Annotated in this window: 95 protein-coding genes (2 of these 95 cut by a window edge); 21 read left to right on the top strand and 74 right to left on the bottom strand. The window is 50.4% G+C overall.

Going from position 1 to position 115,343, the window contains the following annotated elements; genetic code table 11:
* Nucleotides 1-1,306, bottom strand: the 5' portion of a protein-coding gene (locus OHJ21_RS24385; RefSeq protein ID WP_100540170.1) for a two-component system sensor histidine kinase NtrB. The gene continues 419 nt to the left of window position 1, outside the view; 1,306 of the gene's 1,725 nt are visible here — the first part of the coding sequence; its start codon is at nucleotides 1,304-1,306; its stop codon lies beyond the left edge, outside the window.
* 211 nt (nucleotides 1,307-1,517) lie between these two features.
* On the opposite strand from OHJ21_RS24385, the gene OHJ21_RS24380 reads away from it, so the two are divergent.
* Complete coding sequence (locus OHJ21_RS24380; protein ID WP_486021392.1) at nucleotides 1,518-2,795, top strand: BaiN/RdsA family NAD(P)/FAD-dependent oxidoreductase; 1,278 nt, start codon at nucleotides 1,518-1,520, stop codon at nucleotides 2,793-2,795.
* 97 nt (nucleotides 2,796-2,892) lie between these two features.
* On the opposite strand, the gene OHJ21_RS24375 is transcribed toward OHJ21_RS24380, so the two are convergent.
* From OHJ21_RS24375 to OHJ21_RS24365, 3 genes are all read right to left on the bottom strand, one after another.
* The gene (locus tag OHJ21_RS24375) at nucleotides 2,893-4,155 is read right to left on the bottom strand and encodes an ABC transporter permease (protein ID WP_486021391.1); all 1,263 of its coding nucleotides are present in this window, start codon (nucleotides 4,153-4,155) and stop codon (nucleotides 2,893-2,895) included.
* 14 nt (nucleotides 4,156-4,169) lie between these two features.
* A complete protein-coding gene (locus tag OHJ21_RS24370) occupies nucleotides 4,170-4,901 on the bottom strand; it encodes an ABC transporter ATP-binding protein (RefSeq protein WP_127594666.1) in 732 nt (243 codons plus the stop codon).
* 82 nt (nucleotides 4,902-4,983) lie between these two features.
* Nucleotides 4,984-6,324 (bottom strand): MFS transporter, encoded by a 1,341-nt coding sequence (locus tag OHJ21_RS24365; RefSeq protein ID WP_486021390.1) that lies wholly within the window; start codon nucleotides 6,322-6,324, stop codon nucleotides 4,984-4,986.
* Nucleotides 6,325-6,538: 214 nt separating this feature from the next.
* Between OHJ21_RS24365 and OHJ21_RS24360 the strand changes: the two genes are divergently transcribed.
* A complete protein-coding gene (locus OHJ21_RS24360; protein ID WP_100540165.1) occupies nucleotides 6,539-7,009 on the top strand; it encodes a MarR family winged helix-turn-helix transcriptional regulator in 471 nt (156 codons plus the stop codon).
* Nucleotides 7,010-7,083: 74 nt separating this feature from the next.
* Here OHJ21_RS24360 and OHJ21_RS24355 read toward each other — a convergent pair whose 3' ends face one another.
* The 12 genes from OHJ21_RS24355 to OHJ21_RS24300 all read right to left on the bottom strand — a co-directional run bounded on the left by OHJ21_RS24355 (nucleotide 7,084) and on the right by OHJ21_RS24300 (nucleotide 23,247).
* On the bottom strand, nucleotides 7,084-8,103 hold the full coding sequence (locus OHJ21_RS24355) for a glycoside hydrolase family 53 protein (protein WP_411830390.1): 1,020 nt from the start codon (nucleotides 8,101-8,103) through the stop codon (nucleotides 7,084-7,086).
* Between the two features lie 287 nt (nucleotides 8,104-8,390).
* Entirely contained in the window at nucleotides 8,391-10,463 is a 2,073-nt protein-coding gene (locus OHJ21_RS24350) for a beta-galactosidase (RefSeq protein WP_100540163.1), read from the bottom strand.
* Nucleotides 10,464-10,503: 40 nt separating this feature from the next.
* The gene (locus OHJ21_RS24345) at nucleotides 10,504-11,382 is read right to left on the bottom strand and encodes a carbohydrate ABC transporter permease (protein ID WP_100540162.1); all 879 of its coding nucleotides are present in this window, start codon (nucleotides 11,380-11,382) and stop codon (nucleotides 10,504-10,506) included.
* A gap of 21 nt (nucleotides 11,383-11,403) precedes the next feature.
* On the bottom strand, nucleotides 11,404-12,294 hold the full coding sequence (locus tag OHJ21_RS24340) for an ABC transporter permease (protein WP_036664449.1): 891 nt from the start codon (nucleotides 12,292-12,294) through the stop codon (nucleotides 11,404-11,406).
* A gap of 169 nt (nucleotides 12,295-12,463) precedes the next feature.
* On the bottom strand, nucleotides 12,464-14,149 hold the full coding sequence (locus tag OHJ21_RS24335; protein WP_486021389.1) for a type 2 periplasmic-binding domain-containing protein: 1,686 nt from the start codon (nucleotides 14,147-14,149) through the stop codon (nucleotides 12,464-12,466).
* 97 nt (nucleotides 14,150-14,246) lie between these two features.
* Entirely contained in the window at nucleotides 14,247-15,884 is a 1,638-nt protein-coding gene (locus OHJ21_RS24330) for a response regulator (protein WP_486021388.1), read from the bottom strand.
* Entirely contained in the window at nucleotides 15,865-17,655 is a 1,791-nt protein-coding gene (locus tag OHJ21_RS24325; RefSeq protein WP_486021387.1) for a sensor histidine kinase, read from the bottom strand. Before OHJ21_RS24325 ends, OHJ21_RS24330 begins: the two co-directional genes overlap by 20 nt.
* Nucleotides 17,656-17,915: 260 nt before the next feature.
* A complete protein-coding gene (locus tag OHJ21_RS24320) occupies nucleotides 17,916-19,436 on the bottom strand; it encodes an MDR family MFS transporter (RefSeq protein ID WP_486021386.1) in 1,521 nt (506 codons plus the stop codon).
* A gap of 172 nt (nucleotides 19,437-19,608) precedes the next feature.
* On the bottom strand, nucleotides 19,609-21,192 hold the full coding sequence (locus OHJ21_RS24315; protein WP_486021385.1) for an ABC transporter ATP-binding protein: 1,584 nt from the start codon (nucleotides 21,190-21,192) through the stop codon (nucleotides 19,609-19,611).
* 4 nt (nucleotides 21,193-21,196) lie between these two features.
* Nucleotides 21,197-21,784 carry an ECF transporter S component gene (locus OHJ21_RS24310; protein ID WP_100540155.1) on the bottom strand — a complete coding sequence of 196 codons (588 nt, stop codon included), beginning with the start codon at nucleotides 21,782-21,784 and terminating at the stop codon, nucleotides 21,197-21,199.
* Nucleotides 21,785-21,905: 121 nt separating this feature from the next.
* Complete coding sequence (locus OHJ21_RS24305; RefSeq protein WP_394058232.1) at nucleotides 21,906-22,664, bottom strand: energy-coupling factor transporter transmembrane component T family protein; 759 nt, start codon at nucleotides 22,662-22,664, stop codon at nucleotides 21,906-21,908.
* Between the two features lies 1 nt (nucleotide 22,665).
* Nucleotides 22,666-23,247 (bottom strand): GNAT family N-acetyltransferase, encoded by a 582-nt coding sequence (locus OHJ21_RS24300; RefSeq protein ID WP_394058230.1) that lies wholly within the window; start codon nucleotides 23,245-23,247, stop codon nucleotides 22,666-22,668.
* A gap of 168 nt (nucleotides 23,248-23,415) precedes the next feature.
* Between OHJ21_RS24300 and OHJ21_RS24295 the strand changes: the two genes are divergently transcribed.
* Nucleotides 23,416-24,492, top strand: a complete 1,077-nt coding sequence (locus OHJ21_RS24295) for an alpha/beta hydrolase (RefSeq protein ID WP_486021384.1) — start codon at nucleotides 23,416-23,418, stop codon at nucleotides 24,490-24,492.
* Between the two features lie 83 nt (nucleotides 24,493-24,575).
* Here the strand turns inward: OHJ21_RS24295 and OHJ21_RS24290 are convergent, their stop codons facing one another.
* Complete coding sequence (locus OHJ21_RS24290; RefSeq protein WP_071221900.1) at nucleotides 24,576-24,881, bottom strand: hypothetical protein; 306 nt, start codon at nucleotides 24,879-24,881, stop codon at nucleotides 24,576-24,578.
* Nucleotides 24,882-25,068: 187 nt separating this feature from the next.
* Here OHJ21_RS24290 and OHJ21_RS24285 point away from each other — a divergent pair, with 187 nt between their 5' ends.
* Nucleotides 25,069-25,554, top strand: a complete 486-nt coding sequence (locus tag OHJ21_RS24285; protein ID WP_100540151.1) for a GAF domain-containing protein — start codon at nucleotides 25,069-25,071, stop codon at nucleotides 25,552-25,554.
* 57 nt (nucleotides 25,555-25,611) lie between these two features.
* Here the strand turns inward: OHJ21_RS24285 and OHJ21_RS24280 are convergent, their stop codons facing one another.
* From OHJ21_RS24280 to OHJ21_RS24260, 5 genes are all read right to left on the bottom strand, one after another.
* Nucleotides 25,612-25,950 (bottom strand): hypothetical protein, encoded by a 339-nt coding sequence (locus OHJ21_RS24280; protein WP_207797524.1) that lies wholly within the window; start codon nucleotides 25,948-25,950, stop codon nucleotides 25,612-25,614.
* Nucleotides 25,951-26,058: 108 nt separating this feature from the next.
* The gene (locus OHJ21_RS24275) at nucleotides 26,059-26,634 is read right to left on the bottom strand and encodes a hypothetical protein (protein ID WP_486021383.1); all 576 of its coding nucleotides are present in this window, start codon (nucleotides 26,632-26,634) and stop codon (nucleotides 26,059-26,061) included.
* A gap of 208 nt (nucleotides 26,635-26,842) precedes the next feature.
* Nucleotides 26,843-27,040: a YwbE family protein gene (locus tag OHJ21_RS24270; RefSeq protein ID WP_100540149.1), complete on the bottom strand. Its 198-nt coding sequence runs from the start codon at nucleotides 27,038-27,040 to the stop codon at nucleotides 26,843-26,845.
* Between the two features lie 188 nt (nucleotides 27,041-27,228).
* Entirely contained in the window at nucleotides 27,229-27,990 is a 762-nt protein-coding gene (locus OHJ21_RS24265) for a C40 family peptidase (protein ID WP_486021382.1), read from the bottom strand.
* Between the two features lie 469 nt (nucleotides 27,991-28,459).
* The gene (locus OHJ21_RS24260; RefSeq protein WP_100540148.1) at nucleotides 28,460-29,224 is read right to left on the bottom strand and encodes a pirin family protein; all 765 of its coding nucleotides are present in this window, start codon (nucleotides 29,222-29,224) and stop codon (nucleotides 28,460-28,462) included.
* A 249-nt stretch (nucleotides 29,225-29,473) separates the two neighbouring features.
* On the opposite strand from OHJ21_RS24260, the gene OHJ21_RS24255 reads away from it, so the two are divergent.
* The 8 genes from OHJ21_RS24255 to OHJ21_RS24220 all read left to right on the top strand — a co-directional run bounded on the left by OHJ21_RS24255 (nucleotide 29,474) and on the right by OHJ21_RS24220 (nucleotide 38,053).
* Nucleotides 29,474-30,160 carry a response regulator transcription factor gene (locus tag OHJ21_RS24255; RefSeq protein WP_100540147.1) on the top strand — a complete coding sequence of 229 codons (687 nt, stop codon included), beginning with the start codon at nucleotides 29,474-29,476 and terminating at the stop codon, nucleotides 30,158-30,160.
* Nucleotides 30,157-31,665, top strand: a complete 1,509-nt coding sequence (locus tag OHJ21_RS24250) for a sensor histidine kinase (RefSeq protein ID WP_486021381.1) — start codon at nucleotides 30,157-30,159, stop codon at nucleotides 31,663-31,665. The genes OHJ21_RS24255 and OHJ21_RS24250 overlap by 4 nt, the downstream gene beginning before the upstream one ends.
* Nucleotides 31,666-31,883: 218 nt before the next feature.
* Nucleotides 31,884-32,585, top strand: coding sequence for a response regulator transcription factor (locus OHJ21_RS24245; protein ID WP_100540258.1), 702 nt, complete (start codon nucleotides 31,884-31,886; stop codon nucleotides 32,583-32,585).
* Entirely contained in the window at nucleotides 32,582-33,589 is a 1,008-nt protein-coding gene (locus OHJ21_RS24240) for a HAMP domain-containing histidine kinase (protein WP_100540145.1), read from the top strand. The genes OHJ21_RS24245 and OHJ21_RS24240 overlap by 4 nt, the downstream gene beginning before the upstream one ends.
* A gap of 185 nt (nucleotides 33,590-33,774) precedes the next feature.
* The gene (locus tag OHJ21_RS24235) at nucleotides 33,775-34,545 is read left to right on the top strand and encodes an ABC transporter ATP-binding protein (protein ID WP_100540144.1); all 771 of its coding nucleotides are present in this window, start codon (nucleotides 33,775-33,777) and stop codon (nucleotides 34,543-34,545) included.
* Nucleotides 34,520-36,469, top strand: coding sequence for an ABC transporter permease (locus tag OHJ21_RS24230; protein ID WP_486021380.1), 1,950 nt, complete (start codon nucleotides 34,520-34,522; stop codon nucleotides 36,467-36,469). The genes OHJ21_RS24235 and OHJ21_RS24230 overlap by 26 nt, the downstream gene beginning before the upstream one ends.
* Nucleotides 36,470-36,512: 43 nt before the next feature.
* Nucleotides 36,513-37,124 carry a DedA family protein gene (locus OHJ21_RS24225; protein ID WP_486021379.1) on the top strand — a complete coding sequence of 204 codons (612 nt, stop codon included), beginning with the start codon at nucleotides 36,513-36,515 and terminating at the stop codon, nucleotides 37,122-37,124.
* Between the two features lie 86 nt (nucleotides 37,125-37,210).
* Nucleotides 37,211-38,053: an undecaprenyl-diphosphate phosphatase gene (locus OHJ21_RS24220; protein WP_486021378.1), complete on the top strand. Its 843-nt coding sequence runs from the start codon at nucleotides 37,211-37,213 to the stop codon at nucleotides 38,051-38,053.
* A gap of 140 nt (nucleotides 38,054-38,193) precedes the next feature.
* Here OHJ21_RS24220 and OHJ21_RS24215 read toward each other — a convergent pair whose 3' ends face one another.
* From OHJ21_RS24215 to OHJ21_RS24185, 7 genes are all read right to left on the bottom strand, one after another.
* Entirely contained in the window at nucleotides 38,194-38,838 is a 645-nt protein-coding gene (locus OHJ21_RS24215; RefSeq protein ID WP_486021377.1) for an N-acetylmannosamine-6-phosphate 2-epimerase, read from the bottom strand.
* Between the two features lie 29 nt (nucleotides 38,839-38,867).
* Nucleotides 38,868-40,358, bottom strand: coding sequence for a PTS transporter subunit EIIC (locus OHJ21_RS24210; RefSeq protein WP_326112006.1), 1,491 nt, complete (start codon nucleotides 40,356-40,358; stop codon nucleotides 38,868-38,870).
* 221 nt (nucleotides 40,359-40,579) lie between these two features.
* Nucleotides 40,580-41,392: a MurR/RpiR family transcriptional regulator gene (locus tag OHJ21_RS24205; protein ID WP_243390920.1), complete on the bottom strand. Its 813-nt coding sequence runs from the start codon at nucleotides 41,390-41,392 to the stop codon at nucleotides 40,580-40,582.
* Between the two features lie 222 nt (nucleotides 41,393-41,614).
* Entirely contained in the window at nucleotides 41,615-41,920 is a 306-nt protein-coding gene (locus OHJ21_RS24200; protein ID WP_127594639.1) for a hypothetical protein, read from the bottom strand.
* A 298-nt stretch (nucleotides 41,921-42,218) separates the two neighbouring features.
* Nucleotides 42,219-43,118 carry a helix-turn-helix domain-containing protein gene (locus tag OHJ21_RS24195; RefSeq protein WP_486021376.1) on the bottom strand — a complete coding sequence of 300 codons (900 nt, stop codon included), beginning with the start codon at nucleotides 43,116-43,118 and terminating at the stop codon, nucleotides 42,219-42,221.
* 437 nt (nucleotides 43,119-43,555) lie between these two features.
* Nucleotides 43,556-44,551: a Gfo/Idh/MocA family protein gene (locus OHJ21_RS24190; protein ID WP_100540136.1), complete on the bottom strand. Its 996-nt coding sequence runs from the start codon at nucleotides 44,549-44,551 to the stop codon at nucleotides 43,556-43,558.
* A complete protein-coding gene (locus tag OHJ21_RS24185) occupies nucleotides 44,548-45,546 on the bottom strand; it encodes a Gfo/Idh/MocA family protein (protein WP_486021375.1) in 999 nt (332 codons plus the stop codon). The genes OHJ21_RS24190 and OHJ21_RS24185 overlap by 4 nt, the downstream gene beginning before the upstream one ends.
* A gap of 205 nt (nucleotides 45,547-45,751) precedes the next feature.
* Between OHJ21_RS24185 and OHJ21_RS24180 the strand changes: the two genes are divergently transcribed.
* Complete coding sequence (locus OHJ21_RS24180) at nucleotides 45,752-47,215, top strand: carboxylesterase/lipase family protein (RefSeq protein ID WP_486021374.1); 1,464 nt, start codon at nucleotides 45,752-45,754, stop codon at nucleotides 47,213-47,215.
* 236 nt (nucleotides 47,216-47,451) lie between these two features.
* Here OHJ21_RS24180 and OHJ21_RS24175 read toward each other — a convergent pair whose 3' ends face one another.
* The 11 genes from OHJ21_RS24175 to OHJ21_RS24125 form a co-directional block, all read right to left on the bottom strand.
* Nucleotides 47,452-48,270, bottom strand: coding sequence for a carbohydrate ABC transporter permease (locus OHJ21_RS24175; RefSeq protein WP_071221920.1), 819 nt, complete (start codon nucleotides 48,268-48,270; stop codon nucleotides 47,452-47,454).
* Nucleotides 48,270-49,136, bottom strand: a complete 867-nt coding sequence (locus OHJ21_RS24170) for a carbohydrate ABC transporter permease (protein ID WP_100540133.1) — start codon at nucleotides 49,134-49,136, stop codon at nucleotides 48,270-48,272. The genes OHJ21_RS24175 and OHJ21_RS24170 overlap by 1 nt, the downstream gene beginning before the upstream one ends.
* A gap of 59 nt (nucleotides 49,137-49,195) precedes the next feature.
* Nucleotides 49,196-50,416 (bottom strand): ABC transporter substrate-binding protein, encoded by a 1,221-nt coding sequence (locus OHJ21_RS24165; RefSeq protein ID WP_486021373.1) that lies wholly within the window; start codon nucleotides 50,414-50,416, stop codon nucleotides 49,196-49,198.
* Between the two features lie 318 nt (nucleotides 50,417-50,734).
* A complete protein-coding gene (locus OHJ21_RS24160; RefSeq protein ID WP_100540257.1) occupies nucleotides 50,735-51,595 on the bottom strand; it encodes a transporter substrate-binding domain-containing protein in 861 nt (286 codons plus the stop codon).
* 209 nt (nucleotides 51,596-51,804) lie between these two features.
* On the bottom strand, nucleotides 51,805-53,772 hold the full coding sequence (locus tag OHJ21_RS24155) for a methyl-accepting chemotaxis protein (protein WP_486021372.1): 1,968 nt from the start codon (nucleotides 53,770-53,772) through the stop codon (nucleotides 51,805-51,807).
* Between the two features lie 457 nt (nucleotides 53,773-54,229).
* Nucleotides 54,230-55,450, bottom strand: coding sequence for a sn-glycerol-1-phosphate dehydrogenase (locus tag OHJ21_RS24150; protein WP_486021371.1), 1,221 nt, complete (start codon nucleotides 55,448-55,450; stop codon nucleotides 54,230-54,232).
* Nucleotides 55,447-56,214 (bottom strand): glycerophosphodiester phosphodiesterase family protein, encoded by a 768-nt coding sequence (locus OHJ21_RS24145; protein ID WP_486021370.1) that lies wholly within the window; start codon nucleotides 56,212-56,214, stop codon nucleotides 55,447-55,449. Before OHJ21_RS24145 ends, OHJ21_RS24150 begins: the two co-directional genes overlap by 4 nt.
* A gap of 26 nt (nucleotides 56,215-56,240) precedes the next feature.
* Nucleotides 56,241-57,557, bottom strand: a complete 1,317-nt coding sequence (locus OHJ21_RS24140; protein WP_100540128.1) for an ABC transporter substrate-binding protein — start codon at nucleotides 57,555-57,557, stop codon at nucleotides 56,241-56,243.
* A 61-nt stretch (nucleotides 57,558-57,618) separates the two neighbouring features.
* The gene (locus OHJ21_RS24135) at nucleotides 57,619-58,452 is read right to left on the bottom strand and encodes a carbohydrate ABC transporter permease (protein ID WP_100540127.1); all 834 of its coding nucleotides are present in this window, start codon (nucleotides 58,450-58,452) and stop codon (nucleotides 57,619-57,621) included.
* A 30-nt stretch (nucleotides 58,453-58,482) separates the two neighbouring features.
* The gene (locus OHJ21_RS24130) at nucleotides 58,483-59,361 is read right to left on the bottom strand and encodes a carbohydrate ABC transporter permease (protein WP_326112029.1); all 879 of its coding nucleotides are present in this window, start codon (nucleotides 59,359-59,361) and stop codon (nucleotides 58,483-58,485) included.
* A complete protein-coding gene (locus OHJ21_RS24125; RefSeq protein ID WP_100540125.1) occupies nucleotides 59,354-60,409 on the bottom strand; it encodes an ABC transporter ATP-binding protein in 1,056 nt (351 codons plus the stop codon). The genes OHJ21_RS24130 and OHJ21_RS24125 overlap by 8 nt, the downstream gene beginning before the upstream one ends.
* Before the next feature lie 362 nt (nucleotides 60,410-60,771).
* Here OHJ21_RS24125 and OHJ21_RS24120 point away from each other — a divergent pair, with 362 nt between their 5' ends.
* Nucleotides 60,772-61,533: a DeoR/GlpR family DNA-binding transcription regulator gene (locus tag OHJ21_RS24120; protein ID WP_071221931.1), complete on the top strand. Its 762-nt coding sequence runs from the start codon at nucleotides 60,772-60,774 to the stop codon at nucleotides 61,531-61,533.
* A gap of 781 nt (nucleotides 61,534-62,314) precedes the next feature.
* On the opposite strand, the gene OHJ21_RS24115 is transcribed toward OHJ21_RS24120, so the two are convergent.
* Nucleotides 62,315-63,349, bottom strand: a complete 1,035-nt coding sequence (locus OHJ21_RS24115; RefSeq protein ID WP_100540124.1) for a lytic polysaccharide monooxygenase — start codon at nucleotides 63,347-63,349, stop codon at nucleotides 62,315-62,317.
* Between the two features lie 381 nt (nucleotides 63,350-63,730).
* Complete coding sequence (locus OHJ21_RS24110; protein ID WP_036638865.1) at nucleotides 63,731-64,030, bottom strand: hypothetical protein; 300 nt, start codon at nucleotides 64,028-64,030, stop codon at nucleotides 63,731-63,733.
* 204 nt (nucleotides 64,031-64,234) lie between these two features.
* Here OHJ21_RS24110 and OHJ21_RS24105 point away from each other — a divergent pair, with 204 nt between their 5' ends.
* The 3 genes from OHJ21_RS24105 (at nucleotide 64,235) to OHJ21_RS24095 (ending at nucleotide 66,836) form a co-directional block, all read left to right on the top strand.
* Nucleotides 64,235-65,650, top strand: coding sequence for an NAD-dependent malic enzyme (locus OHJ21_RS24105; RefSeq protein ID WP_100540123.1), 1,416 nt, complete (start codon nucleotides 64,235-64,237; stop codon nucleotides 65,648-65,650).
* Nucleotides 65,643-66,248 carry a class I SAM-dependent methyltransferase gene (locus OHJ21_RS24100; protein WP_486021369.1) on the top strand — a complete coding sequence of 202 codons (606 nt, stop codon included), beginning with the start codon at nucleotides 65,643-65,645 and terminating at the stop codon, nucleotides 66,246-66,248. The genes OHJ21_RS24105 and OHJ21_RS24100 overlap by 8 nt, the downstream gene beginning before the upstream one ends.
* Nucleotides 66,249-66,320: 72 nt before the next feature.
* On the top strand, nucleotides 66,321-66,836 hold the full coding sequence (locus OHJ21_RS24095) for a DinB family protein (RefSeq protein WP_100540121.1): 516 nt from the start codon (nucleotides 66,321-66,323) through the stop codon (nucleotides 66,834-66,836).
* 240 nt (nucleotides 66,837-67,076) lie between these two features.
* Here OHJ21_RS24095 and OHJ21_RS24090 read toward each other — a convergent pair whose 3' ends face one another.
* The 9 genes from OHJ21_RS24090 to OHJ21_RS24050 form a co-directional block, all read right to left on the bottom strand.
* Complete coding sequence (locus OHJ21_RS24090; RefSeq protein WP_100540120.1) at nucleotides 67,077-68,042, bottom strand: anti sigma factor C-terminal domain-containing protein; 966 nt, start codon at nucleotides 68,040-68,042, stop codon at nucleotides 67,077-67,079.
* 140 nt (nucleotides 68,043-68,182) lie between these two features.
* Nucleotides 68,183-69,607, bottom strand: coding sequence for an alanine/glycine:cation symporter family protein (locus OHJ21_RS24085; RefSeq protein ID WP_486021368.1), 1,425 nt, complete (start codon nucleotides 69,605-69,607; stop codon nucleotides 68,183-68,185).
* Nucleotides 69,608-69,916: 309 nt separating this feature from the next.
* On the bottom strand, nucleotides 69,917-70,687 hold the full coding sequence (locus OHJ21_RS24080; RefSeq protein ID WP_100540118.1) for a MerR family transcriptional regulator: 771 nt from the start codon (nucleotides 70,685-70,687) through the stop codon (nucleotides 69,917-69,919).
* A 158-nt stretch (nucleotides 70,688-70,845) separates the two neighbouring features.
* Nucleotides 70,846-71,619, bottom strand: a complete 774-nt coding sequence (locus tag OHJ21_RS24075; RefSeq protein ID WP_486021367.1) for a hypothetical protein — start codon at nucleotides 71,617-71,619, stop codon at nucleotides 70,846-70,848.
* Between the two features lie 229 nt (nucleotides 71,620-71,848).
* Nucleotides 71,849-72,517, bottom strand: coding sequence for a hypothetical protein (locus OHJ21_RS24070; protein WP_486021366.1), 669 nt, complete (start codon nucleotides 72,515-72,517; stop codon nucleotides 71,849-71,851).
* A gap of 292 nt (nucleotides 72,518-72,809) precedes the next feature.
* Nucleotides 72,810-73,994, bottom strand: coding sequence for an acyl-CoA dehydrogenase family protein (locus tag OHJ21_RS24065; RefSeq protein WP_207797523.1), 1,185 nt, complete (start codon nucleotides 73,992-73,994; stop codon nucleotides 72,810-72,812).
* Between the two features lie 110 nt (nucleotides 73,995-74,104).
* Nucleotides 74,105-74,608 (bottom strand): GNAT family N-acetyltransferase, encoded by a 504-nt coding sequence (locus tag OHJ21_RS24060; RefSeq protein ID WP_486021396.1) that lies wholly within the window; start codon nucleotides 74,606-74,608, stop codon nucleotides 74,105-74,107.
* Between the two features lie 519 nt (nucleotides 74,609-75,127).
* Entirely contained in the window at nucleotides 75,128-75,907 is a 780-nt protein-coding gene (locus tag OHJ21_RS24055; protein ID WP_100540114.1) for an alpha/beta fold hydrolase, read from the bottom strand.
* Nucleotides 75,908-75,933: 26 nt separating this feature from the next.
* Complete coding sequence (locus OHJ21_RS24050; RefSeq protein ID WP_486021365.1) at nucleotides 75,934-76,527, bottom strand: TetR/AcrR family transcriptional regulator; 594 nt, start codon at nucleotides 76,525-76,527, stop codon at nucleotides 75,934-75,936.
* 278 nt (nucleotides 76,528-76,805) lie between these two features.
* Between OHJ21_RS24050 and lacZ the strand changes: the two genes are divergently transcribed.
* Nucleotides 76,806-79,925 carry a beta-galactosidase, LacZ type gene (lacZ, locus tag OHJ21_RS24045; protein WP_486021364.1) on the top strand — a complete coding sequence of 1,040 codons (3,120 nt, stop codon included), beginning with the start codon at nucleotides 76,806-76,808 and terminating at the stop codon, nucleotides 79,923-79,925.
* 149 nt (nucleotides 79,926-80,074) lie between these two features.
* On the opposite strand, the gene OHJ21_RS24040 is transcribed toward lacZ, so the two are convergent.
* From OHJ21_RS24040 to OHJ21_RS23995, 10 genes are all read right to left on the bottom strand, one after another.
* Nucleotides 80,075-81,142: a hemolysin family protein gene (locus OHJ21_RS24040; protein WP_486021363.1), complete on the bottom strand. Its 1,068-nt coding sequence runs from the start codon at nucleotides 81,140-81,142 to the stop codon at nucleotides 80,075-80,077.
* 77 nt (nucleotides 81,143-81,219) lie between these two features.
* The gene (locus OHJ21_RS24035; protein WP_100540110.1) at nucleotides 81,220-82,518 is read right to left on the bottom strand and encodes a hemolysin family protein; all 1,299 of its coding nucleotides are present in this window, start codon (nucleotides 82,516-82,518) and stop codon (nucleotides 81,220-81,222) included.
* Nucleotides 82,519-83,020: 502 nt separating this feature from the next.
* Nucleotides 83,021-83,518 (bottom strand): pyridoxamine 5'-phosphate oxidase family protein, encoded by a 498-nt coding sequence (locus OHJ21_RS24030; protein ID WP_326112045.1) that lies wholly within the window; start codon nucleotides 83,516-83,518, stop codon nucleotides 83,021-83,023.
* A 229-nt stretch (nucleotides 83,519-83,747) separates the two neighbouring features.
* Nucleotides 83,748-85,763 carry an alpha-L-arabinofuranosidase C-terminal domain-containing protein gene (locus OHJ21_RS24025; protein WP_486021362.1) on the bottom strand — a complete coding sequence of 672 codons (2,016 nt, stop codon included), beginning with the start codon at nucleotides 85,761-85,763 and terminating at the stop codon, nucleotides 83,748-83,750.
* Between the two features lie 51 nt (nucleotides 85,764-85,814).
* Nucleotides 85,815-86,708: a carbohydrate ABC transporter permease gene (locus OHJ21_RS24020; protein ID WP_100540108.1), complete on the bottom strand. Its 894-nt coding sequence runs from the start codon at nucleotides 86,706-86,708 to the stop codon at nucleotides 85,815-85,817.
* Nucleotides 86,709-86,722: 14 nt separating this feature from the next.
* Nucleotides 86,723-87,685 carry an ABC transporter permease gene (locus tag OHJ21_RS24015; RefSeq protein ID WP_394058176.1) on the bottom strand — a complete coding sequence of 321 codons (963 nt, stop codon included), beginning with the start codon at nucleotides 87,683-87,685 and terminating at the stop codon, nucleotides 86,723-86,725.
* Between the two features lie 33 nt (nucleotides 87,686-87,718).
* A complete protein-coding gene (locus OHJ21_RS24010) occupies nucleotides 87,719-89,290 on the bottom strand; it encodes an extracellular solute-binding protein (RefSeq protein ID WP_486021361.1) in 1,572 nt (523 codons plus the stop codon).
* A gap of 196 nt (nucleotides 89,291-89,486) precedes the next feature.
* Nucleotides 89,487-91,130 (bottom strand): response regulator, encoded by a 1,644-nt coding sequence (locus tag OHJ21_RS24005; protein ID WP_486021360.1) that lies wholly within the window; start codon nucleotides 91,128-91,130, stop codon nucleotides 89,487-89,489.
* 4 nt (nucleotides 91,131-91,134) lie between these two features.
* The gene (locus OHJ21_RS24000; RefSeq protein ID WP_486021359.1) at nucleotides 91,135-92,934 is read right to left on the bottom strand and encodes a sensor histidine kinase; all 1,800 of its coding nucleotides are present in this window, start codon (nucleotides 92,932-92,934) and stop codon (nucleotides 91,135-91,137) included.
* Nucleotides 92,935-93,009: 75 nt separating this feature from the next.
* Nucleotides 93,010-93,864, bottom strand: coding sequence for an AraC family transcriptional regulator (locus OHJ21_RS23995; protein ID WP_100540255.1), 855 nt, complete (start codon nucleotides 93,862-93,864; stop codon nucleotides 93,010-93,012).
* A 125-nt stretch (nucleotides 93,865-93,989) separates the two neighbouring features.
* On the opposite strand from OHJ21_RS23995, the gene OHJ21_RS23990 reads away from it, so the two are divergent.
* From OHJ21_RS23990 to OHJ21_RS23980, 3 genes are read left to right on the top strand one after another with little or no spacing between them, the layout of a single operon-like run.
* Complete coding sequence (locus OHJ21_RS23990) at nucleotides 93,990-95,528, top strand: sulfatase family protein (RefSeq protein ID WP_486021358.1); 1,539 nt, start codon at nucleotides 93,990-93,992, stop codon at nucleotides 95,526-95,528.
* Nucleotides 95,528-96,175 (top strand): chromate transporter, encoded by a 648-nt coding sequence (locus OHJ21_RS23985; RefSeq protein ID WP_486021357.1) that lies wholly within the window; start codon nucleotides 95,528-95,530, stop codon nucleotides 96,173-96,175. The genes OHJ21_RS23990 and OHJ21_RS23985 overlap by 1 nt, the downstream gene beginning before the upstream one ends.
* Nucleotides 96,176-96,201: 26 nt before the next feature.
* Nucleotides 96,202-96,732 carry a chromate transporter gene (locus OHJ21_RS23980; RefSeq protein WP_100540101.1) on the top strand — a complete coding sequence of 177 codons (531 nt, stop codon included), beginning with the start codon at nucleotides 96,202-96,204 and terminating at the stop codon, nucleotides 96,730-96,732.
* Here the strand turns inward: OHJ21_RS23980 and OHJ21_RS23975 are convergent.
* The 13 genes from OHJ21_RS23975 to OHJ21_RS23915 all read right to left on the bottom strand — a co-directional run.
* A complete protein-coding gene (locus OHJ21_RS23975; protein ID WP_486021356.1) occupies nucleotides 96,724-96,924 on the bottom strand; it encodes a hypothetical protein in 201 nt (66 codons plus the stop codon). The two genes, OHJ21_RS23980 and OHJ21_RS23975, sit on opposite strands and share 9 nt — an antisense overlap.
* A gap of 26 nt (nucleotides 96,925-96,950) precedes the next feature.
* Nucleotides 96,951-97,256 carry a hypothetical protein gene (locus OHJ21_RS23970; RefSeq protein WP_486021355.1) on the bottom strand — a complete coding sequence of 102 codons (306 nt, stop codon included), beginning with the start codon at nucleotides 97,254-97,256 and terminating at the stop codon, nucleotides 96,951-96,953.
* 75 nt (nucleotides 97,257-97,331) lie between these two features.
* On the bottom strand, nucleotides 97,332-99,059 hold the full coding sequence (gene cydC, locus OHJ21_RS23965; RefSeq protein WP_486021354.1) for a thiol reductant ABC exporter subunit CydC: 1,728 nt from the start codon (nucleotides 99,057-99,059) through the stop codon (nucleotides 97,332-97,334).
* Nucleotides 99,056-100,843, bottom strand: a complete 1,788-nt coding sequence (gene cydD / locus OHJ21_RS23960) for a thiol reductant ABC exporter subunit CydD (protein ID WP_486021395.1) — start codon at nucleotides 100,841-100,843, stop codon at nucleotides 99,056-99,058. The genes cydC and cydD overlap by 4 nt, the downstream gene beginning before the upstream one ends.
* Nucleotides 100,844-100,945: 102 nt before the next feature.
* On the bottom strand, nucleotides 100,946-101,962 hold the full coding sequence (locus OHJ21_RS23955; RefSeq protein ID WP_100540096.1) for a cytochrome d ubiquinol oxidase subunit II: 1,017 nt from the start codon (nucleotides 101,960-101,962) through the stop codon (nucleotides 100,946-100,948).
* Nucleotides 101,959-103,323 carry a cytochrome ubiquinol oxidase subunit I gene (locus OHJ21_RS23950; protein ID WP_100540095.1) on the bottom strand — a complete coding sequence of 455 codons (1,365 nt, stop codon included), beginning with the start codon at nucleotides 103,321-103,323 and terminating at the stop codon, nucleotides 101,959-101,961. The genes OHJ21_RS23955 and OHJ21_RS23950 overlap by 4 nt, the downstream gene beginning before the upstream one ends.
* A 329-nt stretch (nucleotides 103,324-103,652) precedes the next feature.
* Nucleotides 103,653-104,660, bottom strand: a complete 1,008-nt coding sequence (locus OHJ21_RS23945; RefSeq protein ID WP_394058162.1) for a LacI family DNA-binding transcriptional regulator — start codon at nucleotides 104,658-104,660, stop codon at nucleotides 103,653-103,655.
* Between the two features lie 133 nt (nucleotides 104,661-104,793).
* Nucleotides 104,794-106,179 carry an ABC transporter substrate-binding protein gene (locus tag OHJ21_RS23940; protein WP_486021353.1) on the bottom strand — a complete coding sequence of 462 codons (1,386 nt, stop codon included), beginning with the start codon at nucleotides 106,177-106,179 and terminating at the stop codon, nucleotides 104,794-104,796.
* 53 nt (nucleotides 106,180-106,232) lie between these two features.
* Complete coding sequence (locus OHJ21_RS23935) at nucleotides 106,233-107,117, bottom strand: carbohydrate ABC transporter permease (protein WP_100540092.1); 885 nt, start codon at nucleotides 107,115-107,117, stop codon at nucleotides 106,233-106,235.
* The gene (locus tag OHJ21_RS23930) at nucleotides 107,114-107,971 is read right to left on the bottom strand and encodes a carbohydrate ABC transporter permease (RefSeq protein ID WP_100540091.1); all 858 of its coding nucleotides are present in this window, start codon (nucleotides 107,969-107,971) and stop codon (nucleotides 107,114-107,116) included. Before OHJ21_RS23930 ends, OHJ21_RS23935 begins: the two co-directional genes overlap by 4 nt.
* A gap of 364 nt (nucleotides 107,972-108,335) precedes the next feature.
* A complete protein-coding gene (locus OHJ21_RS23925) occupies nucleotides 108,336-109,550 on the bottom strand; it encodes a TraB/GumN family protein (RefSeq protein ID WP_100540090.1) in 1,215 nt (404 codons plus the stop codon).
* A 378-nt stretch (nucleotides 109,551-109,928) separates the two neighbouring features.
* On the bottom strand, nucleotides 109,929-114,137 hold the full coding sequence (locus OHJ21_RS23920) for a hypothetical protein (RefSeq protein ID WP_486021352.1): 4,209 nt from the start codon (nucleotides 114,135-114,137) through the stop codon (nucleotides 109,929-109,931).
* A 13-nt stretch (nucleotides 114,138-114,150) separates the two neighbouring features.
* Nucleotides 114,151-115,343, bottom strand: partial view of an MBL fold metallo-hydrolase gene (locus OHJ21_RS23915; RefSeq protein WP_486021351.1) — the 3' portion only. The gene runs 19 nt beyond the window's last position; only the last 1,193 of its 1,212 coding nucleotides appear in the window; its start codon lies off the right edge, out of view — the gene reads right to left on this strand; its stop codon occupies nucleotides 114,151-114,153.

Genomic DNA, 115,343 nt, shown 5'->3' with positions numbered 1-115,343 from the left:
GCAAATTCGCATCGGCCCACAAGAGCGGGCTGAGCTCATGGATAATGTCATGCAGGTGACACTCTTCTTTCTCTGCAACCCGGTTCTGGGCGAGGGATAAAAAATCGCTGATGATACCGTTGGCCCGATCGAGCTCCTCCATGACGATCCGGTAATAATGGTCCAGCGTATCCGGACTCTTCTCCTGCATCAGCTGCAAGAATCCGCGGACGACAGCCATCGGGTTGCGAATCTCATGGGTTATGCTTGCCGCCATTTGGCCAACCAAACTTAAACGTTCTACATTAATGAATTCCGTCCGTAGTCTCTCCAGCTCCGTAATGTCTTCCATAATACCTACCGCACCCAAGATGTCGCCGTTCCCATTATGTATAAGCGGGTAGATGCCTGTGGAATATACGCGGGTAGCGCTTCGCATAATCTCGCCGGTGCTTTCGATTCCATCCATAGCTCTCTGAAACCGGCTGCGCAGATGCTCCTTTTGAATCATGCCGTCCAATAAGTCAAATAAGGGTCTGCCGATGACATCCTTGGTTGTCAGATTAGGAAACACGTTTCGAAAGCTGCGGATAAGCGGTTGATTAAAAGCGATGATATTGCCGCTTCGATCCACCGCGACCATACCTAAAGGAATCATCTCCATCATTTTCGTTAAAGATAACCACTCTCTGTTCTTCACATCGTATTGGCCAGCGCCCAGGCGCTCACATGTTAATTCGATCCAATATACAATCATTCCTGAATAAAAAATGCCGATCAGCATATACAGAATGGTCACCAATATCGTATCCGGATTCAGATCATTATTCTTAACCTTTCCTTCAATCGCGTGGGAGGCTACAATAATCAGCATAGCCGGAATAAGCGCGCTCCACAGCCAACAAATTTTTTCGGTCATGGAGCCTTTCTTGAAATTAGAGGTAATCCAGGGTAATAGCGAGTACCCCAGAACCAGCATATTCAGAATGAGGCCGATCGTTGACCAGCCGTTAATCAGCCCTTGGCATGTGATATACATAGCTGCAAGAAATAGCCCTGAACGACGACCTCCGTATAATATGCCTAAAAATAACGGGATAACGCCAAGGTTGATCGGTACGTAATAATCGTTCATGGCCGAGATCAAAATGCATAATATGATGCTAATCCCGCATGCGATGACAATATGTTTGCGAAATCGAAGCAGATCATCCGGATGCTTCTTGTTCAGGCACTTTAGATGTCTGTCGAGGAGAAGCGGCAGATGAAAGATGAGTGTACCAGACAGCAAAACTTGCAGCAAAATATCTTTCCATAGGCTCAGCACAGTGATCGATCACCTCAATTGGACGACGCATCTAATATTTCTGATTAAAGCATAGGCGACATCATATTACAATATCTTGTAATTTCTCTTTCGAAGCCTGGGGAAACTCCATCCTATGTCCTATTCATGAGGTTTGGGATAATTCGCAAAAATCCTATATAATAAGATTCATCTATTAATTGATATACCCCCAAAGGAGCTATGAGCAAACATGCTTGATTATGATATTATTGTCGTCGGCGGCGGACCTTCCGGATTGATGTCCTGCGTGGCTGCAGGGGAAAGGGGAGCTTCTGTTCTGCTGATCGATAAAGGAGATAAACTAGGCCGTAAACTAGGCATATCGGGCGGCGGAAGATGCAATGTGACGAATGCCAAAGAACAGGATGAATTGATTGCCAACATCCCGGGAAACGGCCGTTTTTTATATAGTGCTTTTCAGCATTGGAACAACAAGGATATCATGTCTTTTTTCGAGGGGCTTGGTATCCGCCTCAAAGAAGAAGACAACGGGCGCATGTTTCCTGTGACGGATAAAGCCTCCAGCGTCGTGAATGCCTTGATTGGCAAAGTGAAGGAGCTCGGTACCGACATCCGGACAAACAGTCCGGTGAAGAGAGTTCTCTATGAGAACGGCCGGACGGCCGGGATTGAGCTGAAATCCGGGGAAGCGATCAAGTCTTCCTGCGTGATCATTGCAACCGGCGGGCAGTCTGTTCCGCAAACCGGTTCCACGGGGGACGGCTATCCATGGGCTGAAGCGGCAGGCCATACCATCACGGAGCTGTATCCAACCGAAGTGCCTATCGTCTCCACCGAGCCGTTTATTGCCTCTAAAGAGCTGCAAGGCCTTTCACTGCGGGATGTCGAGCTGTCCGTCTGGAATCCGAAAGGAAAAAAAGTGATTGCCCACCGGGGAGACATGCTGTTCACCCATTTCGGGGTGTCCGGTCCAATCGCGCTGCGCTGCAGTCAGTTCATCCGCCAGGTGCAGCGGAAGTTTGATATCGTGAATGTGGACATGGCCATCGATATGTTCCCCGATCGCTCCCAAGCAGAGCTTGAGGCCGAACTCAAAGGGCGGCTGGAGGATGAGCCAAGAAAGAGCATCAAAAACGTGCTAAAAGGCGTGCTGCCGGAACGAATGATCCCCCTGCTGCTATCCAAGTCGTCCATCGATAGCGATATGATCTGCAGCGGAATATCCAAAACAGCACTGACAACCTTTGCCTCCATTCTAAAAAAGTTCACGTTCCGCGCTTCGGGCACCCGTTCGCTGAAGGAGGCCTTCGTGACAGGCGGTGGCGTCAGCCTCAAGGAGATCCAGCCCAAAAGCATGGAATCCAAGCTGATGCCCGGCCTCTTCTTCTGCGGTGAAATTCTGGATATTCACGGATACACCGGCGGTTACAATATTACAGCTGCCTTTGCGACCGGTTATACCGCAGGCAAGCATGCAGCCGAAGCCGAAGCGATAAACAAATCATAAGAAAAACGTCCATAGCTTCGAAGTTTATACTTTCTGATATCTTAAATAAAGCGCGCTGGTATGCCCCATTCATTGGAGCAATCCAGCGCGCTTTTTGTTATTCTTGCGGGTGTCTCTCCTCCTTGTAGACCGGCCAAGACATGAGCGATGGCGCGATCATGACAGCCAGCACAGTCAGTGCAAGCACGGCGATCCATCCGATCCCCCCATGTAAAAGCGTTAGTCCAGCCACGAGCGAATAAAGAAAGGCGGGAAGAGCGAGCAAGGTTCGGACCGCGAGGACACCAGCCGAACGATGCTGCTGATTCGTAAACGGGAGCACCTGCATAAATTCCGCTTTGGCGAACACCGCCCACCTTGTATTCAGCCAATACGACATCATCAATACCAGAGCAAGATAAACGATGATTTTGATGATCGGCGGCGGCAGCCAGACCGCCGGAATGCCAACCAGCGTAATCTGAATGTACAATAACAAGCTCTCAGGGTGGCGCAGAATCGCCTTTAACCCCGCATCGGCCAGCCTCTTCTCCGGTGTACCTTTGAACAATCGGCCGGACTTGCGCATAAACCAGGTTTTACTTCGTACACTTGGAGGTTTGCCGACGGCTTGAACCAACAGCTTCTCCGTCAACTGGACCCTTGTCTTTGCATCCTCACGCGCATCGGCGATGAAGGTCCCTTGCATGGCAAGCCGCTTACGGCTGAGAAGCAATAACACCATGAGCAGAATCAAGGCAGCTGCCCACAATACCATATACGACTCAAGCCAAAATGTAACAAGCAGCGCTAGCAGTCCGAATGAGAGCCAGCGTACGAGATAAGTCATTACATATTTCCGCCAGCCTTTATAGCTGGAACGAATCATAGCGGTTGATAGATTCGCGCACCAGGCGCATACAGCCGTAATCACCAGCAAGGTCACCAGGGCAATGCCGGTTATCTCGTGTTCCCTGACCAGGATTGGCAGCACAAGCACGGTGACGACCAATCCCTTGATCGCTGAGACCGTATGGCTGTACGCCATTCCTCTGATCATTAACCCCTTCATCCAGCCCCGCTGCTGGCGAAGAAACAATACGTCAGCCTCTTCCAGGAACAGCAGCACTCTGCCGGAGAACATAAAGAGCAGGATGCCTACCACCGCCTGCAGCGGGAAGAATTGTGCCCATACGGGAAGCGGGCTCGTCCATAACTCGCGGTAGAGCCCGCCTCCCAGGAGCAGACCCGGAACAATGATGTACAGCATCACGATCCAGTCGACCACGGTTGCCAGATTATCGCGTTGATTCTTCCAATGAGCAGTCACCCTTCGCCAAAAGAGGGTGCCAAGATGGCTAAAATGATAGGAGCGATCCATGTCCATCACCTCCTTCATGTCAGCACATCGAAGCAATCAAACAACGATGCGCCGGGAAGATCAGCGGCCTGTTGGATTTGATCCAACGTGCCCTCCGAGGCAATCCGCCCTCCGGATATGAGCACAAAGCGATCGCAAATTTTCTCTGCGGTATCCAGCACGTGGGTGGACATCAATACGCCGGCTCCTCGACTTCTCTCCTCAAGCAGCAAATTCAAGAAATCTCGGGTGGCCCGGGGGTCCAACCCGATAAACGGTTCATCTACAATATAAACGTCCGGCTTGGAGAGAAAGCCAATCATCAGCATCATCTTCTGCTTCATTCCTTTGGAAAAGCCTCCCGGCAGCTCATTGCGCACCGACTCCATTCCAAACTGACGGAGAAGCTGATCGGCCTGTGCCTCGAAATGTTCATCATCCATTCCAAATGCGGCAGCTGCCAAATCCAGATGCTCCCACAGCGTCAAATCCTCGTAAAACACGGGCTGCTCGGGAACGTAAGCATATCGGGGCGGATTGCCCGCAATATAGACGTCGGCTTTACTATCCTTAAGCAGCCCCAGCACCGTCTTTATGGTTGTGCTTTTTCCGGCTCCATTCGGCCCGATCAAACCCAGGAGCTCGCCGGGCACCACTTGAAACGATATATCCCGTATGCGCGGGCGGCCTGGTTCGTAACCCGCCTGCTGAATATCCACCTTCAGCACCGGCTCGGGCTCAAGTCCATTCTCTTGAATCTTATGCATCCTAACACCCCATCCGTTAATCCTATTCTCAGTATTACGCAGATGGACAGGAATTCGTTGCATTTAGCGAAACATTCTTTCATTATATCGTAGAAGTTTCAGGGACCATGAGGCCTTCGCTCCTTGCGGCAAAATCCTCATCCTTCCGTTCGATTCTGCTTTTGCATAACAGGAGCGCGGCACCCACTGCAGCAGTTCCAAGCCCTGCAACGATATAAGTCGGCACAGGTCCCATGCCTGTTACAAGTGCGCCGCCGAGCGTAGGTCCTATGATCACAGCACCGCTTGTAAGGCTGTTGACCGTCCCGAATACGCGGCTTGTCATATGCTCAGGGGTCCTCTTCATCAGCAGCATCTGGAACGGAACAAGCACAAAGCCTCCGCCTGCACCCGCCAAAAAGAAGGAACCGAACAAAACTACGCTTTGCAGCAGATGTGGCATTTCGATCACGACCACTACGGCACATACGGCAAATACCAAACCTGCCGCGACAGAGCCTACGCCCATCTTGGCAAGCGTGCTCCAGCTCAGCTTGCGGACAAACATGGCTGCGATCAACGTGCCCAAGCCGCTGGCCGAAATACAGTAGCCAAGCAGATCATCCGATACGTCGGGGATCAGCCGGAATAAGGTTACGATCTGGGAATCGGCCATCTGCAGCACCAGCATGACTGCGCATATCGTAACGACGCCGCCCAGCAGCAGCGGCATGCCATAGATCAGCTGCAGCCCTTCCCCGATCTCCTTGAAGAAGGATTTTTTCTGTGTGTCTTGCCCGCTTCGCGCTTCATTTGGCGACTCACCAATCAGTCCTTTCTGCTTAAGCAGCTTCCGACCCGGAACGCCAAGCAAAAACAGCGCCGATACGATGAAAGCCCCGGCATCGATGATGAAGCATAACTGAATGCCGAATAACGCCATCAATAGTCCGCCCAAGGAAGGCCCGATGATTTTGGACATCTGCTCGATCGATGAACTGATCGTCACCGCCTGATCGATGTGCTTCGGGTCTACGATCTCTTTGATCTTGCCGCTCTTGGCAGGAGAGAACAGGACATCCATCAAGCCTTTAACGATCAGCAGTATATAAATTTGTATTAGATTGCCTGCAAACAAAACCCCAATCAAGATAAAAGCTCTGACCACGTCCGATATCACCATGATTTTTTTGCGGTCATACTTGTCACCGATCCATCCTGCCACAGGGCCGCCAATCAAAACGGGAATGGCCATGCACAATGTCATCGCCGTTATTTCCCAAGGCGCGGCCTGCCATTTTAATCCGACAAGCGTTAAGAGCGCGATAATATACAGCCACTCTCCCATGTTGGACACCAGCTGGGAGCCCATCAATAGCATATAGTTCCGATTGCGCAGCAGCGGTTGAAGTCCCTCTGATTCCACGATTTGTGCTTGATTCATGTTCCCCACCCTTTTTCATCACATTTGAATAATTTCATTATAGAATCGGTGTTCAGAGGGCGTATCGGGCTGGAGGTGTAGCTGATATCGAGCCGCAGGATGAAAATGTTTCGGCCGCATTGTGACAAATCACATGTTGAATTTATTCATTTCAGCGTAATCTTAGATTTGAAGTAATTCAGGACATGAGTCCATATCAAAGGCGGGAGAATGTATGAAGGTGTCACATGAATGCGATACACAGCTTGCTATGCACCTGTATCGGGTGTTTGCCAAGTCATTCAAGAGCGTCAACGAGCATGTCGTGAATGGAAGTAAAATCGAAGGCTTTAATCCAACTTCTTTTGCCGTAATGGAAGTACTGTTCTATAAAGGCCGCCAGCCCATCCAGCAGATTGGGGCACAGCTGCTCCTGCAGAGCGGAAACGTAACCTATGTGGTTGATAAGCTCGTCGAAAAAGGTTATGTGCGCCGCAAACCCTGTCCCGAGGACAGAAGAGTGATTTACGCCGAGCTGACCCCGCCCGGAGAACAATTGATGCAGAAGCTTTACCCCCTGCATGAGCGTCACATCCAGCATGCCCTCGGTGGGTTGGATGAGGAAGAAAAGCACCAACTGATTGGACTTCTGAGTAAAATGGGAAAACATGCGGAACAGGTGCAAATCGTACGCCAGCAAAGCTGAAAAAGCAAAGAGAAGAACCCTCCTCCTTCTCGGAATTCAGGGTTCTTCTTATTGAATGTACTGGTTAGAAACGCTCAGTCTTTAAAGCCTTCCAAGGCTATGGTCGGCTTCCCGTCCGCCTGCCAGGCCCCCTTGTTGTATCCCGCGTTGTATCCCGGCGTTGCTTCAGGCTCCCAGTAGAACACGCCCAGCCCCGTACCTCCCGCTAAACCTCGCACCTTGGTCTTGATGCTCTGAATAAAGCCCTTGGCTGCCGCCGGCTGATTGTAATCCATGCCGATTTCGCTAATCATGATGCTTTTACCGAACCTGGACGTCATGTCTTTGGCATTGGCTATCGTCTGATCGACCTTCGATGACCAATCGCTTACTTCCGGGTACAGCGACATACCGATAATATCAAAGTTCGCGCCGTTGCTGATCAAGCCGCCAATGTTCCACTTGAACAATTCATTATCGTAGCCATTGGATAAATGGACAATCGTCTTGGTAGAACCGCTGACAGACTTCACCGCATTATGCCCCGTATTAACGAGCCATGCGTAGTTCTTCATGCTCACCGAAGCTTTGCCGTCCTCCCACAGCATCCCGTTGTTGGTTTCGTTGCCGACCTGCACCCAATCCGGAGTAACGCCCTCGTTCTTCATGGTGTTCATCACATAGACGGTATGGGAATAGACCGCATCCATCAGCTGCTGAAAAGTGAAATTACGCCAGGCATACGGCTTGTTCTGCTGCCCCGGGTCCGCCCAGGAATCGCTGTAATGCAGCGTAAGCATAATGCTCATGCCTTTGTTCTTGGCACGCTGAGCCAGCTCGGCCGCCTTTTCCGCATTCAGATAGCCGTTCATATAATCATTCATATTGGGATTGACCCAGACCCGAATCCTTGCGGAATTGATCTGGTAATCGTTCTTCAGAATGTCCAGAATATCGCGCTGAGCCCCGTTCTTGTCCTTCCACTTATACCCCTGAGCTTCCATACCGGGGACCCAGCTGATGTCAGCCCCTTTTGCAAAAGCAGGCGCCGCCCCGGCGGAGCCGTTACACGAAAAGCCAAACGATAACGCAAGCATCGACACGCAAAGAAACATCTTGAACCAAACCCCTTTCACAGCTTCAGTCATCATGATACCTCCTTTGTCATTTCTTCACTGCGCAAGTGACTCCCTTATTGTAAGCGTTACCCAAATGAAGCCACAGGGCATAATGCCAACATTTTCGGTCCTTTTCCAAGCAAAATAAAAATGTACAAAGGAAGGTTTTCTTGCGATATCAGGGGTCCCTGCTTCGAAGTTTATACTTCCTGAAAAAAAACAGGTGCCAGCATGCTGGCACCTGCCCTTATATGAGGATATGTCTGGCGGACTAACGGATTCATTTACATGCTTACGTTACGCGTGATAACCTTCACGCAATAAGGTTCCAGCTCAAGATCCGTATCCACAGCTTCGCCCGAGATAAAATCGTTGTACCGGGTTCCGTCCAGCGTGACCCGCTTCGCTTCGCCAGAGAAGTTCATTACAAAAATGTAGTCCGACTCACCATCCGTACGAATGGATGAGCTTACGCCCGAAGGCAGCTCCACCGGCAGCGCCCGGCGCACGCCTGTCTGTTCAACAAGCCTCTTGTAAAAATCGGAATGAAAAGGCTCCCTGTTCCGGGAGGCGATATAATAGGCTCGGCCCTTCCCGAGCTGATTGACCGTCAAGGCTGGCCGCCCCGCGTAGAAATCGGACCGGTAAACGGCCAGTGCCTCCGCCGTCTCCAGATGAATGAGGTCGCACAGCTCAACGGCTTCATAAGCCTCGGCCAGGCCAAGCCCCCCTCCGTCATTTGTTACGATCCCATTGACATCGTGATCATGGAGGGCATCGATTTCCTCCGACCATACGCCGAGCGTCTTACGGAGGGGACCCGGAAATCCGCCGAGGAAGCAAAGGTCAAACTCATCGACGATTCCCGACCAATACGTTGCAACAAACGTGCCGCCCTCTTCCACAAATTGTTGAATCCGCTCGCCCACGCCTGGGCGCACCATGTACAGCATGGGTGCGACCAAAAGTTTATATTTGGAGAAATCCTGTTCCATATCGATGACATCGATCGGGACTCCCTGCTTCCATAAAGCCCGGTAATGCTCTTGAACGGTCTCCTCATACTTGACTCCCTTGTTCCGCGGACCTTGCGCATCATTGATGGCCCAACGGTTCTCCCAGTCAAAAATGACGGCCGCTTCCGCCGGAATCCCCGTTCCTACAACGGCGTCCATCTTCTTGAGATAGTCCCCGACCTCAGCCACATCGCTGAACACCCGGGTGTGTTCATGACCGACATGATCAACGACGGCGCCGTGCAGCTTCTCGCTCGATCCCCTGCTCTTGCGCCATTGAAAATATTGTACCGTATCCGAACCATGGGCAACGGCTTGCATGGAGGACAGCAAATGCATACCCGGACGCTTCAGCTTGCTCACCGGCTGCCAGTTCGTCAGACTTGGCGTGCTCTCCATCAGCATCCAGGGCTGTCCGCCTTTGATCGAGCGGATGATATCATGCATCATGGCAACGCGGGCTGCCTGAACGGCATCATCCCCGCCCTGATCATGCCAGGTCGGATAGCTGTCCCACGACACCACGTCCAGCAGATCAGCAAACTTCCAGTAATTCAGTCCTTCAAAATATTCCATCAGGTTGGTCGTAATGGGAAGGGATGGATTGACCCTGCGGAGGGGTTCCGTTTCGTGCCGGATGAAATCCGCCGTCTGATCGGTTACAAACCGTCTCCAATCCAGGTTCATTCCATGGACCTGCGTCTCCCCGTGGGGTGCCGGAGATTCAACCTGGCTCCATTTCGTAATCGTATGGCTCCAGAATGCGGTCCACCAGGCATGATTCAGCTCTTCCAGCGTGGCGTACTTCGCCTGCAGCCAAGACCGGAATGCGTCCTGACAGTAGTCGCAATGGCAATCGCCGCCAAACTCATTCGAGATATGCCAGCCGATGACGGCTGGATGGTTGCCGTACCGCTCCGCAAGCTTCCTGTTGATCGTATGGACCTTCTCCCGATAGACCGGAGAAGTATAACAGTGATTATGCCGGAAACCGTGCAGGTTACGGACGCGCTTCTCGCTCACCCGCAGCACCTCGGGATACTTCTCCGACATCCAGGCCGGTCTTGCGCCGCTTGGCGTAGCCAGAAAGGCATAGATTCCATTGGCGGCAAAACGGTCCAATACGCCGTCAAGCCAATCAAACGTAAATACCCCTTCCTCGGGCTCCAATGAAACCCATGAAAATATGCCGACGGACATCACGTTGCAATTCGCTAGCTTCATCAACCGGATATCCTCTTCGAGCACTTCGGGATAGCGGAGCCATTGCTCCGGATTATAATCGGCGCCATGCAGCATGTGCGGAACGCGCGGGCTAATCGGATTAAACGTTCGTTTCATAGTAAGTTAAACCTCCTGTTTCCTGATAGGATCGCATCTCTTATTCTTTGACAGAACCCAGCGTCATCCCTTTAACGAAAAAACGCTGCAAAAAAGGATAAACCAGCAGGATGGGCGCCGCACCGATAAAGATCTGTGCGGCATTCACCGTCGTCTGGGACAGCAGCTCCATCTCCTTCGGGCTCATGCTCATCGAGCTCATGTCCCGCTGGATAATGACCGTCTGCAGGAAGGTGGCCAGCGGGAAGTCCTTGGCATTGTTCAGGTACAGCAGCCCGTCAAACCAGGAGTTCCAGTGGAACACCATGCTGAACAGCGCAATCGTGGCAATCGAGGGCAGCGAGATCGGCAAATAAATCTTAAACAGCGTTTTGAAATGGCCGGCTCCATCGATGAAAGCCGCTTCCTCCAGTTCTTTTGGAATCCCCCTGAAGAAGTTCAGCATCAGGATCACCAGAAAGGTGTTCACCGTGCCGGGAATCACCAGCACCCAGAAGGAGTTGATCAAGCCCAGCTTCTGAATCACGATATAGAACGGCACCAGACCGCCATTGAACACCATGCTGAACACAAACAGCCAGGAATAAACACTGCGGCTGCGGAAGACGCGGTTCTCTTTGGACAGCGGATATGCGGCCAGAAAGGTTACGGCGAGCGTCAAACCCGTTCCCAGTACGGTACGTGCAATCGAAATCCAGATCGAGTGCAAAAATGCCGGGTTATTGATCGTTTTCTTGTAAGCTTCCAGTGAAAATTCGACCGGCCATAATCCCACCAGACTGGCGTCGGCAGCCGCTTTGGAGCTGAACGAAATCGCCAGCACATGAAGCAGCGGAATGATGCAGAGAATGGCCAACGCGACAAGCAAGCAGGTATTAAACACGTTAAATATGCGGTATTCCATCGTTTTATGGTACATGGCTCTCCCTCTTTCGCTCTGCTAGAATATACGGTAGCCCGCCCACTTGTAGGCCAGCCGATAGGATACGAGAATAAGGACCATGCTGATCACGGATTTGAACAGGCCGATAGCCGTTCCGAACCCCATCTCGCCATTCAGGATTGCTGTACGGTATACAAAGGTATCGATGATATCGCCTTTCTCGTATACCAGCGGATTGTACAGGTTGAAGATTTGGTCAAACCCGGCATTCAGGATGTTGCCGAGCGCCAATGTCCCGACAACGATCGTGATGGGAATCATGGAAGGGATCGTGATATGTAGCGTTTGTTTCAGGCGTCCCGCTCCATCGATCTCTGCCGCTTCGTACAGGGTCGGGCTAACGCCGGCCAGAGCAGCCAGGAACACAATCGTATTGTAGCCAAACTCCTTCCATACGTCGGACACGATCACCGTGAACCGGAACCAGTTATTGTCTCCGAGAAAAAAGATCGGATCGATGCCGACAGCGGCCAGTATTCGGTTGACAAAGCCGTCCACCGCGAGCATTTCGATCAAAATTCCGCCCAGGATAACCCATGACAAAAAGTGGGGCAAATACACCATCGTCTGGATGCTCCGCTGAAGCGCCGTTTTTCGGATTTCATTCAGCAGAATGGCAAACACGAACGGAATCAGCAGATTGAACACGATTTTCATCACCGCGATGACAAAGGTGTTCCATATGACCTGCATGCTGTCCTGCCTTTCAAACAAGTATCGGAAATTGTCCAAGCCCACCCATGCGGAGCCGCCAACGCCCTCCCACGGCTTATAGTCCTGAAAAGCCATAATGATGCCGCCCATCGGCAAATAACTGAACAAGAACAGACAGATAAGGGCCGGCAGCAGCATGACGTGGAAAGGCCATGTTTTTTTCATCCTCTTCATCCAAGATCCTCCCGTTAAATCAATCTACCTCTTGATTATAGGACCCGTCCCACGGAGCGCAGTAGCCCACAAAACCAATATTCATGGCACGATAGCAATCAAATTGCAGCCGCTCCGATGGAGCAAAAAGGACGGCCTCTTGGCAGGCCGCCCTTCTTGGTAACCACAACTACTTCACGCTTTGGTACCATTCGTTAACCTCTTTGGTGATTTGTTCCCCGCCTCCGGCTTTCCACGTCTCCACAAATGCATCAAACGATTCAACGGGCTGCTTGCCGTAAATGATCTCGTTCAGGGTTTGGTTCTCAATCTTCAGGAGATAATCCCACTTCGATTTCATGGTGGCGGTTACCGGTCCCGTAAACATGTTCTTCTTGGAGATCTCCTCTTGGGAGAGCAGCACTTCCGCAGCGGCCGGCGTATCCTTGCCATAATTGACCGCCACATCCTTTTCGAGGCGGCTCTCCGGCTTCCCGCCTTTCGCCAGCTTCAGCAGCGCTTTCATCTGCTCGTCCGGAATCCGAGCCCCATCGCGGACCAGCAAATAACGGACGACATTGACATAACCGCCCTGAATCTGATCGTTCGGCACCATTTCGCCATTGGCATCGAGCTCGAAATCGTAACCTTCGAACAGCCCGTTGGCAAATTCGCCGCCTTCCTTGGATACGGCAAAGTTATCGAATAGATAGTTCTGATACGTGAAGAAGGCTTCAGGATGCTCCATATCTTTATGGATCAGGGTAACGCCATTTGTATACTGCGTTCCATGACGCATCGCAACGCCGTCAGGGCCCGCCGGAATCTGCACAGGCTTCCAGACGGCTTCCGGCGCATTCTTTACGGTATCGATCAGCGGCCAGCCGCTCATCCAATAGGGCCCCGGAATGATGCCGGCCGTTCCGGCTACGGCCGGCTCCGCCGTTTTGTTCTCATCCCACAGTGCGGCTTCCTTCGGAATGTATCCTTTATTCATCCACTCGTTCAGCTTCACCAAGCCTTGCTTCATGCCTGCATGGACCGAGCCGTATTCCAGGCTTCCGTCCTCAGCCACGTTCCACTGCTGCGGCAGCGTTCCATAAGCGCCGAATATCCATGACGGATCGCCCATCCAGGTGCTCATGGACGTTTTGAAGCCGATGCTCAGCGGCGTGACTTTATCCGGAGCAAGACCGGACGGGTTCTGGTTCTTGAAAGCATCCATCACCTGCTCAAGCTCATCCATCGTCTTCGGTGCGTTCATCCCCAGCTTGTCCAGCCAATCCTGCCGGATCCATAATACATAGTCGTGATTATAGGCAAAATCCAGTACCGGAAGCCCCATTCGCTTACCGTTCCGGCTGTATTGATTCCACACATTGGAATCCAGATTCATTGCGTTCTTCCACGTTTCCGATGCATACTGGTCAAACAGCGTGCCGACCTCGGCAAACATGCCGGAATCGATCAAATCCTGGGCCAGCTGCTGATTTTCGGTGCCAAGCGTGACGATATCCGGCATCTCCTGTCCGGAGGACATGGCCAGCCGCAGCTTGGTCGCAAAAGCGCCGTTGGTATCCGTAATGGACCACAGCGATTTGATATTGATGCCGAACTTCTCCTTTGCCCACTTCGTAGCCACGTTGTTCTCGATCGTTTCCCCATTCTTGAATTGCAGCGTCGGATCAACGCCCCATACCGTCGTAATCGTAACTTCCGGATCGTATTTCTCTTTGTAGACGTTTTCAGTTTTGGATTCGGCTGGCTGCTGCGCCGCTTCCGGCTTCGGCTCGCCGCCGGAGCATCCGGCCAAGGATCCGGCCAGGAGCAAGGACGCGGCCAGGATCGGGAACCATTTCTTTCTTCTAGCGGTCATCGTTAAATCCCCCTTCTACCACCTTATGGATTACATGTTTAATTATAGAGGGGCCGGCAGCCGCATCCTATGTCACGAATCGAAGATTTCTGCACCTTTAGCAACATCCTTGGTCTCTGTATTCATTCGGGGTCATTCCGTAGTGCTTCCGGAACATCTTGCTGAAATACTGCGGATTCTGGTATCCAAGCTCAGCTGTTATTTCATAAATCTTCTTGTTCGTATGCTTCAGCAGATATAACGCCCGCTCCATTCGCTTGCGGATGATATAATCGCCGAGTCCCTCTCCGGTTTCGCTCTTATAAATCTTGGATAAATACACCGGATGCAGGAATACCCGGTCCGCAATCGTCTTGACGGACAGGTCATGACCCGAATCGGCAGTCACCATCTCCTGGACCTGTTTGATGATATGGCTCTTGCTCGTTGTCTCCTGTTCGGACGAAATATCGTGAAGTTTGTTCAGCATATCAAGCGACCAGGAGCGCAGCTTGGCAGCCGACTGAACCACCTGCTGAATATATAAGGGGTCCCAGCCCGCCTGGTCCAGCTGATGAATGGTGTGCCCCTGCTTATGAGCAAGGTACATATAGGCATTTGCAACTGATAAAAATATTTCATACAACGCCGTCTGCCCAATGAATACGGTTTCAAGTTCTGCAAAGACCTGTTCTATTTTGTCTCGGGCGGCATCCCACTGCCTTGTCTCCAGCAGATGCAGCAGGCTCGGCGGCTTTGCAAACGCCTGGGTTACGTCCCATACAGGCTCACGCAGCCGGACATCATGGTCTTCGGAGAAACGGATAGCTTCAGGATCTCCGTTTCCCCAGAGGTAAAGCGAGCTTAATCCCGACCGGTAAACGGATGCCAATTCCCCCGGAAAATCAAAGGAGGCTGACACGAGAACCGAAATGCTTCCCTTTAGATAGCTGTCCACATCCTGTTGAAACTGGGTGATATACCGTTTCAATTCGCGGGAATCCGCGAATGTCTCCATTTCACCAGCCTTCGACTCTCTCTTGGGCTGAGCCAACAGAATCAAACCATGATGCGGCGTTTTGCTGGACCACACATGGAACAGCTCGGCAAATACCTCCTCAGCAATGTTGCCGATGGCATATTCCATGAGGCCGACCGAATGGTCGTCCATTCCCGTAAACCTCTGCCCAAGCTGAATCAGCAGCATGATTGTCCGCTGGTCTGTTTGGAGCGGAATTTCATATTCATGAAGCTTGTGATCGAGTGAATGCCGCGACATCTCGCGTCCCAGCAAGAGATCATGCATGAGGCTGTTCCGCAGAATGCCGAGATCCGATTTCCGGCTGTACAGCAACTGATGGTAGTGCCCAAGCTCCTTCCGCTCCTCTTGGATCGATGCCAAAGCGGAGCTCACGCTTCGCATGAATTCACCATCGTCCACCGGCTTCAAAATGTAATCGGATGCCTGCAGCCGAATCGCCTGCTTGGCATATTCAAAATCCGAATAACCCGTAAGTAAAATGCAGCGGATATGCGTCCAGCGCTCGGTTATGGTCTCCATCAGCTCCAGACCGGTCATCACCGGCATCCGAACATCCGTAACTACCACATCGATGTCCTGCTCCTCCAGCAGGTCGATCGCCTCCAGGGCAGAAGAAGCCTGATATACTTCTTCAATATCCAGCTCACGCCATGGTATGGTCAGATATAAACTTTCCGTGACATAACTCTCGTCATCAACCAATAAGATATTCATCAACTCTTTGCCCCCTGCCCTGACTTTGATTGATTCCCCCCAAGCGATCCGGCAGCGGCCAATAGAGCACAGCCCTTACGCCGCCTTGCGGAGATGCCGCAAAACGCAGACCGGCTTCTTCGCCATAACGCAGCCGCATCCGCTGGTGAACATTCCAGACGCCGCAGCCCATCTCCTGATCCATCGGCCTGTTCAGCCGAGCCTCCAGCTCAGCCAGCTTCCGCCCGTTCATGCCGATTCCGTTATCATCCACTTGAATGCAGGCAACGCCGTCCAGAATCCGGAAGGTTACCTTGATCTCACCGTCGGCCGAATGAGGTTCAATGCCATGCAGCACGGCGTTCTCCACCAAGGGTTGAATGACCAGCGGCGGGATCTCTATGCCTTCTGCTTCCTCCGCCAAGTCGAGATGATATTGAAGACGCCTCATTCGCATCTGCTGAATTTCCAGATAATGCGTAACGAACTCGACCTCATCCGACAAGGGAACCAGCTCCCTTTCCTGGCGTGTGGTATAGCGGAAATACCGGGACAAGTTGTGCGACATCGCCACGACGGCTTCGTATTTCTGAAGCTTCGCCATGCTGGTGATAAACGAGAAGCAATTGTAGAAGAAATGGGGATTGATCTGGGACTGCAGCTGCTTCAGCTTCGCTTCCCTGACATGGATCTTCTCCATGTATACATGCTCGAACAGCTCCTGAATCTGCTCCACCATCGAGTTGAATCTCGTAGCCAGAAAACTGAACTCGTTACGGCCCGATACCTTCATCCTGACCGAGTAATCCCCGGCCTGCAGCCTGCGGAACACATAAACCAGCTGCTTGATCGGAACCTGAACCTGGGAGTACAGCAGGTATGCCGCGAGGCAGCTCATCAAGAGCAGTGCGCTGATCGATATATAAAAGAGCCTGTTCGACGTATGGATCGGCTTCATAATGTCCGATAGCGGAATATAGTCGATCAAATACCATCCGGTCGTTTCCGATAATACGATGCTGACCGAATAGGTTTTGCCGTCCACTTCCTTCACGCGGTTCTCCACGTCCAGCAAGGATTCGCGGCCCAGCTCCGCAATCATGTGGTTAATCAGTTCCTGGTCCGCGGTACGGTTGTAGATGACGCCCGTATCCGGTTTATAGTAGAACGGGTCGCTCCTTCCGTCGCTCTTAAAGCGGTCCAGCATATCTTGGATATTGGTGCTGTCGAATTCAACCTTGATCACCGTATTCGACTTGCCCGTATGATCCTGGGTGGAATACGGTGCAACCGAATACCAGACAAACAGGAAACGCCGATCGCTCCCCTCATCATAAGGAGTGACCTGCCACCCCGGCTTCACGTCCTCCGCGAGCTCCTCGGGCGAGTAAAACCCGGCGTCGCTTTCGGTGACCACCCGCCCGAGGGACGGGGAATAAATCGCCAGATGGCTGCGCCAGTTCGAAGAGCTCTCCTGTATGCTAAGCTTTGTCTGAATCTGCTTCACCAGGTTAATCGCGTCCAGATTCAGATACTTATCCTGCAAATAAATATCCCGAAAGCTTGAAATATCCGGGTCATGCAGCAGCAAATTCGGCCACGATGCCAAAATATCGATATTGGTATTCACCTGATTCTGAAAGAAGACGAGCTGGTTCGTATTCGATTGGCTGAGCTCCTTGCTGAGCACGTTCGTCGTGGTTTGGTTCGAATAGAAATAGAGGCCGACAATGGGAATTAACATCAGGAAAATAAACAAAACGATTTTTCGAAACAGATTAAATTTGGACATACATCGGCAGCCCCTTGGTTTATGTAGTGGGAGAAGTTCATTTATAAAGCGAAATATGTTTATTATATCGGAGTTCGCCCTGCGCCGTGTAGGGCATAAAAGCAAGATTCCGGGCACTTTCGAAGGGATTTGCTGCGAGATGGCCGTTTGCAGTCCACCAAGAACCGCATGAAACAAAAAAACAGGACCCCGGCCTCAAAGAGAGCGGGGGTCCTGTTAAACTTATAATATGAAATATATGCCTTGCATGAGTCCATCGATCAATGGCCTGACAGCTGAGTCTCTTCCGTTCTGGCCTCCGGTTCAGGGGGCGCATTGCGGAAGGCGGCCACGATCAACATACAGATCACCGCCATCACGGCCATCACCACAAACAAGGAATTGAGGCTTCCCTCCAATATTCCGCTCAGCAGGCTGCCTAACCCTTCCGGCAGTTCAGCCATTCCATGCGGAGAGAGCAATTTGTTAATGTCGTCGCTGGTAATGCCGGCCGCATCCGGCTCAGCGGCAAGCCTGCCCGCAATTCCGGCATTGACCCATAATCCGAACACCGCTACGCCCACGGTTTGACCGAACGTCCGGATGAAGGAGTTCAGCGCCGTGGAAGCTCCGCGAACCTCGTAACCGACCGAGGATTGCGCGATGATCTGAAACAAGGTGGAGATATAACCGAAGCCGACTCCATAAATGAACGTAAAGACCAGCAGCACGCCCAGCGCCGTATCCTTATGCATGAACGCCAATCCGACCGCTCCGATTATGAGGAGTACGACGCCGATCATCGCCGTTTTCCGAGAACCGGATTTAACGATCAGGCGCCCGCTGATAATCGAGCCGATCAGCCATCCGATCGACATCGGGGCCAGCGTCAGACCCGACAAGGTGGCGTTGCCGCCACGAACGCCTTGAATCCACAGCGGCAAATACGTGGTCAACCCGATGATAAGCGCACTGACCAGAATATTGGCTACCGTTGATACCGTAATATCCCGGATCTTGAATAAATGGAGCGGCAGCATCGGCTCCTTCACCCTACTCTCCACCACCAGGAACGCAGCGAGCAGCACCACGGAACCGATCATCAGACCAAGCATGAATGGAGAAGTCCAGGAATAGCTCTCTCCGCCGCCTACCGCGAGCGCAAACAGCAGCGCCGTCATCCCCACGGTAAACAGGGCCGCTCCCCCATAATCGATCGATACTTCGCGGGTGGTGCGCTCCTCTTTGAAATAACGGAAAATCAGCCATATCGATAACAGCCCGAACGGAACATTAAAGACAAAGATCCAGTGCCAGGATAGGTAATCCACGAAATACCCGCCAAGCAGCGGTCCGATCAGAGAGGAGATTCCCCATACGGAGCTGATCATCCCCTGAATCTTCCCTCGTTCCTCCAGATTGTAAATGTCTCCGACAATTGTAAAGGTTACCGGGATAACGGCACCTGCCCCGATCCCTTGGATTGCCCTGAATATGATCAGCTGCGTCATGTTCTGCGACAGGCCGCACAGCAATGAGCCTACGAGAAAGATCAGCGAGCCGTATAAAAATACGGGCTTGCGTCCATATAAATCGCTTATTTTACCGAAGATCGGCGTCGTTACGGCCATCGTTAGCAGATAGGCCGTAAAAATCCAGCTCATCAGGCTTACGCTGCCGAAGCTGCTGATAATCGCCGGACCCGCCGGACCGACAACCGTTCCTTCGATCGCAGCCATAAAGGTGGATAACAGAATACCGACCAGGATATAACTGCGTTTGTCTTGTTTTAATACACCCACGTTCCTTCGTCCCCTTTACTCTAGACAGCCCCGGCATGATTCCTGTTCCTGCCGACATGTTTCCCGTATGTATCCTATATGGATACGGATAAAAAACCGGGGCCAACAGCATAAAAGCGCCTCCCGATTACCAGGAGCGCTTTCACATCATGTAACATTTCTATTATAAAGGTTACCGCGATGGTTGCACAGACATTTTCCCGTTCCGCAGATGAATAAAGGAAGTGGCATATCGCTTCATAAGCTCGGGATCGTGCGTGATCATCAGGATGGCCGAGCCTTCCCCGATGACATAACGGCACAGCTCGGTTACCTTCTCGATGGCGGCATAGTCCATTCCCGAGGTCGGCTCGTCCAGGATATACAGCGATCTCTCCAGCATCAATTGGCTGATGATGCTTAAGAGACGCTTCTCGCCCTGACTGAGCAAATAGGGAGACATCTGAAGACGATCCGTAAGTCCCGCCTTGTCCAACAGAAACCCGGCTCGCTGCTGCTGGCCAGCCGTCAGCTCGGGGCGCTTCTTCACGGACAGTCCGCCATGAAGGCTGTAGATCAGCTCCTCCCAAACATTCGGAGCCGTAAACATATATTCCGGCTGCTGGAACACGTAGCCGATTAACTCGGCTCTTCGGTAGACGGCCATTCCCTTTGTATCTTCCCCCTGCCAGCGTATGCTGCCTGCCGGAGCCGGCAGCAGTCCCATGATCAGGCGGCTGAGGGTCGTTTTGCCCGATCCGTTCTCCCCGGTCAGCAGCACCCAGTCGCCGGGATGAATCACCGCCTCGATATCGCGCAGCGCCTCCCGACCGCCGGGATACGCAAACGTCAGCGAATCAATCTGGAGCAGCGGGGAGGCCGCAGACAGCCTGCCGCCTGCCGCATGGGATACCGCGGCAGGCATGGAACCTGCTGGGACCGGCGTCCCCGCATGGCGCCCAGCCGGATGCGGGAGAGTTGCCGCCGGGACAGACTGGTCCCCGGCGGCGGCACCCGCTGCCTCGCCTGCGGGCCGAGGCAGCAAGCCCAGCTGCACCAGCTGCTCCCCGCAGCGTTGCAGCAGCTCCTCCGGCGGCCCGTCCTGCACGACGGTCCCGCCGTCCAGGACGATGACGCGCTGTGCGGCACGCGCGGCATCGTCAAAGCGGCCGGACGCGGTGATGAGCGTCCGGCCCTCCGCCTGCAGCTTATGGCACAGCTGCAGGAAGTTCGCCTGCGCCGCGGCATCCAGGCTGGCGCAGGCATCGTCGAAGACGAAGAGCCGCGGGCGCAGCGCCAGCACCGCGGCCAAGGCGGTGCGCTGCCGCTGTCCGCCGGACAGGCTGCGCACCGGATCGGTCCGGCGGTCCAGCAGCCCGACCGCCGCAAGGGACTGAATCACCCGCTCCTCAATCTCGGCAGGTGAAACCCGCATATTTTCAGGCCCGAAGGCCGCCTCGTCCTCTACGATGCCCTGAACGAGCTGCGCATCCGGATCCTGAAACAATACCCCTACCGCCTCGGCCACGTCGGCAATCGGCGCCGCTGCGGGATCCATGCCATCCAGCAGCACCTCCCCAGTTCTAGCGCCTCCGCCGCTCCGCGGAAGAAGGCCGCTCAGCAGTTGGCAAAGCGTCGACTTCCCACTGCCGCTGGCCCCGAGGATAGCGACCCACTCGTTTTGGTCGATCTTCAGGTGGAAATCCTGTATAACCGGGCGCTCCTCTCCATCATAGAGAAATCCAAGGTCTCGGCATATTACCGTTGTTCCTGACATGGAGCTATCCCTTCACGGCGACGGCAAACCGGCGAAGCAGGCCTGTCTTCACTAACGCCTCTCCTAACACTTTGGTTAACAGACCGCAGAGGAGCACGCCGCTCAGAATGCGCACAACCAGCGCGATGCCAAGCACTTCAAGCGGCCAGGACGTATATCCGAACATATTGGCCGCGAACAGGAACCAGAGCGGTACCATCGCACCGCCGACCAGCATGAGCACGCCGGCACTCCACTTTTTGTGGCGGTAGATGGCAAAAATCGTCTCTGCCACGATCATGTAGCAGCCTGCGGCAACAAAACACGAAGCGATGCCGTACACCGTCCCCGTCAGAGCCTGAATCGTGCCGCCAATCGCAAACGTGACAACCGCCGTTCCCGGTTTTCGAATGATGTAATAAGCCAAGAGTCCATATACCATGTAGATGCCCGTCGTCGTCGAGGTTGCGATGGGTCCGCCAAGACTGTTCAGCAGCTTGTTAACCGGCCCTATGTATACAGTTAGAACGGCATTGACGGCAGCGAGCATCGCCATCAGAATAATTTCCTGCGTCGTAAAAGCAAACCATTTTTTCTGCGATGATGAATTCAAATGTAGTCCTCCTTATTTCCAGCCATGACGGCTGTACTAACACTTTCGGATGCTTCATTTCATATTTTGCATGCTTCCGCTCTTAACGTCAACCTTATTTTTGTTATTAACGGTTAACAATTTAGACAATCCACCACACGAAAACCGTTGCCAGTACATACAAAACCGCCGATGCGACCGCCCATGAAGGAAGGTTAACCTCCGTACGATACGTTCGGTCCGGATACGCGCCAAATCCCTTGGATTCCATTGCGCCCGCCGTTTGCTGAACACGACGCAGCGCATTAAGCAGGACAGCTGATACAAACTTCAATCCGTAACCGATGCGACTTCCGAGACCCTTGGGCAGGCGATGGCCCCTTACCTGCTGGGCAGCCAGAATATGGGCACCCTCCTCCTCCAACAGCGGAATGAAGGTCAGCGCAGCGGATACGCCAAACGCAAACCGGTAAGGGATTCGAAGGCGTCTGGTCAACTCGGCTACCAATTCTCTCGGATCCGTTGTCAAGATATAAGCCATCGAGGTCAGAAACAACGTAAACATGCGGAGTGACATGGCACCCGCAGCGTCCAGAGCCTCTACCGTCAGAGTGATGGGTCCCCACTGCAGCCATACGGTTTCTCCTTTGACCGTCAGGCTGGTCAGAATGAAATAGGGCACTGCAACGATCGCAATCAGCCGGATCCCTCCCAGCAACTGTTTGCCTGACACCTGGCCTGCAAATCGGGCTTGTCCTATGCATAGCAGGAGGAATAACGCCTGCTGCCAGGCCTCATCAAGCAGCATGGCGATCACGGCGGTGCAAAATAATATCACCAGCTTGCTTAATGGATCATATCGATGAAGAAGCGTGTTACCCTTCTCATATTGAATCAGCATATTACAACTCCTGCCTCTCTATCGGCCTTTCCCAATCTTTTCTTAGCCTTGAAAAAACGGCGGCATCCACATAACCGTTTGGCGTATGGCGATAATCCCGTAAAACGCCTTCGCGCACATAGCCGATCTCCATAAACCATCGGCATGCCCGTTCATTTCTCGGATCAACAAAAGCTTCGATCCGGTTTAGTCCCATGGATATATACCCAAATGCTGCAGCCATTTCGGCCGCCTCCGACATGAAGCCCTGCCCCCAGTAAGTGCTTATTAGCTCACAGCCGAACTCGCCCTTGAACGCACCCTCTAGCTGCCAAATATTAAATCCGCAGCTGCCGATCAATTGTCTTGTCTCGATGACTTCGATGCCCCAGCGGATGGCTTCGTCCTGCTCGGCAAGGAGATGCAGCCAATGAATCAATGCCTTTGCGTCCTCAGCCGAATGCATAGGAGGCAAATCCAGAAAAGCGGTTGTCTTCGGATCGGACCAGCAGCGGAACATCGCTTCCGCATCTTCCGCCTCCATTCTTCGCAGCCGTAATCGCCGGCCTTTTATCTCCGGAATGATTCCCTCGCAGACGTACATGGTTTTCGAACCTCCTTGCAAAAAAACTGACTTGTATGCGCTGTTTCCGGTGATACTATGTTCGTGTATATAAGAGAATAGCGAAAAATCAATCCGTATCCTGGTCCCCCATCAACACCTTAGAGCTGGATGTATATATATTGATGGATTCGGGAGGCTTCCGTCAATATGCTTGTAACGGCTCCCTTGTACAGTGCGGAAGAAGGAGGAAGTCATCTGAGTATGTATATCGCGATTGTCTTGCTGTTCACCGTCGTTGTCATTGCCGCTGCCATTACGCAAATCGGATATCTGCAGATTACGCGGATGCGCGTAAAGAATGACCTTAAGCTGTTCACGGTACTGGAAAAAGCCGGACTGTACAGCAGAGAGCAATATGAATCGCTTCAAAAGAACGAAGTGGCGATCACGAGTTTTGACGGGTTGAAGCTGTGCGGCGCAGCCATTGAGAACAATCCCGGCTCCAAGCATTGGATGCTTCTTGCCCACGGCTATACCGGTTCGCGAGCTGTATCCACCCAATTCATCGATTTGTTTACGGAAGAGAGCTACAACGTGCTCCTCATTGATCAGCGCCGGCATGGACGAAGCGAAGGACGTTATACCACCTACGGCTATTATGAGAAACACGACGTGCAAGCGTGGGTACGCTGGATTACCCGCAAATACGGCGAGGATGTGGCCATCGGGCTGCATGGACAATCGCTGGGAGGGGGAACCGTGCTGGAGTATTTATCCATTGCCGATCCGCAGGTCAAGCTTGTCATAGCGGATTGCCCGTATTCCGATTTGACGGATTTAATGCGGCATCAGCTTACGCGCATCAACAAAATCCCTTCTGTGCCGTTCCTGTCCTGGGTGAACGCCAGAATTCGGCGTAAAGCCGGATTCAGCCTGGATCAGGTCAGCCCGATCCGTGCTGTTCGGAACAGCACGCTTCCGGTTATGTTCATCCATGGCACCAAGGATAATTACGTGCCTACCCGGATGAGTATCGAGATGTTTGAGGCCAAACCGGACCCGAAAAAACTTCTTCTAATCGAAGGCGCTATCCATGCGAACGCTTATCATATTGATCCCAAGCAATATCGGGAGAGCGTGCACTCTTTCCTTCGCGAACATATAGATCAACCCGTGAGAGCACCTCAGCCAGAAGCTGAACGGGTGTCACAGCCGGAAACGGAGGCAGCGCCTGCCCCGCATCCTTTCCAGCTTGAGCTGGACGGCTCGCTTGAAACGGTTTAGACCGGTAGCCCAAAAAAGCCCCCGCCTGCACGCATAAGAAAGCGTGAGTCGGGGGCTTCTTTTAATGTTATGCTGTTAGCTACTTACGCCATGGAGTCTGCCTTCTTCGGATTCACCGGTTTAAGCACTTCATCGCAAAGCTCCTTAAGCCTGCTCTGAATTTCTTTAAATTCCTCGATCCCGGCTCCCGTGAGGCTGTATCCTTCACCGTGCGCCGTCAGGAAGTTCTCTTCGGTCAAGCGTTCGAGCTCATGCTTAACCTCCCTGTCGCCAACCTTATATCCATGGCGCTCCAGCTCGGGCTGCATCTCGCTAATCGTTAGATCCCGCTCATGGGCGTGATAGAGCATATGAATACCGATAAACAAATTCTGTACATCTGCCCGCATTAAGGTTCTCTCCCTCCACCTGATTAAATTGATACCTGGTTATGTCATACATTACCCTTGCGCCTGGAAGAGGAATCAGCCGGATTCACTTGGAGTTTTTCTTCCCATGGCTTGTCCCTTGACGAATATCATATACTTATACTAAGGTGATTGAACCAACGCGAATAAAGGAAGGGCGGATAACCACATGTTTCAAAACACACCCTATGAGGGCACCCGGAGCGAGCAATACGCCCAGGTCCTGAACCAGCTAAAAGCACTTATACACGATGAGCCCAATGCCATTGCCAATTTGTCCAATGCCTCGGCGCTGCTTAAGCAGTTTCTGTCCGATACGAATTGGGTCGGCTTCTATCTCTATGATGGCAAAGAACTGGTGCTCGGGCCGTTCCAAGGACTGCCCGCTTGCATCCGGATTCCGATGAATCGCGGCGTTTGCGGCACGGCTGCTGCTGAACAGACGACACTGCTTGTTGCCGATGTACATGAATTCCCCGGGCACATTGCCTGTGATGCAGCTTCGAACAGCGAGATTGTAGTTCCGATGATGGTGGATGGCGCTTTGTATGGCGTTCTCGATATCGATAGTCCGCTGAAGAACCGTTTCGACCAGCAGGATCAAGCTTTTCTGGAGGAATTTGTCCACATATTGGAAGGGCAGCTCACATTATAATCAGGATGATTTGACGTATTCTTCCGTACACTAACCAAGGATTTGAAACCACAATTCTTAGGAGGAATACACACCATGTACCAAATGAATAACAACAACTCGCAAATATCGCAGCAAATTCGCCAATGCGAGCAGATTCTTCAGCAGTTGACCCAGCAAACGCAGCAGGGTTCGGCTATGTACCAGCAGCTGATACAGCAAGAGCAGCAAAATGCTGCCCGCCTTGAGGAGCTCGCTCAGCGTGAGCGCCAAGCGGCACAGATGATCCAGTCTGCCCTTCAAGGCCATCAACAGGCGATGCAGCAGTATCAGCAAATCTCTCAGATCGTTAGACAAGTCGAGAATTCCGTGCAAGCTCACAACCAAACACAGCACATTCAGCCTTCGTTTGGCCAACAGGGTTTTCCTAATACACATCAAGGCCAAGGCTTCCAATAAGAAAGTTAAAGGGGTATCTCGCAGGTCGATAAGTTCTGTGAGATACCCCTTTTTTTGTATTTCTTATTACTTCTTCTCTTCACTTACACTGAATTCGATCTCGGCTTGTATCTTATAGCGCTTGGGCTCTTCCCCGTTCGAATCGCCCTGGTCCGCGCCGTTCGACTGTGAATCAATCACGAAATCCGCGGATCCGTAGACGACGTAGCGCCCGCCCGGAAAGCCATCCTTCAGGGAAAGGATGAAATCTTTGTACTTTTTATCGTCTTTACCGCCGTATCCGCTACGCATTTTATAATACTCGCGCAGGGGCTCCCCCTTTTTCAGCGTGGTCGTAATATAAGGCTCATTCATGGCGTAACTGATGTCATAGTCTCTTGTGAGCTCTTTCATCGGGAAAAAAAAGGCGGAGGCTGCATGGCCAATCGTAACCTCATCCTGCTCGCCTATATACTCCAGTTCCGCGAATACTTGAACCTGATCCCCATGCTCGTACTGCCCCTTCTCGCTAACGAGGCGATACAAGAAGTCCCCGTCGGAAACTTCTGCATGATTTTCCCTGGCAGCTCTATTCAATGAAGGATCAGACGGACCCGCCCCTAGTGTCTCCTGCTTCACACAACCTGTTAGCATAATAACCATCAAGATAAACCCCATAGAAAGGTAGCTTTTCATCTTCATCTTCAATTTCACCTCAACCTTCCAGACGGATGGTCAGAAGGCAATGTTGCACAGAAATGCAAAAAAGTCGCATCCAATACTCCTCAAAATTGCGAAGTTTTGGATCGACTTATAGTCAAACGGTTCTATTAATGACAGCCCAGTTGTAACCCGAGGACTGCGTCGAATTTCAAGACTCGTAAATGTTCTTTACCCGTCCCACCTGGCCATCCTGAAGGCGTACTTTAATGCCATGCGGATGGTTCGGAGAATTGGTCAGAATATCCTTGACCACGCCGCGGGTTAATTTGCCCGTTCGCTGATCCTGCTTCAATACGATATCAACCTCAAGTCCCGGTTTGATATGGGAACGCTGCCCACCATTCATCGTCGTCCCTCCTGTCCATTTCTTGATGCTGTCCGTTCTCTATTGTCCACCATACTGAAATCAAAGGTGAAAAGCAAATCCCAAACAACAAAGGACTGCCCGTTAAAGATCATTCAGATCTATTCGGACAGTCCTTCTATCACATTCTAAGTAAGAATATATACTTAATAAAAATTGATAATGATGCGTTACAGGACGCTTCCGCCATGCACGAAGCGATTTTTCCAGGAATCACCGAAGGTACCTACAAGGACACCACCGGATTGTTTCGAGTACGTATGCAGCAGCTTATTGTCTCCCAAATAAATAGCTACATGGGTGATCCGCTGTTTGGACTTGTCCAATCCGGCATAAGCGGATGCCGATGAACCTCTGTAACTCATAAAGAATACCAGGTCCCCGCGTTTTAATTGATTAACGTTATATACAGCTGTTCCTTTGTCCTTGATGTACTGCCCTTGCTTGCGGGAATCGCTTGGGAGCGTAATGTTAGCGCCGTCCATAAATGCGCGGCGGACAAAGGCCGAGCAATCAAAGGTTTTCGTTGAGCTGCGGTTAGAACCGAATTCATATGGCGTGCCCAGATACTTCATCCCTGCACTGATTACTTTTTCAACGCTGGCACTGGCAGAGGGCGCGGTACTTCCCGAATTGCCGGAATTGTTAGAAGATCCATTACTTTGGTTAATATATTTAGACGAAGCATAACCCTGCTTGCCGTCCGAAGTTTTGATCTTATACCAGCCTGAGCTGCTGCCCAGAATTTGAACGCTATCCCCTTTATACACACGATCCAAGACTTTACCAGAAGTCGAAGGCTGATTGCGCATGTACACGTTCGAGCTTGCTACACCTTTTGTTACAGACTGTACGCTGGCAGCAGCCACTTCATTCACAGACCCATATCCGTAAGAACCAAGAACAGCTGCTGATAGAAGCGCTCCGGCCATCAATTGTTTAAAGCTTTTTTTCGAGAAAATAAGTATCTCCCCCATCTCGTTAGATTGTGGAATGACGAAATTGTCATTTTCGTGATCCCGCAATCATTATAGACAGGCCATGTCTCGGGACGCATGCTACCATCCTCACAAAAACGCATGCCAACTATTGGCAAAGAGGAGGACTTTAGTCTCTTTTTATACTTAAATTTAGTATAAATAGATTATTATAGAAATAAAACATGCCAAAATAACCCAACCATCCCGGTATAACGAACGCCGGAATTCTCTGTTGGGTCTTTCTGCTTACCATATATACGTATCTTTTCTTACTATTGTTGCATGAGAGAATATATTTCGATCCTTCTTACAGCTAAAAAAAGCTAAAAAAGCCTGTCCAAACGGGTGTCCCCATCTGACAGACTCTAGTTTATCGTACATCCTAAATTTCATTCCACTACAATTTTGTAAACTTTTGACCTTATGGCCTCTTGGAATAGAGCGGATACCCAGGGTTTTCCGGTACGTCAATCAGGATGACCCTCACATTGTCTTGCGCCTTAAGGCTTAGCGTCTCGCCCTGCTTCGTATCCATTACCATAAAGTCCCGCTGACGAAATAGAAGGCTTTCCTCTTCGCCACAAAAGCTGCCTGCTCCCCTTACGGCAAGCACAGCTGCTCTCCTGCCGGACTTCAATTCATACTGAGCTTCGTTCCCGGCCAGAATCTGAATATCCAGCATCCTCACATCCACAGATAAATCGGTTGGTGCGGAACCGCCAATCATCGTTTTAACCAGCCCACCCTGTATGCGGGTTACCGGAAAGGAATCCGGTCGATACTGACGACAGGCAGGATTCTGTTTCAATGAATCGCGAAGATACGGCTCGAACCAAATCTGAAATCCTTCTGCATCCGGCCCAGTCAGACGTTCCTCGTGCGTTAGTCCGGAGCCGGCCCTCATCAATTGCAGGCCTCCAGGCCCCAACTCATCGTGCGTGCCATGCGAATCCTTATGAACGCCCTTTCCCTGAATCATATAAGTCACGATTTCAAAACCCTGATGGGGATGAGGCGCGATATAACCTTCGACGGGCGAACGGAACCAGGACCAATAGAAAAGCGGTCCCACCCGGGTCACGGCAGACCCTTCTCCGGAGAAACCGATCGGCTTCTGCTCCGTTATCCTTCCTCCATCGAGAGAGCCCTTGCTCTGATTCTCGGGTGGATATACATTTCCTATCATGTCCAGTCTCCTCCTTTCACCTATCCATGATTGACCTTGAACAGGTGCTGCATTGATTATCTCGGCTTTAAGATAGTATTAACGATAACAGAATATATATCAACATCCTTAAATTCCCTTATTGAGAATGCATATTTGCGAATCACTTTTCAGTGTATTTTCAGTTTATTTTCAGTTCACGTTCAGACTTCATTCAGCTAGAGCACGTATGATAAAGTTGAAGGAATGAGATAAGAGGAGTTTTGTGCTATGGAATCAATGCATCGTATTCGCGTTTTGCTAGTGGATGACGAGCCTCATATACTGCAGTTTCTGGCGCTTGGTCTGCAAAATGAAAGGTTTGAAGTGCGAACGGCCCCCGATGGGGAACGTGCGATAATGGAAGCAAGCCGCTTCGAGCCGCATATCATCGTACTGGATGTGATGATGCCGGGAATGGACGGACTTGCGGTATGCAGACGTTTGAAGGCGGAGGGTCGAGATGTCGCGATCATTATGCTTACCGCGAAGGACGAGATTGATGATCGCGTGAAGGGCCTCATGATTGGAGCGGACGATTACATGGCCAAGCCCTTCAGTTTCGAAGAGCTGCTTGCCCGAATTCAAGCAAGGCTGCGCAATCAGTTCCCGAGTCTGCTGGGTGAAATCCGGCTGGGCCCATTCACCATCGATGACCGGAAGAAAGAAATTGCATACCAGGAGGCGGCCCTTGAGCTGTCGCCCACGGAGTATAAACTGCTTAAACTGCTTGTAACCAAACACGGCAGCGTGTTGAGTAAAACGAACATTTTGAATATTGTGTGGAATTACGACTTTGGCGGAGAGGATAACATCGTGGAGGTTTATATCCGATCCCTGCGCGAGAAGCTCGGTGATAAGGAACACCGGGTCATTCGCACGCTTCGCGGAGCCGGCTACCGGGTCGATTTGCCATGAGTTTGCGAAACCGTGCACGTTCATCCGGACCTCCGTCGCTACGTACGCAGCTCCTGTCACGATCCCTCATCGTCTTGGCGCTTCTGCTTGTGCTGATCGGCGCATTGCAATATGTATTGATGAAAAATGCCCTGTTCCGCAATCAAGCCGAGGCGCTTTCCCTCCAGGCTCGCTCTATCCCCGTGGAGCTATGGGAGCCTGATCGGGAGCCGCGCAACCGGCCTGCTGAGCGAAATAACGAAGCCCTTCCGGAAAACCCCCGTCAGGGAGATAGACCTATGCTCTTTCTGCCGAATATGTCGCTTGCCAAGATCGCGGCGAACGGAAACTACACCGACCTGACCAGTGACACCGGTCTCTCCGCACCGCAGCTGACAGCAGGGGCTTATACCTCGATTCTGGAGCAATTCAAAGAGCGCCAGCCCGTTGCGTATGAAGTGATTGACAATACCGAAGGCACCGAGCAGATCGTTGTCTTTCGCCCTTACGGCAGCCCAAACAGCCCTTCCGGTATACTGCAGCTTGGAATGGATGCACAGCCGCTGCATGCCGTTCTGTTGCGGCAGCTGCTGATTTTTGCCGTACTGGCTATACTTGCCATGGCTGCGGGGGTTGCATTGTACTTGCCTTTGCTGCGCCGGACGCTCCACCCGCTGAACCGAATGGTCGAAACGGTAGAACGCACCGACGCCGGAAACTTGGCGGAGCGTATTCCTGCCGTGCAGGGTCAACGGGAGATTGACCGCTTGGCGGAATCGTTTAACGGTATGCTGAAAAGGCTCGAAGATGCGTTTGAAACGGAACGCGAAGCCAAAGAGCAGATGCGGAGGTTTATTGCCGATGCTTCCCATGAGCTGCGAACGCCGCTCACTTCGATTCACGGCTTTCTGGAGGTGCTTGGCCGCGGGGCCGCCGACAACCCAGAGCAGCTGCATGCTGCACTATCCAGCATGCACGGGGAATCCAAGCGCATGAAGAAACTGGTCGAGGATTTGCTTCTGTTAGCCAAGCTTGACCGCAAGCCGGAGCTTCATCTGCAGGATACCCGGCTGGATCGGCTGCTGTTTGAGATGGAGCCCCATTTAAGGATGCTTGCCCAAGGCAGGAACGTAACGATTCAAGCAGCAGTCGTGCTGTGCCGGTGTGACTCCGACAAGATCAAGCAGATCATCTACAATCTGTTTCATAATGCGGTACAGCATACCGATGCTGCCACAGGGCGGATTACCGTCACGGTGGATAGAACCAAGGACCATGCCGTACTGCTGGTCAGCGACAATGGAGCCGGGATTCCGAAGGAGCATCTGCCCCATCTATTCGAGCGCTTCTACCGCATCGATGAATCCCGGACCAGACAGCACGGCGGTGCAGGTCTTGGACTGTCCATCACCCAGTCCATTATTAACGCGCATGGCGGTCAGATGAGCGTGGACAGCACGGTTAACCATGGAACGGTTTTCCGTGCGGAATGGCCGGGTATCATTCATCCCCTCCTTGATGGCTAAATAACACGAAATCAGAAAACAACAAAAAGGAGATCATGAATGCTCATGATCTCCTTAGACTGGTCGATTGGATTTATCATAGTTATTTGTTTGGCAAACTCCCCCCACTCTCCCTAATGCCACCTACTGTCTTCGCTCACGTAATTTTTCCTTATATCCTGACAATTTGGTACAATACAGACGGTACGAGAATGTCAAATGAAGGGACTATGATCGATATGTTCAAAATTTTCATTGTCGAAGACGATGCCGGGCTGGTCGGCCTACTGAAAGAGTATCTTCATAAATTCGGTTACGCGACGCAGTCCGTTCATGATTTCGAGACGGTACGCGATCAATTTGAATCTTATGACCCTCATCTTGTGCTCCTGGATATCAATTTGCCTAAATTCGACGGCTATTATTGGTGCCGACAGTTCCGCAGCCTCTCCACCTGCCCGATCATCTTCATCTCCGCCCGCGACGGGAAAATGGACCAGGTGATGGCGCTGGAGAACGGCGCAGATGATTATATAACCAAACCCTTTGACTACGAGATTGTCATGGCCAAAATCAAGAGCCAGCTCCGGCGGGCCTACGGCTCCTATGCTGCCGGTCAGAATGAGCGTGTCCTCAGCGTTGCCGGACTCACGCTTGACGTTGAGCGTCTCTCCGTTTCGCTCGGACAGACCCAAGCGGAGCTCAGCCATACCGAGGCCAAAATATTGGACGAATTAATGAAGAAGCCCGAGCAGATTGTCAGCAGGGACCGGCTCCTGGAGAAAATATGGGATGATCAGGCCTTTGTGGACGATAATACGCTGAATGTGTACATCACCCGCGTCCGCAAGAAACTAACCGCCCTCGGAATCGAGGACGGTCTTCAAACCGTGCGCGGGCGCGGCTATCGGCTGGTACCGAGCTGGGGGGACGAAGCATGAGGCTATTTCTGCAAGAGCAGCGTCCCTTAATGATTGTCTATATCGCCCAGCTCCTTGTCGTAACCCTGATCTACAGGCTGGACGGTTATCGCAATTTGACGGTCAGCCTGTACGCGGGCATCATCAGCTTACTGCTGCTGCTCGGCTATCTGGCCTTCCGGTTCATTGCCAACCGTTCCTTCTATAAACGATTGGAGCAGCCGCTCCCGGGAGAATCCCTCACCGGCGAATCCTCGGCAGAATCCTCCCATACCCCGCTCGCCGAAGCGCTTCATCAGCTGCTGAAAACCCAGTTCCGGCATTACACCACGGATCTGCATAACTATAAGCATAAGATTGAAGGCCATCTACAGTTCATCAACCAATGGGCCCACCAGATGAAAACGCCGATATCAGTCATCCACCTGATTCTTCAGGATGACGATGATCCCCGTTTTGCCGCGATCGGCGACGAGCTGGACCGGCTCAAAAAAGGGCTTGATCTGGTGCTGTATACTGCCAGGCTTGATACATTCGAGCATGATTTCCATGTGGAAAACCTGCCGCTTCAGCGAATCGTCCGGAATGTCACCTCCGAGCAAAAGCGTCTGTTTATCCGGCGGAGAATATACCCGTCCATCCGGATCGATTCCGGATTAACGGTAGCCACGGACGAGAAATGGCTTTCTTTTGTGCTGACACAGCTGCTGACCAACGCAGTTCGATATACGCTGAAGGAACAAGGCACCCTCTTTTTCAACGGCTACATCCGGGGGAATCAAATTGTGCTTGAAATCCGGGACGAGGGCATCGGTATTCCCCAAAGCGACCTGCCACGGGTGTTCGATCCTTATTTCACCGGAGAGAACGGTCGCCGGTTCCAGGAATCGACAGGCATGGGACTGTTTCTGGTCAAACAAATATGCGATAAGCTTGGACATGCCTTCGAAATCGAATCCAAGGTCGATGAAGGAACGACGGTCCGCATCGTTTTTGCGGATTCTGCAGGCCGCATCGCACCATAAATTCCACCGGCAGATGGAAGGGAACGGCAGTACATGCTCTTTAAGAGCGCTGCGGCTTATTCCCCGATCTGCTTACATCAGTAAAAGAAACCTTACAAGGTTGTAAGGTAACTGTAAGTTACGAATATGGCATGGACGCAAACGAATCTTTTACAATGATAACATCGTTATAGAGGAGTGAAGATATGCCCATCCTGAGCGTCAAGCATTTATCCAAAATCTACGAGGGCAAAGTGGCGTTCCAAGCGCTGAGCAATATTCACTTCAACGTCGCCAAAGGCGAATTCGTCGGCATTATGGGACCTTCCGGCAGCGGAAAAACGACGCTCCTCAATCTGATTGCCACCATTGATCAGCCCACGGCCGGGGAAGTGATCATAGGCGGACGCAATCCCCATCTGCTCAGCAGGAGCGATACCGCTCTGTTTCGGCGCCGGGAGCTGGGCTTCGTCTTCCAGCATTTCAATCTGCTGGATACGCTGACCGTTGAGGAAAACATCGTTCTTCCGCTGACGCTGGAAGGCATGCCGCTGGACGAAATGGGCATCCGGCTGAACCGGATCGCAGACCGGCTCGGCATTGGGTCCATTCTGCACAAGCATACCTACGAGATTTCCGGCGGACAGATGCAGCGCACCGCCATCGCCAGGGCGCTCATTCAGGAGCCGTCCCTGATTCTGGCCGACGAGCCCACGGGAAACCTGGACTCCAGAGCCTCCAAAGAAGTGATGCAGACGCTATCCGCTTCGAGCAAAGAGGCTTCCGCAACGATTCTCATGGTCACTCATGATCCGGTGGCAGCCAGCTACTGTGACCGCGTCTTGTTCATCAAGGACGGTCAACTATATAATGAAATGTATTGCGGTGACAACCGCCAAGCCTTTTTCCAGAAAATCATCGACATGCTGGCGCTGCTGGGAGGAGGAAGTCATGACCTTTCGACAATTCGCTTTTAGGAATGTCCTGAGGAATAAGCGGACCTATGCGGCATATTTCTTAAGCAGTGCATTCTCCGTCATGATTTTCTTTGTGTGCGCGCTGTTCCTGTTTCACCCTTCCATCACGGACGAGATGTTCTATCCGGTTGTGATCCAGGCGATGGTTGGCGCAGAGCTAATTATGTACGTATTCTCGTTTTTCTTCGTGCTGTATTCCGTCGGGGCTTTCTTGAAGACCCGTAAGCGCGAGTTCGGCATTCTGTTCATGCATGGCATGACGGACCGCCAGTTTAACAAGATGGTGTTTCTTGAAAATATGATCATCGGCGTAAGCGCGATTGCAACGGGCATCCTGTTCGGCATCATTACAGGCAAGCTGTTCCTGATGGCAGGCTCAGCCTTTCTCGGAGTCCCGCCCCTGCCGTTTCGACTGAGCCTGCGCGCGCTGGGGCTGACGATCGCGAGTTATGTGCTGCTGTTCCTCATCATCTCGCTGTGCACACCCTGGCTGCTGCGGCCCAAAGCGCTAATCGACTTGTTCCAGTCCGGACAGCGGCCGAAAACCGCGCCCAGGACATCGCCGTGGTTATCCATTTTGGCGGCTGCCCTGCTGTTGGTCAGCTACGGCCTGGCGGCCACGACAAGCGCATCGACCCTTGCGCTGCGCATGTTTCCGGTTACCTTAATGACGATGATCGGCACGTATCTGTTGTATACCCAGCTTGGAGTTGCTCTCGTGCGGAGGTTGAAGCAAAGCCGCCGGTTAGCCTGGAGAAGGACCAAGCTGATCTCGCTATCCAGCCTGCAATACCGGCTGAAGGATCATGCCCAGATGTTCTCGATGGTGACGATCGTGCTGGCCGTGTCTTTTTGCTCGGTAGGCGTATTTGCCTCCATCCCGGTGCTCACGAAGCAGTTCAACGAGGACTTCCCAGCCGCCATCGGTTATCTCGCCAAAACGGGAGATGCCTCCGAGGAGCAGCATTTGAACGAAATCCGGCATGAGCTTGAATCGAGAAAAATACCGTTTGAAACGCTATCGTTTCGCGTTAAATATACGGATGCCGTACTGGCATCGGCGCAGGTCGGTCCATCGGAGATTCCGTTGACACTGATCTCGTTCTCCGACTATAAGGCGGCCGTCGTGATGGCGGGACTGCCGTTTAACGAACAGCCGCCGAGCGGCGAGGAGGCCCTTGTCCTCATTGCTTCGCAAAACGACAGAGCTTATATCCGCAACCGGGATTACGCTTCTTACCGGCTGCGGGATTCCGACATCCGGCTGCGTGAAATCGGTTATTCCGATCATGTCGGCGTGCCGGAATATTTGCTGCCGGAGATAGATGACGATTCCCGTTTCGGCGGACTGGTCGTCAGCGACGACATCTTCGCCGCTGTCACGGATCCGGTCCGGCAGGAACGGTACACCGGCTTCTACGTGGATGATTTTACGGAGACCGAGGGCATCGTCCCTCACTTGGCCCCGAGCGGTGCCGTGCGTTATGAGATGGACCGGCCTTACGCGCTGGCGGTCAGCGGCACGCTGTTTGCCCTTCGGGACAGCCTGTACAATATGCTGCTCTTCGCGGCATTGCTTGTGGGCACGGTGTTTTTTATCGCGGCAGGAAGCTTCCTGTACTTCCGCCTCTATGCCGATCTGGATTACGACCGCAGGCATTATGCCACGATATCCCGGATCGGGATGACGGATAAGGAGTTCCGGCGGATCGTAACCGGACAGCTGGCGCTGCTGTTTTTTGTACCGATCAGCCTTGCGATCGTGCACAGCATCTTTGCTTTCATCGCGCTGCAAAGCTATTTCTATTTATCCATTGCGGCTGAAATGGGCATTGTGCTGATCAGCTTCCTGATGATGCAGGTCCTGTACTTCTTTTTCATCCGCAGCCAGTATCTGCGCAAGCTGAAGCAGACCCTTATATAAAGGATGGCAGAGACATCCTTATCTTTTGAAAGAGGTGTAACTTTTGGAAAACTGGATTACGGACATTATGGAGAAGTTCGGCTATGTCGGCATCCTGCTGATGATTGCGCTGGAAAACGTATTTCCGCCGATTCCCTCCGAGGTCATTCTTACCTTCGGCGGATTTATGACCACCTACACGAAACTGACGGTCCCGGGCGTCATTATTGCAGCTACGATCGGATCTATAGCCGGTGCTGTTATTCTGTACGGAATTGGTCGCCTGCTCGATGTTGAGCGGCTTGAAAAAATCGTGGATCGCTGGGGGCATATCCTCCGCGTCAAAAAAGAAGACATCCGCAAAGCGGATGCCTGGTTCGATAAATACGGCTACTGGACCGTGCTGTTCTGCCGTATGATTCCACTGATCCGGAGCCTGATCTCCATCCCGGCAGGGATGTCCAACATGAAGTTCGGCATGTTCCTGCTCTTCACGACCATCGGTACCCTGATCTGGAACGTTATTCTGGTATGCGTGGGAGCCGCTGTCGGTGATTCATGGGAAAATATCGTGGCCTTCATGGACGTCTATTCCAATATCGCTTATGCTGTAATAGCTGTGGCCGTGATTTCGTTCCTGTTCTTTTTCTTCCGCAAGCGGAGAAAGTCAGCTTAAGTCAGCTTTGGATCACACGCATTTCATGCCATTCATCATTCATATCATTATATTTAATATTTTTTGTAAGGGAGAGACTATAGGTCATGGATTTTTTAACCATCCTCAAAGCAATTATTCTGGGAATCGTCGAGGGACTGACCGAGTTCGCTCCTGTATCCTCTACCGGTCATATGATCATCGTTGATGATATGTGGCTGAAATCCGAGGAGTTTCTGACGAAATACGTAGCCAACACGTTCAAGGTCGTCATTCAGCTCGGCTCCATTCTCGCCGTTATCGTGGTGTTCAAGGACCGCTTCCTGGATCTCTTGGGACTCAAGCGCAAAAAACCAGAAGCCGGCGTACCGGCGGGTACGGGCAGACTGAGACTCAGCCAGGTTATCGTCGGTTTGATTCCGGCGGGCGTGCTGGGCGTCTTGTTCGAAGACCTTATTGACGAGCATTTATTTTCTACCGAAACGGTGCTGATCGGGCTTGTGATCGGAGCCATCTTCATGATCGTTGCCGACAAGGTCAGCTCGAAAAAAGAGCCGAAAGTGGTCACTGTCGATCAAATTACGTACAGGCAGGCATTCAGCGTCGGACTGATTCAATGTCTGTCGCTCTGGCCGGGCTTCTCCCGCTCCGGCTCCACCATCTCCGGAGGCGTCATGCTCGGCATGAGTCACCGCGCGGCGGCTGACTTTACCTTCATTATGGCTGTGCCGATCATGTTCGGAGCCAGCTTGCTGTCGCTGCTGAAGAACTGGGAATACTTCACGCTGGAGGCTCTTCCGTTCTTCATCGCCGGTTTCGTGGCAGCCTTCGTCTTCGCCTTGATCTCCATCCGCTTCTTCCTGAAGCTGATTAACCGGATCAAGCTGGTGCCGTTTGCGATCTATCGGATCGTGCTCGCTGCTATTATTGCGTTGGTGCTTTATCTGTAGAACCGTTCGTTCATGAATATTGAATGCACAAGATTGAAAAAAGGCGGGGCTGTCCCTAAGTCATCTTCAATGACTTTTGGGACAGCCCCGCCTTTTATTAAGGATGCGCGGATAGCTATCATACAACTGTATCTCTTTTGTTATAGAATTTCGTTTACCGCATTCGAGAACCATTTCGCGATGATTTGCGGCCTTGTGATGGCGCTGCCTACAACCACACAATAAGCTCCCATTTCGATCGCTTTTGCAGCCTGCTCCGGTGTGTTGAAGTTGCCTTCTGCAATGACTGGCTTCTTACACTGCTTAATCAGTTCTTCCAACACGGTGAACTTCTCCACATGCTGAGACTGCGGTGTATAACCAATGAGTGTCGTTCCAATGTAGTGGAACCCCAATCGATCTGCTCGCAACCCCTCTTCCGTTGTGGAGATGTCCGCCATGAACTTCTGCGAAGGATATTTTGTAAAGATCGATTGCAGGAATGCCTCATCCTGATCCATCGTTGCTTGCACAGCAATAATCTCAACCCCCGTACCAACAAGCGCATCCACTTCGGTCATGGTCGCTGTAATGAACGATTGCATGCCCGGATATTCTTTTTTGATAATGCCAATAATGGGCAGCTCAACTTGCTTCTTTATTTCCTCGATGTCTTCAACGCTATTAGCACGGATCCCCACCGCACCGGATTCGGCTGCCGCAATGGCCATACGTCCCATAATAAATGAACTATGCAACGGTTCGCCTGGCAAAGCCTGACATGATACAATTAATCCTCGTTTCACAATATGTTCCCTCCATGCCCTATCCTCTTTTATTCTTCTCCAATAGCCTCATTTATCTTTTGTTTAATTAAGTCGGCTTTTGCGCCAAATACAGCCTGAATCCCGCCTTTTACCTCCAATACTGCAGTAGCACCCAGTTCTTTGATTGTATCCTTATCTACTTTCGATACATCTTTGACGGCAACACGAAGTCTTGTAATACATGCATCGACATCTTCCAGGTTCTCCTTGCCACCAAGCGCATTCAGCACTTTCATCGCGGTCTCTCCAATACTGTCCTTGGTTTCAACCGATACGCTCTCCCCATCACTTTCACGTCCCGGTGTCGCCACATTGAATTTCGTAATTAAGAAGCGGAACACAAGGTAATAGATGACAGCCCAGAAAAGCCCCACAATAATGACATAGATCCAATTAGTTTTGGCATTCCCCTGCAGAACCCCAAAGAGCATGAAGTCGATGGCCCCGCCAGAGAAGGTATTCCCGATACGAACGGATAACATATCCGCGATCATAAAGGATAGACCATCTAGAGCCGCATGAATCACATATAACCAAGGAGCGACGAATAAGAACATAAACTCAATCGGCTCCGTAATCCCTGTCAGGAACGATGTCAGCGCTGCACTAAAGAACAAACCAAACACAAGCTTGCGACGGTGCTTCGGAACGCAATGATACATCGCAAGACATGCCGCAGGAAGACCAAACATCATCGTAGCAAAACGTCCTGCAAAAAAACGGGTTCCTTCGGAGAACATTCCAACATGATTCGGATCAGCCAGTTCGGCAAAAAAGATTTTCTGCGCACCCACCACTTGCTGACCTGCAACCGTGGCGACACCGCCCAGCTCTGTGAACCAGAACATCGGATAAATCATATGGTGTAGACCAACAGCACCTGTAAGACGAAGCAAGAATCCGTATAAATAGGTACCGAAATATCCCATTCCGGCTATAGCAGTCCCTGCCGCTACCAGCCAGCCTTGAAACGTAGGCCAGATTAAGAAGAAGATCCCGCCTACAAAAATAGCACTAAAAGATGAGACGATCGGAATAAACCGTGAGCCTCCAAAAAATCCTAGAAAGGAAGGTAATTGAATCCCACGGTATCGATTGTTCAAATAAGTAACCAGGATACCAATGACAATAGCCCCTACAACTCCGGTGTCAATGGATTCAACGCTTGGATTAAATACCGTGATCATTGCACCAATCGATGCATTCATAACCAGGAACGAGACGGCTGCCGCCAGCGCAGCAGTACCTTTATCTTTTTTCGCTAGCCCCACGGCAAGACCAATACACATGATTAGCGCTAAGTTGGCAAACACAACATTGCCGGCTGCCGACATAATTTGAAAAACAGCTTGTAAAAACCGCGTATTCAGAATCGGATATGCAGCAATCGTATTCGCATTCGATAAGGCTCCCCCAATCCCAAGCAGCAAACCCGCAGCAGGTAGGATTGCAATCGGTAACATAAATGACTTACCAAGCTTTTGCAACTGTTTAAACATGGATTTTCCTCCTATTGGATCAATCATTGTATTCCATCGCGATATGTCAATTCTACATCATGAAATTATTTTAGTAAATATAATTTAACTGAAATAATTTTATTTTTGGTAATTAATCTATGACACTTAGTATGAACAATCACAATAAAAAACCTGTGCCCTCCAGCAGACGAAAAATACGTCAACTTCTGAGGTTCACAGGTACGATGAAAGCTTTATTATTAATCCATTCGGTTGTGTTCAAGAATCGTATTCACTGTAATTTGCATCCGACTATTTAAATCCGCATCCTCGAGTAAGATCATACATAAAATATCTATCGCATACATGACGGAAAATTGACTATTTACAAACCTTTCTTTATCAACAAACAATGTATTGGAGACCAAAATAAAAGAGTCCACTTGTTGCGCCAGTGTACTTTCGGAGAAGCTGGTCAGACAGATGACTTTGCACCCATTATTCTTTGCAATTCTGGTTGCGTCGACAATGACAGACGTTTCCCCTGAACTGGAAATCGCAATAACGAAATCATTCTCGTTCACGATCGAACTATTGATCAGCATTAAATGAGAATCCGTAATACTCTGCACATTGAAGCCCATACGCAGCAAGCGAAGCATCATTTCCTTCGCTGAAAGTCCCGAGCTCCCGATTCCGTATATGTAAATTCGTGCTGCGCTCTTAATCGCTTCAGCAAGTCGATGCAAATATGTAATGTCCAGCAATTGATTCGAACGCTCAATGACCGTCTGATAGAATTTAGATACTTGTATGAGAATATTGTCCTCCGCCGAAGGAGCCGTCGCAGTACGAAGCCTGCCCAACTGAACCTTCAATTCGGCAAAATTACGGCAACCAATCTTCTTGCAAAAATGCGTGATTGTCCCATTCGAGACACCAACATGGTTCGCCAGCACAGATATATTCATGTTATTAATTGATTGACCTTCTTGAAGAATATAATTCGCTACCAACTGTTCTTTCTTCGAGAAACTCGGATATAACTGCTGAATAACCATATAAATATCCATTGAATCCACCACCGCCATTTGGGAATTATAACAAAAAAAGCATATGGATTCAATATTATTGCTATGGGCGTGAATGCTAGTGCCCATCCTGAATCCTAGTTCGTAAAAACGGATATACAGAGAATGATATCGAGCTCGTCCGGAAGACCGATTTTTAGTAAACAACGTCCGTTCTGTCCGTCAACGAATATCATAAATGCGGGTACTTCGAGGAGCAGACTACTACAGTTGGTCCTTTGAATAATACCGTACCTTCTTACCATGACAGCTGGCGTATTCAATCTCAGCCCGAGTGCTGTCTCCAATATAGCCATTCACATCGATTACAAAGATTTCGTCCGACATATCGATTTTGCGGAAGTGCAGCTCTTTAAGCTTCCGCTCCTGCTCCTCCGTGATCTCGATCCCGTCGCTCTGCTCAAAAAAACCGACACTAAGAACGATATGTCCGCTTAACGTAAGCGCAGCTTCGACTTCCCGAAACTGTGCTTTAAACTTGGTCGAGCCGCATAGCGTTATTACCTGCATCGTACACCTTCCTTTTGGTAAATAGATACTCGTACTCTTCAGAAATATCGTGGACAAGAAAAGATGCGGATGATAAAAGTTTCTAATGCGCTAAATGCTCTCTATGATTGTCAGAATGATAGGGATAATTGCTCAAGACCATCATAGGAGTAAATATGGTGCAGCGCAACCATTCATCCATGAAGAAAAAGCCCTCCGATAAGGAGGGACTTCTGCCTAATGGTTGTACGGGGAATCCCCTATCCATCGATGAGCCAGGATTCATTCATTCTCAATAGCAGCTTGAAACCCCTCCGCCTCACTCTTCAAACGACAAATTGGCGGGCTCCTCCAGCAGCTCATAGTGAAAGTCGAGGTTCGTCGTAGGTACGCTGAGATCCACCTCTTCAAAGCGGAAGCTGTCCACCCACACCTTGCCTGTCCCCATCAGCAGGACACCGATCGAAATCGTGGCGCTGTCCTCGGGTACGTCGAGCACGATCGCATAGTGATTCCAGTGCGTGCTGCCCACAATGCGCCGGTCATTCATATTATCGAATTGGAGCACGTCTTCCGCACGATTATCGACGCGCATCCACAGCCCGCAGTATTCTTTGACGTTCTCGGTTTTGACAAAGCCGGAGAACCGCATCCGCTTGCCCGCATACTTGTCGGCTTTGAACTGCTGCATCATGGTCGCAAAAGCGCCATCTTCCATTGGGGTAAGGGCTTTTAGGTAACCGGAAGTGCTTCCTTGGTGGACGGTGGACCGGTCGACGCCGATTTCATAATCATGCGGATGACTTCCGCTCAGAAACCAGCCTTTTAATGCGGATTGCGTTTGCTGCTGCATATGATCCTCTCCTTTTTGGTAGCTTGAGTGTTGAGCGTGAACCGCAAAGATTTTGCGGTAACGCCCCGGCGGCATGCCGTACAATTTTTTGAATGCTCTCGTAAACGACTCCTGACTCTCGAAGTGACAGTGCAGGGAAATGTCGATAATCGCAGCCTCGGAGTGCAGCAGGAGCTGTGCTGCATAACAGAGTCTTCGTTTTCTAAGGTAATCCGCGATATTCATGCCAACCTCCTTCCGAAACAAGCGGTGGAAGTGATATGGCGAAAAACCGGCATAGGATGCAATATCCGTGAGGGTCAGCTGCTCCTCCAGATGCTGCTCCATGTACGCTATACTTTTTTGGATGATACGCTGGGTACTCAAGGTCAGGCCCTCCTTTGTTATTAGGATACCAAACGGGAGAAGAGCGTTTTTGATCTTTTTTGCCAACATAAGATAACCGTCTGTCGACGTGATTTCTCGCAAAACCAATCGCAAATAGCGGAAGCTGTCTTCTTGCGGAGATCAGGGAGGCTCAAGCTCTGAAATTTAATCTTTCTGAAATAAAAAAAGCCCCTTCGATTACGATCATCGAAGAGGCCTATTGCAAGCGAACTCATGCCATAAGAAAGCTAAGACGCGCCTCAACAGAGGCCTGGCTCCGTGATTCACAGCAGCCTCGTCTCGGGCAGGAAAAATGTATGTCATCCCTGATGACAGTTTCCTCTACCCGTTGTAATTCGGTGGATCCCCGAACTCCAGGGCACTCCCGCATTATATAGCCGAGCGCATTCTGCTGTACGGCTAAGCCGCATACCGCACTATCCCTGCGGCTTCAGCTGAACGGTGCGCTTGGTGCTTGCGGATTCGTACGCTGCAATGGCTACACGGGCAGAATAGTAGCCGTCTTCCCCCGTTATTTCGACCGGCTTGCCATCGCGAATGCTGTCGATAAAGCTGTTGACGAGACCTGCGTCCATGTCATCGCCCCAGAAGCTCCACGCCGCTTTACCAGTTACATCGCTGTAGACATCGTTCTTCTGAGCAAAGGAATCAATGTTCAGCACACCCTTGGTGCCAATGATCTCAAGCGTGACATCCCCCCAGGTAGGGAAGGTGCGATTACGGGACCAGCTTGGGTCCAGTACAGCAACAACGCCATTCGCGAATTTGACGTGGACCATGCCGGCATCGTCAATCTCTGTGTCATGGAAGAGCGTTTCCGCATGGGCGTATACTTCCTCTGCCTTGCTGCCCGTAAACCAATGCATCAGGTCCATCACATGGACGGTATGATCCAATACGGCGCCGCCGCCCGATTTCTCCCGTTCGATAAACCAGCCGCCCGGCATGGTTCCCCGGTTGGTTCCCTTCATGGCCAAAATTTCGCCGATTTGCCCTGCGTCAATCGCTTCCTTCGCCTGACGAACGGACGTAATATAACGGCAAGGAAAAGCCGTCATGAGCTGAACGCCATGATCCTTGCACACTTGAATCATCTCCAGCATTTCGGACTCGGACAAGCCTAACGGCTTCTCGCACAGCACATGCTTACCTGCCGCAGCGGCAAGTTTGGTGAATTCCGCATGACGCGCATTCTCCGAACAGATGACAACCGCATCCAGTTCCTGTGCCAGCAATTCATTATAGTCTGCATAATACGGTATGCCCCGGTCCACGGAGTAAGGGCGCACGCGCTCCGCGTCTTCATCGGCGACGCCGACCACCTCGACATCATCTCGCTTCAGCATGCCGAATAGATAGCTCGCTGCATGCATATGGGCAAAGCTGATAAAGCCTACTTTAACTTTCTTCATGAAACCGTCCCTCCGATCATCACGGGCTGTCCAGTCTGGGCCGATTGCTCCGCTGCCTGAGCGATTTCAACGGCGTAGCAAGCATCCTTAATACTTACGAGCGGCTCGCTGCCGTTTCGGATGCACTCGATAAAATGCTGCACCTCGTTATAATAAGGGTCATATAGGCTTGGGCTTGAAGGAACCTGTACGGCTGCTCCCTCGCCTGCCTCCGCATTCACCAGTTTAATGTCCAGAGACTGCACCTGATTGCTGTCAAATCTTATAATTCCCTGGTCTCCCGAGATCTCGAACTGCGTTGTAAACGGTCCGGGATACCCCCAATAGCCGGTTAGACTGGCGATTGCGCTATTTTTAAAATGAAGCGTAAGCTGGGCATACTCCATTTCAGGCTCATCCCGCTTAACGATGGAAGCATATACCGACTCCACTTCCCCGAACAGCCAGCAGGCAAAATCGATATCGTGAATCATGAGGTCCATGATAACACCGCCGCTCTTGCCTGGGTCGTTATACCATCCATCCATACCCTGCGGGTACGAACCGTACCGCTTAAAGTGAGCCATCTTCGGTGTTCCGATGCTTCCGGAGTGAGCCTGCCGATAAGCGTCATGATAGTTCGGGAAGAACCGGACGACATGTCCGATAAACAACCGGACTCCGTGCTTCTCGCAGGCTGCCTTCATTTCCTGTGCATCCTCCAGCGTTAATGCTGCCGGCTTTTCGCAGATCACGTGCAGTCCTTTTTCAGCTAACTTCAGTACAAACGGTTTATGGAGATAGGTGGGCAGACACACCGCAACCGTTTCCAAATCTTTTTGTTCAAACAGCGACTCTACATCCGTGTATGCCTTCGCCCCGGTCAAAGCTGCTGCCTGCTCAGCCCGCCCGGCGTTAATATCAACCACGCCTGTCACCGTTACTCCCGGCATTTTCGCCAAGTTGTGCGCATAGGCCGTTCCCATCGTTCCACAGCCCAAAATCGCTATGTTCATGCTTATCCCTCCAGTATACCTGTAATGACTTGGACCAAAAGGTGATGCCGTATCCGTTGTGCGCGAATACTACTCCACCCTGTTACATTCTTCATGTGACATGACATTCCTGCCTATATTTCACATGATTCGTGCTTTTTTGAACTTATGCCGCTAACTTGGTAAAGTGTATATATAGAGTAGAGAGAAAGGGTGTAGCGAGAACATGTCAGAACTTGTCGTTCAAACAAAAGACGGGCGTATTCAAGGCAGTTCGGAAAACGGAGTACGTGTATGGAAGGGAATCCCTTATGCAAAGCCACCGATCGGTCCGCTTCGGTTCCGTGCTCCCATGTCCCCCGATCCATGGGACGGGATAAAAGATGCTACCGCCTTCAGCCCCATGTGCCTTCAACCGCTTGAATCCACCTCAAGCATGCTTGGCGGAGGAGTGACCAAAACGGTGTCCGAGGATTGCCTCTATCTCAATGTGTGGGCACCCCTGAACACGCCGGCGGAGCCGCTGCCCGTCATGGTATGGATTCACGGGGGCACTTTTGTCACAGGCTCGGGCAGCTTGCCAAGCTATAACGGCGCGCCCTTCGTTCTCCGTGGAGACGTGATTGTGGTAACGCTCAATTACCGGCTGGGTCCGCTCGGCTTTCTCCATCTCTCTCCATTCGGTGAAGCCTATTCCTCCAATACCGGTTTATTGGACCAGATCGCCGCCCTGCAATGGGTGCGGGATCATATCGCGGCCTTCGGCGGCGACCCAGAGCGAGTGACGGTATTCGGAGAGTCGGCCGGCAGCATGAGCATTGCAGCCTTACTTGCAATGCCGGCAGCCAAAGGGTTGTTCCACCGGGCCATCATGCAAAGCGGTGCTGCCCAGGTCATGGCTCCGGAACAGGCAAAGATGGTAACGGCTGGTTTGCTTAAGGAGCTGGACATAACGCCTGATAAGGCCCATCAGCTTGAATCCCTCACAGGTGAGCAAATATTTGAAGCCGGGGAACGGCTGAAGAAACGAATTGGAGCCGGCGTCAACATGATCTTCCAGCCGGTGCTGGAACCGGACACGCTGCCTCATGATCCGCTGCAGGCTGTTCAATCGGGCTGGGCCAAAGACGTGCCGATCCTGATCGGAACAAATCACGATGAAGGGGCTTTGTTCTTCCGGCCGGACATGCCGCTTGTGAAGGAGAACGATCTTGTCCGCACCGTGGAGATGATGACCGGCATTGAGGATGCCGCCCCAATCACCAAGGAGTACCCGTACAGCATCGACGGACATGCCCAGATTATGACCGACCTGTATTTCTGGCGCTCGGCCCTGCAGTTCGCTTCCGCTCAGAGCAAACACGCGCCGGTATGGATGTACCGATTCGATTGGACGCTGCCGAATCATCCGGTTCTCGGCAAAGCGATGCACGCCCTGGAAATCCCGTTTGTATTCAACACGCTGGCGCTGTTTCAGAACATCGGTGTTCAAGTCGATGCCGCTACGCAAGCCCTGTCCGACCGGATGCAGGATGCTTGGATTGCATTTGCGCGCAATGGCTCACCGGATACAGAGGCGCTGCCGTGGCCTGCTTATGATCGGGCATCGCGTTCAACGATGATATTCAACAACGACAGCAGGGTCATCGAGGACCCGGATGCGGAGAAGCGGGAAATGCTGCAATTATAAAATAGCAAGCCATAAGCAAGGAGTCCCTTATGCCAATAGAATTCAATAGAATCCTATGGCAGCAAAAAAGCTGTATTTCCAGGCATGACATCATGGATATCATGCTGGAATACAGCTTTTTGTTATTATGGGCCGTACATGTACATGCCGCTGATCGTGGGCTCCCCAGCCCCCGCCTGCTGCAGCGAAAGGATGGTGAGGACTAAGGGGGCCCTAGGATAAGGCAGGAAGCAGCCTTATTTCACAGCTCCCTGCGTAATGCCATTGATGATCCACTTCTGTGCGAACAGATAGATGATGATCATCGGGAGCATCGCCATCAGGTATGAAGCAAAGGCCAGATTGAAGTCTGTATTGAACTGCCCTTGGAATATATACTGCACAAGCGGCAGCGTATAGGAATCCGTATCGCTGATAATGATGAGCGGCAGCAGGAAGTCATTGTAGGTCGAGAGGCAAATCAGAATGCCCACCGTCGCATTGATCGGCGCCATAATCGGGAATATGATCCTCCAGAAGGTCCCCCAAGTCGAGGTACCGTCCACTCGGGCCGCCTCCTCCAGCGCAACCGGGATGGATTTAATATAACCCACGTACACAAATACGTTAAATGCCAAGGCATATACGGTATGCAGGATCGTAAGCCCGACCAGATTCGTCATATTAAACCCGGCTGTCAGCTTGACCAGCGGCAGCATAATGATCGGGAATGGAATGAACATGGCACTGATGAAATAAAAGTACAAGCCTTTGAAGAACTTCCGGTTCATATTGCGGGCAATCGCATAAGCGACGAGCGAATTGGTCAGCAGGGTCAGCACCACCGTTGCTGTCGTTACCATGGCGCTGTTGCCCAGCGCGTTGAAGAAATTGGTCATTTTTATGGCATTCGTAAAATTCTCGAAATGAAGCTCCTTCGGCAGGCCGAATACGGAAGCCAGCATGTCCTCCGGCGTTTTAAGCGCAATCGTGATCGTCATATACAGCGGGAACAAGATCAGTATCGTACCCAATGTGATGAGAATCATCACCGTCCAGTTGGTTTTCGTCCGCATTACATGTCCCCCTCTCTTCTCTGCAGGAACCGAATCTGCACAATCGATATCGTTGCAATCAGGATGAAGTAGATCACGGAGTTCGCGGATTGATAAGCAAACTCTCCTCCCTCGAAGCCGCCCGTATAAATCAGGTGGGAGATCGACTGCGTCGCCCGGCCCGGACCGCCGTTGGTGAGGGCGACGATCTGATCAAAGACCATCAGGGAATTCTTCATCGCCAGCACCATGTTGATCGTAAAGAACGGCGCGATCAGCGGAAACGTTATTTTCCAAAATTCCTGCCAGCGGTTCGCCCCATCGAGATTGGACGCTTCAAACAGTGTGTGAGGGATGGTCTGGAGCCCCGCGAGATACAGGATCGTGTTATACGCTATGCCCTGCCATACCGCTACCACCACAATCCCGATCCAGGCATGCTGTTCACTGCCCAGGATATTGGTGGACAGCCACTCGATCCCCAGGTTCTGTCCCCAAATGGTGAACACATTCGAGAACAGGTAGTTGAATATGTAACCAACAATCAGCACACTCAGAATATTCGGAAGAAAGTAGATGCCTCTGAAGAAATTCCTCGCTTTGATTTTGGCATTCAGCCCCATGGCAATCAGCAGACTGAAGATGTTGATCAGGATGGTTACCACGACCGCGAATTTGAATGTGAACCAATACGCATTGCCCACGTTGCCGTCCTTAAACAGATTGACGTAATTCTTGAATCCGATGAAATCGAAGTTATCGCCGAATCCGTTCCAGTTCGTGAAGGAGTAATACACCCCCTGCAAAGCCGGCAGCGTCAGAAATACGAAGAACAGCACGACCGCCGGCACGGTCATCAAGTAATAAGGCATAAGCCGCTTGTTCATGTTGGGTCCTCCTCAATGCTTCTTGGATATCGTGTGAAGAAAATACCGCCTTCCGCCCGTTAACGCCTGTCAGCTACCTTGTCCCATTCGGTGTCCAGCTTCTTCAGATACCCGTCGATATCCCGGTTCTGAAGGAAGGATTGAATCACCGAGTTCAGCTGCACCGCCGCGGGAATGTAGTGGTCGGCAAAATCGATGACCTGGCCCCGCTCCAGATAAGGCAGAAGCTCTGCGACGGCGGGATCCTCCTGCTTCACGCCCTCAACGGTGGAGAACAGCGTTTGCTCCGTTATATACTGCTTGCTATTCTCAGGCTCCAGCAAAAATTGAATGAACTGCTGGGCCTCCTCTTTATGCTTCGAATCCTCGGATATGGCAAGTAATGTATCGACGCCCGATATTAGTTTATTCTCCTCGGGTTTATTGCCGGTTGGCATAGGGAAGAAGCCGATCGGTGCATCCGGATTCGCTTTCCGGATTTCCGGAATCGCCCAGGTTCCTTGGATATACATGGCGGATTGGCCTCTCGCAAAATCCCGGTTGCCGTCCGCGTAGTTCTTGCCAAAGTTATCCCCATGGCCATAATCCATCAGCGCGAGCTGCTTATCCGCAATCTCCCGGTATTTCTCGGCAAACGTTACCGTGCCTTCCCGCCGATCCATGTAAAAGTCAATGCCTTCCAGATTGGATGCCAATGCGTTAAACGGCAGCACCGTCTGCCAATCGTCTTTATAAGTGAAATAGAACGGGATTTTCCCCGCATCCTTGGCCTTCTGCGCCGTAGCTAACAGCTCGTCCCAGGTCTTGGGAACGCTGAGCCCCAATTCCTTAAAAATTTCCGTATTGTACATCACGCCGTTAGCGTTCGTTGAATAGGGAATGCCCGTAACCTCGTCCATCCCCGCTACGTCTTTCAGCATCTGGACATAGGTCTCATCCACCTGACTCAGCAGCGGATTATTCGTCAAATCCATAAAAATGCCGCTTTGCGCCAGCAATGAATAGGTATCGGTTGCACCCATGCCGATAATGTCAGGAATATCATTCTTGACGACTCTTGTCTTGAGTACGGTCTCCGCATCCGGCGGATTTACCTGAACAACCTTGATCTCGGATTGGGATTGATTAAATTTCTCAATTAGTGCATCAAAGGAACCTTTCGCTTCAGGCTTATTTTGAAAAAATTCAATCTGCACGCGTCCCGATTCCTCTGTTGCACCGCATGCGGCCAGCATTAGTACGATCACCAAACACGCCGCGATCCATTTACCAAGCTTCATGGTCTGCCCCCCATTTCATATCCTGATGTAGTTTTGGTCAAAGTCCATGTCTATTTACTACCCTTTTTGCTTGGTTGGTAAACCTTCCGGGCTCCAAGGCAGCGCTCCAGATACCGTGTAAGACAACAGAAAAAAACGTCTATTCGACGTTCCTTCACAGAAAACAGATCACGTATAGAGAAAGTTTTTTGAAAGTATCCTATGGATTAGATCCGTTGAAACGGAACCCTCCCATAGACATAAAAAAAACCAGCAGATCAGGGTCTTCATCCTGATCTGCTGGCAAGGTTCGGCTATCGTTTCATAGCCCGATGCAACCTACTCCAACCATTTTTTATGAATGTCGGCAAACTTGCCTTGCAGCTTCATTTCGTCAATCCACATTTCCAGATAGCTTGCATATTCAAAGTCGCCGCGAGGAATCATGTAGCCTTTTTCGCTGTTCGTGAAAGGCTTATCCGTCAATGCAGCATACAGTCTGGAATCTGCTTTTGCATACGTAATCGCTTCGATCGTATCGGTAATCATCACGTCATACGTACCGTCCGCTACCAAATGCGGGATATCCAGGTTGTTTGGAACGACGGTCACATTAGCTTTCGTCAAATGCTCGCGTACGAATACTTCGTTTGTTCCGCCTGGATTGACACCAATGCGAACCGAAGGTTTGTTAATGTCTTCAATTGTAAGGTATTTGTCTTTGTCTTCGGCACGGATCAACGGTGCTTTACCGAAGGAAATGTACCCTTGGGACACATAAGCCGTTTTTTGTCTTGCCGTGTTGCGGGTAACGCCGCCTACTGCGATGTCGAATTTATCAGCCTGCAAGTCCTTCATCATGTTGGACCAAGTGGTGTTGACGTAGCGAACTTCCACGCCAAGATCTTTACCGAGCTCTTCCATCGCATCAACATCATAACCTTCATACTCTTTTGTAACAGGATTCAAATATGTAAACGGTTTGTAATCCCCTGTCATGCCAACCCGGATGTAGCCTCTTTCGATAATTTCGTCAAGCTGGGAAGCCGCTTGTTTCTTTAGCTGTCCGGGTGCATTGGTCGAAGCCGATTTAGCGGATACCTCCGGTGATGTGAGCACCTCGTTTGCAGCAAAACCCGTTGCTACCAATGATAAGCTGACTACCCCTGCTAGCAATACCTTTTTCCAATTCTTAGCCATGTCTTCGTTTCCTCCAGTTTTCATCTAGTTGTACATCCTGATGCCCTTTGGTTGGCAGTGGCATCGATCTGCCTGAAACACTCTGATCATCGTCTTGCTGGTACTTCCCCTGACTTACTGCCTTACACGGTTACGATTCGAGTTTCTTTGCTTCCAGGCATCCCCCCTCTCAAGTCCCCTTACGTGCGGTCCATAAGATTTAGGGAATGCTACAGACTGAATTTGGCAAGCTCTTTGCTAAGCTCCTGAGCGACCGTCTCCAGATGTTTAACGGAGTTCGAAATTTCCTTGATGGTTGAAATTTGCTCTTCCACGGCGGCGGTCACATTCTGTGCGTCATTGGAAGTCAAATCCGCAATGGATTTCAGCTCTTCAACCGAAGCGCTGACCTGTTCGGATCCCGCCGACATTTCCTCGGAAGCCGCCGATACCTCCAAAATGTGATCAGCCACGTTGCGTGTCGCACTCAGAATGTTATCGAATTTCTCGCGTACCTCTTCAATCAGCGCGATGCCATCCTGTACATCCTTCCGGCTGACGTCCATGACCTGTACAGCATTAATCGTATCCTCACGTATTTCCGTAATCAGCTTTGCAATCTGATCGGTTGATACCTCGGACTGTCCAGCCAGCTTCTTGACTTCTTCAGCCACGACCGCAAAGCCGCGTCCATGCTCGCCCGCTCTGGCAGCCTCGATGGAAGCGTTCAGGGACAGCAGTCGGATCCGGGAGGTCACTTCCGTGATAAAGCTTAAAATTTGCTCGATTTCCGAGGAACGCTCATTCAAACGTTCAATCGCCGTGCCGACCTTGGACGTGCCCACGCCGATGTTGCCGATCTGTTTCACGGCTTGCTCAACAACAACCGATCCGGTCTCCGCTTGACTAGCAGCTTCCTGCGCGGCTTCGGACACCATCGAGGATGTCTCGGCGATTTTGACGATTCCGCTGGCCATGTCGCTCATGGATGTCGCGATTTCGTTGGAGCTTGAAGCATGAGCTTGTGCTCCGCTGGCAATTTGGCGAATGGAAGAACCGATTCGGTCCACGCTGTCCATGGCCGTATCCACCCCGCTCGAAACGGTATCCGTGACCGACATGACTTGGCGGGAGGAATCGTTCACCCCAATGACCAGATGCTTCAGATGCGATACCGTCTGGTTAAAATCGCTGGAAAGGACGGCAACCTCATCCTTGCCGCTAACCTGAATGGTTTTGGTCAAATCACCCGCTGCAACTTCCTTAACAGCCGTGTTGAGCCTGCGGATCGGCCGGACAATCTGTGCCGTGAACCAAACCGCAGCAGCGGCAGAAACGAACAGGGCAGCAACCGAGATAATGACTAAAGTAAACGACATTTCCTTGATCGGAGCGTTCAGCTCCTGGGTCGGTGCCGTTACGAACACGCCCCAGTTTAAGTTGGATGGTGCGTAGGCCGCCGAGTACTCAACGTTATCCAGTACATAGTCGAATTCTCCAAGCTCGCCTTGACGCACCTTGTCAAAAGCTTGCGATAATTCCGTGCTTTCCACATCTTCGACCTTCTTTTGAAGGACGAATTCCTCTGATGGATGCCACATGAACGTTCCCGCTTTGCTTAGAAGAAAAGCGTATCCGGTATCTCCGAAGGTCTGGGAGGATACTTTTTTCTGCACCTCGTTGATTGGAAGGGTAGAGCCCATGTAACCGTACTGTTTTCCATCTTTCATCAACGGAATGATCATCGTAACGATGTTGTTGCCCGTACGCTTGGAAAGCACCGGCTCCGACACAACCAGCTTACCTTCGCCCTTCCCGGCTTCCTGATAATGGACGCGGTCGGACACGTCGGTCACTTCGCCCAGAAAGTTGATGACGTTCTTCCCTGTCAAATCGTATGAGAAGAAAAAGGTCTCAAATTCCGGGTTCACTTCCTGCGCCGCTTGTATCAATTGCAAATCCTGCGCTTTATTCCCTGTGACGAATTTCCCAATGGTTTCAACCTTGGCAATTTCCACGTCGAGAAATTGGTCGATCTGAAGCGCCAGCTTCTCCGCGCTAAGCTGTGCTTCCTTGTCCAAACTCTCCTGAAGCAAATCGGAGGACCGGTTGTAAGTTACGGCAAAGACGGATCCAAGACTGACTAGCAAGAGCAAACAAATCATTGTAATCATTTTTTGCTTGAGACTCTTAAGCATGCTGTATAAACCCTCCCAAAAATAGTGCCTGGGTCCTATCCGATCATTCGTCCAAAATTTTTGCAAGTGCTCTTTTTTCTGTAAGGACTTTTCTCTCTACAAACAAAAATGAACAAATTACGTCAAAAAATTATGGTATAAAATGGCGAAATAAGACTCCGCTTTATTAGTTATCGGTAGGGTATGTTCATTTTTTGATAGGTTGATGAGACATTTTACACAATTCGACATCGACGTGGTAATGCGAAATGCTCAGGGGTTTACCTAGTCCAAAAGACTTGAATATATAATTTTTTTCATATATCTTTAGTCGTTACTAACATGTTGCAGGAATTACTTGAGTTTATATGGAACGGAGGAATAAAAGCACAGTTGGATAAAAGTAAATAAGGCTGTCCCCTATCAAGCAGAATGATCTGCTTTTAGGGAACAGCCTTATTTCATTGCATGTGGATCCTTAGTTTACGAATAGATATCCCTGTTCATTGTAGGCATGGAGCAGCGTGTATCGGCTGAATCGAACCTTGTGGGCTTCACCCAGGCTCCGCTTCAGCAGCTCGCTTTGGATCGGAAGCTCCGACACCCCAGCCGGTCCGCCGACCATTCGCATCAGATCCCCCAGTTCTTCCGGCTCCGGGATTTGCGTTATATGCGACCGGATTTCGTTCCAGTGCTGCGTGATCCGAAGTGCAATGTCATCCACACCTCGGGAGGCGCCTATATTCATCTCAAGCCCCTGTTCCCCGAGACGGTGATACAGCTTCGAGATTTCCACGCAAGCGGCACCTACCTTGGCTCCGTGCAGCAGCTGCTTCTCCCCTAGCCGGATAAACTCCATCTCCCAATAGTGGGACAGATGATGCTCCGAGCCCGAAGCCGGATGGGATTGACCGAACAGCAGCATGGCTAAACCGGATTCGATGAGCGCACCCATTAAGATGCGCACCCCCTCCTCACTCTGCTTCCCAATCTGCTCTACCCCGTTCACGCATTGATTGAGCGCGGATCGCGTAATATCCGCCGAGATTTGTAAATAGGGTTCGCCAGCCACCAAGCTTCCGAATTTCCAGTCGAACAGCGACGTATACTTGCCCAGCATATCCCCGAACCCGGCTGCGGTAAGCTGCGGGGGTGCCGACATGAGAATATCGACATCCGCAAAAATCGCGCTCGGTCCAATGGCCGGAATCGTCTTCTTCTCGCCCCGTATAATGATGGGCGCTCCCTTGGAATTAAATCCATCCACCGAAGCGGCCGTGGGTACCGAGATGAACGGGATACCCGAGGTATAAGCAGCGTACCGGCTAATATCGTGAATCGTTCCCCCGCCTACCGCCAGCACCGCCTTCGCCCCGCTTTGCTGGATATCCAGTATGACCTGAATCAGGGAAACCTCATCCGCGATAACATCTCCCTTCCAATCCGGAAGAAGCCGGGTGACTTGGACCTGAATCGAGGATTTCATCAGCAGGTTCGCAAGCGGCTGGCCCGCTATGTCATAGGTATTGCCGTCTACGACCATCACCACCGAGGTCCACCGTTTCGTCTCAAGGTAACCCGCGACCTCACGCAGAGCTCCGGACTGGATCTGAATAGACTCCACTTCGTCCAGATTCGAAAGCTGCCCATCAGGTAAATCCGCCGCCAAACTTCGGACATTCGATAAAATGGAGGTCATATCGGCGTGCCCTTCTTTCCGATCACCGCCATCGCCGGGAGCGGGTCATTGCAGGTCATGCCGGTGACCCCGCATTCCAGCGAATAGCGAACACCCTCCTCATCGTCGGGGCAATAGCTCCAAACCAGGAGCCCCTGTTCCTGGAACCGGGCAACGAGCTCAGGCGTAAGCAGCGACATCTCCACGCCGATTGCCCACATCTTGGAGTAGGCTCCATCCTCGCCGAAGACAAATCGGGACATTTTCTCACCAGGGAAACCCTGTGTCTTCAGACCATGCGTATCATGAATATGGGTCAGAACTTCTGCATCGAAGCAGGTGAATACACAGCGCGGCAGGTACCCGTATCGGTTCAGCACATCAACCGCCAGGTCTGCGGTTTCTTTGGCCTCGGGGCTTGGCTTAATCTCCACGTTGCACAGAACTTCGGGATATTCCCGGAGCAGTTCGCATAGCTCCGCAAGCGTCGGGATCTTCAATCCTTCAAACTCCCGGGCGAACCAGCCGCCCGCATCCAGAGATTTCAGTTCCGCAAGCGTAAAATCCCTCACCTCGCCAGCGCCGCTCGTCGTACGCTGTACCGTTGCATCATGGATAACCACCACTTCCTTATCCCGGGTCAGCCGGAGATCAAATTCCAGCATATCTACCCCTAACTCCAACGCCTTGCGAAAGGCCAGCAGCGTATTTTCCGGATAAGCTGATTTATACCCGCGGTGTGCAGCCACCATCATACAGGATGGTTCCCGTAGTCGTTCGATCATATGTCCTGCCACTCCTTTACCAGTTGTTATTGGGCCAAAATCCGTTCCGTCTCTTTCTTGAAGGTATCCAGCGTAGCCGGAATATCCTTGCTGTCATACATGATCGCTTCCATGGCCGAGAAGAACTCATGCATAATCTCCGGCCATGCCACGTCCTTATTGGTATCAACGGCAAATTCCAGCTGATCATAGGCGACTTTGCGATTCGGTTCTTTGGCCCACAGCTCCTGGATCTGCTCCGACTCCACCATCTTCTTCGTGAAAGGCAGGTAACCGGATTGCAAAATAAATTCAAGACCGCCTTCCTCTTCCATCTCCATCCACCGGATGAACTCCCATGCCGCTTCCTTGTTTTTGGAAGAGGACAGCATGGTCACATTCGCCCCTCCGGTCGGATTCGCATACACTTCGTCCTTAGGCAGGAATGCCGTCACGTAATCGAAATCCACCGCGCTGGACAGCCCGCCAATCGATCCCGTAGATTGATACATCATGCCGACCTTGCCTTCCACAAACATGCTGTTCACAATGTTGCCGGAATCCTGAGCCGGCGGATAATACAAGGCGCCTGTGCTTTGCAGGTCTTTAAGGTAAGTGAACATCTTGGCGCCGGCGCCGTTATCCCCGAAGCCGATTGACGTATTATCATCATTGAAGAATGTTCCGCCCGCCTGCGAGATCATGGCAATCGGATACCAAGTGTCATAAGGCATCGTAACGCCGTATCGCTTATACTCGCTGCCTTCCTTGACCACCAGCGCATTTGCGACCTCCTTCAGCTCCTCCCATGTGGTCGGAATTTGAAGCCCCTGCTCATCCAGCAAGGTTTTGTTCACATGCAGAATCGGGGTGGAACGGTTCAGCGGCAGCGATACCAATTGATCATTGAAGATGGAGTGTCCCATCAGCCCCGCCGTAAAATCATCGGCGCTGATGCCAGAGCCTTCAAGATAAGGCGTCAGATCCTCAAGCACTTCCGAATCGGCGAACATCTGAACGTAGGCTCGCTCCAGCATGCTGACATCCGGACCGGTATCGGATGCTATCGCCTGCTGCAGCTTGGTTACCGTCTCGTCATAACTTCCCTGGAAGGTGCCTACTACTTCGATATCCTCATGGGATGCATTAAAGCGCTGGATGAGTGCGTCCATGTATTCCCCATTCTTACCGCCCAGCGAGTGCCAGAACTGAACCGTGGTTTTCCCCTTGTCTCCGGACGGGGCTTCGGTCCCCCCGCTTCCCGGCGCTTCGCCAGTATTACCGGAAGTCCTCCCACCACCGCACGCGGCAAGCAAACTGAACAGCATAATGACGGATAGCAGTGTATACCATTTGGATTTCATATGACTCATTCCTCCATTAATCATTCGATTGTGAATTGCTGAACCCTGTCGTTTCCTGAAATTATTTAATGCCTGAATAAACAAAAGCCTTCACGATGTGCTTTGAGCAGAACACATACACAAGCAGGATAGGCACCACCAGCATCACATTGCCGGCCATAATGATGTGCCAGTTGCTGATGCCCTCGGTCTCCCTTAGCATGGCGATCCCCAAGGTCAACGGCCGGACGGCAGCGGAGTCGGTCATGACGAGCGGCCAGAAATAGTCATTCCAGTGGCTGACAAAGCTGAACAGCGCGATGGTAGCAAGTGCCGGCTTCGACATGGGAATCATGATTTTCCGAATGATTTTGAATTCAGTCGCATTATCAAGCCGGGCCGCTTCAATGATTTCCTCCGGAATCTGCATGAAGTACTGTCGCAGCAGGAAGATGCCGAAGGCATTCGAGATGAACGGGATGATCTGCGGCAGCAGGGTTTTGACCAATCCCCAATCCGCCATCATCAGATAGACCGGTATGAACGTAACCTGGCCCGGAATCATGAATGCCAGCAGGATCATGCCGAACAGCAGTGTTTTTCCCGGAAACTTATACTTTGCAAATGCATACGCGGCCGGAATCATGATCAGGAACTGCAGAATGATGATGGATCCGGTGACAACAACCGAGTTCCTGAAATAGGTCAGAAAAGGACCTGCATTCATCGCCTCCGCGAAGTTGCCCCACTGCGGTGAGGCCGGAAACCACGTCGGCGGAAACGTCATCGTTTCCCGGAATGTCTGGAGCGATGTGGAGATCATCCACAGGAACGGGAAGATGAAAATCATGAGCACTGCAGCCTTCAGCAAATAGCCCAGCGCCGTCCATACGATTTTTAAGTCAAAGGTCTTCAAACTGTGCCTCCTTTCTGCATGGCCAAGGCCTTATTGATAATGAACCTTCTTGGACAGCAGCCGGAAATAGATGAATGTGAGTAATCCGATAATCGCCATGAGCACGACGCCTGTCGCGGCCGAATAACCGATATTGGTCGTTCGGAAGCCGTATATGTAATACACAAGCGTGGTCGTTGCATTATTCGGTCCTCCGCCCGTCATCACCTGAACGGTGTCGAATACTTTGAAGGAACCAATCGTCATGATGATCAGGATAAAAAACAGCTGCGGCGAAATCATCGGTAATGTGATTTTGTAAAACACCTTGAACCTGCTGGCATTATCCAGCGCCGCTGCTTCATAGATGCTTGGCGATATGCTCTGCAGGGCCGCCACGATAATCAGGGTGTAATAACCGATGGCCTGCCAGACCGATACGATAATGACGGATATCAATGCGGTCTTGGAGCTTTGCAGCCATGCGGACGGCGGGAGCCCAACCAGCTTGAACAGATAGTTGAGAAGTCCTTGATTCGGCTCCATCAGCCACAGCCAGACCAGGGAGATTGACACGATGGAAACGACGTGCGGCGTGAAAATCCCGGCCTGAACGACCGAATTGAAACGCCCCTTTTTGTTAAGCCACACCGCAATCAACAGAGACAGCAGCATGGTAAGAATCACGACGCCGACTGTATAGACGGAGGTGTTCCAGAGCGCTTTGTAAAAATCCCCACGGCCCAGAATCTGGGTGAAATTGTCCAGTCCGACAAACTTGCTCTTGTCCTTGTTCATCAGGTTGTATTTGAACAGGCTTAAGTAAATCAGATAACCTACCGGATACATCACAAACAGCATGATCCCCGCCATGGCCGGCGCGATCAGCACATAGGGCCTGATCCCTTCCCAGATCCGCTTCTTATCCATGAGCCAGCCCTCTCAGCCGCTCCATGAACTCCCTATAGCGGACGTCCTGCTCTTCGATCCGGTTCTCATCCGCCCCGAAGAAAAACAATTTATCCGCCGGTACGCCGAGATATACCTCCTGATCGACATGGAATTTGTCATCTTGGCACTTCACCATGAATGCTTGACCCTCCGTTGTCCTCACCTGATAAATCGTCTCGGAGCCCAGCATTTCACGCGTGATGACCTCACCCTTGGCCGTATAATGGAACGATTCCGGTTCTGTGCCGATCACGACGCTCTCCGGACGAAAACCGAATGTGGTACGATCGTCGCCCAGCGGCGCAATGTTCATGGGGGGTACCCCGATAAACTGGGCCGCAAACAGATTGCTGGGCTCGCGGTATACCACTTCAGGCGGCGCTTCCTGCTGAATGACGCCTTTGTTCATGAGCACGATGGTGTCTGCCATCGACATCGCCTCGATTTGGTCATGGGTCACATAGACAAAGGTCGTTCCCAGCTTCTTGTGCAGTTCAATCAGCTCGATCCGCATCTGAACCCTCAGCTTGGCATCCAGATTGGACAACGGCTCATCCATCAGGAATACGGACGGATTCTTAACCATCGCCCGGGCCAAAGCCACCCGCTGCCGTTGCCCGCCGGACAAGGTGGAAGGCTTACGATCCAAGTAATCGTTCAGTCCAACGGTTGCCCCTATGGTCTCCACCAGACGTGTACGCTCGGCTTTGGGAACCTTGTTGTTCACGAGTCCAAACTCGATATTCTCGCGGACCGACATCGTCGGGTAGATCGCGTAATTCTGAAATACCATGGCCACGCCGCGCTTACCCGGGGCAATTCGCGTAACATCCTTGCCATCGATAAGAACGGAACCGGAGGTTTGAGGGTCAATGCCCGCGATCATCCTTAGGAGCGTTGTTTTTCCGCAACCGGACGGACCGACCAGCACGGTGAATTTTCCGTCCTCGATGGTAAGATCCAGGTCCTGTATGACGGTTTGACGATCAAACGACTTGCTTACTTTCACAAATTCAATGGATGCCAAGAGCGATCCCCCTCACGAAAGTGTAATGATGCTGTCATGACAAGCGAAAAATAAATGAATCCATAAAAATGAAATCCCTTACATGTACCTGATAATAAGTACGCATTAAATGCACAGGTAATGATCACTTTTGTTCATTTTTATTTAATTCGATTGTAGATGTGCAATATTAGGAGAGTGTTAGACCTTCGTACGGATTTTGTAAATTCGCTTCGCATCAAGGGATTTAACATGGCATTAACATAATGGGAGTACACTAGATAGACATGGAGTCCTTAAGCATAAAAGAGCAAAAGTGCGCATTGTATGTACAAACGCACCTCTACAGCTCATTGTCCATTTAGGAAGGGAGAAATTATTGATTGCTGGCACATGAACGAAAGAAAAGGATCATTGATTATGTAAGACAATACCGAACGGCAACGGTTGCTGCGCTGGCATCGGAATTCGGTGTTCACACAGCCACCATCCGCCGCGATCTGGCGGAGATAGAACAGGAAGGCGCTTTGAAACGCACGCATGGCGGGGTCATCATGGAGCAATGGACGCATAACGAGCCGTCCTTTAATGAGCGAACCAACTTTCACCGGGACGAGAAAATACGCATCGGTCAGCTCGCGGCTTCACTCGTGGAAGACGGGGAGAATATCATCATTGATTCGGGAACAACCACCCTTCATATTGCAACGCATCTTGTGCACCGCTCGGACATTACGGTCATTACGAACGATATGAACGTCGCCGTCGAACTTCGTGATGCTCCGGGCATCAAAGTCATCCTGACCGGCGGGGAGCTGTACCCCTCGAGTTACATGCTAAACGGCATGTTTACCGACCATGTGCTGAAATCCCTGCACGTCGAGAAAGCGTTCATCGGTACCCCTGCCCTGCATCCTCAGCATGGGCTCATGCACCCGGAAGCGCTGCTCGTCCCGGCCAAGCAGAACATGATACAGGCCGCCGGCGAAATTGTCGTTGTCACCGACCACAGCAAAATCGGCAAGCTGTCTCTGCACACGGTTGCTCCCAACAGCGCGATACATACCCTTGTCACCGGCACGGAGGCTTCCGACTCGGATATCAAGCCGTTTCAGGAACGGGGCATTACCGTGTACAGGGTTTGAGGCTTGCACACCTTGCGTACCTTGGCATACCTGGACATACTCCTTGCAGAAAACACAATAGGCACCCCTAGGGGTGCCCAGATCAAGCTGCTGCTTGCCGGCAGCTTGATTATTTATATTCCACTGCTATGTTTACCATCCATACTCGCTCTTTTTTCGCGATCCCCACTTAAAACCACAAAAAAGCAATAAGCAGAAATTCACTGAACGTCCATACATACGATCGCCATGTCATTCAATACGTCCAAAACTCAACGGTCGACAGCCAATCCAAGCATGCCCCGGACCACGCAACGTGCGCACAGGGAGCACAGTGCGCACGATGTACTTGTTCTTTGGTATAAGGACTTCCTAACGGACTCAGAATACCTTATTTCATAGAAAACAACCCTTTTAGTAACTTTAGCGGACCCTGCGGATCTTATTTGCTGTTTTAATCGGTATTTGCTCCTGTAATTCTCGAAATAGCGGATCTGGAGTCCGGTACATTGTGAAAAATCGGGTTATGATCTTAAATAACGGAACTAGAGTCCGTTAAAGTTGACGAAACCATGAAATCATCGAATGAAGAACACCTTACAGTCAGTGAGCCCACAACATTTCGATAGGTAATTCCAGGAGCCACCAGGGTCAATGCGATGCGTAGCCGACGGAAGCTATTTCCTCTACGCTTATTAATGGAAGTAACCAAAGAAAAGATTCCCCGACTCTCTCATTCCCTGCCCGGCTGCTAAAAAAAGATCCGGCAGTCATTAGACGCCGGATCCTCTCACACTATCGATTAAGGGATGACCTTCCAAACTTCGGCAGATCCAGGAGTTTCGCCTTGAGTCCACCATCTTGCTTCATAGTTCACGCCGTTGTAGCTGACTTTGCTGCCACCCAAGTAAACGGCTGTTGCGCTCCATGCCGGATAGGTCGTTGAGCTTCCGGATGTTGACACCGTAAGCGGGGCGGATGCCGATGATTTGCTGCCCGTGCTGCTTACGGCTACCACAGTATACGTATAAGACGTTCCTTCGGCTAACCCCGTATTGGTATAGGAGGTGGTAGTGGATGTACCCACAAGGGATCCGTTACGGTAGATTTCGTAACTGGAAGCACCTGTAGAGGCTGCCCATGCCAAGGAAACGCTGTTGTTGGTTTGGGATGGGGAAGTAAGTCCTGTCGGTGCCGGTACGCCTGGGTTCGGAGTTCCGCCGCCGCCAAAGTCCACATCGATGACATTATAGAAAGCGTTCGCTGTGTCAGCTACTTCCCATACTGCCAGAATGACATGGTAACCGGATTTAGCAGGAACGTTACAAGTGGAAGCATAGTTTGTCGGAGGTTTTACACCGCCGTAGTCAATGGAGCAGAAAGGCGTCAGATCAAACGAAGCTCTGCTCAGCGGAGCATTTTGATTCCAGCCGTCTTTCGTAATGTAGTATTTCCAGCTTGCCGTTGCATGGTTGGCTGTCAAATGCCATTGGAACGTTGTGGTTCCCGGGGAAATGCTCACTTTGCTCCAACGAGTTGCGGATTGCTCATCAAGTTTAGGGAACGCGCCGCCTGCACTGGCGATTTTGCCATCGGCCGGGCCTGCGTTCGGCCAGCCTTTAGGAGCTTCCAAGCTTTGAGGCTCATACACGATTGCGCCGCAATCGGTATTTTGCCCCTGCTTACACAGAATGGCGCGGCTGCCTGGAGAATCGACATATCCGTGGGCAAAAGCCTTATCTGCAAATAAGACCATGAATAAGGTCATCACTACCATCGTGGAACCGGCAATGATTAGATGCTTGAGCCAAGCTTTGTTCGGCAAACTTAAAGTCATACAATTAATCCTCCTTTAATATAAAAGATAATAATTGAAGCGTTTACATAACCTCCGGCTGCTCAGGCCACCTCCCTTTCTTTGATACAGTAGCTGCCCTCTTAACTTGACTGAAACTTGACTGAACTTGGAAATCTTGCTCAACCATCGTCCAAGCTTTACCAGTACTATCATTATTTTAAAGCATCTGAAAGCCGTATCCCATAACACTAATCAACGATTTGTTACACATTTCAATGAAATTGGATAATTATGTAACCTGAAATGTTATGATAACACTCGGAAATTGCAGAAAAAAAATCACAAAAAAAGCATGCCTCCCCTGGGGGAATCATGCTTTTATCCATGTTTTTCTATCCGTCCAGACCGTGCAGCTTACTCCTATTCCACGCCGTCCTTAAAATGCTTCTTGTAATGTTTATCCCCTTTGTGCTCCAAATCCTCAATCGTAAGCTCCAGGGTATGCACAATTTGTTCCTTGACCTGATTCAAGGTGTCAAAATAAACATTTTCCTCCGTCCCCACAATACGTGTACCACTGAGTGCCTGAACGGCCTGGTAGACCCGGTGCTGTTCGGCCAAATCATCAACGGCTTTCAACGTATGTTTCATCTGAAGAAACAGGTCTTTATGATGCTGGGTCGTTAAACGCTTTTCAAGCTCCTCGATTCTGGCATTCATGGCAGCTCTCTCCTTCACAATAAGATGCTTTCGATTATACTCCGTAGCATTCGCATTTCCAATAAATTCTTCCTATATATATCACAGTTTCTTTGCAATGAAACAGGAAATTGACCACTGCTCAGCGAACTATGATAACGTTAACATTTTGCACAGTTACATACACTTAGAAGGACGAAATCGATCAAACATTTGGAGGTAGTAATGGAAAACAACGGACTCGGAGGAAAAAGCATTATCCTCAGACTAGAGATGAATACACAGGAAATCAAATTCGGTCAAGTTGCATCCGCCATATTTGAAGCCGGGGGAGACATGGTCGCCATCGACGTCATTCAGGCGAGCGGCCACATTACCGTACGCGATATTACCATCACGGTCACGGACAGCGTGGATATCGGTAAAATTACAAATTCAATAAAAAATCTAAAAGGCGTCCGGCTCGTCAACGTTTCGGACCGTACCTTCCTGCTGCATCTCGGCGGCAAGATCGAAACCCAGCCCAAAATTCCAATCCAAAACCGCGATGACCTGTCGCGCGTCTATACACCAGATGTTGCCCGCGTATGTGCAGCCATCCAAGAGGACCCGAAAAAGGCCTTTACGCTTACCATTAAAAGAAATACGGTGGCCGTCATCTCGGACGGAAGCGCCGTGCTCGGTTTGGGCAACATCGGTCCTTATGCGGCCATGCCAGTCATGGAAGGAAAGTCGATGCTCTTCAAACAGTTTGCGGGCGTAGACTCCTTCCCGATCTGCCTGGATACCCAGGATACAGAAGAGATTATTGCCTGCATCAAAGCAATGGCTCCAGCTTTTGGAGGCATTAACCTGGAGGATATCTCCTCCCCGCGCTGCTTCGAGATCGAACAACGACTGCGGGATGAGCTGGATATTCCTGTGTTTCACGATGACCAGCACGGCACGGCGGTCGTTCTGTATGCGGCACTGATCAATGCGCTGAAAATTGTCGGGAAATCCATCGATACAGTTAGGATCGTGGTATGCGGAATCGGAGCTGCAGGCGTAGCATGCAGCAAAATCCTCCTGTCGGCCGGTGTCAAAGACATCATTGGCGTAGACCGTGAAGGTGCACTGGTTGCCGGAAAAACTTACAACAATAGTATGTGGCAATGGTACGCAGAGCATACGAATCCGAATAAGGTTGAAGGTTCCTTGCGCGAAGTGATCCAAGGTGCCGACGTATTCATCGGCCTCTCTGCCGGCGGCCTGCTTCGTCGTGAGGATGTACAGGCCATGGCTAAAGATCCGATCGTGTTTGCAATGGCAAACCCTACGCCGGAGATTAAACCGGAAGAGGTTGAGGATATTGTAGGCGTCATTGCAACCGGACGTTCGGATTATCCGAACCAGATTAATAACGTCCTCTGCTTCCCTGGTATTTTCCGAGCGGCCCTGGACTGCCGAGCGACCACGATTAATGAGGAGATGAAGCTGGCTGCAGCCGAAGCCATTGCATCCGCTGTATCGGATGAGGAACGCAACCCGTCGTATATTATTCCAAGCGTATTTAACCAGAACGTCGTAAAAGCCATTCGTGAGCTTGTCGTGAAAGCGGCGGTCAAAACCGGCGTTGCCCGGAGAATCCCGCGTGAATAAAGAATCCCTCATTCGGAAGTTCAATAAGCAGGCAGCGATATATGAAAGAAACACCAGACAGCGCAGGCTCGGTGAGTGGAGACAGCGGCTGCTTCAGGATGTAGAGGGTAACGTGCTTGAAGTAGCTGTCGGCGCAGGCGCGAACTTCCCCTTTTATCAACGCGACAAGGTGAACGTCACGGCTGTCGATTTCAGTCCCGAGATGTTAAACCGTGCGCGGCGTATGGCCTCCGAGCTTGGCATTCGGGCCAATTTCCTGGAACGGGATATCGAAACGCTGGAGCTGCCGGAACGTTCCTATGATTGCGTTGTATCCACCTTGTCGCTATGCGGCTATGAAGATCCGGTCAAAGCTTTGAATAAAATCAACCGCTGGGCCAAGCCTGGCGGCCGCATTTATTTACTGGAGCATGGCATGAGCACGAACCGATTCCTTGGCGCCATGCAGCACCTGATCAACCCCGCAGGACGGCGGATATCCGGCTGTCATTTTAATAGGGACATGATCCATATCGCGAATGCCTCGGAACTGAATATCGTGAAGACGGAACGTTACTGGAACGGCATCGTCCATCTGATCTGGGCGCAAGCAACCTGATCATTCATTCATTTTGACCTGTCGGCATATTTTTAACATAAGCTCTTATTAATTGATCTGGAGGAACTTGTTATGAATACAAGGCCCGATTCTAATGAATACTTACCCCTCGCCGAAAAATACGTCTCTCTTGTCCCCGAAGGCCATATTGCCGAGGTTTTGCAGCGACAGCATGATGAAACGCTAAGATCGCTCAGCGATCTGACGGAAGAACAAGCGAATGTTCGCTATGCGGAAGGGAAATGGAGTCTAAAACAGGTGGTTGGACACATCGCCGATGTAGAGCGCTTATGGAATTACCGCATTCTCTACATCGCGCGTGGAGATGCCCGTGAATTTTCGGGGTATGACCGGGAGATTTTTGTCCAGAACTCTCCCTTCAGCCATCTTCCGTTACGGGAAGCCCTTAAGGATTATGCTGCCGTCCGGCAGTCTACCATTACGCTGGTTGGAAGCTTGACGGAGGAAGCACTGCTGCGTCAGGGCACATTCAACAATTACCCGCTCTCCGCCCGGGCGGCCGCCTATGTCATTGCAGGGCATGAGCTTCATCACCTGAATATTCTACGGGATAAATATTTAACTTAGTTTATGAAGATGACTTAGCGGCATGGTCTAGTATTGCTTATTCTTAACAAAAGGGGGGCCCAAAAAGATCTTAGATCTGACGGGATCCCCCCTTTTTCTGTTAGGAGACGCTCCGTGTACGAATCGTTTCGTCCCATCACTGTTGCTTGTATAGAATCGTTTCGTCCTCTCCGCTACCGTTGTGCGACCCACCAGCTCCTTCTTGTTTGGTTTATACAAAGGGAGGCAGCGCAAGCTGTCTTAACTCCAATTCCATACCTCGATCCGGCCCAAACGGAATCCCCAGAATTCCGACTCCTCCTTCAGCTTCTCCAGCTCCCGTACAGGTCCCGTAACGGTTGCTCCATAAACTTGAACTCCATTTTTCTTCAAGTAGGCCAGCCGGTGTTTGTCATCATCCGCACCGTTATATTTGATATTGTTGGTCATCCATTCAACGTCGGCGATCAGCTGCTGCACATCGTCCGATATTCCTGCCTCCAGCGAGAAAAAAGTATGCCAGGCAGAAAGGAAATGGTTATCGTCAAACATAACCCTGGGCCTCAATGTAAGATGGGGAATCGTGTGACCAGCGCTGCTAGAGCTATAATTACCCAGCTTGAATTCCTTCAGTTCACCAGCATAAACAGCCATATTGGTCGCTCTAACATCATAGTCCGACAGGAGCTCCAAGACCTGCTCCGGTGACTTCAACGTTCGAAGTGAGAAGAATAATTCCGCTACGTTGCCGTCTTCAAGTTTCTCTAACTGGTTCATTGCACCATTCGGATGAGAGGAGTCTGTATTCTTCCCACCCTCCAGCACCGCAGAGTGCAGGTAAAAGGGATTTCTTACATCTCCGTTCAGATAAAGTCCGCGTTCTTCAATGGAATAGGTCAATCCTCCCCCTAACCTCTTCTTCGCATGAAGCTCTCCGAAAATCACCTGCCATTCCCCCACATCCTTATACACTTTCAGCGTTTTCTTCTGGGTGAAGAACGGCGTCACTTCTACCGAAGATAAGCCGCGTTTATCTACCATAAGTCCACTCTCATGCAATTCAACCGTTGTCATGACAGACCTTAAAAATTTATCGTTCAGGCCGGATTGTTCATGATAGATGTAGACGGCTGAATAATACAAGCCATAAAACAAAAATACCATCAACGCAGCTAACAAAGCATTCATAAGCTGCTTTACCCTTGTCCGCCAGGTCATCCGATTCATCACTCCGCATCCATCTCCTCTTCACCTTCTCATTTAGACAACGGTTTGATCCCGCAAATGTTACGGTAAAATAAGAAAAATCGTTACAGCAGCTAAAGACACGCAGCTACCGTAACGATCCCATATCATGATATTCTATATTATTGCACTTCAGAGGACGGGTTGTTTTGTCCGTCCCAGCACTCCACATCTTGAAGCCCTTTGATGCTGTCTTTAGTGAAGACAGGATCAAGACTAGCCCGCTTCTGCTTCAAGTAGTCATTCAGCGCGGCAAAGGCTGTTCGGGAAAGCAGCGTGATCGCCACAAGATTCACAATCACCATCAATCCCATGAACAGGTCGGCCAAATCCCACACCAGCTTCACGCTGGTAACCGAGCCGAAGATGACCATAGCCAGCACGGAAGCCCGATAGACCCATACCCACGCCCGATTCGACTTCAAAAATTCGATATTGGTTTCCCCGTAGTAATAATTGCCGATCAGCGTGCTGAACGCAAACAAGAAGACCATAATCGCCAGGAAGTCGGAAGCCCATGCCCCCATCTCCATGCCCAGCGCAGCCTGGGTCAGGGCGATTCCATCAAGTCCGGTCTGCTGATAAGCACCGGTAAAAAGAATAATGAAGGCGGTGCTTGTACATATGACCAGCGTATCGATCAGTACGCCCAGCGCCTGCACCAGCCCTTGCTTCGCAGGATGGCTTGTTGTTGCGGTAGCTGCCGCGTTAGGCGCGCTCCCCATGCCGGCTTCGTTGGAGAACAGTCCTCTTTTGATCCCGTTCATGAGGGCGGCACCGATTGATCCGCCAACGACCTGCTCATAGCCGAACGCGCTTTTGACGATGAGCGCAAAAACCTCCGGCAGCTTGGTGATGTTGGCTAGTACGATAAACAGCGCGGCACCGACATACACCACAGCCAATACAACAACGATCAGCTCCGACATTTTGGCAATTCGCTTCACGCCGCCAAAGATGATCACCGCGAAGATCACCGCCATCATAATTCCGATGGTTAAACGATCGGTACCGAATGAATTCTCGAAGGCAATCGTAATCGTGTTGGATTGGACCGCATTAAAGACAAGACCGAAGGACAAGGTGATCAGGATCGCAAACAACACGCCCATCCACCGTTTCTTTAATCCTTGCTGCATGTAATAAGCGGGACCGCCGCGGTAACCACCCGCCCCATCTTTTACTTTATAGATCTGGGCCAGCGTACTCTCGATAAAGCTGGATGCCGAACCGATAAGCGCAATGATCCACATCCAGAATACGGCACCAGGTCCCCCAAGCGAGATGGCCAGAGCAACCCCGGTTATATTCCCTGTCCCGACACGGGCAGCCATACTAATGGCAAATGCCTGAAAAGGCGAAATGCTGCCCTTTGCTTTGCTTTTGGGTTCGCGAATCACCCGGAACATCTCGCCGATCAGGCGAAACTGCAGAAACTTGGTCCCCACCGTGAAATACAGGCCAACGGCAATCAGCAATACGATAAGCAGCTTAGACCATAAAAAATCATTAAAAATATTCACTACATGCTGTACAATTTGATCCATACTCTACCCTCGCTATATAAGTCATCACCCATGGTGTAGGTTTTGTGTATAATAGTCCACGTTTCATCTAACCATTACTTCCCCTTCGGAAACAAGAGGTTAATTGTGGTAATTGGAGGACATGGTTTCGACGGGGACCCTCCACCCGAAAGTCGAGACGATTGTTTAGGTACTCCCCTACTCGGCAGCAGGGTGAGCAGAGCATGGACCTCCAAGCGATACCATATAAAAAAGACCCTCCCCTCCACGGGTTTAGCGGAGGGAAAGGGTCTTGTCAGTTATGGCAGGCGGCTGCTTCAACTTGCCTTCCTATGATGAAGGATTCGCGCCCGTGTAGATCAGAATCGCATCGCGGAGGAACACTGCCGTTCCGGGCTGCTTCTCATCGTAATGGGCGGTAAAACGCTCATCGTCAACGTACATCTGAGCGAGGCCTGCGTGGGCCTCTTTACTGTAATCGTTCCAATAATAGGTGAGCCAGCGCTTGTGAAGATCGGCCGCCTTCTGAGCCAGCTCACTGGCAGGATCGCCTTGCTTAAACGCTTCAGCCAGCGTCTTGTACAGTTCATCAGTCAGACGCGTTACTTCCTCATGCTGCTCTTGCGTCATGTTTTTCAGCTTGGCATTGGATTTATTTACAGTCTCTTCGCCATACTTCTCGCGAATTTCCTTACCGTATTTCTTTTCATTATCATCAATCAGCTTCTGCTTGAATCCTTCGAATTTCTCTTGGTCACTCATGGTTTTTCTCCCTTCGGCGGAGGCGATCGTGTTCTCCACATTGGTAATCAGCAAATCCAATTGCCTTCTTTTGTCTAGGAGCTGCGCATGGTGTTCCTGGAGCGCCTTGGTCCGGTTGAAGGATGGCGAGGTCAGAATCTCCTTGATCCCGTCCAATTGAAGACCGAGCTCCCGGTAAAACAAGATCTGCTGCAATTGATTGACCTCCTCCTGCCCATAGATCCGATATCCTGACGAGTTGATTCTGGCCGGCTTCAGAATGCCAATCTCATCGTAATAACGGAGCGTCCGTGTGCTTATTCCCGCCAACTTTCCAAGCTTTTGCACCGTGTATTCCATGGTTTCACCTCCTGACAACATCAATGTACACCTTCACGTAACGTTAAGGTCAACACTTTGTGCAAAAAAAATTATAAATTTCTTAAATACAAAAAAAGAAACTGAATGTATTCTTAACAGAATATCATCCAGTTTCCCCAGCGATCCAATTCAGAATGTTATTTCGCTTCCTCTGTCGTATTCGCCGTTGCTGCTGCGGATTTATCAGCGTCCGTATGCTTCTCGTTAATCCACTGCTTCAAGGGCTCGGTCATTTGATCCTTCAGCTTCTGAACCAATTGATCCTCCGTAATCCCCTTCGTGGCAGCTATCTCGGCTAGCGACTTCCCTTCTTGCATTTCCGCCTTCAGCTCGTTCTCCGATAATCCGAGCAAAGCTGCGATTTCCTCCGGATTCCCGAATTGGCCGAAACCTCGGCCGCCTTTTCCATGACCTTTTCCAAAACCGGCTTCGCTGCTCTCCACGATTTGTGTAAGGCGCGCGCTCAGAGCCTCTTTCCACTCGGCTGCTTCGGTTTCCGTCATGCTGCCTTCACTCAGACGTTCATCGATCTTGGCGGTTTCCAGCTCGGTCAGCTTCTGGACAAACACGGATTGGGTCATTCCCTTGCCTTCGGCAATTTCGGCAAACGTGCTGCCCGCTTCAAGCGCCGTCCGGATTTCGGCCTCCGTGAGCCCAAGGATCTCGGCCGTCTCTTTGACGATATTGCCGCCGCGAGGGCCGCCCGCCTTATAATCCATCCACTTTCCATCTCGGTTCTTCACTGCATCCGCAGCTGATGAGTCTGTCCCCGTCTGTCCATCCTCCGATACGGAGGTTGAAGCGTCCGTGCTCGCTGCTGCAAAAACCTTGTTCTGAAGGTACCCGGCTCCTCCCAGCACAATCGCTGCCGCCATGCTGCTTACCAATACTTTTTTACTTATCGGATTCATCGTCATCTCTCCTTTTAGGGTCAGGGTTTGTCTTACAATTTGAAGTATAGAGAGGGAATCTGAAAGTAAACTTAAGGGAATGTTATGCCTGGCTTAGGCTAAGCTGAAGGTTTGCTGAATGCCAAAAGACGCGCTGCTCCCTGTGCGCACGGTGGGTGGCCTGGGGTATGCTTGGAGACGCGAAATACCGCGTTCACCTCGGAGCGTAAACGCGGCTTGCATCCATTCTCTATCGAAAAGACAACGTGCGGGCGGAGGCCAGCTTGCGAACCGTCAGCCACAGGGATATAAGAAGCAGCAGCTCGAATACGTTCGTGGCAGCCGAGCTTTCGATCGGAATCGGGATGGCGCTCCCGGCTGCCATCATCACCGTGCCGATGAACAGCAGCGGCGTCTTGTTCCTCCGCCATACGATAATGCCTGCCGTCAGCAGCGGGATCAGAATCAGGATGACCATGAGCGGCGGCCCCCCGGATTCGGTCGAAACGTAACGAAGCGCTCCGTATTCCATAGAGGGCTGGAGCTTGAGCTGCAGCGTCTCCGTCACCACTTCGAGCACGATGAGGGCCGCGGTGAAAAGCCAGGCTCCCCATGCGGCGGCCAGCTTGTTGGCCCAAGGGCTTCCGGCCTTGCGTATCAGATCGAACGACACGAGCACAAGCAGCGGCGTTGCCATCGCATGCACCCAGAAACGCGCAACGTTTAGCCTCTCCAGCAGGTCTCCCTCCCCGATATATTTCCCGATGCCGATCACGCCGTTATCCCAGACCAGTCCGGCCGTTACGATCAGAAGCAAGTACCGAAGGCCCGGTGACGCATCCCGCTTCAGCAGCACACAACCATACAGAAACAGCACGGCATAGATAACGGCCAAGCCGAAATACAGCACAGAATCCATGGTTCATATCTCCTTTCATCTTAACTCCTCATGATCTGATCTGATCGACCCTTGCAGCACGTACTGATAGGTTTTATACCCGTTAGCCCGCCATCCTAACCTAAGTGTATGTATATGAAACAGGTCGCTGAAGATGCGGGGGATTTTGTAATGGAGCCGCGAAAGGAATGTCCGGTGCGTAAAGCGCAAAAAACCGCCGGAGCCAGCTCTCCAGCGGTTTCTATCCGTAAATCCCTGCGGTTCAACAAGTGATCCATTCTCTCGAGCAATCAGATTGAGAAGCCTGCTTCCCCTACTCCTCCGCTTCCGAAATGGCCCGACGGGCAAGATTCGTCAGCACGACATCGTCCATCGGCGGATTATGAAGACCCGCCCGAACATCCCTGTACATTCGTTCCAACGGGAGCGTCCGGGAGAGACTTAATCCTCCGACGATCCGCATAGCATGATCAACAATCCGGACCGCTGCATTGGTCACAACATACTTGGCAAGACCCAGCTCAGGCTTAAGCGCAGCGCGGTTCTCCACTTCCTTGTCCCAGCGGTCGGCGGTTTGATACAAATAGCTGCGGGCCGTAAGCAGGTCCACTTCGATTTCGGCGATATGTCTTTGGATATTCGGCAATTCGGCAATGGGGACCGTCAAGGAGTTCGGTTTATGATGACGGGCAAAATCAATGGCAAAATTGCGCGCGGCATAAGCAATCCCCATATAACATGCCGGTATGTGAAGCAGAATGCCTTCCGTTGGCACGGGAAACTCAGGCTTCTCGTAATCGAGTCCCCGAATGACTTCCGTCTCCGGCACGAAGACGTCCTCCAGGATCACGTCATGGCTTCCCGTTGCCCGCATGCCCATCGTATTCCAGGTTTCCTCGACCCTGACCCCGGGTCCGCTGCGCACAAGGAATGCACCGACCTTCTCGCTATGCTCGATACCAGCCGTAACCACAAATTGCTTCAAGATCGGGCTTAACGTGCTGAAGGTTTTGCGCCCGGTAATGCGCCAGCCGCCAGGCACCCGCCGTGCCGTGGTCTCCGGCCTTCCGCCCCGGCTGGGACTCCCTGTCGCAGGTTCGCTTGCCAGTTCATTAATGACCACACCTTCGGCCACAACATCCTTGCAGAGTCTCTCAAATAACGGCTCCGGCCAAGCTCCGGATAGGCGCAGCTGGAGTATTTGCCCGATATGCCAACCGACCGCCAGCGCCGTAGAGCCGTCGCCTCTGGCGAGTCTTTCCTGGGCAAGCACCATTTCGTATACGGATGCTTCTTCTCCTCCAAAGGATGCCGGTACGGTCAGCTTCAGATAGCCCGACTCCTTCAGGTCATCAAAATTCTCGAACGGAAACGATCCCTCCAAATCGTGCCGTGGAGCTCTTTCTGCGAATTTTGCCCCAAGCGTATCGGCCCGAGCTGCGATCATGGCTTCGCGTTCATTACGTATGAATGGATCTGTGGAACCGGATCGATTCAAGTTTGTCCCCTCCTTGCTAACCCTTGTATTCCGATGGATATATACTTAAAATTGTAGCAACCCTATTTTGGGGTGTCAATGAAGGGGATCACCGATCGCCGCTCCCCCCTTTAGTTCGGATATATCCAGTGTATGAATTCCGAATCCTCGTGACTCTTCTGGAATCCCAGTTTAAGCAAAACATGCTGAGAAGCCGCATTCCCAGGTTCACTTCTGGCGATGATGGATTTGACGTCCCGCTGATGCGAAGCCCAATCCAATAGTTTTTGCGCCGCTTCATGACAGTACCCTTGCCGCTGATGGCTTGGATTGGTGGCAAAGCCGATTTCGATTCTGCCCTCCGGATCAGGCTCTCCCAGGAATCCGATGCCGCCAACAATATCGCGCGTGGCTTTGTCGACGATAATCCATGAGTCAAAGCCCCGAGTGCCATGATTCTTGATCAACAACTCCCGGAAAAAAGGCAATGCCTCATAAAAGTCGGGTCCCGGCCATTCGCCGTTGCTATGGTATCCTAAATCCTCGAATGCCTTCGGATCTCGGCGCGCCGCCGCGCCGATCAAATCCAGATCCAATGTTCTAAGCAGTAAACGCTTAGTTTCCAGTTCCATAATGTGGTTCACCTGTCCTTCTCAAGATTTTGATTATTTTTATTAGAAAACATAAAAAGACGGAAAATGAACTCGAGTCATTCTCCGCCTCTATATGAAGTCTACGTGCTAATTGCATCCATAAGAAAAACATCCATCGATTTGCACTTCATAGAGGACAGACCGCGTTTAGATGAAGTTTTTCTTGTGATTATCGAATGGTTCAGCTTCGCTGAAAACGTACAATTTCAATAATCTAATAAAAAATCCGCGCTGCAGAAACAACGCGGATCCAAGACGCAAATAGGATAGTCTACCCAAGGCTTCCTTGATCTCCGCAGTTCTTAACTCCACCATATTTCCCCGAAGAATGCATATTGAATGAAACCTAGCCTGTCTACAGCTATGTCAAGTCAAGCGTTCTTCCGACCTATGGTTCAAACAAAGTTAAGAACAACAAATCTCTCCTTAAAGTAGGTTTTACATATTATACCTATCCCCAGATCAAAGCGTCAAGCTTTAAACCCCTCTTCCGGTATAAGTCTACAACGCGTTCTCCGTCAGAAATGAAGCGATGGCTTCATGGACTTCATCCGGGTTATCCAAATTCGTTGCATGGTGAGCGTTCCGGATGATTTTTAATCGCGAATTCGCAATTCTCTCCTGCATGTACTCCTGCTGCCTTCGGATCATCGTGTCGCTCTCTCCTTGAAGAAGCAAGGTTGGACAATGAATCTTATGCAGATCCTGCGTGCTGTCCATCCGGGTCACCGCATCCCATATCCGAACCCAGTTGGAATGCGGGATGGAACGAAAGGCTTTCTCTATATAAGCTTGATTGCCCTTGTTATACTTGGATAGCATTTTCCCCTGCATTTTTCCCGATAAGGACATCGGCATCAAGTAGCTTGACCAGCGATTGAGCGGCACGAACATTCGCTCATACCAATTGAACGCATTCGTGAACGGCGTACCGATCAGTACAAGGGCTGCGACCTTGTCTGGATGGCGAACGGCAGTCTGCAGCGAAATATGCCCGCCCAGGGACAGCCCGCAAAGAATCGCTTTTTCAATGCCCAGTCCGCTTAGCAAATCCGCCAGATCCCTGCTGAAATCCTCCGAATCCACTTTTCCGTCCGGCAAGGAAGACGAACCATGTCCCCGAACATCCCACACCACGGTTTGATACTGACGGGAGAAATAATCGACTTGCTGTCGCCATTGTTTATGATTCCATGAGGCCCCATGCGTAAAAACCAGCGGTTTTCCTTCTCCCTTTACTTCATAGTACAATTCGACTTCCCTTCCTTTGAAAATCGGCATAACGAATCCTCCTTGCTATATTTGAATTATTGCGTACCTGCATTCCGTAACGGAGCAAATATCACCTGAAAGCACTCATCAAACAGTTCCTCCAGCGTTCGGTTTGACTCTTTAATCCAGATCATCATGGCTCCGCTAATCGCGGCTTGCAGTACCCTGCTAACCATAGCGACGTCGCATCCAGCGATTTCTTTGTTCATAATCGCCTGGTTCAGCATCTGCCGGGTAAACTCATCGATCAGCTGCAGCCGGTACCGGGTCTTCTCCAACAAATCCGGATCATTCGTCCCTTCCAGATAGAAGGAAGTATGGTTAGCCAATTCAACAGGATCTTTCATATGTAAAACCGCATCCCGAAACACGGCCTTTAATGCATCAATTCTGGATTGATCGGTTAAGCTGGCCTTTTGAAAGGCATGCCTGGTTAATTCAATAACATAATCGCTGTAGGCCAGGAACAAATTCTTCTTCGAACCGAATCGCTTCATTAGGGCTGCCGGCGAAATATTCACTTCATGCGTGATGTCGGTTAATGCTGCTTGACCGTAGCCTTTTTTGCACAGTGCCCGGTAGACACCGTAGAAGATAGCCTCATCTTGGAATTCGCGAGGTCTTACCATAACGTAATCTCCTCTCTCCAGTTAGTGAATGATCATTTACTAACCATTGTTTCATAAACCTTCTCCAATGTAAACTGTGAAATGCCTGAAGGCGAACACGCACATCAAGATATGGCCTGACTCCTGCAAAAAGGCTCTGTTCACCTCTGCTGACCGCTCTCGTGTGTAATCCGGATGTCGTTTTTAATAGAAAAACGCAACTTCCTTATACTCTTGGACCGAATTAACCTCTATACTGACAGTAGAAGGAAACCATAATCTAGGAGGAGCTGAACCCATTGCGTACCAAATTCATTTACCAGGCACCTGCAAACGGTTATCCCGAATGGAATAATAATCCGAATATTTATCAGCTAAACCGTCACAAAGCCCATGCTTACATGATGACGTTTCCGTCGGAGTCTGAGGCGTTGAACCATGCCCACTCCATGTCCCCTTGGTATCAGTCATTGAACGGGATATGGAAGTTTGCATTTGCCGAAACCCCTGACAAGCGCATCCAAAATTTCTACGAGGCCGACTATGATTCCGGCAGCTGGGCCGATATGCCCGTCCCTTCCCATTGGCAGCTTCAAGGCTATGACTATCCTCAATATACGAATGTTAGATACCCTTGGTCCGAATTGGAGCCTGAATTAAAAGCCCCCTTCGCGCCAACGAGATACAATCCCGTAGGCTCCTACATCCGTGAATTCACGGTACCGGACACATGGAAGGAACAGCCCGTTTACATTAGCTTCCAAGGTGTTGAATCCGCTTTCTATGTATGGGTGAACGGCGAGATGGCCGGATACAGCGAGGATACGTTTACGCCGGCCGAGTTCGACATTACTCCTTATCTGATCGAAGGCAAGAACAAATTGGCTGTTGAGGTTTACCGATGGTGCGACGCGAGCTGGCTGGAAGACCAGGATTTCTGGAGGCTTAGCGGGATCTTTCGCGAAATCTACCTCTATTCCGTCCCTGCCATCCATATCTCCGATTTCTTCGTGCGCCCGGTTCTTGATGACGAATACCGGAATGCCGAGCTGCAGATCAATGCAACCGTTACGAATTACTTTAATGAAACCATCGATAAGGACAAGCTTCAGCTTGAGGCGCTTCTATACGATCAGAACCGTCAGCTGGTCAAGAAACAAGCACTCACCATAGCGGATTACATTATCGATGAGGGCAGCTTCACCCTGAGCATGGACGTTCCCGAGCCCCAAAAATGGAGCGCGGAATCACCTTATTTGTACACCGTCGTTCTGGCATTGAAGGATACGGACGGAGCTTGCCGCGGAGCCGTAAGCTGCCGCACGGGTTTCCGCCGCTTCGAGCTGAAGGACGGATTGATGCGAATCAACGGTCAGCGCATTCTGTTCAAAGGCGTGAACCGGCATGAATTCTCCCCGGATACCGGGCGGGCGCTTAGCCGTGAAGACATGATCACCGATATTGAGCTGATGAAGACGCATAACATTAATGCGGTACGGACCTCCCATTACCCGAATCAATCCGTATGGTATGACCTCTGCGATGAATACGGTTTATATGTGATCGATGAGACGAATCTGGAGACGCACGGAACCTGGACGTATGGACAGCAGGAGCTGGAAGAAACGGTGCCCGGCAGCAAGCTCGAGTGGCGCGACAACGTATTGGACCGCTGCAATTCGATGTTTCAACGGGACAAGAATCACCCCTCCGTCATCATCTGGTCGCTTGGCAATGAATCGTTCGGAGGCGACAACTTCATTGCCATGCACGATTTTCTGAAGGAAGCCGATCCGTCGCGGCTGGTTCATTACGAGGGAATCTTTCATTACAGGGCGTCCGAAGCGGCCAGCGACATGGAATCCACCATGTATGCAAAACCGCAGGATGTAGAGAAATATGCCAACAGCAACCCGGACAAGCCTTATATCATTTGCGAGTACAGTCACGCGATGGGCAATTCCTGCGGCGGGCTTCACCTGTATTGGGAGCTGTTTGAGAGGTACGACATTTTGCAGGGAGCTTTTATATGGGACTGGATCGATCAAGCGATCCGCACCCAAACGGCGGACGGAATCGAATATTTAGCGTATGGCGGAGACTTCAACGAAACGCCGCATGACGGCAACTTCAGCGGAAACGGCCTGATCTTCGCGGACCGCAGCAAAACCCCCAAGCTGGACGAAGTAAAAAAATGCTACCAGAACGTCAAGTTTGAATGTTTGGACCCTGCCGCAGGCCGGATTCGGGTCAGCAACCGTTTCTTGTTTACCAATCTCGATTCGTATCTTGTAAAATGGGAGATCCAACTGAACGGAGAAGAAAGCCAATCCGGCACGCTCCAGCTCTCGCTCCAGCCCGGTGACCATTCCGAAATCAAGATTCCGTATTCCCCTATCGAGGACGATGAAAAAGAAGCGATTCTCACCGTCTCCCTCGTTCGGAAGGAGAGCACCAAGTGGGCACCAGCGGGGCATGAAGAGGCTTGGGAGCAGTTCGCGCTAACGACCTATATAGCGGCGAACCAACCGGAAACAGACACTCTTGCAAACGCGCAGGCTCTGGAAGTTACCGAGTCGGATGAAGAGCTTCTCATCTCGGGCCCTGCCGTTTCGTTACGCTTCCACCTTGGCACCGGCGATCTGACATCTTACGCGCAGTCCGGCAAGGAATACCTGCTCGCACCGGCCAGACCGAATTTCTGGCGGGCCGTCACCGATAACGATCTGGGCAACCGGCTCCCCGAACGCTGCGGCGTATGGAGAACGGCCCATGATCAGCGGAAGCTGCTGGCTCTGCGCTGGCATACGGAAGGTCCTGCCGTCGTGGTCTCCAGTCACTATCAGATTGAGACACATCCCGTATCCGGTTTGACTCTGGAGTATCGAATCTTCCCGGATGGGACCATCCGCGTGCAAGAAACCTTTGTCCCGGGCAGCGGCTTGCCAGACATTCCGGAAATCGGCATGCTGTTCTTGCTGGATGAAAGTCTCGATATGCTCAGCTGGTATGGGCGGGGGCCGCATGATAATTATTGGGACCGGAAGTCGGGGGCCAAAATCGGTCGATACACAGGAAAAGCAGCCGGTCAGTTCGTTCCTTATCTAAGACCTCAAGAATGCGGGAACAAAACGGATGTCCGCTTCGCGAGTCTCACCGAAGGAAGCAGCGGGGAAGGTCTACGATTCGAAAGCTCCTCCCTCATGGAGGTATGCGCCCTGCCGTGGACGCCGGATGAACTCGAGGGCAGCGACCATATGTACAAGCTCCCGCCAAGCGATAAAACCGTCCTCCGCATTAACTATAAGCAAATGGGCGTGGGCGGTGACGACAGCTGGGGAGCGCCGATCCACGAAGAATTTACGCTACCTTCCAACCGTACGTACAGCTTCGGCTTTACGATGGGGGCAGCACGCTAAACCCCTCTATAAAACAAATACAAAGAGCAGCTTCTAAGATTAGAAGCTGCTCTTTCCATGATTCAAGATCATGCTCTCTCGCCACCGGATGGGTAGCTAAAGAGCATTTTCCTATTCTTAGATCGTGCCCGATGCTAGTTCGCCATCGCTTAGGCCTGTGCACCCTGCAGCTCGTGACGATCCGATTCGTCCCGAATGTCGCCCACGATTTCCTCCAGAATATCCTCCATCGTCACCAGCCCGATCACCGCGCCGGATTCGTTCGCGACAATAGCCATATGCACACGGATTTGCTGCATCTTGATCAGGACGTCCTTGATCGAAGATGATTCCGGAAAACGCGGCATGTCATGAATAAAGTCATTCACGCTGCAGTTTCTTCCGGCCGCTATGCCCGTCAGCATCTCCTTGGTATGGATAAACCCGATGAAATCCTCCGTGCGTCCCGCTTCCGTCACCGGGTAACGGGTATAGTCGTACTCCCCGAGAACTTCCAGGATATTGGCAAGGGGCCACCCTCGTTCTACCGTGACGATGCGATCTCTCGGGACCATGATTTCCCGCAAGGTGCGCTCCTCAAAAGCAAATATATTGGTCAAATACCCCATCTCGGTTTGGTTAATTTCGCCGCTCTCGTAGCTCTGATCCACGATCCACTTCAATTCCTCTTCGGAATGGACCGTTTCATGCCCTGCGGGCTTTACGCCGAATAATCGAAGCAGCAGACGTGAAGCTCCATTCAGTGCATAGATAAACGGATACATGATCTTCCCAAACCAATACAAGGGAGGTGCCAGCAGTAACGTCATTTTCTCGTCAAATTGGATCGCTAGTGTTTTAGGTGCCAGTTCCCCGATGACAACGTGCAGGAACGTAATGATCCCAAGGGCAATGGCATAAGAGAGTACCGTTGCCACCGCCGCCGGCACGTCGAATCGTTCAAACAGCGGGTGCAGCATTCTTTCGACGGTCGGTTCGCCCAGCGCGCCGAGCACGAGGGCCGTAATAGTGATTCCAAGCTGGCAAGCGGACAAGTAGTAATCCAGCTCATGGGCTACCTTCCTGGCCGTGACCGCCCGTTTATTCCCCTCTGCGATCAATTGATCGATCTGGGACAGCCGCACCTTCAATATGGCGAATTCGGCGCCCACGAAAAATGCAGTCAGTCCTATAAACACGGCTACCAAAAATAAATTTAACACGATTATTCCGTCCAATGATTTCCCTCTGGCGAGGGATTCACCTCCAAAAAAGTTATGGTCTGAATGTGCACGGGATCACGCTATGCCCTTGATCACCCGTGTCTGAGAATGACGTGTTTGATCTGGAAATTGTCCGTTTCGGCTACGGCCCATACATGCTCGCCATGCTGGATCTCATCGCCGTCTTGAGCCGTCGTGCCTTTCTGATACTGTATCCAGCCGCCGATCGTATCCATCTCCTCGTTATTCTCGAATACCAAGCCGAAGCGCTTCTCAAGCTCCTCCAAGAGAACCCGTCCGCTTATCAGGTATTCGCGTTCACCGATCATGCGGATATCCGCTACTTCATCTTCATCAAATTCGTCGCGAATTTCCCCGACGATCTCTTCCAAGATATCCTCCAGGGTCAGAATCCCCGCCGTACCTCCGTATTCATCAATCACCAAAGCCATATGCATCTGCTCCTGCTGCATCTTCAGCATGGCATCCTGGATCGGCGTAATTTCAAGGACGACCGGGAGATCCCGAACGAATTCTTCCAGCTTGCGGTCTCGTCCGGCCACGATGTGGGGCAGCATCTTTTTCACGTTGACGACGCCAACCACCCGATCCTTGCTGCCATCCTCGATGACAGGATACCGCGTATAGTTGTGCTCATCCAGGATACGGACGATGTCCGGGTGTTTCATGCCTTTATCCAGGGTGATCAGATCCGTTCTCGGTACCATAATGTCTTTGGCCACACGCTCATCAAACGAAAATACGTTTTCCATGTAAGCCAGCTTGGTCTCATTGATCTCGCCGCCCTGAAAGCTCTGTGCCATGACAATGCGCAGTTCCTCTTCCGAGTAGGCCTGCTCATGCGGCGCAGGTTTCACGCCGAACAAACGAAGCAGCACGCGCGAGGCTCCATTTAACGCCCAAATGAACGGATACATCAGCTTTCCGAACCAATACAGCGGGGCTGCAAGGAGCAGCGTCATCTTTTCCGAGAATTGAATAGCCAAGGTCTTGGGCGCCATCTCCCCCACCACGACATGCAAAAAGGTCACGAGAATGAACGCAATGGCGTAAGAGGCAATCGAGGCCGTTGAAGCCGATACGTCAAACCAATCGAATACCGGGTACATGAAACGTTCAACGGCCGGCTTGCCGATGGCCCCGAGCCCGAGCGCCGTCACTGTAATGCCGAGCTGGCAGGCCGAGAGATAGTAATCAAGATCCCCGGCTACCTTTTTGGCAACAACCGCCTTTTTGTTTCCTTCCGTTATCAATTGATCGATCCGCGACATGCGGATTTTAACGACAGCAAACTCGGACGCTACGAAAAAAGCGGTCAACGCTATCAGTATGGCAAGTATGATTAAATTAGTGATGGTAATAATGTCCAATGATTTCCCTCTTCAGAGGGATTCACCTCCAGATTGAATTAAAGGCCATAGGTTATGCATCTGAACAGGTCATGTCTATATACGATATTTCCATGAAAAAGAGGTAGTTCGCTGAAAATATTACCGCCTAATTCCGCAATTTGATCCATTTGCAATAACGCCTTCCCAATGTACTACCTCCTCTCCTGGAATCTATTTTTCATATTTATGAAAAAATTATATCATGGCAGCCCTCAAACCATCCAGTTGCACGTTATGGTTTGAGGGCGGATTCCAGCACGAATTCACATAATTCTCACTTGTTTGATGAGGTATATTCCTACGTGGTACTAAATATGCCCTGTTATGTATTAAAATGTACGCTTCATCTATTGTTCATCCATTCATAACCATAATGGCATTCGCCTGGTGGGATCCGTGCAGGCTGGTTCAACTTACAGGAAAAAACCGCAGGATCGTGACTGGATCCTGCGGTTTTTCCATTATCTTGTTACGTATTTCGTTATCCATGGAGATCTACGGTTTTGTTTATATCCGAGTCACCCTTCGGCTCTTGGCCCACCATTTTCTTGAAGAAGGCTTTGACCGTTTTCGTTTTGTTTCCGGTTTCCCAATACTCCGCAGTATCTGTATCCACCTTGATCAGAATCATGTTGGGATCGTCGTAGGACGTTTGCAGAAACTTCTCATATGCCGCATTCCAAAGCGCCTTTTTCCGCTCAAGGTCATCCACGACTTCGGCCGTTCCCCGAATCGATACATAGGATTTGCCGACATAAGCGACATTGACGTTGGGATTGGCCATAATTTCTTGATATTTGCTGGTATCCCTCTTCGTTAAGAACCACAAATCGCCGTCGAATTCGATATCCTGCGTTTGCATCGGTCTGGAATTGATCCCGCCCTCCGATATCGTGGAGAACATCGCCGTTTCGATATCCTTGATAATATCCTTCACGGTCTCGACCGCTTCCTGGTTCACTACGGTTTCGTTTGACATCTCAATCACCCCATCCTTGTGTTTAGTCTCTATTTACACTTCCCCAAAATAAGTTAAACGATGAATCATGTAAGACTCCGTTTTTCTTTGCAGGCTCATTCACTCATGACTTTATGTAGAACCTGAACCATCGCCTGCGCCAAAAAAGCCGAAACTGCCAGCGCAGTCCGACTTTTTTGGTGCAGCGATTTGTTATGGAGCTTACATCATTTCTCTGTACCTTCCGCCGCTATACACTCGCTTTGAATTCAAGCGCGTAAACGGATGAAGGCCTCAAGTTGTAACCTTGGCGCCATGCCTCTGCCGGCACCCTGCTTTCTTTGCACACAATATGATCCGGCTGGAATACGGAGTTAATATCATCGTAAGAATTGCCGGTGATCTCATAAAGAATCGTTTCCCCGGAAGCCTCGAAGGCCTGCAAATCCAGTACGGCCTTTACCTCCTCCAGACTTCGGTTCACGATAAATACGGTGACTTTGCTGCCGTCGCCATTCGTCCCGGCCGCAACGTCCAGGTCCGGAAGCGCATCAAGCTCCATCGGCGTCTTCTTGCTTGATGCCACGGAGAAAGTTCCGCATTCCGCTTGGACGGGGAGAATACGCCGAACATCCCGATTCGCGTAAAGCTTTAACACTTCATAGGTCGGCGTCCCGTATATCGTGAGCGGAAGCCCGCTCCATCCGGGCTCCTTGCCGCAATACTGATCCGCATAGTAATCCCCGACACGTATGCATCCTCCGAGCCAGCCATTAACAAGATCGGAGAAGCTGCCGATATGCACCATGTCGCTGCAGCGAATCATTTCGTTCAGGTTGGCGGCATTAGCCACCGCGGCTCCTAACGTGTGCTCGTTCGGCAGCCCTTTTCGCACCGTATTCGGATAGTACATCGTGTTATATTCGGTGATCGCCAGCTTCACGTGGCTGTGCTTCGCCTTGGACTCAATCAGCTCCGTCGTCTGACGGATATGGTGCCGGGTCCACTCGGGATAAGAGGCAATCGCCTTATAACGTTCCTCCGCCGGCGTTTCGCGGTTCATGCCGAAAGGTCCGTAGCCGTGATACAAATGCAGTGTCAAATAATCCATATACTCGCCTGCCAGGTCCAACACGGTCCGGTTCCATTCCTGGTCGTAATGACCGCAGGCCAGCAGCACGATGGAAGCGTCCGCCTCCTTCATGGCCTTGGCAAACGATATCGTCCGCTCGCCAAACCGTTCTGCTGTACAAGTGCCGACCTGCCATTGGCCCCATACTTCGTTACCGATTTCCCAATACTTGACGTTATACGGCTCAGGGAAGCCGTTTTGGGCACGTAAAGCCCCCATCGGCGTATCCGCGCTTCCGTTGCAGTATTCGATCCACTGTGCGGCTTCTTCAGGGGTACCCGATCCGTCGTTCACGCAAATCAGGGGCTCCACCTGCAGCTCGCGGCAAAAGCGGATGAATTCGTCCGTGCCGAAATATTTGCTGGTCCATCCTCCCCAAGCCTCGTTGTACATGACCGGTCTCTCCAGGACCGGGCCGATGCCATGCTCCCAATGGTAAGCGCTGATATAATTGCCTGCGAGCCTCATCATGCCCGCATTCAGCTCTCTTGTCATCTCGATCACTTCACGCTTCACCATGGCGATGCTATCGTTCGGCAGCAGGGACACGTGATCGATCCAGAGCATGCCGGTGGATACGTGGTCGATCCACCTTGGATGCTCGGCCGGAACATACACCCGGATCTCGGCATCGCTGCAAGCGCGTGTTATGGAGAGCTCTCCCTCGTATTCCTGCCAGTTGTGGCTTGCCAGCTCTATGCGAAGCTGTCCAAGCGTTTCTTCCGTGCGCCGGTCCACGGCATCGACCGTTACGTATTGAAGCTCAATGGAAGCGCGGGCAACAAGCCGGACCGTATACTTCATCGGACCCTTTAATGCCGCTTTCTGCGCAATGCCGGCATAGGCTTCGTCATCGCTCAGGATGCGGATGCGCTGGGCGCGTCCCGAATGTCGGGGTGCCGGGGCTTCCATCGCGTACCCGGTGTTTCGCCCGTTGGTATAGGCGCGCCAGCTTCCCGATACCGGTGTCTTCGTTTCTGCATCGCTTTCAAAATCCATGTCCTTCAGCGGAAACGCGAGCATCGCCTCCATATGGTCCCGGATATCCTCCACAAAATGACCGAACAGATACGGATTAATCTCATGCTCGCTCTTGCGGCTGCAATCAATGGTAATCGTTGCGTTCGTATTCAAGAATATAACCTCCCATGGAATTTTAGGCTGAGCCGTGCAATCATGTCGGCATCACCCTTTAATCGAGCCAATCATGACGCCTTTAACGAAATGCCGCTGCACGAACGGATACATCAGCAGGACAGGTAAACTGGAGACGATAATGACCGCGTATTTGATGCTTTCGGCAAGCAAAATTTTATCCTCCAGTCCAACGCTGCCGTCCACGGCATCGGATTGGCTGATCAGCAGAATTTCGCGCAGCACAAGCTGAAGCGGGTGCAGATCTTCGTTTCGGATGTATATGAGTGCATTAAAGAACGAATTCCAGTGGCCGACCGCATAGAACAACACCATGACGGCCAGGATCGGCTTGGATAAAGGCAGAATGATACTGAAAAGCAGCCTCCAATTGGAGCAGCCGTCGATATGGGCGGCCTCCTGCAGCTCCCAGGGAATACTCGATTGGAAATAGGTCCTCATCACGATCAGATTGTAAGTCGCAATGGCGCCGGGGACAATCAGCGCCCACATCGTATCGACCATTCCCAAATCCTTGACCAGCAGATACGTTGGAATCAAGCCCCCGCTGAAGAACATCGTCAGCGTGATAAACACCATGATCGCATTACGCCCCGGAAGGTCAGGCCTCGATAACGGGTAGGCCGCCAAAATCGTCATCACAATATTCATCACTGTGCCAACGATCGTATAGAAAATCGTGTTGCGATATCCCGTCCAAATCTTTTCGTTCTGCAAAATATTCGTGTAAGCATCCAGCGTTACGCTTTTCGGCAGCAGCCAAACCTCGCCGTTCAATACCCTTGTCGGATCACTGAACGAAGCGCTGACAATAAAAATCAACGGGTACAGCACAATGACGATAATGATCGCGGCGATCGCATATATGATGACATCGAATACCCGTTCATTCGCGGCCTCTTTTACTGTCGACGGCTTGGACATGGCACGTCCCCCCTTTACCATAAGCTTGTCTCCGACGTCTTGCGCGCAACCCGGTTCACGAACAGCAGCAGGATCAGATTGATGACCGAATTAAACAGCCCGATTGCTGCCGTGTAGCTGTATTCTCCCTTTAAAATGCCTGTCGTGTAGACAAACGTGGAAATGACGTCGCTCGATTCCAGATTCAAGTTGTTCTGCATCAACAATATTTTCTCAAAGCCAATGTTCATGAAATGGCCGATATCCAAAATAAGCAAAATGATAACGACAGGCGCGATTCCCGGCAAAGAGATATGCCAGATGCGCCGCAGCCTCGACGCCCCGTCCATCTTGGCCGCCTCGTAGAGCTGCGGGTTCACCCCGCTGAGCGCCGCAATATAGATAATGGACTGCCACCCCATGTTCTGCCATATGTTAGAGCCGATAAAGATGGTCTTGAACCAGCCGGCTTCCTCAAGAAAACGAATCGGCGTACCGCCGACGGCCTCAATCAACAGATTGATCGGACCGCTATTGGGCGAGAGGAACACGTTCAGAATGCCCACGATCACGACCACCGAAATAAAATGCGGAATGTACGTAATGTTCTGCAGCCATTTGCTGAAAGTCTTGTTGCGTATTTCATTGATGATCAACGCCAGCAAGATCGGAATCGGGAAGGCGATCAACAAGGAAAACAAATTGATGGACAGCGTATTCCACAGCAGCCGCCAAAAATAATACGAATCAAAGAAGCGTTCGAAATGCCCGAAGCCCTCCCAGCTGCTGCCGAGGATACCTTTTGCCGGATTAAAATTTTTAAACGCGATTTGCAGCCCGTACAACGGACCATAATGAAAGACCAGATACCAGATGATTGGCAGAAGCAGCATGAGATACAGGTCATATCGCTTGGCCATTTGCCTTAAAAGGCGGGAACCCCGCCTCGAATCGCTTCGAGGCAGAGCCATTGATGTATCAGCTTTGACACGCTTCATGGGCATCCACTCCTTATCCATGATGTAGCAGCATTATTTCTGCATCTTGTCATAGGCATCCTGATACAATTTCTCCAGCTCGTCTACTTTCATCTTCTTGAGCGTGGATTGGAATTCTCCCCACTTGTCGAAGCTAAGCGCGCCAACAATGAATTTCGTGCTTTGCTCTTCGTAATATTTGTCGATGTCGTTGCGCAGAATGTTGACCTGCTGCGCGGTTTGCTCGTCAAACATCGGAGCCGCATAACGAACCTCCGGCATGAACGGATCCAGCTTCTGCTGCGCCTCCTGTACCTGCGGCGGATTGATGAAAGAAGCAACCTGCTCACTGATGAGATGAGGTGCCCCTCCCCCGGCGTAAGGCGTGATTTTGGCCTGATTGCTGATATCCTTCAGGAAATCTTCTGTATAGAACGGAATCCCGTCCTTGAGTTCATAATGTTCCCCTTCCCTGCCGAACCTCAGAAGTGTCGATCCTTCGTCGCTATAGAAATAGTCGATCCAGCGCATCGTGACTTCCGGGTATTTATTAATGGACGTGATGGCAAAGGCTCCAAAATCCCGCGCAATCGGCAAGGCCTGGCTCTGCATCCGATCTCCGTTCGGGCCAGCCGGAGGCGCAATTCCGGTATATTGGTCCTGGATCGACAAGAAGTTATTGTTGGTCTGGTCAAAGAAGAATCCTGCATTTCCCGACCCCTGCTTGGCCAAATATTGCGCTTCGGTGTGCGAGAATATCTCAGGGTCCAAAAGCTTTTCCTTGTAAAGCTTGTTCAAATACATCAGCATCTCTTTATTCTTGTCGCTCCCCATCCAGATGCTCACTTTGTCATTTTCGATATTGATGTTGTATCCGAGCTGCGTATCCAGACCGAATGAGCCGCTCATCGCGGCAACGACCGCCAATCCGACTCGGGCCGTCATCGGAATTTCATCCTGCTTCCCGTTGCCGTTCGGGTCCCCGTCGCGGAAGGCAAGCAGCACCTCGTACAGTTCGTCCGTCGTCTCCGGCACCTCCAGATTCAGCTTTTCCAGCCACATCTGGTTGATCCATTTCTTATCCGTCCGCGCCGCGCCCAGCGTCACAATGCCCGGAACCGCATAAATATGCCCCTCCGGCGTCGTGATGCCCGAGCGAATTTCGGGATATTGCTCCATCAAATTTTTTAAATTCGGCGCATATTCATCGATAAGGCCTTCCAGCGGAATCAACTGGCCTGCCGATCCGTAGCGAACGGCTTCCAGCGGCGATAGGCCGGAACGGAACAAGGCATCCGGCAGCTCATTGGAGGCAAACAACAGATTTTTCTTCTCTTGGAAACCGTCCGTCGGCGCTTCAATGAATTCGACCTTCACATTGCTTAATTTCTCGTAATCCTGAAACACCGGCATCTCTTTGAACGGACCGTTCACGGGTGCAATCCGGGTGAACATCTTGAGATCCACGGGCTGCTCTACAATCGGAAACCCTGTAGCATGAACGACATTCTCTGTACCTTCGGGCGCAGCTTCTTTCTTCGAACCTCCATCGGAACTGCATCCGGCCAGCATCAAGCTGGAAGCGAGCATCGTGATGACCGCGTTTCTTCCCCAGCGTTTACGCATAAATAAGCGACCCCCATATCTCTTCATTCACCAAGCGCGTTTGTAAGCGTTTACCGCCTGGTGTGTGATTATTATAATCCACCCTTCAAGACGGCCCATTACAAAAATATGACCATTTACTCCACATATTTTACGGTTCTTGAAAGGCGGGTTCCCTGCACGGTCTCCTGCCGATCCGAATACTGGGTTTTTTAGCCTATCCTCTTCCCAAGCGGTTCAAATACTCCTGCGGGGTTACCCCCGTTATTTCCTTGAATACTTTGAAAAAATAGTTATGGGTCGTAAAACCCACTTGATTGCTGATTTCCTTGATCGAGTATTTGCCGCTCTCCAGCAGCTTCCGCCCTGCATCGATCCGTACCCGATTCAGATACTCCGAGAACGTCCGCTGCGTCTCTTCCTTGAAGATTCTGCTTAAATAAGAAGAGTTCAGGCCGATTGCGCCGGCGGCAAGCTCCAGCGTGACATAACCCGGATACCTCTCCAGAATAAAATGAACGGCCTGCGTGACATGCCGGGAATACGGACCCGCTGCACGGTGCTGCTTCAGCAGGCCAAGCAAGCCCGCATAGTAGGATTGCAGCCATAACACTAACTCCCCAACACTGCCGATTCTTCCGAGCTCGCTTCTTGAAGGAATCTTCTCCTTCGCATTTTCCGCAGATGGCATCCATGTCTTCCATGCCTTATCCCCGGTTAACATGAGCTCGCTGACGACCATCTGGACCGTATGCGAATGGATCGGCAGATGGCGGATCGAAGCAAAGATGGAGGAGATTAACCCATGCACGTCTTCGACGTCCAGCCTCTCAATCGAAAGCAGAAGCTGTTTGTGTTCCTCGATCGTCAAAGATACGCGCTTAGGGTTTCCGCCAGCAAGTCCGCCGGCCCGGCCCGGTATTCTTGGAGCGGCACTGCTTCCGGTCGACTCCGCCGTGGAAGCATCGAGCACCCGCTCAGCGGAGCTATAACTTGAGCCGAGTTGAGACAAGCTGGTGCATACATGTCCGACGGAGACCACGCATTTTAAATTAAGGAACAGCTCAATCGCATGCTGAAGCTTTCTCATCTGTCCGGCTATCTCGTTCTTTATGGCATGTTCGCTCCGCTCCTCGAACGCAAACACGACAATAAACCTTCCATCCTCCACGTAAGCCGCCGTCCGCTCCTGAATATCGCCCAAACTCTGCTGCATGATATCGACTACCTGCTGAACCAGTCGGTTCGTTTGCACGTCGCTGTATGACTCCGTCAGCAGCAGGAACGGAACAATCTGCACAGCCGCTGCCGCATAGCTTAACGCGTGGGTGTACAGGCGATTTTTTTGTGAAAAAGCCTCAACCTCCATGGTTGCATCCTTCCGCCCGCTAGCGAGATACACGATATAATCCCGAATCAGCACGGGATTCAGCCTCTCGGCCACGGCCTCGTGAGCCATGCGTTCATCCAGCAACCGATCCTCCTGCCGCAACTCCAGTACCGCTTTGTTCAACAGGGTGACCAGCGCTGCACCGTCCAGCCGATGCTTCAACAGATAATCGATGGAGCCGTTCTTCAGACACTCCCGCACGTAGTCATAATCATCATAGCTGCTGAGCATAATCGTCTGAATAAGTGGAAATCGTTCTTTAATCGCCCGGTTGAGCTCTACGCCGTTCATTTCGGGCATATTCACGTCAATAATCGCAATATGCGGGGGAGACTGCTCAATCATGGCCAAGGCCATTAATCCGTTATGCGCTTGGCCGCATAATTCGAATCCATGCTCATTCCAGTCCAATAACGTTCGCAGATCATGCCGCACGAGCGGCTCATCATCAACGAGCAGCACTTGAAACATGGCTTTATATCACCTCTTGTCGGGATTTGTCCGTACTCTCCATTTTTTTCGGCAGCCGGATCTCCGCCTTCGTATATAAACCGGGTTCACTGTACAACTTGACGCCGTACGAATCGCCGTACATGTGAACGATCCGCTCATGCACGCTGCGCACGCCCATTCCGCTAAAACGGGAGGTTTCTCCCTTCTTGCCCGTCTCGCCCGGCAGGTGCGCCCTTTGCCCTTCCGTTATGCCCTTGCCATTGTCAATCACTTCAATCTTCAGGTCGCTGCCCTCATCGCATACGCGAATCAGCACGAGCCCTTCCTGCTCCATTAATCCGATTCCATGAATGATGGCATTCTCCACAAGGGGCTGCAGCATCAGCTTCAGCACCCGGCATTCCAGCAAGACGTCGTCCTCGATCTGGGTAACCATTCGGATCGGCTCCATATACCTGTACTTCATGATCGAGATATAGCGTTCAACATAATCCAGCTCTTCCCTCACCGTCAGAAATTCGCTCGAATTGCCCAGAACGCCGCGCATGAGCTCAATCAGCGATCCCGACACCTCTTCGATATTCGGCACGCCGTTCATCTTGGCCAAATACTTGATGGTGTTGAGCGAATTGTATAAAAAATGGGGGTGAATTTGTGCCTGAAGCGCCGTTAGCTCGGCCTCCCGCTTCTCCTTCTCGCTGACCCGTATCCCTTCCAGCAGCCGCTTCAATTCCTCCACCATGCTGATAAAGACGCTGTAAAGCTCCCCTGTCTCGTCCTTGCCTTTGATTTCCTTTCTCGGGAACGTCAGATTCCCTTCCTTCACGAACATCATCAGGGATTTCAACCTCCGGATGTTGAGGGTGATTCGGGAAGATACCTGCAGCGAACCGATCAGGACAACAATAAAGACGATAACCGATACCTCCGCCAACAATTTACGGAGCCTTGTCGATTCGCTAAGCAGCGAATCCATCGGTATCAGAGCCAGGGTGGTCCATCCCGTATAACCGGATTGGCGGCTGACGACGATGTAGTCTCTGCCGTCAATGGTTTGCTTGATGGCATCCCCATTCCCTGCGAGCTCCCCATGGATGCTGAGGATCTTCTCGAATGAAGGGGCAAAGGATGGCGCCGATTCGGCCTCATAGACAAACCCGCCCTGCTTGTCCAGTACATAGACCATGCTATCGGTGGTCGGCTTTACGCCGTATGTTTTTTGGATGAAATCATAATTCAAATCCACCATGACAACCCCGATCGGTTCACGGTTATACCGGATCTCCCGCCCGACCGTGATGGCATCCGACACCCCGGTCTGCTTGAAATACGCATGACGCGATCCATTCTGGAGCATGTAATCCATCATTCCGGTCCCCAAAACCGTCTTGTCCAGCCACGGGCCACCCGAGAAAAACACCTTGCCGTTCAAACCGACCACGGCAATCCGTGAAATATACGGCTTGTAATCGATCAGAACGGAAAGAAACTCATCGATCCGTTTCTGCTCTTGAAACCATTCAAAGCTAATTTCTTCATGAGGGCTCAGCAAGGTGTCAATCACCGTGTTTTTGTTGGTCACCACGACGGTGTTCAGCCGGTCGATCTCTTCTAGCATCATATTCAGCGATTCATCCGCCTGCCTGATGCTGTCCGAGACCGAGGTAATCGCATTTTGCATGATCGTCTCACGCATGCTCATATACACAATGACCGTAATAGAGACAATGGATACGAGCGTAACCGCACTGAACGCAATGAAGATTTTCCCTTGAATGCTTCGTCTCGGTGATATCCACCTTTGAATCGTAGAGAGTTTCATGGGGCGTGTCTCCTTTTTCCAGGTCAGAAGAAATCGATCGTAAACGTTTACAAAAATGTATGGCCGTCCGTACGGTTAGCATTGAGCTCCGCGCATGGTTATGGGAGGCACCTTATAATAGATCTTGAAAGCCCTGGTGAACGAATACAAATTCGGATAGCCGAGAGACAAGGCAATCTCGGTAATCGTTGCGTCCGTTTCTTGTAACAACCGTTTTGCCTTTTCCATTCGTATGCGCTGAAGGTATTTTAATGGCGGCATTCCTACCTGATGGGTGAACATATTGGAGAAGTACGACCGATGCACCCCCGCGAATTCGGCAACCTGCTGTACGGAAATTCCCTCGGTGGCATGCAGCTCCATATAATCCAAACACTCGTGAATCCATCCTGCAAGTTCCGTCGGCTGTGCGGAAGCCATATCCGGGACCATCCCGGCGAGCAGCCCATAAATCAAGCCGTGCAGCTCCAGCGATACCGCCGGTTTCCAGCGCTCGACTGCGGCCAGGGCATCAATCACGCGTTCGGAGGATTCTTTGACCTTAGAGGATATCATCTGTTTGCCGAACGGGCTTTCCGGGAATAAGCCCGCCAGCTCCAATAATGGCTTGACCCTGTTCCCGTCCACTGCCAACCAGCTCATCTGAAGCGGTGTATCCGCGGGAAGCAGGTGATAATAATAGGTCCGACCCGGAAACAGGCAGAACAGATCATTCTTCTGCAGATCCACTCGTTTGTCTTCGAACTCCAGCCGCACCCTGCCTTCATGTACAAAATGCAGGCTGTAACACTCGATTCGTTTCGGTCCGACCCTGTAATTGGGCTTGGCTATGCTTCGCCCGGCCCGGACAGGCCAGATCTGTTCCTCTTTATCCAAATATCCCGGCGTATAATAGATGAACTCCGCATATTCGTATTCGTATTCCTGCATCATGGCTCCCCTCCTCTTCCTTCATTTTTTCTATCAAGAATAACAAAATGACAATAAAAATATAACACCCCGCTATTTTTATAACCCGTTATTTCCAATATCATCATACTAGGAGGGGATTACACTTGTCGAGAAGACCTAACATTTTGCTAATCACAAGCGATCAGCAGCATTGGAATACAATCGGCGCATTTCAGCCTGAAATCTCTACGCCGAACCTGGACCGCCTCGCACGTCAAGGAACGACGTTCGATCGGGCATATTGCCCCAATCCGACCTGCACGCCGAGCCGGGCTTCCATCATTACGGGGCAGTACCCGAGCCAGCATGGAGCCTGGACCTTGGGGACAAAGCTGCTGGAAGACCGCCATACCGTGGGAGAGAGCTTCCAAGACGCAGGCTACCGGACCGCACTGGTGGGAAAAGCGCATTTTCAGCCGTTGAAGTCAACGGAAGATTACCCATCCGTGGAGGCCTACCCGATTCTTCAGGATTTGGAGTATTGGCGGAATTTTCACGGTCCTTTTTACGGCTTTGATCACGTCGAGCTGGCCCGCAACCATACGAATGAGGCCCATGTCGGACAACATTATGCCCTATGGCTGGAGGAGCAAGGATGTGCCCATTGGCGGGATTACTTCCTGCCGCCTACGGGAACCATGGATCCTTCCCAAACCTACACCTGGCCCATCCCGGAAAAATACCACTACAACACCTGGATCGCCGAGCGAACCAATGCGCTTTTGGACCAATATCAGAAGGCGGATGACCCTTTCTTTATGTGGGCGAGTTTCTTCGACCCGCACCCGGAATATCTGGTGCCGGAACCATGGGATTCGATGTATGATCCGGAAAAACTCACGATCCCATCCCTGACGCCCGGTGAGCATGACCGCAATCCGCCGCACTTCCGCTTGACGCAGGAAGAAGATCCGGATTTTTCCCATCTCGCTGAAACCGGGTTCGGCATTCACGGCTACCGTTCCCATCATTATTACGAATACGGCTCGAAATCCAGGTTAACGGAGTACGACAAGAAGAAGCTGGTCGCCGTGTATTACGGCATGATCAGCATGATGGATAAATATATCGGCAGCATTCTCGATAAACTGGATGAACTGGGACTGTCGGAGGATACGATCGTTGTTTTCACCACCGATCATGGACATTTCTTCGGCCAGCACGGCCTTCAAGCCAAGGGCGGGTTCCATTACGAGGATTTAATCAAGCTTCCATTCATTGCACGATATCCAGGACGGATGCCTGCCGGAAAAAGGACAAATGCGATGCAGTCCCTGGTCGATCTGGCCCCTACCTTTCTATCCTTCTGCAATATACCGATACCGCCAGCGATGACGGGCATCGACCAAAAGGATGTGTGGCTCGGTAACGCGGACGCCGCGCGGCAGCACGCGCTCTGCGAATTCCGTCATGAGCCTACGACGATTCATCAAAAAACGTACATCGAGCAGCGCTATAAAATCACCGTTTATTACAACCAAACCTACGGCGAGCTCTTTGACCTTGAAGCGGATCCCGGCGAACTGCGCAATTTATGGGACGACCCGGGGTACGAGCAGCTGAAGGCAGAGCTTCTGCTTAAGTATATCTGGGCCGAGCTTGGCAAGGAGCCGATGCCGATGCCGAGAATTCATCACGCCTAATGGAAAGGATAAACGTGTACTTTAGCAGTCTGAAAGAACGGTTAACGCTGCTGGCCCGGCTGTTCTGGACCTTCTTTCGCATCGGCCCCTCCACCTTCGGAGGCGGATATGCGATGCTGCCCATAATTGAGCGCGAAGTGGTGAGCAAGAAAAAGTGGGTAAACGAGGAGGAAATCGGTGAGCTGATCTCGCTTGCCGGTTCCGCTCCCGGCGGAGTCGGTGTAAATGCTGCCGCGATGATCGGCCACCGGCAGGCCGGTATTGCCGGGGCTGTTTCGGCCGTGCTTGGCGTGACATGCCCCACGTTTTTGATCGTGATCCTGATCAGCGTAGGTGCCGTTTTTTTTCGGGATCAACCCAAGGTTGAAGCTGCTTTAAAGGGGATGCATGGCGCCGTTATTGCGTTGATCACCGTCGCTGCTTACCGGATGGCCAGATATGCCGTCTTCGATGTGACGACAATGATATCCACCCTTGCCACCGTATCCGTGATGCTGTTTACAGGCGTGCACCCCCTCTATCTTATTGCGCTAAGCTTACTATGCGGAATGGCCGTCATTCAGATCAAAAAACGGCTGGGCCTTCAAGCGAATACAGAGAAGAAGGCAAGGATCAACAGCTGCCCGGAACTGGAATATTACATTTGAGCGAAACGAATCGGGGCGATTGAAACATGTATTGGGACTTGTTCATGATGTTCATAAGTGTAGGCCTCGTGTCCTTTGGCGGCGGTTATGCGGTAATCCCGGTCATTCAGAAGGAGGTAGCGGAAAAAGGGCTGCTGACTACGGCGGAATTCCAGCAGACCGTGGCGCTGGCCGGCATGGCGCCCGGTTCGATCGCCACCAATGCCGCTACGCTGATTGGCTACCAGTCGGCCGGCTATATCGGAGCCGCCGTCTCCACCGCGGGCATCATCCTGCCGTCGCTGGTTGTCATCGTGCTGCTCTCCGCCCTCTTCTATCGCATGCGGGGCAATCCATGGGTAAAATCTTCTTTATACGGCCTGCGTCCCGTAACGACAGGACTCATTGTATATGCAGCTATTCATTTTGGGTATCCCGATGAGGGCGAAGGGCTCATCGGGGGCCTCATTCCTACGCTGCTGATTTGCGGAGCCTGTTTATTTCTCTTGCTGAAGTATAAACTTCACCCGTTGTTGATTCTTCTCATGGCCGGCGCTGCCGGCATTGTTTTATTCTAATTTGTAATAGGGGGGCGGGAACAGACGGCTCAACAGCATACCCAAACGGTCCTCCTTCTTGTACGTCGTGCACCCTGCTCCCCGTGCGCACGGTGCGTGGTCCGGGGCATGCTTGGATGGCTGTCGGCCGTGCGTGAATGATTGGACAAGGCTGACTTTCCAAACGAACGAATAACAAGCCGGAACCTTCATGGTCCGGCTTGTTTTAGTTTCTTTTGTTATGGTGTCATCCGTTCAGAAATTCGTTTGGCCATCCACTCGTTTACGTCCCATAGATCCGTAACAGGAGCTCCTGTGAAGGGCAGCGTATGCATGTAACCGGAATGGGCAGGCCCGAATTCAGGCGTCATGCTGGTATAGCTGAACCCTTGCTCGCTCCGGTATTGGACAATTCGTGTCCACCATGCTTCAAAGGCCGCAAGCTCCCGGCTATATTCAGGCGCCCCGGGATGGGGAACCTGCGGGCCCTGGGCATAGCCTACGCGCGCGTGAATATGGACGGTCCGGCGAATAGCGACCTCCATATCTTCCGCATAATCCTCCAGCAAAGACTCGGTTACGCAGCACCAATGGCTGAAATCAGCCGTAATGCTCAGCTCCTATGATCCGTCTTCGCCGATCATTTGCAGCTCAATTTGTTTCATTTCGTAAAAATATCCCTTTTGTTCCATCAGCTCTGCATACGTGCCCGCTTCAATGACCCTGCCTTGGTCCATGACTACAATCCGGTCCATCTCTTCCAAGCCGGTCAGCCGATGACAAATCAGAACAAGCGTATCGTTAACCGCTTGCGCCAGCAGATGCTGAAAAACACGCTGCTCCGTAACGTAATCCAGTGAAGACGTCGGTTCGTCCAGAAGCCATAAGCGTCCCTCTCGGAGCATCGCCCGGGCCAAGGCTAAGCGCTGCTTCTCTCCCTCCGACAAGTTCTCCCCTTTTTCGTACACCCTATCGTCCAGGGACTTGTTCGGCAGCTGCACTTTATCCAGTATAACCGACAACGCTTGATCGGAATGATGTTCCTCATTCAGCAGCAGGTTGTCCCGAATGGTGCCCCGAAAGAAATGACTGTGCTGCAGCACCACCTTTGAGGCTTGCCAAATGCTCGTTTCATCCAGTTCCGTAACCGAAGTATCATTCAAACGAATCTGGCCGTCTGTCGGTAAACGCAGCTTGAGCAGCAATTCGATGAGGGTGGTTTTCCCTGATCCGCTCGGCCCGACAATGGCGGTTTTAGATTCCGGCGGTAGATAGAGGGAAATGTCCTTCAGCGCTGGGCGCCATTCATCTTCATATTGAAATGAAACACCGCTCAGCTCAATGGAAACGGCCTTCCCGATAGGGAGGACACCGCTTGGCTGCGGCGGCTGCTTATCTGTGGCATGAACCGTTTCCGCAAGCCGAGCTGCCGCATGTTCGCTATCCAGCTTATAAGCAGGCAGTGTGGCCATTGGCGCGGCTTCTTCAAACACCGTAAGCGAAGCCATGACCAGCATGGCGAGAAATACGCCGGCCAGCGAGCCGGCCATAATCAAATAAGCGCCAAGAATCAGTACGCCCCATGAAATCAGATACGATACAAAAACATGCAGCGATTGCCCGCGCAGCAAATGCCGGGCTGCCGTTTGCTGTTCCGCTGCCAATGCGGCCGAGGTGCGCTGCAGCTGCTGCTCGCGCTTTTTCATTTGCCCGTATACTTTCAAATCGCGGAAACCGTAAAGCATTTCGGTCACTTCAGTGGAAAGCGCCGCTCGTTCTTGGCGAACGCGGCCATATATCCTCCTCTGCCCAAGGAGAACAAGTCCCGGAACCACAAAAGCCGTTACCAGCATCCCCAGCACAAACAAACAGGCAATCCAGAATGAAAAGGCGGAAGTAAACAAAACCGTAGCCAGAAATACCATGACCACAATGACAGGCGGATAGGCGACGCGCAGAAAGTAATGCTGTAAGCTCTCTACATCTCCGACGATCCGTGCGAGCAGCTCTCCGCTCCGTTTTTTGCCCAATATCCCTGGCGTCAAAGGAACCAGCTTGGCAAAAAAGGATGTACGCAAACGGCTGAGCAGAGAGAATGTCGCCCGATGGGAATACAAGCGTTCCGCGTAGCGGCTTGCCGCCCGCAGCAAACCCAGTATTTTTACCAGGGACGTCAGCACAATCAAGGTATAGAGCGGCGGGGCAAATACAGTCTGGGAGATCACATACCCGCTTGCGGCGAAGAGGCATACACCTGCGATGCCCGCAACGAATCCTCCGATAATGGCGATGGCAATATCCTTCCGTTCCTGAATCATCGCCTTGGTTAAAATAGCCAGCTCATTCATGTGAGTCCCCCTTTCCGCTGGGCATCCACCATATCAGCATATTGGGGCAGACGCGCTAGAAGCTCATCATGTCGCCCGCTGTCCAGCAGCGCTCCGTTGTCCATAAACAATATCCGGTCTGCGTGCCGTATCGTGTACAAGCGGTGCGCCACGGTAATCATGGTCGCTTTGCTTGCAAGCTCGGCAATGGACCGCTGTAGGACGCGTTCGGTGTGCAAGTCCAATCCGACGGTGGGCTCATCAAACAAAATAACGGCAGGCTGCTTCAAAAAAGCACGCGCCAGCGCCAGCCTCTGCTTCTCGCCGCCTGACAATCCCCGGCCCCCTTCGCCGACAAAGGTGTCATAGCCCTGCTCCAACTCGGCTGCAACCGCAGCAAGTCCGGCGGCCTCCGCCGCCTGCAGCACTTCGTCCCTGGAGACGTCCTTGCCCGCTCCAATCGCAATATTGTCGGCAAACGTGCCGGCAAAAATATACGGATGCTGGGTAATGTAGCTAACATGATCAAACCAGTGAGCCTCATCGTATTGCGCAAGCGGACGTCCGTTCACCAGCACTTCTCCCGACGTTGGCGCAAGCAGTCCGGCAATGAGATGCAGCAAGGTGGTTTTGCCGGATCCGCTTTTACCGACGATGGCGATTTGCTCCCCTGATCCAAACGACATGGCGCCGGCTGCAAGCTCGAACGAATCCGGCGCATACCGAAACCGGACATCCCTCAGTTCGATGGTTGGCGGCATCCGAATCAAACCCAGATCGGCTGTCCCAGGCTTATCCGCCGTATCCATCGGATTGTCCCCGTTTGTTCTGTCTTTTTTCCCGGCGCTCTCTTGCCCATCTGTCACTGCCCCTGCCTCCCTTGTTTCCGTGAGCATCTCCTCTACTTTTCGGATGGCCCCCATGCTGGTACGACCGCTGTGAAAAGCAGTTCCCGTGTTTTTTAGCAGGCTGTAAAACTCGGGCACCAGCAGCAGGATCAAAAAGGCGGTGTGGAAGGAAAGCGTTTTGAAAACCAGCAGCTGCAGCGCCAGCTCAAGCGCAACAACACCAATGCTAAGCATGACGATGGATTCCAGCATGAAGGTGTTGGTAAACGCAATCCGTAAAATGCCCATCGTTGCATCCCGATAGCCAAGGCTGCTGCGTTCAATTTCCTGCTGCTGATGTTCCGTCCGACCAAACAGCTTGAGCGAAACCAGCCCTTGAAGAGAGTCGAGAAACGTACCGGAAAACTCGGCCAGCTGTGCGAATTTCTCCTCCGATTTGTTCTTCGTTTTCAGCCCCACAAGCACCATAAAAATCGGGATAAAGGGGGCGGTAAACAGCATAATCAAGCCGGAATTCATATGCTCCGTAAAAACAATGACCAGAATCAGGACAGGAATGATGGAGGCTTCTATCATACGCGGGATATACTGGCTGAAATAACTGTCGGCCTCGTCTACGGCATCCAGCGCCACACTGACCTTTCCGCCCGTTTGTCCACGAAACGCGGAAGCTACGGAAGCATGGGCCAGCTTACGCAGCACCGCTGCTCGCATCTCCGTCTTGGCACTGGCAGCCATGTGCAAGCCGATGATCCCGTTTCCATAAGACAGCAGCGTCCGCGCAGCCATCACAGCCAGCAAGGCGCCAAGTATGACAACAACCGTCGAAAAGGAAGCCCGCTGCACAAAAATCCTCTGGACCGCTTCGGCGAGCAGCGCGGCTTGGCCTGCCATGGCTGCACCGAGCCCAAGCGACATGAACCCCAAGAGAATCAACCGTTTCCTTTGTGCGGACATTTGCTCAGCCAGCAGAGTGGTTTTCCCCCTCAACTAACTCCCCTCCTTTATACCAAACCGCTGCAAGGTGCTCCCAAATGAAGTGATACCCACACACGATTATTATTTTTTGCCTTTTACATAATCCGCATCAAACAGGAATAGCCTGAAGACCAGTATAAGAGACGGAATCAGCAGACATAGACCGCCGATAAAGGCTGCCACAAGCGCAGCGCCCATCGACTCATGCGTGGCTCCGCTTTGAATGGTAATGTACGGATCCAGAATATAAGGATATTGCCCGATACCGTATGCAAAAAACGCACAGAAAAATTGCAGCATGACACAAATAAAAGCCAGTCCGTAGCGGCGTCCTTTGTACAGCAGCCATACGGCTATCATGAAAAAACCGACGGAAAGCGCCAGCAGCCACCATAAATCCATCATGTTTTGAAAATGCCGCTCATTATGCTGACTGAGGAAAATAAATGCCGTAAGCGCGGCAATAATGGTGGGCGTACTCCAAAACAGGGCATAGGTGCGCACCAGCTTTAGCGCTGGCTGATCGTCCGCCCGGGAGGCGTAGAAGGCCAGGAACGATCCGCTTATAAACAGCACCGATACGATGGCCAATGCAACGATGCTCCACGACAACGGACTCGTCATCAGTGTCCAATATTCCAAAGAAACAGCCCCGCCTCTTTCCACAATAAAACCGCCTTCGGAAAGCGTTAATGCTACCGACAAGGAAGCCGGAATCAGCAAACCTGTGGCTCCATATAAAAACAGATACACGATATTTTCTTTGGAGCCGTAATTTTCAAACGCGTAAAAGGAGCCGCGGATCGCCAGCAGAATTATGGCGATGCTTCCCGGTATAAGCAGCGCAGAGCCATAATAATAGGCCGTGTCCGGAAAAAAACCGACGATGCCGATAAAGAAAAAGACAAAAAACACATTGGTAATCTCCCAGACCGGCGATAAATAGCGGGATATCAATCGATTGATCAGGTGGTCCTGCTTCGTCAGACGGGCATAGAAGGCAAAAAAACCAGCACCGTAATCAATGGAGGCAATGATTAGATAGCCGTATAAAAACAGCCAAAGAACCGAGATGCCTATCAACTCGTAATGGATCATACCGGCTCACCCTTTCCCGTGGATTGATCGCGTTTCTCTTTCACGAACTCGTCCAGCTCGGCTTCTGCCGGTTTATTACGGAACAAGCGTCTCAGTACAAAGACACACATGGTCCCTAGCACAATATACAATAGCAGGAAGAGGAAAAAGAGAATCCTTACATTCGGTGAAGTGGTAGCCGCCTCCTCTACGCGCATATATCCGCGGATAATCCATGGCTGCCGCCCGAGCTCCGCATAGAACCAGCCCATTTCAACGCCCAAAAAAGCAAGGGGCGCACTAAAAACAATGGCCCGAAGCAGCCACTTGTTGAGCTCATTGCGTCTCTTCCAGAACAAAAACAGGAAATACAGGACCGCAACGGCCAACATAACAAAACCGATCCCGGCCATGAAATCAAACAAATAGTGGACAAGCAGCGGCGGCCTTTCATCAAGCGGAAACTCCTCCAGCCCCTTTACCTCGGCATCAAAGTCTCCAAAGGCCAGGAAGCTGAGCGCTTTCGGAATGTGGATAGCTCCCATGACCTCCCGCTCTGCATTAAGCCAGCCCAGTAATATCAAATCCGCACCGCTTTCCGTTTCAAAATGCCATTCTGCTGCCGCCAGTTTCTCCGGTTGATGCTCCGCCAAAAACTTGGCCGACATATCCCCGGCTAAGGTTGTCAGCAAGCTGAACACCAGAACAACCGCCATCATGAGCTTCAATGCTTTCTTGTAATATGCCGTGGCCCCTTTTCTCAGGATCACGTAGGCTGCGATTCCTGCCAGCAGGGCAGCTCCCGTCAAATAGGCCGAGGTTAGAACATGGAATACTTTTGAAGGCGTCGCCGTATTCAACATCGCCTGCAGCGGGTTAACCGCCGTAAAGTGGCCTGCCTCCATGACAAAGCCTCCAGGCTGATTCATGAATCCGTTCACAGTCGTAATAAAAACAGCGGACATGCCTGCCCCGGCAACAATCGGAATCGTCAGCAGCCAATGGATATACGGGTTGCGGAACCGATCCCACGTGTACATATATATCCCCAGGAAAATGGCTTCAAAAAAGAACGCAAAAACCTCCATAAATAACGGGAGCGCGATAACATTCCCCGCCACTTGCATAAAGTTCGGCCATACAAGCGCAAGCAGCAAGGAGATCGCCGTTCCAGTCACCACGCCAACCGCCACCGAAATAACGAACCCGCGCGTCCATCTTTTGGCCATGAGCGTGTAATGGGGATCCTTCTTACGTATACCGACAAATTCGGCAATGGCAATCATTAACGGAACACCCACGCCAACCGTGGCAAAAATGACATGAAACGCCAAGGTTAGCCCCGTCAGCCATTTGCTCCACAGCACCGTATCTATAACCACGAGATACTGCCTCCTTTCAAACCCTGTTCATTCGTTGATCGGAATTGACCCTAATAAGTACATACCCGATATTTAAACGTTATTATAACGAAGCCATGTCTCAAATGAATCACGAAAGCCTCTCGTTCAAAAAACAATCGTATCTTTCCGACAACTCGGTGAAAAACAAAAAAATCACTCCATCGAGTCATTGATCTATTAACCGATGTATGGTATTTGAAGCTGCATACTCATCTACTCGTACATTCGATAAAAAAGAAAAAGTCCCCGTAAATACGGGAACCAGGCACTCTTCTTTGAATGAAACAACGGACTCTATGTTTTTCTATTTATTCGGACGCACTTTCTGCAGGTCTGAACGTAGATTCTCTTACGATAAGCTCAGGGTCAATCCGAACATTGCCCCCTCGTTTCATCGTACCATCCATGCGCTTTAGCAGCATATCCGCTGCGGCAAGCCCAATCCGGTCAGTAGGCTGCCGGACCGTTGTCAAATGGGGGCGCAGCTTGGATGAAATATACTGATCGTCATAACCCACAATGGCTACCTGTTCTGGAACCCGGATGCCTTCTTCCAGAAGAGCGTTCATAACCCCGAGCGCGATATTGTCATCGCCTGCGAATACGGCGGAAGGAAGTCGTCCTTCCCGCAGCCATTTACGGCAGACATCATAGCCAAAGTCGATTTCGAAATCGCCCGTAATCATTTCGAACGGCGCCAGGCTCCTTTCCTCAAGCGCCTGCAGAAAGCCGCTGCGGCGTTCTCTCGTACTGCGGAACATATCCTGCCCGCTGATATGCGCAATGGAGGTATGGCCGAGATCAAGCAGGTGCTTCGTTGCGGCATAACCGCCTTTGTAGTTGTCTATAGTGACGGAATAAGCGTCATTATCCGGCTTCTGGTTGTCTATCAGGACATAAGGGATATTCCGCCGTTTCAATTCCACGATATAGTTGTCTTCTTCCATTGGTGAGAGCAGAATCAGTCCGTCCACGCGGTCTTCCTGAATCAGATAATGGGCTTCGTCGGAGCCTATGCCCGTAGAGACCGAAATGGCGAGGAAATAACCGTGAAGTGCCAGCACCTCATTCAGCTCCTTGACCACAGCGTCGAAGAAAGAGTCCTGAAGGGTGGTCACAATCAAGCCGACGATCCCTGTCTTACCGCGTGCTAAACTCCGGGCAGCCGCATTGGGACGGTAATCAAGCTCCTTGATGGCCTCCAGAACCTTAAGTCTGTTTTTCTCTCGAACCGATTCGGCACCGTTTAAGACACGTGAAACCGTCACGACGGAGAGTCCTGATTTTTTGGCTACGTCAAATATACTAACCTTCATGGTTTATACTCCTTGCGGCAGATTTTCCGTACGTTTACATTGACTTAACACTAGTATACATGCACGGAGGCCTGGCCGCGAAGCTAATTTAACAAAAGCACCGCCCCTTTTGGGACGGTGCGATAAGTTTGTTTTAGCGTTTGATAATTTCCATGACTTTTTTCTGGATCGTCGGCATCACTTCTTCAACGGTCTTATGTCCGGTATCGATCGGCTGCATTTCGTTGATGAACATGTCGTTGATCTGCGAGTAGTTGGTGATCAGGTGATTGTAGGATTCAAAGCCGTATTTGACGGCGCCTTCGTAAACCTTTTTCACATCTTCCGGATCGATGCCCTCAAAATGCTTGTAATAAGCCTCGGCTGCCTTCGTATTGACAGGAGGGTTGCCGCCGCTCAGGTCAATGGATTTTTCCTGAACTTCATCGCTGACCAGATATTTGATCCATTCAAAAGCTTCCTTCGGATGCTTGGAATCTTTCAGAATAAAGAGGGGATCGACGAACAGCACGCTGCGGATCTTCTCGTTGCCGCCGGCAGGAACTGCAGCCACGCCGACCTTGAACGGGAAGTCATTGGAGCCGGCCAGGCTCCAGGAACCGCTGACGGTCATGCCAATCTTGCCGGTTACGAATGCATCGCCATTTTGCCCGGCTACGCTCTTACTCCATTCCGTCGTCGGGGAAACCTTATCTTTCAAAATCAGGTCAAACAGTTTGTTATAGGTTGTGATCACTTCAGGAGAATCGAAATGAGTCTCTGAAGGCACGCCGCCGTTAGTCCAGGTATCCTGAGAGTATGGCTCAACGCCGAAATACAGTGGGCGCATATCGCGTTCGGACCATGTGAAGTCGACGCCATACTGTGTTTTAGCGATATCGTCGGATAAATGAGTCATTTTTTTTGCATCTTCGACCATTTTGTCAAACGTCCAGCTCTTGTCCTCGTAATCGCTTGGAGGATAAGGAACATTGGCAGCATCGAACATGTCTTTGTTATAGAGCATGAGAGTCACATACATATTGACCGGAATACCGTATACATGGTCTTTGACGGTATAGATTTCCATGAGGTCATCCGGGATGCTGTAATCGGATGCTTTAAATCCGTCTTCTTTTATCATGTCGCTCATATCAAGCAGCATATCTTTGTTGAAATATTCCGCAAAGCCACCGTAGCCATAGTGGCTTGTCACGTCAGGCGATTTACCGCCGGCGATCAGCGTTTGCAGCTTGCTGTCGAACTGCTCGTAAGGTGCCTTTTCTATTCTGACCTTGATGTTCGGGTGCTTGGCTTCAAAGTCCGGAACCAGCTTTTCAATAAACGTGCGGTCTTCCGAATCCATGGTGTAGTGCGTTATCGTTACTTGCTCGCCTGAAGAGCCGGCGCTATCGCCTTTGCCTGCGGGAGCCACTTCTCCCGCTGATTTGCCGCCGCTGCAGCCGGACAATGCCAATACGACGAGCATGCTGAACGCAAGCAGAAGTGCATAGGTCTTTTTAATCCTTCTTTTGTTCATGATCTACAGTCCCCCATATACTCAAGTTTTTTTGCCGCCGCTGCGGCGGGTCTTTACTTGATGCCTGTAAGTACAATTCCTTCAACGAATCGTTTCTGGGCTATCGCAAATAAAGTGACAATTGGCAGCATGGCCAGTACGGAGGCAACCATGAGCAGATGCCACGGCGGAATGCGAAACCGCGACGAGGTGAAGGAAGACATACCGACCGGAAGCGTAAATTTATCCGATGAGCTTAGGTAGAGCACGGGTGTCAGCAAGTCGTTCCAGCTGTAAATGAAGGCAAAAATCGCAACGGTTGCAAGTGCCGGGCCAGACAGAGGCAAGGCAATCCGCCACCACATCCGCAGCTCGCCGCAACCGTCCATGCGTCCGGCGTCAAACAGCTCATCCGGCAGGGTGGAAAAGAACTGGCGCAGCAAAAAGATGTTGTATGCCGAGCCGAAAAATGCAGGTACGATCAGCGGCAAGAACGTATCGATCCAGTTCAGCTTGGAAAAAAGAATGAACTGCGGGATCATAATCGCTGGATAAGGAAGCATCATGGTGCTGAGCATCAGCATGAACCACAGGTTGCTGCCCTTGCCCCGGTATCTGGCGAAGCCGTAGCCTGCCAGCGACGACGACAACAGGGTGCCGACCACGGTGAGAATGCCGATAATGAGACTGTTCATGTACATTTGGCCGAAGTTCAGCGTTTCGAAAATTTCCTTGTAGTTGCTCCACTGCCAGGAATCCGGCAAAAAGGTCGGAGGAAACTTCAGCAGTTCCTTCTTCGATTTCAATGAGGTCGAGACCATGAAAAACAAAGGCAGGAGCATGAGAAAGGTAGTGACCACTAAGGCAATAAAGCTGGCAATGCTTATTGCATCGATTTTGCGCCGGCGTTTATTCGTAGAAGGTGAAGTCGAAGGACTGGCTGCCGGAATGTTACTCATCTGCGTCCGCCTCCTTCATAATGAACATAACGGTTCGAGAATTTCATAATAAGTGCCGTAAACAGCATGACAACGATCAGCAGAACCCACGCGAGAGCGGAGGAGTATCCAGCCCGGTATTCTTTGAAGGCGCTGGTGTACAGGTTGTAAACATAGAACCATGTTGAGTAGTTCGGACCGCCTTGGGTCATGACATACGCTTGCGTAAATACCTGGAAGGAGTCAATGACCCCCATAATCAGCTGGAACAATAGCACCGGTGAGATCATGGGAAGCGTCACATTCAGAAAAATCCGGAAGCGTCCCGCACCGTCAAGCTTGGCGGCTTCCACGAGACTTGCAGGTACACTCATGAGCCCCGCGAGGAACAGAATCATGCCTGAGCCTACTGTCCAGAAGGACATAATCATCAGAGCGTAAAGTGCATAATCCGGACTCATGAGCCAAGATGGGCCACGGATGCCGAACCAGGACAGAACGTAGTTGAACAGGCCGATCGATGGATTAAAGATCCAGTACCACAGCAGTGACATCGCCACGCCGGATACCATGCTCGGAAAGTACATGGCGGTGCGGAAAAATCCGCGGAACGGTATTTTCGTATTGAGCAGGAGCGCAAATCCGAGTGCCAGCAGCAGTTGGATCGGTACGCTTATAAACGTATACCGCACCGTTACCACAACGGATTTCCAAAACAGATCATTGTGAAACATTTCGATGTAATTCGCCAGGCCGACATATTTCGGCGGATGGATAATGTCATAGTCCGTGAAGCTGTAATAAAGGGATGACAGAATCGGATACAAGGCAAACACAAGGAAACCGATAAGCCATGGAGCAATGAAGAGGTACATGTATAACGTCTGCCGCCGGCTTTCGCGATGGGTCACGTAAACACCAACCTTTCTTTTTATTATGAAAATTATAACGCTTTAACTTTCAATATAAAGTTTGCCCTGTTTCAAGGCATTCATAGGATGATGTAAACATAAAAGTTAAAGTGCTTTAATTTTCCATATCGGTCTGATGACAATATCATAGAGGATGATTTCCCAATTATCAACTCTTTTTTTGGAGAAATGAAAGCGCTGCATTGCTTTGCTAATCATTTAGATACAGATTCGGCATGCCCCTTTCTTACCATTAAAAAACCTTCCAGTGATCGAATGACGATCATTGGAAGGTTTTGGTTCCCGTAGACTACAACCCTGCCGCTATTTATTTGCGAACGACAGTATAGCCTTTATCCTTAAGCAGCTTCACGATGCCGTGCTCACCCAGATAGTGGGCTGACCCTACCACAATGAAATACTCTTCGTTTTTGCCGTTTTTCAAATACCCGTCGATTTTGTCTGCCATGCCGATGTTGCGGTCGATCAGCATCGCTTTATTATATTCCTCGTCACCCGATATGCTGTTTGTGAACTCGAGCAGCTGCTCATCATTGCCCGTTTTCCACATTTCGGCCATCTGGTTCACGCTCTCATCCAGCACGTCGAAGTTATCGAGGGCGGTATTGAGGTTTTTCTCCTGCAGCTCTTTGGAGAAGTTATCAAACATGCCCAGCTGGGATTCATAAGTTTCCAGTTCCAGAATCGGCACTTTGCGTTCGATGGCCTTCTGGATGAAATACAGGTCGATTCCAGCTGATGCGTCGTACCCGGCTTTCACGGATTTCAGACTACTAATTGTGGTTTCGGCAACCCAAGGCTTGAATGCATCGAGTGCATTCGGCTGCATGCCGCTTTGCTTCAGAATTTCGCCCAGCTTGGCATAGGTCTCACTGGATACATGGTCCTTCAAGGTTGTCCCATCCTGATACATGCCCAGATCCATGATCAGTTTCTGCTGCTCCTCATCAGCCGCTTTGCTGATATCAATCTCGACACCCAAATAGTCCGCCTCGGCAAATGCTTCTTCAAACTCCGGACGCAGCGGGTAGAAGCTGTCATCCGCGATATGCATGGAGCCTACCAGGTACACCGTATTCCCGTTGCTCTCCACTTCCCACATGAAGCCGCGGCCACCCGCTTGCACGGTTTCCGTTTCTTTGGAAACCAGCAGAACGGAGCGAGTTTTCGCATCCCAGCTAACCTTATAACCCGCAGCGTCCCCAACAACCCGAATGGGCGCATAGGTTACACCATGGATTCGTTTCAGTTTGCCTTTCAGGGTAATGGTTTTACCATCCACCACCGCAGTAATGGTGTCATCTGCAGCACCCGTCAGTTGCACGTCCAGAGCCTGGAGCGTTGTTCTGAGCGGAACAAGCGTTGTGCCCTTATCTATCATCGGTGTACCAAGCGAATAGTGAACAACTTGGTTATCGACTTTTACTGCCGGCTGCTGTGGCGCTGCCATGGCAGGCACTGCCGAAGCGAGCAAACCAACCGAAATCGCGAGGGACAAGAGCATTTTTTTCCAATTTTTCATTTATGTAATCTCCTTTATTCTCGTGTAGTTTTGAAACTACTTAGTTTGTGACAAAGAATAACCGCCATGGGGCTTCATTTATGATCATAGATTGATGAGAGTTCGCCATACCGATATTGTCGTTATGGCGAACCCTTATCTTCTACTTTCTTGCTTTCAGCAACCATAACTGTGCGTAATGGTTACAAATGAGACTAAAAGTGAACAAAACCGATCGATCTAATGCTTACGAATGAGACATTGTAAGATCTTTATTGAGACTTTTCTTATTTTTAACACCTACAACTGAGACTTTCCGAAAAAAAATATGATCGCGCCAATTACCTACGAAACATATTTTATTTAGTGTAATAAACAAGCCTTTGAACGATGTTAACTTTATAATCCAATAAATTGCAACCTCCGTTTCACTTCAGAAATATCACGTCCACTTTGGAGCGTAATATAATACTTGGATTCAATGTCTTCAATGAATACATAGAGAAAATTAATGTGTTTGAATTGAGTATTTTCCTTAATAAAACCCTCCAAGGAAGATTTAACCGTTATAAAATTTTCTGACGATTGAATTGCAACATTGGTGATTGCACTGTTGATCTCGGAATCTACACGCTCAAAATTGTTCTGTTTAAAGCCTTCGTCAAAAGTCAAACGAAGTAACTCAATTAGGTACGGCAGCGCATTAATATCCCTTATTGCACTTAGAGGAACTGTCTGGTTAATTACACTTCCCTTCTTTACTTTCATTTCTACCCAGTTAACATACTTTTTTAGCGCATCAAGATTTTGTAGGGTTATAAGAAACTTTATTGGTTGTAACGCGTTATCATTTTCCAGAGTTGTATCAAGTAAGGATAATAGATATTTTTCACAATCTGGTCCTTTTCCAATTTCAAATAGCTGCCTAACTATTTCCCACTTAAAATCATCACGGATACTAGGCAAGTTATCAATTAATTCTTGCAGCCTATTTGATAATTTTAAGTAAGCCTTTAAAGCAACAGTTCGTGATGAGGTATTCCTTGAGATATCATTACAAATTCGCAATGCATGAGGTAATACATCTTGAATGGAATGTCTACAACAAAAATCAATGTGATTGTTAAGGATATCGTCTATTTCTATTCCATCCTGAAGATTTTCCCACACTCGTTCAGACATTGTTTCAATATCAAGAAAGGATTCTAAATATCTAATCCCCACCATTTGGCTACCCTCAACCCAATCAAACGAAATCATATCAAGCATAACCTTCGTTGGGTAGTTTAGATTATACTTTCTTTGGAAATACCATAAGATTATTGCTAACTTACTTACAGTGTATCCCCCACTTGGACTACGTCGACAAGCTTGTTTAAAATCAATAGATTTGACATTTTTAATACACCAATCAGAAACCCACCGGGTCTGTATATCAGTTAGTTCCACATCTGCCGATGAAGACATAATGTTATATAACTTTCTTAAACAAAAATAGTCCCAATCCCATGATTGAATCTCTTCAACTAGCTTTTCATAGGAGATGTCGCCAGTTTCAGCTACGCGATAGATTTGATCAATCACAAGTGCCGAGTACTCGCGCTCGAGTCTATGAACTCGTGCATGAATAATCTCTTCTTGATTGAAGGTCTCCTTCTCTTCAGCAATATATATTTTTCTTGCATGTTCTAGAAACGCTTCTTTATCAAATAAAAGATGAATATCACGCATTAGCCCAGCTTTTCTCTCTTGTTCATAGTCCCTTCTTTGCTGAAATACAAACTTATTATCTGATACTTCATTCATATGTTTGTTAAAAGCCATATATATATCGTACGGCCTTATTTCTTGCTGGATGATCCAGATATCATCAGTTGATAGTCTTCCTTCAAGATATTGTTGTGATACAAATTCAATGGATTCCTCATCAACCAACAGACCTAATGCTCTAAGATTAACTCCATTCTCAACACGCTTTTCCAGTAATAAACTTATCGCTCTCTGCTTCGTGTAACTTTTATCAAAGAAGATGGAGAAATCTTTTGCCTCTTTATCCCAATAGTTTTTGTGTAGTGTCTCAAATAATATTAGAGCTAGATTAAAGATACTATTATCGGTTTCATATGCTATTGCAGCGTTTGACCCAAATACTTCAAGATTATCTTTCAAGAAATAATGATCAATTTTTTCTATATTCTCACTGAGAAAAGTCAAAATCCTGCTCACACTAGCCGGAGATTTTGCCCTCTCTATTCCTCGTTCTAACTCAATCTTTTCATTAATTAACCTTGACTCCTCACTATTTATATCGATTCCAACGTAATGGATACCTTCAAGAAAAACATCAATATTCTCCTCTATCAAATCACATTCAGTTAAATATTGGTATAAGTAAGTGCGAACTGTGTCATTTGAAGATAATCTGGTAGCTGTTATTACTCGTTCAACTTGCTCACCAGAGCGAATCTTATATCTAGTTAGCACACCTAATGCCGCAGTTATAACAACCGGTTCTTCGTCTTTTTTTAAAATAATCTCAATTACTCTGTCACGAATCATTGATTTTTTGGAAATAGGAGCTCGCATAAAGCTCAAAAGCTTTAAGGCATTTATACGGGTAGTGTAGTGTCCTTCCGATATTTTACTCATTAGATATTCCACATTAGCATCAGTTTGTCCAAAGTAGGCTAACGTTTTGAGATCGAACTTATCCCTATTTATCCATATATTCCTTTCCTCATAAAAAACAAAGATACTTTGAAATAATTGAGTCCGTAATTCTTCATCCACTCGATCAGCTTCAAAATGGATTACCATGTCGGGATCGCTTTCATTAAGCCATTCCAATAACTCAACAAACTTCTTACTTCTAGGGTCCAACAAACTAACCAAAAAAGACAAAGTGTTTACCCAACTTGGAATTACTTTATTTTTTTCTGGAGGAAATGCAAGAAACTCCTTAATTAGCTCCATTTCCTGTTTTGAAAGAATCCTGGCTGCAAAAAATTCCTGAAAGTTATTATGCTCAAACTGCCATCTTACATCGTTTTGCTCCTCATTCTTTTTCCAGAGTGTACAGTGTGTCAATAGGTGCTGATTCTCTTCGCTTATAATCAGTTCAAGTTCTTGATTAGTTAAATAATTCCTTCCTAAATCCTCCATGGCGAGCGCCACCGTTTCTAAACAGAACGTTAATTTCTCTTGTTTTTTACTCAAATCCATAGCATTTTTAAAATGCTGAATATCATTCTGTAAACTTTGGGTAATTAAGTAATGAAAGAGGTCCGCCTTATTATTTGGCAATGCCCCTGACTTTGAATACATCTCAATTATTCTCACTAAATAAAAAGGTATCTCCATCAGCGGCCTCAGATTGCTTCTTTGTAGAGCACTTTTGAAACCTTTTGATATTTCTGTTCCTAACACTGAATTAATATAAGAGTCAATATCCTCTTGATTTAGATCATTTATTAGATATGTTTTAAACCCTTGGAGGGTTCCAGAAAAATATTCATTTTCCGATTGATAAAAGTTACGTCTACAAGAAACAATAACATGGATATCAGGATGTTGTTCTACAAACAACTCTATGTATTTTATCGTATCCCTTTTGTAGTGGCTTTCAACTTCATCTAAACCATCCAAAATTATTAATAATTCATGGTCCGGGACCATAGTCCAGTCTGACCAGTAATCACTAATGATTTCATTTAAACTACGCGGAACATACTTGTTTAATTTAATAAGTATTGGTACAAAACCTGATGAAATTTGTGAACAGATTGAAGCTATATAATTCAACTCAATAGATTTCCCTGTTCCAGCTCCACCCAAGAGTACAACAAGTTTATCTTCCCTAATAACATCTAATGGATCTTTCAAATCTTCACTATTAATCAACCAAGTAATCGTATTGTATTTATTGGCTGGAATTATTTTTCTTGGAATATGCCCTTGTACTATAGGGTAATTTAGCGGAGAAGAGACTTTTTTAGTGCTTATTCTCTCCTTAAGAGGAACTCCTATTGACATTAAGTACTTTGTGAATGGATGTAAGCTTATAGCAGATAAACGACTTGCTTCTCCAGCTTCGGTGACTTGGCGTTGGACTATACCCACTACACAATTCTCAAGAATAAGCGGGGCCCCAGAGACACCTTGGTAATTTTTAATACTATCATTAATTCTTAAGTCCAAGTCCCAGTCGCGGAGACCTAAAGATTCTTTATAATTTATTAAAGTTAATTTAATTGATGTCCCATCATGAGGGCGCGCTGGTGGATAACCATAACTAAAGCATTCTGCTGCTGATTTAAACTTATAATCTACACACTCAAGTGACCTAACTTCATTCATTTCTCTATCTAACTGTAATGCGATGATTGGGCATTCGTGAATATCCTTAATACACAAAGGTTTTGCATTTACGATTATTTGCTCAAAACCGGCAATCTCTCTAAAAGTAAGCTTTATTTCTTCCCCATCGTTTAAGCACTCTCTAACCACATGAGTTGCGGTCAAGACAATGCTAGGGGAAACTAGAAATGCTGTGCCCTTCTGAGATCCACATTCAACCTTCGGAATCGATTTCCCTATCCAAATATCCATACTGGCCTCCTTTTTAAAGCTCTACAATAACTGGATTGTCGCCATCGGCAATGGTTACCGAATAATTATATTTTTCCATCCATTCCTTGTTGTTCAACGCTATTGCTGTCTCTGTAGGATAATTAAAAATAAATTCTTTTAAATGCCCTTTCTTGTCTGCAGTTATAATTCTCGCTATTGCTTCTATATCTGGATGGCCATGTGTCTTACCGTTAGTAGATATTAGGTATTTTTGAGATGGAATTAAATGAGCTAACTCTGATGTTATGTTCTTCTCACTACCATGATGCGATATCTTAACAAGATCAAAGCTATCTTTAAGCAAGCCTAGTTTGTCCAACTCTACAATATTTGAAAATATAATATCCGGATGTGAATCGGCGAGGAATAGAAGTTTTTTACCTGCATACTCTGCGTAAAACGCAATTGAAGATCCATTTATTACTGATGAATCGATTTCATTTTGTTCCATTTTTGAATATTGATCCAAATCATTTATTGTCCCCCTCGAGATGCTCTCATCAACAATGTTGAATTCTGGTTTACCTAACATATAAAATTCAAAAGCATCGTCAAATATTTGATCATCAGTAAAATTAAAATTATATTTATAGCTCTGCAAATGCATTAACCAATCCTTCGAAAGGGCGTTTAGTTTGTCTTTGTCAGGTGATAAGATACACATACTCATATCGTTTACTTCAACAAATTGATTGACAGAAAAACTCACTGCTTTTCCATCAAACGACTTATTCCAACTGTATTTACCTTCATAAATTAATGATGCCAACGTTGAACCTTGTTTAATGCTTATTTCGGAATCTATGGTTCCCCCCTCAAAATTTTCGATTATTGTACTGCCCAATGCTATTTCCTCATCAAGTACCTTTTTTTCTAACGCATCGATACTTCCACCCTTAACTTTAGTAAACTGTAGGTGGCGGTAACTGTTGTGCCATATTTCGGAGATTTCAATGATTTTTCTCTTATTATTTTCTCTTAGAAAAGGAATGGCCCCTGATATATGATCCTGATCAACGTGGGTTAACACGAATAAAGATATGTACTCCCCTTTTTCTGCAATTGAAATTAGTTCTTTTCTTAAATACCTTTTATATGTTTCAGCATATCCACAATCAATTAGTATGTGTTTTTTCACATCATCTCCGAATGATATAAGGAAACAATCCCCATTTTTTGCAGGAA

Source organism: Virgibacillus sp. LDC1, assembly GCF_025792345.1.
GTDB classification, from domain to species: Bacteria; Bacillota; Bacilli; order Paenibacillales; family Paenibacillaceae; genus Paenibacillus_AQ; species Paenibacillus_AQ lautus.
The sequence above is the reverse complement of the archived record's forward strand: the minus strand, read 5'-3'. Positions and strand labels throughout refer to the sequence as shown.

What these genes read in the sequence shown, in the direction of transcription:
- OHJ21_RS24220 (WP_486021378.1), top strand. Translation starts at nt 37,211, where the DNA reads ATGGATTTTTTAACCATCCTCAAAGCAATTATTCTGGGAATCGTCGAG.
- OHJ21_RS24015 (WP_394058176.1), bottom strand. Translation starts at nt 87,685, where the DNA reads ATGAAGCGTGTCAAAGCTGATACATCAATGGCTCTGCCTCGAAGCGAT.
- OHJ21_RS24105 (WP_100540123.1), top strand. Translation starts at nt 64,235, where the DNA reads ATGGAAAACAACGGACTCGGAGGAAAAAGCATTATCCTCAGACTAGAG.
- OHJ21_RS24190 (WP_100540136.1), bottom strand. Translation starts at nt 44,551, where the DNA reads ATGAAGAAAGTTAAAGTAGGCTTTATCAGCTTTGCCCATATGCATGCA.
- OHJ21_RS24205 (WP_243390920.1), bottom strand. Translation starts at nt 41,392, where the DNA reads ATGGATATTTATATGGTTATTCAGCAGTTATATCCGAGTTTCTCGAAG.
- OHJ21_RS24055 (WP_100540114.1), bottom strand. Translation starts at nt 75,907, where the DNA reads ATGCCGATTTTCAAAGGAAGGGAAGTCGAATTGTACTATGAAGTAAAG.
- OHJ21_RS24075 (WP_486021367.1), bottom strand. Translation starts at nt 71,619, where the DNA reads ATGAATCCGATAAGTAAAAAAGTATTGGTAAGCAGCATGGCGGCAGCG.
- OHJ21_RS24350 (WP_100540163.1), bottom strand. Translation starts at nt 10,463, where the DNA reads ATGAAACGAACGTTTAATCCGATTAGCCCGCGCGTTCCGCACATGCTG.
- OHJ21_RS24365 (WP_486021390.1), bottom strand. Translation starts at nt 6,324, where the DNA reads ATGAATCAAGCACAAATCGTGGAATCAGAGGGACTTCAACCGCTGCTG.
- OHJ21_RS24270 (WP_100540149.1), bottom strand. Translation starts at nt 27,040, where the DNA reads ATGAATGGTGGGCAGCGTTCCCATATCAAACCGGGACTTGAGGTTGAT.
- OHJ21_RS23970 (WP_486021355.1), bottom strand. Translation starts at nt 97,256, where the DNA reads ATGGAGGTCGCTATTCGCCGGACCGTCCATATTCACGCGCGCGTAGGC.
- OHJ21_RS24340 (WP_036664449.1), bottom strand. Translation starts at nt 12,294, where the DNA reads ATGAAGAGGATGAAAAAAACATGGCCTTTCCACGTCATGCTGCTGCCG.
- OHJ21_RS23935 (WP_100540092.1), bottom strand. Translation starts at nt 107,117, where the DNA reads ATGAGTAACATTCCGGCAGCCAGTCCTTCGACTTCACCTTCTACGAAT.
- OHJ21_RS24095 (WP_100540121.1), top strand. Translation starts at nt 66,321, where the DNA reads ATGAATACAAGGCCCGATTCTAATGAATACTTACCCCTCGCCGAAAAA.
- OHJ21_RS24030 (WP_326112045.1), bottom strand. Translation starts at nt 83,518, where the DNA reads ATGTCAAACGAAACCGTAGTGAACCAGGAAGCGGTCGAGACCGTGAAG.
- OHJ21_RS24155 (WP_486021372.1), bottom strand. Translation starts at nt 53,772, where the DNA reads ATGCTTAAGAGTCTCAAGCAAAAAATGATTACAATGATTTGTTTGCTC.
- OHJ21_RS24315 (WP_486021385.1), bottom strand. Translation starts at nt 21,192, where the DNA reads ATGTCAGGAACAACGGTAATATGCCGAGACCTTGGATTTCTCTATGAT.
- OHJ21_RS24295 (WP_486021384.1), top strand. Translation starts at nt 23,416, where the DNA reads ATGCTTGTAACGGCTCCCTTGTACAGTGCGGAAGAAGGAGGAAGTCAT.
- OHJ21_RS24375 (WP_486021391.1), bottom strand. Translation starts at nt 4,155, where the DNA reads ATGGATCGCTCCTATCATTTTAGCCATCTTGGCACCCTCTTTTGGCGA.
- cydD (WP_486021395.1), bottom strand. Translation starts at nt 100,843, where the DNA reads ATGTCCGCACAAAGGAAACGGTTGATTCTCTTGGGGTTCATGTCGCTT.
- OHJ21_RS24080 (WP_100540118.1), bottom strand. Translation starts at nt 70,687, where the DNA reads ATGGAATACACGGTGCAAAAGCTTGGAAAGTTGGCGGGAATAAGCACA.
- OHJ21_RS23945 (WP_394058162.1), bottom strand. Translation starts at nt 104,660, where the DNA reads ATGAAGGTTAGTATATTTGACGTAGCCAAAAAATCAGGACTCTCCGTC.
- OHJ21_RS24335 (WP_486021389.1), bottom strand. Translation starts at nt 14,149, where the DNA reads ATGACCGCTAGAAGAAAGAAATGGTTCCCGATCCTGGCCGCGTCCTTG.
- OHJ21_RS24085 (WP_486021368.1), bottom strand. Translation starts at nt 69,607, where the DNA reads ATGGATCAAATTGTACAGCATGTAGTGAATATTTTTAATGATTTTTTA.
- OHJ21_RS23985 (WP_486021357.1), top strand. Translation starts at nt 95,528, where the DNA reads ATGGAAAGGATAAACGTGTACTTTAGCAGTCTGAAAGAACGGTTAACG.
- OHJ21_RS24210 (WP_326112006.1), bottom strand. Translation starts at nt 40,358, where the DNA reads ATGTTTAAACAGTTGCAAAAGCTTGGTAAGTCATTTATGTTACCGATT.
- OHJ21_RS24130 (WP_326112029.1), bottom strand. Translation starts at nt 59,361, where the DNA reads ATGGATAAGAAGCGGATCTGGGAAGGGATCAGGCCCTATGTGCTGATC.
- OHJ21_RS23980 (WP_100540101.1), top strand. Translation starts at nt 96,202, where the DNA reads ATGTATTGGGACTTGTTCATGATGTTCATAAGTGTAGGCCTCGTGTCC.
- OHJ21_RS24090 (WP_100540120.1), bottom strand. Translation starts at nt 68,042, where the DNA reads ATGAATCGGATGACCTGGCGGACAAGGGTAAAGCAGCTTATGAATGCT.
- OHJ21_RS24240 (WP_100540145.1), top strand. Translation starts at nt 32,582, where the DNA reads ATGAGGCTATTTCTGCAAGAGCAGCGTCCCTTAATGATTGTCTATATC.
- OHJ21_RS24245 (WP_100540258.1), top strand. Translation starts at nt 31,884, where the DNA reads ATGTTCAAAATTTTCATTGTCGAAGACGATGCCGGGCTGGTCGGCCTA.
- OHJ21_RS24170 (WP_100540133.1), bottom strand. Translation starts at nt 49,136, where the DNA reads ATGAACAAGCGGCTTATGCCTTATTACTTGATGACCGTGCCGGCGGTC.
- OHJ21_RS24345 (WP_100540162.1), bottom strand. Translation starts at nt 11,382, where the DNA reads ATGTACCATAAAACGATGGAATACCGCATATTTAACGTGTTTAATACC.
- OHJ21_RS24150 (WP_486021371.1), bottom strand. Translation starts at nt 55,450, where the DNA reads ATGACCTCCATTTTATCGAATGTCCGAAGTTTGGCGGCGGATTTACCT.
- OHJ21_RS24175 (WP_071221920.1), bottom strand. Translation starts at nt 48,270, where the DNA reads ATGCGGACGAAAACCAACTGGACGGTGATGATTCTCATCACATTGGGT.
- OHJ21_RS23940 (WP_486021353.1), bottom strand. Translation starts at nt 106,179, where the DNA reads ATGAACAAAAGAAGGATTAAAAAGACCTATGCACTTCTGCTTGCGTTC.
- OHJ21_RS23955 (WP_100540096.1), bottom strand. Translation starts at nt 101,962, where the DNA reads ATGATCCATTACGAGTTGATAGGCATCTCGGTTCTTTGGCTGTTTTTA.
- OHJ21_RS24255 (WP_100540147.1), top strand. Translation starts at nt 29,474, where the DNA reads ATGGAATCAATGCATCGTATTCGCGTTTTGCTAGTGGATGACGAGCCT.
- OHJ21_RS24330 (WP_486021388.1), bottom strand. Translation starts at nt 15,884, where the DNA reads ATGAATATCTTATTGGTTGATGACGAGAGTTATGTCACGGAAAGTTTA.
- OHJ21_RS24180 (WP_486021374.1), top strand. Translation starts at nt 45,752, where the DNA reads ATGTCAGAACTTGTCGTTCAAACAAAAGACGGGCGTATTCAAGGCAGT.
- OHJ21_RS24010 (WP_486021361.1), bottom strand. Translation starts at nt 89,290, where the DNA reads ATGCGTAAACGCTGGGGAAGAAACGCGGTCATCACGATGCTCGCTTCC.
- OHJ21_RS23920 (WP_486021352.1), bottom strand. Translation starts at nt 114,137, where the DNA reads ATGGATATTTGGATAGGGAAATCGATTCCGAAGGTTGAATGTGGATCT.
- OHJ21_RS24380 (WP_486021392.1), top strand. Translation starts at nt 1,518, where the DNA reads ATGCTTGATTATGATATTATTGTCGTCGGCGGCGGACCTTCCGGATTG.
- OHJ21_RS24290 (WP_071221900.1), bottom strand. Translation starts at nt 24,881, where the DNA reads ATGCGGGCAGATGTACAGAATTTGTTTATCGGTATTCATATGCTCTAT.
- OHJ21_RS23995 (WP_100540255.1), bottom strand. Translation starts at nt 93,864, where the DNA reads ATGCAGGAATACGAATACGAATATGCGGAGTTCATCTATTATACGCCG.
- OHJ21_RS24355 (WP_411830390.1), bottom strand. Translation starts at nt 8,103, where the DNA reads ATGTTTCTTTGCGTGTCGATGCTTGCGTTATCGTTTGGCTTTTCGTGT.
- OHJ21_RS24360 (WP_100540165.1), top strand. Translation starts at nt 6,539, where the DNA reads ATGAAGGTGTCACATGAATGCGATACACAGCTTGCTATGCACCTGTAT.
- OHJ21_RS24185 (WP_486021375.1), bottom strand. Translation starts at nt 45,546, where the DNA reads ATGAACATAGCGATTTTGGGCTGTGGAACGATGGGAACGGCCTATGCG.
- OHJ21_RS23930 (WP_100540091.1), bottom strand. Translation starts at nt 107,971, where the DNA reads ATGTACCTCTTCATTGCTCCATGGCTTATCGGTTTCCTTGTGTTTGCC.
- OHJ21_RS24235 (WP_100540144.1), top strand. Translation starts at nt 33,775, where the DNA reads ATGCCCATCCTGAGCGTCAAGCATTTATCCAAAATCTACGAGGGCAAA.
- OHJ21_RS24145 (WP_486021370.1), bottom strand. Translation starts at nt 56,214, where the DNA reads ATGATCGAACGACTACGGGAACCATCCTGTATGATGGTGGCTGCACAC.
- OHJ21_RS24005 (WP_486021360.1), bottom strand. Translation starts at nt 91,130, where the DNA reads ATGTTTCAAGTGCTGCTCGTTGATGATGAGCCGCTCGTGCGGCATGAT.
- OHJ21_RS24140 (WP_100540128.1), bottom strand. Translation starts at nt 57,557, where the DNA reads ATGAAATCCAAATGGTATACACTGCTATCCGTCATTATGCTGTTCAGT.
- cydC (WP_486021354.1), bottom strand. Translation starts at nt 99,059, where the DNA reads ATGAATGAGCTGGCTATTTTAACCAAGGCGATGATTCAGGAACGGAAG.
- OHJ21_RS24110 (WP_036638865.1), bottom strand. Translation starts at nt 64,030, where the DNA reads ATGAATGCCAGAATCGAGGAGCTTGAAAAGCGTTTAACGACCCAGCAT.
- OHJ21_RS23975 (WP_486021356.1), bottom strand. Translation starts at nt 96,924, where the DNA reads ATGAAGGTTCCGGCTTGTTATTCGTTCGTTTGGAAAGTCAGCCTTGTC.
- OHJ21_RS24300 (WP_394058230.1), bottom strand. Translation starts at nt 23,247, where the DNA reads ATGTACGTCTGCGAGGGAATCATTCCGGAGATAAAAGGCCGGCGATTA.
- OHJ21_RS24265 (WP_486021382.1), bottom strand. Translation starts at nt 27,990, where the DNA reads ATGGCCGGAGCGCTTCTATCAGCAGCTGTTCTTGGTTCTTACGGATAT.
- OHJ21_RS24165 (WP_486021373.1), bottom strand. Translation starts at nt 50,416, where the DNA reads ATGAAGCTTGGTAAATGGATCGCGGCGTGTTTGGTGATCGTACTAATG.
- OHJ21_RS24115 (WP_100540124.1), bottom strand. Translation starts at nt 63,349, where the DNA reads ATGACTTTAAGTTTGCCGAACAAAGCTTGGCTCAAGCATCTAATCATT.
- OHJ21_RS24000 (WP_486021359.1), bottom strand. Translation starts at nt 92,934, where the DNA reads ATGAAACTCTCTACGATTCAAAGGTGGATATCACCGAGACGAAGCATT.
- OHJ21_RS24305 (WP_394058232.1), bottom strand. Translation starts at nt 22,664, where the DNA reads ATGCTGATTCAATATGAGAAGGGTAACACGCTTCTTCATCGATATGAT.
- OHJ21_RS24070 (WP_486021366.1), bottom strand. Translation starts at nt 72,517, where the DNA reads ATGGATTCTGTGCTGTATTTCGGCTTGGCCGTTATCTATGCCGTGCTG.
- OHJ21_RS24050 (WP_486021365.1), bottom strand. Translation starts at nt 76,527, where the DNA reads ATGGTAAGACCTCGCGAATTCCAAGATGAGGCTATCTTCTACGGTGTC.
- OHJ21_RS24370 (WP_127594666.1), bottom strand. Translation starts at nt 4,901, where the DNA reads ATGCATAAGATTCAAGAGAATGGACTTGAGCCCGAGCCGGTGCTGAAG.
- OHJ21_RS24200 (WP_127594639.1), bottom strand. Translation starts at nt 41,920, where the DNA reads ATGCAGGTAATAACGCTATGCGGCTCGACCAAGTTTAAAGCACAGTTT.
- OHJ21_RS24260 (WP_100540148.1), bottom strand. Translation starts at nt 29,224, where the DNA reads ATGATAGGAAATGTATATCCACCCGAGAATCAGAGCAAGGGCTCTCTC.
- OHJ21_RS24020 (WP_100540108.1), bottom strand. Translation starts at nt 86,708, where the DNA reads ATGTCCAAGCCGTCGACAGTAAAAGAGGCCGCGAATGAACGGGTATTC.
- OHJ21_RS24250 (WP_486021381.1), top strand. Translation starts at nt 30,157, where the DNA reads ATGAGTTTGCGAAACCGTGCACGTTCATCCGGACCTCCGTCGCTACGT.
- OHJ21_RS24230 (WP_486021380.1), top strand. Translation starts at nt 34,520, where the DNA reads ATGACCTTTCGACAATTCGCTTTTAGGAATGTCCTGAGGAATAAGCGG.
- OHJ21_RS23925 (WP_100540090.1), bottom strand. Translation starts at nt 109,550, where the DNA reads ATGAAAAATTGGAAAAAAATGCTCTTGTCCCTCGCGATTTCGGTTGGT.
- OHJ21_RS24325 (WP_486021387.1), bottom strand. Translation starts at nt 17,655, where the DNA reads ATGTCCAAATTTAATCTGTTTCGAAAAATCGTTTTGTTTATTTTCCTG.
- OHJ21_RS24275 (WP_486021383.1), bottom strand. Translation starts at nt 26,634, where the DNA reads ATGGTTATTATGCTAACAGGTTGTGTGAAGCAGGAGACACTAGGGGCG.
- OHJ21_RS24160 (WP_100540257.1), bottom strand. Translation starts at nt 51,595, where the DNA reads ATGGCTAAGAATTGGAAAAAGGTATTGCTAGCAGGGGTAGTCAGCTTA.
- OHJ21_RS24285 (WP_100540151.1), top strand. Translation starts at nt 25,069, where the DNA reads ATGTTTCAAAACACACCCTATGAGGGCACCCGGAGCGAGCAATACGCC.